Below are 110,870 nucleotides of genomic sequence, written 5' to 3' on the forward strand. Positions count from 1 at the left end.
GCACTGTTTATGGCGTCGAGAAGCAGCGCGGCGACCGCCTCGTCGTGACGGAGGTCGGCGAGATCGCCGGTCTCCGCGCCGCCGACGGCATCGATGGCCCGACGCAGCGCGACGCGGCGGCGCGATTCGTACCGCACGGGCAGGTGGCGCGCTCCCGACGCAGAGGTCACGACGACGGATGTCGCGCCCGATCCGTCGACGACCACCTCCGTGCGCTCCGGGCCGATGGCGAGGGCCCTCAGCCGTGGCGCGGCAGAGGCATCCGCCAGGACGGTGGCGACGAGCGTCGCGGCACGCGCCCCCGCCGGAGATCGGGCATCGGTGCGCAGCAGCGCGATGATGCCGTGCCGGCCCGCGCGCACCTCGTCGACGGACAGCTCACCGCCGCTCAGCACTCGCAGCCAGCCGACCGCGTCGCGCACAGCCTCGGGCAGAGCGACCGCGGCGGCCGAGCACTCGACCGTGAAGAGCGCGGCGTCGACCGCGGCATCACCGAGAGCGGCGTCGGGACGCAGCCGCTCACGGTCGACGATCACAGGAATCCCCGGCGGGAACGCAGTCGGCGAACCGGGCGCCGGGTCGGCGACGACGACAGCGGCAGCACCGGTCAGTCCGCTTCGTCCCCGACCGCGAGTGCCGTCGATCACCGCGATCGCCCCGTCCGCCGCATCGACCGCCCGAGCGCGCAACGGCAGCTCGGCGATGGCGACCCGGTAAGGCGCGAGGGCCGTCGTCACGCCGATCATGACGCCATCGCCTCTCGCACGGCGTCGGCTGCGGCATCCGCGAGATCGATCGCGTAGCGCGCATCCGCCAGCAGCTCGTCGTACTCGACCACCTCGGCACCGTCCAGGGTCGCGGCGAGCGCCTCCCACTCGGCGACGTACCCGTCGCCCGCGGACCGCGGATACTCGATCACGCGGCCTTCGATATCACGGACGCGCACCACCGCACTCCCGTCGTGCGTGAAGGCGGGCCGGAATTGCACCTCGAGCTCGTCGAGCGATGTGCCGATCGTCATGCGCCACAGCGCGTCGGCCCCACCCGGGAGCATGACGGCGTTCAGTTGCACCAGCACGCCGCCGGCGACGAACCCGACCGCAAAGCCGATCGGTGCGACCGGGCGCGCATAGACCACCTCCTCGAGCCGCGGCGCGAGATCGCGCACGATGGGCAGGTCGTGCACACCGAGGCCGACGATCAGCTGCCTGACGACGGATGCCGCGACCTCGGCGTCACCCCAGTCCGGCTGCCGGCGGGTCGGCGACTCGGCGGCGGGCGCGAACTCGGTGACGAGGTCGTGGTAGCGCGCATTCGGTGGGAGAGCGACCGTGATCGAGACGGTGCGGACGCGGCCGCCATGCGCGACGAGGTGGTGCTTCGCGCTGACCCACGCGGGATCGAACAGGTGATTGGTGCCGACGACCAGCGCGGTCCCGGCGGCACGGCACTCCTGGATCACCGCCTCGGCCTCGTCCTGGGTGAGCGCGAGAGGCTTCTCGCACAGCACACCCCGCTTGCCCGCAGCGACGGCCGCACGTACCTGCGCGGCGTGGAGGTGCGGCGGACTGCAGATCGCCACGGTCTCGACCCTCGGGTCGGCGAGCAGCTCTGCGGCGCCGACCGAGTGGGCCGCCCCGCTGCGCGCCGCGAGCGCCGCGGCGCCTCCGCTGCCGCCGTCGGAGACGTGCACGACCTCGAACCTGTCCGCGAGCCTCGCCAGTGTCGGCAGGTGCAGGGCCGACACGCCCGGTCCCGCCCCGATGACGCCGACGCCGCTGCGCATCCGATCTCCCTCGATCCCGAGTCAGGTTCCGCGCGATGTCTGCACTCGAGCCTGGAAAGCACTTACGTATCAAGCGTACCTAAGTGGCGACATCCCGAACTATAGAGGTGGCTTATATCCGCATTCACTGCATTGAGTTGTGTCAAGATCGACCATGGCCAGCGAATCCACCCTCCGTTTCGGCGCCCAGACCGACGAGGTCACCAGCCTGCTGCGCATCGTCAACATGGTGCGTCGCGGCGAGGCGACGACCCGCCCCGAGATCGGCCGCGTCACCGGCCTCGGTCGCGGCGTGGTCACGCAGCGGGTGGATCAGGCCATCGAGATGGGCTACCTCCAGGACGGTGAGTTCGGGCCGTCCTCGGGGGGACGCGCGCCCCGCACCCTGCGGTTCCGCGCCGAGCGGGGGCGCATCCTGGTGTGCGCACTGGGCGCCCTCCACATCCACATCGGGATCGCCGCGCTCGACGGCGACATCGAGGACCACATCGATCAGGGCTGGGACATCGCCCGCGGACCGGCGGAGACGCTCGACACGGTCATGGCGATGATCGACGAACTGCTGGGCCGCAACCCCGAGGTGCCGGTCTGGGCGGTGACCGTCGGCGTTCCCGGCCCGGTCGACTTCAACAGCGGTCGGCCCGTGGCACCGCCCATCATGCCCGGGTGGAACGGCTTCGACGTGCGGCGGCGATTCGAGCAGCGCTTCGATGCGCCGGTCTGGGTAGACAACGACGTCAACCTGCTCGCCTTCAGCGAGCGCGCACGGCGGGGCGACGACAGGCTGGACCTCATCTACGTCAAGGTGGGCACCGGCATCGGCGCCGGCCTGCTCTCGCAGGGGCACGTCCACCGGGGGGCGAACGGCGCAGCCGGAGACATCGGCCACGTTCGCGTCCGCGAGTCCGAGGAACTGTGCCGATGCGGCAAGGTCGGATGCCTCGAGGCCGTTGCCGGCGGCTGGGCACTGGTCCGCGACGCCGAGGCGGCGATCGCCGAGGGCGCGACCGGCGCCCTCGCACGTGCCGCAGCCGCGGGCGAGCCGGTGAATCCGGAGCGCATATCGATCGCCGCCGAGAACGGGGACGCCCTCGCGATCTCCCTCATCCAGCGGTCGGCCCGAGTGATCGGGGAGTCGGCGGCGACGCTGGTCAACGTGTTCAACCCCAGCTTCATCGTCATCGGCGGCGCGGTGGCATCGGCGGGCGAACTGTTTCTGGCGGAGGTGCGCCAGCGCGTATACGAGCTGTCGCTGCCCCTCGCAACGCGCGATCTGACGATCCTGAACTCGGCCAACGACGTGCGCGAGCCGATGCGCGGTGGCGCGGAGCTCGCCCGCGAACAGCTGTTCGACGTCACCTTCCCGCGCTGGTTCGCGATCGGGCGACCGACGATCGACAGCATTCGCGGTGCGGTGACCTAACTTATTCCCGTATTAGACATAAGAGTGTATGGTCGGCTCGAAAGTCTTATGACGGAAGGGCCGCCGATGACGCTCGCCACCCTGCGCGATGATGCGCTGACCTCGACGACCGATGGGTTCCGCCTGCACCTGTCGCTCCCGTGGATCCGATCGCTGCCGCTGTGGAGCGTGCGCGACCTCGGCGTCACGCTGGACGGCTCGCCCGTGGACGGGCTGACCTGCGCGCTCGGGGATCGTTCGATTCCGCTGTCCGCTCTGGCCACGGAGCAGGGCTGGTGGTTCGTGCAGGATCGGCTCACGCTCGAGGCACCGGCGCCGCTCGCCCCCGGCTCGCATGTGGTCGGGGTATCGTTCTCGCTCGCCGTGCCGTACCTGCAGGCCGGTCCCGACGCGCCCCTCACGCTGCCATTCCGCGTCGAGCGCGCGCTCGAGCTCGATGTCGCGCCCGATCAGCGATCCATCCGGCCCGCCGGCGCGAAGACCACCGACCGCCCGGTGTCTCCGCAGCCCCGCCTCGACCCGGACTGGACGCTCGCGGCGAGCGCATTCAACTGGACACCCGACGTCATCCGCGCCGACCGCCCAGCGACCGACATCACTGTCGGCATCATCGCCGATGGAGTGGCGGACGTGGTCGAGCTCGAGCCCGGTCAGCTGTGGCCGTCTTTCCCTGCGACGACGGATGCCGAGGCCGACGTGCTGCGCGAACGCCTCGCCGCCGCCGGCGGCCGGGCGAGCATCGTGGGTGCGAGCCTCGACGACTGGGCGTCGCCGACGCAGCGGCGCTCCGAGACCGGGCGGCTGGACTTCCTGCTGCCGCAGCTGCACGCCGCCCGGCGAGTCGGCGCGGAGGGCGTGCGGCTGCCGGCCGGCCAGGCGGGGCCGGCGCTGCTCGATCGCCTGCTGCCTCACCTGCACGAGCTGGGCCTGACCTTGTACGAAGAGGTCCAGGGTCAGCAGACGCCGTCCTCGCGGCAGCACGCTGCGGTGTACGAAACCGTCGCTGCGCTCGGCGATGCGCGGATACGGCTGCTCGTCGACATCAGCATGCTCATGCCGGCGCTGCCTGTGTCGTACCTCGAACAGCTCTTGGCGGGCGGCATCCCGTCCGATCTCGTCACGCGGCTGCGCGATGACTGGCGCGACCCCGCGACGCACGACGCCGTCGTGGCGCTGCTGCGGTCAGACGGCGTGCCGCCGGGCGTGCACACCCTGTACATGAACCTGCTCGTGAGATTCGGCCGGTCGGATGCGGCGGACCTGCGCGGGATCCTTCCCCTGGTCGGCGCCGTCCACCTGAAATTCTGGGACCTCGATGACACCGACGACCGGGTCTCGCGGCCGATCCGCGAGCTCGCGCGCGCACTCGCGCCGACGGGCTTCTCGGGCACCCTCTGCAGCGAGTGGGGCGGACACGAGTGGCTCGACGACGACCCCGCACAGATGACCTCGGCCCACCTCGCCCTCGCACGATCCGCGCTGGCCCAGGGCGCGGCATCCGTTCTCGCCTGAGGCGCTTTCAGCTCTCTCTTCGCCCCCGGGCGGTGACCGGTGCGCGCGACCTCGCCCAGCGCCGGTCACGCCTCGTGGTTGTAGTAGGGCCAGGGCAGGAAGCGACGTTCGCCCCGGCGGTCCGGTCCGTTCAGCGCGACCTCGCCGGTCGCCGCCCACTCGACGCCGCGGGGGAACATGCGGATGAACTCGATGCGCCGGAACGTGTCGATGTCGTGACCGATCGTGATCGTGAAGGATCGGCCCTGGCCGTACTCGTTGATCCACGCGATGGGCTGATCGGTGTTCATGCCGGGCAATGCCGCGACCCCTTCCGGCGGGATGGCCACCGGATAGTGCGACATCGGCCACATCGGCGCGTTCTCGTACGACGCGAGGTCATCGAATGTCGTGACCAGCACTCGCGCGCTCTCGTGGATCTCGACGCCTGTCAGGATGTCGTCGCCCGTCACCGTCCAGTGCGCGCTGATGCCCTCGGTGATCGCGTGGCGCGGCTCGACCGTGTCGAGCAGCGCCTCGCCCCACGGCCGCGGCCGCAGACCGCCGGCCACGGTCAGCCTCGAGCCGCGCATGACGTTGAACTCCTCGGGATAGCCCCAGTCGTCCTCCTGCGCGGCGGAACCGTGGAACCACACGATGCCCCTGCCGTCGTCATGCACGAACTTCAGGAGCGCGGCATCCGTCTCCGCACCGAATCCGACAGCCTTCTCGTGGTACCCGTCCCGCCCCTCGAACACGACGATCACCACGTCGTACTTGTCGATGATCTCGGCGCCCAGCCCGCGCGGGTCCTCGATGACGCGGACGCGGAATCGCCCGGTGTCTTCGAGCAGGGTGGTGAGCCACTGGTTGTGCAGGCGGAAGCTGCGGAACTCGTTGTCGTGCTCGCGTGTCATGTGGCCCGAGAGGATGAGCGCATTCAGGACGTCGGTCATCTGGAATCTCCATCTGCGTGGCGCGCGAAGCGGGCACGCCGGACGACGACCTCGGGGTCCGAGGTCGGGGCGGGGTGGTGGTGCTACTCGGCCTTGGTCGAGAAGGCGGCGTCGAACGCGGCGGCCGGCGGCGTGATGGCGTTGAGCCTGCGGACGAACTCCACGGCCTCGGGCGCGCCCATCATGCGATCCATCCCGGCGTCCTCCCACTCCACGCTCGTCGGGCCGTCGTAGCCGATCGCGTTGAGCGCGCGGAAGAGCGGCTCCCAGGGCACGGCGCCGTGGCCGGTCGAGACGAAAGTCCAGCCGCGACGCGGGTTCGCCCACGCCAGGTGCGACCCGAGCACGCCGTTGCGACCGTCGAGGTTGGTGATCGACTCCTTCACGTGCACGTGGAAGATGTGGTCGGCGAAGTCGAGCACGAACGCGACCGGGTCGAGCTGCTGCCACATGAAGTGCGACGGGTCGAAGTTGATCCCGAAGCTCTTGCGGTGTCCGATGGCGTCGAGCGTGGCCTTGGCCGTCCAGTAGTCGTAGGCGATCTCGGACGGGTGCACCTCGAGCGCGAAGCGCACCCCGACCTCTTCGAAGACATCGAGGATCGGATGGAACCGGTCGGCGAAGTCCTGGTAGCCGGCCGCGATCCACTCGTCCGAAGCCGGCGGGAACATCGCGACGGCTTTCCAGATCGACGACCCGGTGAAGCCGGTCACCGTCTTCACGCCGAGTGCGGCCGCGAGTCGAGCCGTCATCTTCAGCTCCTCGGCGGCGCGCCGCCGCACGCCCTCGGGGTCGCCGTCGCCCCATACGCGGTCATTGAGGATGTCGCGGTGCCGCGCGTCGATCGGGTCGTCGCACACGGCTTGCCCGGCCAGGTGGTTCGAGATCGTCCACACCTTCAGGCCGTTGCGCTCGAGGACGTCGAGCTTGCCCTGCACGTACTCCGCGTCATTCCACCGAGACACGTCGAGGTGATCACCCCAGCAGGCGATCTCGAGGCCGTCGAAGCCCCACTCACCCGCCCGGCGTGCCACCTCCTCGAACGGAAGGTCGGCCCACTGGCCGGTGAAGAGGGTGATCGGTCGTGTCATCTCAAGACTCCTTCGTGTCGAGAAACCCATTCTCGTGCCAGCGGGTGATGAACTCACCCGCCGGGCGTCAGCGCGCCCGCGCCGATGCGGACCCAGGCGGAGCCGTCTGCCGAACTCCGCTCCACCGCCGCGAGCACCCGCTGCACCGAGAGCCCCTCGGCGAAGCCCGGCTGCGGATCATTGTCCTCCGCGATCGCGGTCACCAGATCGACGACCTGATGGGTGAAGCCGTGCTCGTAGCCGAGCATGTGCCCCGCGGGCCACCAGGCGTCGACATAGGGATGGGATGCCTCGGTCACGAGGATCCTCGTGAAGCCCTGCGTCGACTCGGGCGCTGTCCGGTCGTAGAACCAGAGCGTGTTCAGATCTTCGAGGTCGAACCGCAGTGCGCCCTTGTCTCCCGAGACCTCGATCGACAGGTCGTTCTTGCGTCCCGTCGCGAAGCGTGTCGCCTCGAATGACCCCAGCGCACCGGTGGAGAGGCGCCCGGTGAAGAGGGCGATGTCGTCGACGGTGACCTCGCCATACCCTTCCGACGCGGTGCCGGACCCCTTCGACAGGCTCGAGGACGGGTGGTCGCCTTCCAGCGGCCGCTCCTTGACGATGGTGTCGACGACGCCCGAGACGGCGGTGACCTCCAGCCCCGTCACGAACTGCGTCATGTCGACGATGTGCGCTCCGATGTCGCCCAGAGCACCGGATCCCGCATGCTCCTTCTGCAGACGCCACGCCAGCGGCATCTCGGGGTCGACCAGCCAGTCCTGCCGGTACGCGGCGCGCACCTGCGCGATCTTCCCCACGGCGCCCTGCGCGATGAGGTCGCGCAGGAATGTCACGGCGGGCACCCGGCGGTACGTGAAGCCCACCATCGACCGGATGCCGCGCGCCGCGGCGCGGGCGGCGGCATCCGCCATCCGCTCCGCCTCGTCGACGGTGTTGGCGAGGGGCTTCTCGCAGAGCACGTGCTTGCCGGCGTCGAGCGCCGCGATCGCGATCTCGGCGTGCGAGTCGCCGGGGGTCACGATGTCGACGATGTCGATGTCGTCGCGTTCGATGACCTCGCGCCAGTCGGTCGCCGATTCCTGCCAGCCCCACCGGGCTGCGGCATCCGCCACCGCCTGCCCGTTGCGCCCCACGACGACGGCCATCTCCACCGGCTGGGGCAGGTCGAGCATGCGCGGCGCCTGCCGCCAGCCCACCGAGTGGGCGGCGCCCATGAAGCCGTAGCCGATCATGGCGACCCGCAGCGGCCGCGCGGTCATGCCAGCACCACCTCGCGCTCGACCGGGACGCGGTTGGTGACGTACCGGCCCGGACCGCCATCGGCACCCGGCATGATCTGCATGTAGAGCAGGCGCATCGTGAGGACGATCTCGACAGTGAGCTTCTCGCCGGCGGCGGGGGCGTGCGCGAGCGGGATGAGGACGTCGGGGCGGTCGGCGACGAACCAGAGCGTCTCGGACTGCTCGGGCAGCTCGTCGACGCGGTAGCTGCGACCCTCCAGCACGAACCGCAGCTCGTCGCGCGGGATCTCGACACCGTTGACGGATGCCGCGACATCGTCGACCGCCGACAGCCACAGGCTCCGGTACCAGGGCAGCTGCACCGACACAGCGATGCCGTCATCGGTGCGACGGACGTCGTTCTCGGAGAACAGCGAATTGTGGGTTGCCATGATCCTTCTCCTACGCCGTCGCGCCTGCGCGCGCCGCCACGGTCTCTTCGATCGCACGCCGCATGAGCGCGTGCTGCTTCTTCACCAGGTCGATCGGGTCGGACTCGCCGAGGTCGGAGAAGGCGTGCCCCTCCCACTCGCTGGAGAGATAGCCCTGGTATCCCCCCTCGACGAACTGCCGCACGATGCGCGGGATATCCATCGCCGGCTCCTCGCCGTCGGCGCCGATGTCGTAGAACTTCGCGTGCACATGGAAGATCTGCGGCATGATGTCGAGCCACTCCTCCGGCGGTACGAGTCCGTGCATGTTGAAGGCGAGCCTCGTGAACGGGCCGAAGCGCAGCGGGTCGACGCCCTCGCCGGTCAGGTAGTCCTCGAACTTCTGGTTGCGCACGTGCATGGGCGTCGGCTCATGCCAGATCTCGTCCATGACGGCGAAATGCTTCTCGTCCATCCCCATCTGGCTGAGCGTGCGCAGCAGCGTCGGCGAGAGGGAGTGCATGGTCGAGCTGAAGTCCGCGGTGAACCCGAGCCGGTCGGACTGGAGCTCGTCGTACATCTCGCGCATCCGCAGCACCTGCGGGTCGTTCGGCCCCGATGGCGCGTGGATCTCGTAGCCGAGCTTCTGGTCGTACTTCTCGGCGAGCGGCAGCAGGCTGCGCAGCAGCTCCCGGCCGTGCGAGCGGATGACGACTCTCTTGAACCCGAGGGTGTGCGCCGTCTTCAGTTGACGGGCGAGGAAGTCGTGCTCCTCGTCGGGCGTCATGTCGCGGTCCTTACGGCGCCCCATGTCGAGGTTCGTGCCGATCGCGCTGGGCTCGAGGCCGTACTTCTCGATGCTGTCGAACCACAGCCGCACGAAGGCGTCGTCGACGTCGGGGTACGTGCGCAGCAGCTGGGCGATGTTGAACTCGACGCCGGGGCCGATGCCCTCGTCGGCGACGACCTTGATGAGGGTCTCGGGCGTGTACACGCCCGCTGCGAACTCGCTGGTCATCGAATAGAGAGTGGTTCCGAGCTTGATGCCGGTACCGGCGATTCCGGTGGTCATGCGTGTGCTCCTGTCGTGCGGGGCAGCCAGGCGGCCAGCTGCGACCGTGCCTCCGAGGCATCCGTCACCATGCGCGAGCCGGCCGCCTCCGCGGCCGAGCGCTGCACGGCCTGCTCGCCGGAGATGATGTCGAACGGGCTCTGCCAGTGGTTCCAGTGCCAGCCCTCGTACTCGCTCGAGATCGCGCCCGAGTAGCCGTTCTCGACCAGCAGTCCGATGAGCTCGCGGACCGGCACCGAAGGCTCTTCGCCGCGCTCGTCGATGCCGAAGAACTTGCCGTGCACGTGCTTGATCCACGGCATGATCTCGAGCCAGTCGTCTACGCGCGCCGGACCGAACAGACCCGTGCCGTTGATGCCGAAGTCGATCCCGAGGTCGGGGCGGCCGTTCTGGGCCGCGAGGCCGATGAACCGGCCGAAGCGCTGACCGTGCTCGGCCTGATCGGCCGGCGGACCCTGCTCGTAGAACTCGTTCCAGAGGTCGGTGACCTGGGCGAGCAGCTCGTCCGACGCGCCACGGCGACGGTAGGCCTCGAGGAGCGAGGGGGCGAAGCCCGTCACCGTCGCTCCCCAGTCCATCGTGAAGCCGAGGAACGGCGATCCGACCTTCTCGTAGCGGTCGCGGAGTGCCAGGATGCGCGGATGCGACGCGTACTGGTCGGCGTGCACCTCGAGCGCGAGCGTCACGCCGTACTCCTCGGCGATCGGCGCGAGCGCCTCCATCGAGTCGGGCGTGATCGAGATCTGCACCCGCGCGATGGGGAAGCCGAGCTTCGCCGCCGCCGCGATCTGCCGGCGCATGTACTCGAGGAGCTCGTCCTGGCTGAGCAGGCGATCGCGATGGATGCCGATATCGGCGTTGACCGCCAGCGACGTGGTGACGAGCCCGGTCTCGGCGACCAGCTCGCGGAACCAGCCCGCGAACGCGTCGTCGATGTCGGGGAACCCCCGGAAGCTGGAGAAGCCGATGATCTCGAGCCCGGGACCGTAGCCGTCTGCCGCGACCTTGCGGATGAGGCCCTCGAGGTCGTACTCGCGGCCGTGGAAGGCGCGGGTGAAGCTGTAGAGCGTGACGCCCTGGATGGGCGTGCCGAGGCCGGTCATGCCGCCACCGCCTTCATGGTCTTCTTGTCGTGCTCTTCGATGTGCAGCACCTCGGAATCGGAGATCACGATGTACGGGATGTAGAGGGTGAGGTCGACCTCGACCTCGTGCTCGGCATCCGGAGCCGCCGCGACGTCACCCGAGAGGACGGCGGAGTCCAGCGGGAACCACCACTCCTCGGTGTTCGTCGCCAGCTCGGCGAAGGTGAACTCCCGACCGTTCATGGTCCACCGCAGGGACTCGGGGTCGGCTGCAACGCCGTCGATCTTCAGCGCGGCGCCCGCGATGCACGACCCGGGAAGGGCTCGGTACCAGGGGATGCGCACCTCGACCGCGGTGCGTGCACCGTCGCTGGTCAGCGTGCCCTGCTCGATGATGCGGTCCGGTATCACCGGAACCTCCTCGTCCTCGTGGGCGGGCGATCCCGCCGACACCTTTGTCTTGATTCCTACAGTCTAATGCTGTTTTTCGACATAAGCAAGATCGCCGACAGTTCTCGGTGCAGTTCCGGCCAGCTCGGCAGCGATGCGACGGGCGCCCCGCACCGCGAGCGCCACGCTGGTGAGGGTCGGGTTGCACGCGGTCGCCGTCGGGATCACTCCGTTGCCGGCGACGAACACGCCGTACGCGCCCCACACCTGACTGTCGACATCGCAGACGCTCTCGCCGTCGTCGCGCAAGCCCATACGCGTCGTGCCCTGGTAGTGCAGCGACGCTCCCAGGGGCATCGTGAACGGCCGCTGGTCGAGCGGGTCCCCGACGGCCACGCCGAGCCGAACGATTTCCTGCTGCGCACGCGCCAGCACCGCTCGGTCCGCCTCGGTGAGGCGGTAGTGGATGCCGATCGCCGGGAGACCGTAGGCATCCCGCCGCGCGTCGTCGAAGTCGACCCGATCGTCGCGCTGCAGGTCCTTCGCGCAGAACAGGCCGAGCCCGACGATGGAGCCCGGCTGAACCGGGTCGTCCTCGGCGAGGGGCACCGGCGACGCGTCGAGCTGCATGACCTGCCCGTGGAACGGGACGTCGTCCGTGAAAGGGACCCAGCTGACGCCGCTGTACTCCGCGAGAGTCCCATCGGCCGGCACCTCGGCGTCGAGCGGCGGCACATCGCGAAGCCTCACGGCGAAGACGATCTGCGCCTGGTCGTTCAGGTAACGGCCCAATGCGGCGGGGCGGATGCCGGACGCCCAGAGCAGCTGCGGGGTCCGCAGTGCGTCGCCGGCGACCACCACGAACGACGCCGCCACGGTGTGGGTGGCACCGCTGCGCAAGTCGCGCACTTCGACGCCGACCGCCCGCCCGCCGTCGAGGAGGACACGGGTGACGAGGGACTCGTCGGAGAGGGCGAAGTTCGCGTTCTCGCGGGTGACGTCGCCGAGCACCACGTCCGACCCCGACCAGACGAGCCGGCCGTCCTCACGACGGTGCACCGCCAGCGGCATGCGCTGCACGCGAGTGGCGTCGACGCGCCCCGCGTCGACGGCCTTCGCCAGCCGCTCGCGCACCAGATCACCGAACGGCGAGCCGTCGAATGCGTTCGTCGTGACCCCGAGCAGCCGCTCGGCGTCGTCCAGCAGCTCGTCGAGGTCCGGAAGGAACGGGATGCGCTCGGCGCCCCCCGGGCGCGGGCACGCCGCCGTCCAGTGCGCGGCCATCCCGCCGACGTTGCTCGACATCGCCGCGACGGGGAGCCCGTCCTCGCCCGGGTAGTGGTACCCGTCCTCGAGGAGGAACGTGCCCGCGCGCGCGAGGCGTTGACCGCTCTTGACGGCTCCCGGGTTGCTGACGGTCTCGGCCGACGCCGCTGGCCCCTGCGAGGCGAGCTGCGCGGCGCTGCGACGGGCCGGATCCTCGATGTTCTTGACGTGAGCGCCGGGCGGCTCCGACACCGTCGGACCGACCTCGAACATAGCGATGACCGCATCCGGCGCCTGCTCGCTGAGGATGCGTGCGTACGCCGCCCCCGTCGGCCCGCTGCCGACGATGACGACGTCGACGGCATCGGGGTAGCGCCGCTCGTTCATGCGGCGGCCGCCAGTTCGACGATCCGCTTCACCGACTCGGCCGACGGCGTCTGCGGGTAATACTCGAGGCCGATGGGCCCGTCGTAGCCGGAGGCACGCAGGTCGCCCAGCCGCGCCGTCCAGTCGATCGCGCCGGTGCCGGGCTCGCCGCGCCCCGGCGCGTCGGCAAGCTGCACATACCGGATCAGGTCACCCGCGTTCGCGAGCTCGGCGGCGACATCTTCGCCCTCGACGGTGGAGTGGTAGAGGTCGTAGAGCACGCCGAACCACGGCGAGTCCACGCCTCGGGCGACGTAGACCGCCTCGCTGGTGCGATCCAGGAGGGACCCTGGGTGGTCGACGCGCACGTTGACCGGCTCGAGCACGAGCGCGATGCCGGATCCCTCGATCTGGGCGATGGCCTTCTGATAGATCTCGACGAGCTTGTCGAGCTGCACCTGGCGCTTCCAGCCGCCGAATCCGGTGCCGCTTCCCACCACCATCCGGGGCGTGCCGAGGAAGTGGGCGATCTCGACGCCCTCGTCGAGCTTGCGATAGAACTCCGAGTGATCCCACGGCGGGATCATGAACTGCGTCCGTGGCTCGGCCAGCTGCGCCGTCAGCTGCGTCCCCGTCTCTTCCAGCGCCGCCTTCAGCGCGGGAAGGTCCTTGGGCGTCGCGGGCGCGTCGACGCCGGTCGGACCCCACATCTCGACGGCGTCGAAGCCGGCCGCGGCGGCTGCACGGACGCGGTCGTGGTAGTCACCGGCCTCGGTGAAGAGCAGTTCGATGTTCGGGGCGAGCTGGTACATGGGGTGCTCCTTTGAGTCGAAAGAAGGTGGGGTCGAGAAGGATGCCGCGGCGGCGGCATCCGTCGTCGGAAGGTTCTGCGGGATCAGCCCTTGAGCCCGCCCGCGAAGCCCTGGATGAAGCGCTTCTGTGCGAACAGGTAGAAGGCGAGGATCGGGATCATCGAGACGATGACGATGGCGAAGATCTTGTTCCACGACGACACCAGCGAGCCGATGTAGTAGTACATGGCGACCGGGAGCGTCTGGTTGTCGGAGCCGCCGAGGAAGATCAGCGAGGTGAAGAAGTCGTTCCACACGATCAGCCCGGCGAGGATCGCCACTGTGCCGGTCGCCGGTGACATCAGGGGGAGCACGATCCGGAAGAAGATCTGCGTGCGCGAGGCGCCGTCGATGGTCGCCGCCTCTTCATACTCGGTGCCGAGGCCGCGGAAGAACCCGGCGTAGAGGAAGATCGACAGCGGCAGCAGCATCCCGGTGAACAGGAAGATCATCCCCCAGACCGAACCCGTCAGACCGGCCGCCCGCGCGCCGATGTAGAGAGGTACGGTGCCCAGTTGCGTCGGCAGCACGATGGCGATGAGGAACAGGTAGAACACCGCGCGACTCCAGCGACGCGTGCTGCGTGCGATGACGTAGCCGGTGAGGGCGCCCAGCAGCACCAGTCCGAGGATGCTGCCCGCCGTGATGATGACGCTGTTGAGAAGGCCCAGCAGCACGTTCGAGTTCCCCTGCGCGGTCAGCACCTCGGCGAAGTTGCTGAGGTCCAGGCTCGACGGCGGCGCGAGGTTGGACGTGGTCAGCACCTCTTCGTCGGACTTCAGCGCCGTCGTGAGCAGGAAGTAGAAAGGCGCCAGGAACACGAGGGCGATCACCCAGAAGACGACCTCGCGCAGCGCGGTGAGCTTGGTGTAGCGGAACATGTCAGGCCTCCTCGGGGCGACCGGTGCTCACGCGCTGCTGGATGACGGCGAACACCAGGATGATGAGCGTGAGCACGAGCGCGAGCGCCGCGCCGTAGCCGAAGTTGCCGAGCGCGAAGGACTCCTTGTAGACCTGCGTCGCCAGTGTCTCGGTCACGCCGGCCGGGCCGCCTCCGGTGAGCGCCATGATCTGGTCGAAGACCCGCAGGCCGTTGACGAGGCCGAGCGTCGTCGCGATGGCGACGGCTGGCCGGATCGCGGGCAGCGTCACGTTCCAGAAGCGCTGCCAGAGCGACGCCCCGTCGATCGCCGCCGCCTCCTCGATCTCGATGGGAACCGCGGCCAGGCCCGCCATGTAGATCACCATCGCAAAGCCGGTGTTCTGCCACACGATCACGATGAGCACTGTCCAGATCGCCCAGGTCGGATCGGCGACCCAGGCCTTGGTGAACTCGCCGAGACCCATCGCTCGCAGGACGCCATTGATCGGCCCGTTGTAGTCGAAGATGAACTTCCACACGTACGAGACGGCCAGCGGGCTGAGCACCACCGGCATGAAGAACAGGACGCGCAGCGCGTACCTCGTCTTGAGCCCGCGGTTGAGGCCGAGTGCCAGCGCGAGGCCGGCGACGTTGCTCAGGATCACCGACGCGAAGGCGAGGAACAGCGTGTTGGTGACCGCGCCGATCTGGGTCGGGTCGTTGAAGATCGCCACGAAGTTGTCGAGGCCGATCCAGCTGAAGTCCCCGATCCCGGACCAGTCGGTGAATGCGAAGAAGCCGCCGATCGTCGTCGCGACGTAGTGGATCGCGAGGACGAGGAGGATGCCCGGAAGCGCCCACCACCAGTAGCCGAACTTCAGAAGGCCCGGGCGGCGTGGAGCAGTGTCGCGCCGGCGGCCCCGGCGATCGCGCTTGGGAACGATCAGCGCTTCAGTCTCGGAGTTCAGTGTCGCGGTCATGATCCCTCGTGTTCGTACGGCGTCGTGCGGAACGCGCGGCCGCCCGGGGATGTGCACCCGGGCGGCCGCGTCCGGGTCACTCGCCCCAGGCGGCGTCCATGTTCTGCAGCACCTGCTCGACGGTGCTCTGACCCGTCAGCAGACCCTGCACACCCACCTGCAGCGCCTCGTACACCGCGGGGTTCGGCCAGATGTTGTTCGGCAGCGGCGCGTACGACCCGTCGGCGAGGAGGTCGACCACCGGCGAGTAGATCGTGTCGCTGAGGTCGAGATCCTGGTAGGACGAGATCGGCAGCAGACCGGATGCCTCGTAGTAGATCTCCTGCGCCTCGGACGTCGCCAGCCACTCGACGAACTCCGCGGCGGCATCCTTGTTCTCGGAAGCGGCGTTGATCGAGATCGTGTAGTTCGAGCTCGCGATGATGTACGGGTCGCCGCCATCGGCTGCCGGGAAGGGCTGCACCTTGAAGTCGGCCTCCGGCGGCGCGGCCGTCGCGATCTCCACCGCGGAGCCCGACGGGATGAAGCTGCCGACCGAGGTGCCCTGCGAGAGTCCGTTGGTGATGGCGTCGAAGCCGCCGCCCTCGGCGCCGGGCTGGAAGCACCCGCCCTCGTTCAGGTCGATGACGGTCTGCAGGGTGTCGGCCCAGCCCTCGCTCTCGGCGAAGGTCGTGTCGCCCGCGGCGCGCTGCTCGTTCCAGTCGGGTTCCTCGGCATAGACGCGTGTGGCGGCGATTCCCTGCGCGGTCAGACCGGCGTTCGGGCCGGCGGCGCCGGCGACCGCCAGCAGCGACTTGCCGTCGGCCGAGAGCGCGGAGCAGGCGTCGTAGAGGTCGGACTCCGTCGCCGGCCACTCGTCGAGCCCGTTCATCGCGGCCGTGCCCATGCTCGCCACGACCCCCGCGATCGTGAAGTCCATCGGCTGGCCGTAGACATCGCCGTCGATCTCGAAGATCGATTCGCTGCCGGCCGGAACGAGCCCGGCCGCGGTGTCGCCCAGAGGCTCGAGGAACCCCGCCTCGGCGAGGGGGATGATCCCACGGGCGTCGCCGGAGCCTGGCGTCGTCTGAACGACGTCGGCGGCGTTGCCGGCCTGAAACTGCGTGCGGATGGTCTCGCCGTATTTGTCGTTGGGGGTCGGGTTGGTCGTGATGGTGACGTCCGGGTTGGCGTCCATGTACGCATTGGCGAGGGTCTCGTACGGGCTCTCGAGGTTGTTCGAGGTGGCGAACGTGAACGAGAACTCGGCCTCCCCCGACTCGCCGGCGTCGCCGGAATCACCGCCGGAACCGGAGCAGCCGGCGAGGAGCAGCGCTCCGGCGACCGGAATCGCGATGATCGCTCCTCGGCGCAGAGCGGAGTGACGGTGCTGTGTCATGTCCAGCCTTTCTGACTTCGTTGTCGGCGACTCGTTCGTCGAGGCACCCTGCTGTGTCTTCAGTATGACCGCGATGTGCCTGATTTGCACATAAGTCGTTTCGATACCGGACATAAGCGGTGCGACGGCCGCGAAACGGGGCCGGAACGCTTCCGCGTTCCGGCCCCGTTTTCATCTCCTGATCAGGCGTTCAACTGTTGAGCGAGCGTCGGCGCGGCACGCACGGCAAGTGCGACACTCGTCAGGGTCGGATTGGTCACGGTCGCCGTCGGGATGAGTCCGTTGCCGCCGAGGAACAGGTTCTCGAATCCCCAGACGCGGGAGCGATCGTCGACGACCGATGCCTCTCCCTCGTCGTCACCCATCCGCACGGTGCCCTTGTAGTGCAGCGACGTGCCGGCGGGCATGAGCCGTGGCTCACCGCCGGGGACGAACGCTCCGATGCTCGCAGCGACTGCCCGCAGATCGGTCATCGCCGCCTCGACCTCGGCCAGCTCGCGCTCGGTGACCTCGTACTCGATCGACAGTTGCGGCATCCCCCAGACGTCGAGCGCCGTATCGGAGAACACCACGCGATCCTCGGCGCGCGGGAACTTGCGGACGCCGTTGCCCATCGCGACGAAGCGCGCCGCCCCCACACTCACCGCGGCCTCGTCGACGGGGAAGGGGGCATCCGCCATGTGCATCACCTGGGTGCGGTAGGGGTGCACCCCCGCCGTGTACGGGATGCCGAAGGTCGAGGCGGTCGGATCCTTCACGAGCTCCTTCACCGGCGTATCGATGCCGGCGCGCACGACGACCTCGTCGCTCAGCGCGACGACGCTGTAGACCAGCACATGCTCCGTCAGGTAGCGCCCGAGGGCGGGCGGACGGATGCCGGATGCCCAGAGCAGCTGCGGGGTCTGGAGCGCGTTGGCCGCTACCACGACGGCCTTGGCCAGAATGGTGTCCACCTCCCCGGTCCGCACGTGCTCCACCTCGGCGCCCGTGACGCGGCCGCCGTCGAGGATCAACCGGCGGGCGATGGTCTCTGCGCGCAGCACGACGGGCGTGTCGCCGAGGATGGTGTCGGCGCCGCCCCAGCGGATGGACCCGTCCGGCTGTGGGAGCGCCGACATCGGGAGGCCGTCGGGCCGGCGGCCCTCGGGCAGCGTGTCGCCGAAGTGCTCGCGCAGCAGGGTCTTGATCGCCGAGCCGTACGGATTCTCGGGGAGCGTCGTCACCTGCATGAGTCGTTCCGCCTCGTCGAGCGCCGCGTCGAGCTCGGCGGGCGGGATGAAGTCGATGCGCTCGTCGTCGTTGGGCCGCGGGGTGGCGCAGGTCCAGTGCACCCCCATCCCGCCCACGCAGCTCGACAGCGCCGCCGCCGGCATGCCGGGCTGATGACCCGGCGAGGCGAGGTAGGTGCCGCCTGGGGAGATGACAGTGCCCTCGACCTGCAGCCCGCGCGCCGAGTCGCCGCTGGGAGCACCCTGGGGTCCCTGCGAACGCTCACGTGCGGCATCCCGTTCGTCGGCGGGCAGGTTGCGCACGTTCGTGCCGGGAGGATCGGAGACCTGCGGGCCGAGCTCGATCATCGTGATGGCCGTGCCCGGCCGCTGCTCCCAGATCAGGCGCGCGAACGCCGACCCGACCGGGCCGCTCCCGATGATGAGGAGATCCGTGGACGTGGACATGGATGACCGCCTTCGCTCAGTCTGCTGTCTCCATCATTCCAGACCTTATGTCTTAAAGCCTCATTAGATTGACTGATTCGAGCAATTGCGGATGATGATGCGCCCGTCGTCAGGCACCGCGGCGGCGCCTCTTCCATCGATGACACCTATGCGACCTCGCGCGGGCATTGACTGCCTGGATACAATCGCAGCACCGAACCTCACCCGAAGGATCACATCGCCGTGACCGACCACGCGCTGCTTTCGCGGCTCGATCTGAATCTGCTCGTCTCGCTCGACGCGCTCCTCACCGAGCGCAGCGTCACGCGAGCGGCAGAGCGGCTGCACCTGAGCCAGCCGGCCCTGTCGGCGTCGCTCGCGCGACTGCGCACCCACTTCAACGATCCGATCCTGGCCCGCCGTGGCAACACATACGAGCTGACGCCGTTCGCACTGCGGCTGGCCGAGCACACGACCACCGCCCTGGATGCCGCCCGCCGCGTGTTCGAGAGCCAGGCGACGTGGGAGCCCTCCGAGTCGGCGCGCGAGTTCCTCATCTACGGCTCCGACTACGGTTTCACCACGATCGGCCGCGTGGTGTCCGAGCTCGCAGCCGACCGCGCCCCCGGCGTGCGGTTCCGGTTCGCCCTGCACACTCCGCTCATCGTCGAGGACGCCTCCAACCGCCTGCGTGCGGCCGACGCCATGGTGATCCCGCACGGCTTCCTCACCGAGCTGCCCTTCGCGGATCTGTGGCACGACCGGTGGGTGGGGATCGTCGCGGAAGACAATGCGGCCGTCGGGGACGCGCTGACCATGGAGAACATCTCCACTCTGCCGTGGGCGATGCACTACCAGTCGCGCACGGCGTTCACCTCGGCCGAGCGGCAGGTACAGCAGCTCGGCGTGGAACCGCGCGTGGAGGTCGTCGTGGAGAGCTTCATGTCGCTGCCGCTGTTCGTCGCCGGCACCAGCCGCATCGGCCTCGTGCAGGCCGCGCTCGCGCCGATCGTGCAGCGGGCCGGCGGCCTGCGCATCGTCGGGCTCCCCTTCGACGCGACGCCCCTGACGAACGCGCTGTGGTGGCACCCCGTGCACGGCCGCGACCCGGAGCACGCCTGGATGCGCGCCCTCTTCGTCGAGGCCGGTCGCATCGTCGAGGCCGACGCGCACCTCGACTGAGCCGAGTGCTCAGGCGGTCTGCGGCGAGCGCATCGCCGAGCGGATCAGGTCGTGCTGCCTGCGCACCAGCAGCAGCGGGTCGACCTCTCCGAGCTCGGCGAAGGCGTGACCTTCCCACTCGCTCGACCAGTAGCCGCGGTAGCCGTTCTCGACGAACACGCGCACGTGCTCGGGGTAGTCGATCGCGGGCTCCTGGCCGTCGTCGTCGATGTCGTAGAACTTCGCGTGCACGTGCCGGATCTGCGGCATGATGTCGGCCCACTCGTGGGGGTCGACGTGACCGTGCATGTTGAAGGCGAGGTGCGCGAACGATCCGAGGCGGCCGGGGTCGAAGTCGCGGGACTTCAGGTATTCGATGAACTCCTGCTGTCGCTCCTGCATCGTCGCATCGGTCGTCCAGATGCGCTGCAGCTCGACGAGCGCGTCGTCGTCGAGACCGGCGCGCTGCACAGCGCGCAGCAGCGTCGGCGACATCGCGTGCATCGTCGACGAGAAGTCGGCGACGAAGCCGAGCAGCGGCGAGTCGAGCTCCGCATACGTCTCGCGCACTCGCAGGATCGGCTCGGCGTTCGGCCCCATCGGCGCGTGGATCTCGTACGCGAGCGTCAGCTCGAGCTTCTCGGCCACGGGGAGCAGTCGCCGCAGCAGCTCGGGCTTCGCGGACTGGATGCGCACCAGCGGGAAGCCGAGCTTCCTCGCGCCCCGGAACATCAGCTCGCTGAACTCGAACTCCTCGTCGGGCGTCATGTCGCGGTCGCGTCGACGACCCATGTCGAGGTTCGCGCCGAACGAGCTCGGCGCGAACCCGTGCCGGTCGAACGCCGCACGCCACGTACGCACGAACTCGTCCGACACGACCGGATAGGTCGGCACCATCTGCGACGCGACGATCTCGATGCCGGGACCGATCCCGAGTTCCGCCACACGATCCAGCAGTCCGTCGAAGTCGTACCAGCCGGCGCGGAACTCGGCACTGGCGGAGTACAGCGTAAGGCCCAGCTGAAACGGGTCGGCGTCGGTGGCGGGCGGTGGCGGCACTGCTCCCGAGACGAGGGCCGGAACGGATGCCGCACCCTCCGTGGCCGTCAACGCGAGCTCCTGGTGCACGATGTTGGGCACGTACAGTCCGGGCCCGCCATCCTGCCCGGGCGTGATCTGCATGTACGGCAGGCGGAGCTCGCCGTGCACGACGACGTCGTGCGTCTCGCCGACCGCGATCGGCACATCGCGGCGCACGATCAGGAGCGGGTGCTCCTGCAGGAACCACAGCACGTCGGCCTGCTGCGGCAGATCGGCGATCGCGTAGCGCGTGCCGCCGAGTTCGAAGGCCAGGTCGGCCTCGGGCAGGTCGACGCCGTCGATCGCGACGCGGATCGTCGAGACCGATGAGAGCCAGAGGCTCCTGTACCAGGGCAGAGTGAGCGCCAGCGCGAACCCGTCAGGGTGGACGCGCAGGGAGTCCTCGGAGATCATTCCGTTCGGCATCCGTGTCTCCTTCTCAGCCCAGATCCGACGCGATCTCGCGCATGATCGAGTGCTGCCGACGCACCTGCTCGAGCGAGCGCCACGGCTCGCGCTCGCCCTCGTACTCACTCGACAGGTAGCCGGTGTAGCCGGCATCCTTCAGCCCCTGCAGCACCGGGCGCCACGGGATCTGCTGGTCGACCCGGTTCTCGTCGATGTCATGGAACTTGGCCTGCACGAACACGATGTACTCGCCGATCGCCTTCAGGTCCGCGGGATCGACGCCGATGCCGTCGAGGAATGCCGGGCGCGTCTCGCGCGTCTCGCCGGGACGCAGCGGGATGGGTCGGTCTTGGAAGATGCCGGTGTCGATGAGCAGGCCGAAGTGCTTCGTGCCTGTGCGCTGGATGAGGTCGATATAGTCGTCGACGACCGGGTGCTTGATCGGCGTGGGCGAGTGGATCTCGGGGGCGATGACGACATCGAGTTCGGCGGCGAGGTCGAGGCTGCGCTCGACCGATTCGGTCCAGATCGGGTGCGGCACGAGATCGCTCGAGACGACGCCGATCTTCGGGCGCACGAACCGGAACCCGAGCCGATGGGCGAGACGGATGTCGCGCTGCAGCGCCGCAGCACCCTCCGAGGCCGTCATGTCCCGGGCGTTCCGCCCGCTCGAGTGCAGGCGCGTGTCTATCCACGAGCCCAGGTTCGTCGGTTCGAGCCCGTACGCCTCGAGAAGCCGGAACCACTCGTCGATCCACGCGGCCGACGGATCCGGGTAGCCCGCGACGTGCCCCTCGCCGAGGATCTCGATGCCCGTCGCACCGAGGTCGGCGATCGCCGCCATCGAGGTCTCGAGGTCGAGCACCGTGCTGAAGTCGCCGGTGTAGCTGTAGAGGCTCACGCCGTACCGGAACGGTCCGCCGTCGTTCTCGGAGGTCAGCGTCACGTGACGTGTGGCGCTCGTGCGACTCGGCTGGTGCTCGATCGGGATGTACGAGGCCCGGAGGAGGATCTCCACCGACACTTCGTGCGTGCCGTCAGGCAGTCCGCCCGGGTACGGCACCGTCACGACGGCAGCCTCCTCGAGCGGCCAGCGCACCCCGTCGGAGTCCCAGAGCTGCGCGAGCGTGTAGGTCCTGCCGCCGAGGGTCCACAGCGGCGCGTCGTGCCGGACATCGACGAGATCGCCCACGCGCACCGCGATCCCGTCGATGAGCGACGCATACAGTCCGCGGTAGTTCGGAATGCGCACGCGCAGCTGGAACCCGGTGATCTCGCCGCCCTCTCGCACGTTGCGAAAGCCCGTGGACTGGATCAGGTCGCGCTCGAGAAGCATCGACGCTCGCTCTCTGTTATGTGCGCCGGCGGTGGCGCACGTGGTTGCGGTTCGACCAGCGTATCGAGGTTCCGATGTTTTATGGCATAAGTATGTCTGATACGCACATAGAGGTATCCGGAGCTGCTCACCTGTCACAAAGTGTCGGGTGGGGCGACACTTCGTGACAGGCGAGCGGATGTGGAAGCCGCGCTGGGCTCGGCAGTGGCACGCCGAGCCGTCGGCACAGCGGCCCGCCGGGCTGCCAGCGCCGCACCGACGGCAGTCATTGCGGTGGCCATCAGCACCACGGCGGCCGAGACCGCCATGTTCGCCGTCGGCCCGTAGGTCGTTGCGAGCTGACCGCCCGCCCACGAGCCGCCGGCGATCCCCACGTTGAACAGCACCACGATCGAGGCGCTCGCGAGGTCGCGCAGACGATCGGAAGCCGCGCGCATGAGTGCCGTCTGGATCAGCGGGAACATCGCGCCGGTGCCCGCGCCCCACAGCGCCAGGGCGACGAGCATGACGACGGTGACCTGCGGAAACAGCGCCAGGGCGGCGTAGGCGGCGACGAAGACGAGGAGGGTCGCACTCAGCGCAGTCCGCGGGAACCGATCGGCAAGGGTCCCGGCGACCGCCACGCCGGCCATCCCGGCGGCGCCGAAGACGAACAGCAGCGCGCTCGCCCAGCCATCGGCGATGCCGGCCGATTCGGAGAGGTAGGGCCGGATGTAGACGAAGGCGAGGAACTGCGCGAGGCCGATGAGCAGGCCTGCCAGCCCGAACGCGAGGAGCGGCGGGAGCGACCGATCGTTCCGCAGCGGCGCGCGCTCGGCCTCCGGCACCGCGGCCACGACCGATCGGGGCAGCCTGCGATAGACGACGACCGCGAGCAGCAGCATCCCGATCCCCATCGCCGCGAACGAGACGCGCCAGCTCGTGAGCTGCGCCAGACCCGTCGCGAGGGGAAGGCCCACGACGGTGGCGGCCGTCCCGCCGCCGGTGACGAGCGCGAGCCCGCGCCCGAGCTGCGCGCCCGACAGCATCGACGATGCGTACACGATGACAATCGCCCAGAACACGCCGTGCGCGATCGCGGCGACCACCCGAGTCGCGAAGGCGAACTCGTAGCTCGGCGAGAAGGCGGTCGCGACGCTCGCCAGTGCGAACACGCCGAGCGAGACCGCGACGACGACGCGGCGGTCGATGCGGCGGGTGGCTCGCGTGAGGGGGATGCTCGTGCCGATGACGACCATCGCCCACACCGATACCAGCAGGCCGATGCGCAGCGGATCGACCCCGAGCTCGGCCGCCATCTCGGGCATGAGCCCTGCAGGCAGCGACTCGGCCGTGACGGTCACGAAGACGCCGAGCGACAGCAGCAGGAGCGGGCCGAGCGGGAGCCGTTCGACGGCGGCGGAGAGAGGGGGGACGGATGCCGTGGACGAAGTCATGCAGCGAGGCTAAACTTTGACATCAATGTCAATGTCAAGCTTTCGAGCGACATCAATCGACACGGAGGCCCGAGCGTCATGAAGATCGGCGAGCTGTCGGAGCGCACCGGCATCCCCACGCGCATGCTGCGGTACTACGAGGAGCAGGGCCTGCTCGTCTCCGAGCGGTCGGCGAACGGCTATCGGTCGTACGACGAGTCCGACGTCGATCGCGCCACACGCGCACGCGGTCTCGTCCAGGCCGGGCTCACCACGCGCCTTGCGAAGGTCGTGCTCGACGTCGAGCGGCAGTGCGCGCTGCAGTCACAGCTCACCTGCTCGCGCGAGCTCGCCGAGATGCTCGCGACCGAGCTCGCCGCCCTCGAGGACCGCCTCGCGTGCCTGACCAAGAGCCGCGATGCGGTCGCGGAGTTCCTCGCGCTCACCCGCAACGGCGACCTGGTGCGCAGCGGGACGGCGGCGTAGCGGCATCCTTCCCGCCGTCCAGACGCCCGACGTCCGGCGGCTTGGCTCAGGGCTCGAGGGTGAGGGATGCCGCGATGGGCGGGATCTCCTCGCGCAGGCTCATGATCTCGCGCACGTGCTCCTGCAGGCGCACATCCTCGGGCAGCTCCGGGCTCCACTGCGGAACCGGCCGGGCGACGCCATCGGGTCCGGGCACGACGAACACGCTCAGGCACTGGGTCGTCAGCATGCGCTCCGCCGGCGTGCGGGGATCGGCCGTCCACACCTGCGTGCTCAGATGCATGCTGTGCCTGCTGGTGTAGACGATGCGCGCGTCCACATCCACGAGGTGCCCGATGACGACGGGCGCGAAGAAGTGGATGCCGCCGGAGTAGACGCCGACCGCCGCGCTGGCGTCGGCGCCCGCCGGATCGAGTGCCGAGGAACGAGGCGTGCCGAGACCGTCCTTCGCCCACGCCGCGGCGCACGCGTAGTCCGCCTCGTCGATCCACCGCATGACGGTGCCGCCGTGAGCCTTGCCGCCGAAGTTCACGACGCCCGGCGGGGCGAGGAAGCGGAGCGTGGTGCGCGGCGCCGCCGACGCGTCCGTGTACTCCTGCGCCAGCATGAGCCGCTTGATCTCGGCGCGCGACTCGATCCGCTCGAGCGCGCCGTCGGCGAGCTTGTGATCCGACCGCGAGACCGGCTCCCACGCCGGCACCTCGGTCGGCCGGCCGTCCTCGCCCTTCGCGACGAAGACGAGGATGCACGTCGTCGCCGGCGTGTAGGCGCGCTCATTCACCCGCGCCGACGAGACGGTGACGACCACGTGCATGCTCGTACGGCCGGTGTACACGATGCGTGCCTGCACCTCGATGAGGCTTCCCGGGGCGATCGGCCGCCGATGGCGGACATTCCCGACGTACGCGGTGACGCAGTAGGCGCCCGCCCAGCCGACCGCGCACGCGTAGCCGGCCTTGTCGATCCACTCCATGACGCTTCCGGCGGCGACGGATCGTCCACCGGCGGCGGTGTCGGAAGGCACCGCCATGAACCGGAGCGTGATCCGGTCGTCGCGACCCGCTGCACGGGTGGGCGTGGCGGCGTTCATGCCGTCAGGGTATTGGCCGCCGCATCCGGCTGTCGCCTGTGGATCCGCGCATCCGACGCCAAGAAGCGGCGATCCTTCGCACAGGGCAGAATCGAACGGTGCCCGCCTCACCCAATTTGAAGCCCGACCACGCCTGCCTCATCGTGCACGGCAGCGACCGGCCCGGAATCGTGGCCGCCGTCTCGGCGATGATCACGCGCATCGGCGGCAACATCGTCGCGTTCGACCAGTACTCCGACGACCCCACCGGCGGGGCGTACTTCCAGCGGGTCGTGTTCCACCGCCCGGGGTTCGCCGCCGACCGCCCCGTGATCGAGAGCGAGATCGCCGAGACGCTCGCCGGCTTCGAGCTGGAGTGGTCGCTGACCGACCAGTCCGTGCCGAAGCGCATGGCGATCCTGTCGTCGAAGCAGGACCACTGCCTGCTCGACCTGCTGTGGCGCCACCGCCGTGGCGACCTGCCCGTCACCGTGCCGATGGTGATCTCGAACCACACCACATCGGCCGAGGACGTGCGCTCGTTCGGCGTGCCGTTCTTCCACGTGCCGGGCGCACCCGGTCCCGACAAGTCGGCGTCCGAGGCGAAGATCATCGAGCTGCTCAGAGGCAACGTCGACTTCGTCGTGCTCGCGCGGTACATGCAGATCCTCTCGGGCGACTTCCTGTCGCAGCTGGGGGTGCCGGTGATCAACATCCATCACTCGTTCCTGCCCGCGTTCATCGGCGCCGAGCCGTACAAGAAGGCGAAGCAGCGCGGGGTCAAGCTCATCGGCGCGACCTCGCACTACGTCACCGACGACCTCGACGAGGGTCCGATCATCGAGCAGGACACGGTGCGCGTCACGCACGCCGACTCCGCCGCCGAGCTCGCCCGCCGCGGCGCCGACGTCGAGCGCCAGGTGCTCTCCCGCGCGGTGCTGTGGCACGCCGAGGACCGCATCATCCGCCACGGCAACCACACGATCGTGTTCTGAGATGGACGCCGCGGCCCGCGGCATCCGTACGGGTCAGAGCCGGCGCGTTTCGTCTCGCTCGTGCCTCGCTCGCTCAACGACCGGGGTGTCGCCCCATGCGGCCCCGGCCCGGTCGTTGAGCGAGCGGAGCGAGACGAAACGCCCGTCGTGTCGCCCCATGCGGCCCCGGCCCGGTCGTTGAGCGAGCGGAGCGGGACGAAACGCCCGTCGTGTCGCCCGATGCGGCCCCGGTCGTTGAGCGAGCGGAGCGAGACGAAACGCCCGTGACCTCAGACCAGGCGCAGCTCGGCGTCGATGGCCGCCGCGGTCCGCTGCAGCGGGGGGAGATACTCGGCGACGACGTGGTCGATGCTGTCGCGCGTGGCACTGGTCGACACGTTCACGGCCGCGACCACGTCGCCGCGGCGATCGTGCAGCGGGACGGCCACCGAGCGCAGGCCCGGCTCCAGCTCGCCGTCCACCAGCGCCCAGCCCTGCTCCCGCACGCGCGCGAGCTCGTCGCGCAGCGCGCCGGCGCTCGTCACGGTGCGGTCGGTGAGGGCGGGGAGAGCGGATGCCGCGAGCAGCGCGTCGCGGGCGGCATCCGGCATCCCGGCCAGCAGCACGCGTCCCATCGACGTCGCGAAGGCGGGGAACCGCGTGCCGATCGTGATGCGCACGCTCATGATGCGGCGGGTCGGCACGCGGGCGATGTAAACGATCTCCGCGCCGTCGAGCACCGCCGCCGACACGCTCTCGTCGACGTCGCGCGACAGGCGCTCGAGGTGCGGCTGCACGATCTCGGGGATCGACAGCGCCGACAGGTAGCTGAAGCCCAGCTCGAGCACGCGCGGGGTGAGTGCGAAGAGCCGGTCACGGCCGCGGACGTAGCCCAGCTCCTCGAGCGTTCGCAGGAACCGGCCCGCCGCCGCACGCGTGATGCCGGCGCGTCGCGCGACCTCGCTCAGCGTGAGCTCGGCGTGGTCGGCATCGAATGCGCGGATGACGGCGAGCCCCCGCGCGAGGGACTGCACGGTGTCCCTTCCCGCGGCGGGGTCACTGCCCGCCGGGACCACGCCGCTGCCAGCCAGGTCGGTGACGGCGGCGGGGGTCGGGTCGCCGCGGCGGTCGGCCGCGGCGGGCACATCGCTGGTCGCGGTCATCGGCTCACCCTACCGACCCGGAACGCGGGTCACCGTTCGAGTACGACGGCGAGCCCCTGCCCGACGCCGATGCAGATCGCGGCGACCGCGACGCCGCGGCCGCGCCGGCGCAGCTCGTGCGCGGCGTGGCCGATGATGCGCCCGCCCGAGGCGCCGAGCGGGTGCCCGATCGCCAGCGCGCCGCCGTGCACGTTGAGCTTGTCGGGATCGAGCTCGGGCCAGCCGGCCGAGCATGCGAGCGACTGCGACGCGAACGCCTCGTTGAGCTCGACGAAGTCGACGTCCGCCCACGTGCGCCCGGCGCGTGCCAGCGCCTTGTTCGCGGCCTCGATCGGCGCGATCGGGAACTGGTCGGGGTTCACGCCGTGCGCGGCACGTGCGGTGATGCGCGCCAGAGGCTCGCCGGGCAGCGCACCCTCGCGCCCGAGCAGCACGGCCGACGCGCCGTCGTTGATCGGCGACGAGTTGCCCGCCGTGACCGTTCCCTTGCCGTCGGCGGCGAACAGCGCCTTCAGCCCGGCGAGCTTCTCGACCGAGGTGTCGTCGCGGATGCCCTCGTCGCGGGCGAGCTCCGCACCGGGCACCTGCACGATCTCGCCGTCGTAGCGGCCCGCGGCCCACGCCTCGGCGGCGAGCCGGTGCGAGCGCACCGCGAACTCGTCCTGCGCCTCGCGCGAGATGCCCCACTCGCGGGCGATCAGCTCGGCGGACTCGCCGTTCGAGATCGTCCAGTGCTTCGGCAGCTTCGGGTTGGTCATGCGCCACCCGATCGACGTGTTCCACATCGTCTGGTTGCCCACGCTCGGCCACGGCCGCGGCGACTTCTCGACCACGTACGGCGCCCGGCTCATCGACTCGACGCCCCCGGCGAGCACGATGTCGGTGTCGCCGGCCTCGATCGCGCGGGAGCCCTGGACCACCGCCTCGACGGACGAGGCGCAGAGGCGGTTCACCGTGACGCCCGTGACGGATGTCGGGAACCCGGCCAGCAGCGCACCCATGCGCGCGACGTTGCGGTTGTCCTCGCCCGCCTGGTTCGCATCGCCGAAGATCACGTCGTCGATCCGGGCCGGGTCGAGGCCCGTGCGCTCGGCCGTCGCCTTCATCACGATCGCGGCGAGGTCATCGGGCCGCACGCCCGACAGGGCACCGCCGGCGCGCCCGAACGGCGTGCGCACCGCGTCATAGATGTAGGTGGCCATGTCAGTTCTCCTCCCGGATGCTGCGGGCCGCGGCATCCGCTGTCTCCGATGCATCGGTCAGTTCCAGTCCGGTGAGCTCGGCGAGGAGCTCGATCGTGTTGTCGCCGAAAGCCTCACGCACCGCGAAGCCGTCGGGCGTGACGTCGAACACCGCGTGGTCCGTGTAGACGCGCGTGACGCAGCTGACGCCGGTCAGGGGGTAGGTGCAGGCCTCGACCAGCTTCGACTCGCCGGTCTTGGTCAGCAGGTCCGTCATGACATAGACGTTCTTCGCGCCGATGGCGAGGTCCATGGCACCGCCGACGGCGGGGATGGCGCCCGGCGCTCCGGTGGACCAGTTCGCGAGGTCACCGGCCTGCGACACCTGGAAGGCACCCAGCACGCACACGTCGAGATGGCCGCCGCGCATCATGCCGAACGAGTCGGCGTGGTGGAAGTACGCGGATCCGGCGAGCGCGGTAACCGGCTGCTTGCCGGCGTTGATGAGGTCGGGGTCGACAGCGCCCGGGGCCGGAGACGGCCCCATGCCCAGCATCCCGTTCTCGGTGTGGAGGATGATCTCCTGGTCCTGCGGCAGGTAGTCGGCGACGAGCGTCGGCGCCCCGATGCCGAGGTTCACGTAGGAGCCCTCGGGGATGTCCTGCGCGATGCGCGCGGCGAGCTGCTCGCGCGTGATGCGCGTGGCCGGCGACGACTCGGTGGCGCTCACTGGTCGACCTCGCTTCCTTCTGCGGATGAGTCCGCGCGTACGAGCGGGCGCCCTTCGATGTCGACTCCCCCGACGAACGCGCCGTCGCTCAGCCAGCGGCGCTCCCCCACCGCGACCACCCGGTCGACGAAGATGCCGGGGGTCACGACCGACTCGGGGTCGAGCGAACCCAGAGGCACGATCTCGTCGACCTGCACGATCGTGGTGGTCGCGGCAGCGGCCATGATCGGGCCGAAGTTGCGCGCCGTCTCGCGGTAGACCAGGTTCCCCCAGCGGTCGGCGCGATACGCGCCGACCAGCGCGACATCCGCCCTGATGGGGTACTCGAGCGCGTAGTTGCGCCCCTCGATCTCGCGGAGCTCCTTGCCCTCGGCCAGCTGCGTGCCGACACCCGTCGGCGAGAAGAAGGCGCCGATGCCGGCGCCGGCCGCACGGATGCGCTCGGCGAGGTTGCCCTGCGGCACCAGCTCGAGCTCGATCTCGCCGGCGCGGTACAGCCCGTCGAACACCCAGGAGTCGTGCTGGCGCGGGAACGAGCACAGGATCTTGCGCACGCGCTTCTTGGCTAGGAGGGCGGCGAGCCCGACGTCGCCGTTGCCCGCGTTGTTGTTGATGATCGTCAGGTCGGTGGCGCCCTGCGCGATGAGCGCGTCGATGAGCTCGACCGGCTGCCCGGCGCGGCCGAAGCCGCCGATCATGATGGTCGCTCCATCGCGGATGCCGGCCACGGCCTCCGCGACAGACCCCACGGTCTTGTCGATCATACGATCCCCTCGTGTTCGCTGTGCGAACAGTCGTCCGTTCTGCGGATAGCCTATCGCACCCGGCCGCGCGCGGCATCCCTCGCGAGTCGACGGCCCGGACCGGCAACCGTTCGGGTGTCACGAAACGTGGCATCGCCCACGACGTAGCCGCGCGTCGTGACTCCCGAACCGGCGACGGCACGCAGCGGCAACCGTTCGGGTGTCACGAAACGTGGCAACGCGCACGACGTAGCCGCGCGTCGTGACACCCCAACGCGACGCCGCCGGAGAGAGACGCGGAGGCCGCACCCGGGTCGGGGTGCGGCCTCTCTGCGACTGCGGCGATCGGCGGCCGGTCAGCGCCGTTCGCGGTCGGCGAGGAACTCGCCGGGCTTCGTCGGCACGAAGGCCGACCCGCTCTCGTCCAGCGACGCCGCGAGGCGGTTCATGCGCTCGGCCGACTGGCCGCCCCAGTGTCCGCTCTCGACTCGGTCCATCAGCGTCTCGATGCCGGCCGCGATCTCGGCCGGCGTGAAGACGCAGTGCCCGACATGGTCGACGAAGTACTGACGGAGCAGGCTCTGGTCGCCCGCTGCGCGGACGTCCTCTGCGTACTCCTGCTCGACCTGCACCGGGGCGAGGATGTCGTCGAGGGTGTGGAGCGTCAGCACGGGCATCTCCAGGTCGCCGGTGAGCCCCGACGACGCGCGCAGCGTCTCGACCGATCCCGGGTCCGCCGCGACGTCCGCGGTCTGCGTCAGCGTCGCCAGGTCGCCCTTCAGGTCCAGCCCGGCCTGCCGGTACAGCTCCTGGACGAGCGCGCGGTCCGCGGACTGGGCGAAGAGCTTCTGGTAGTCGACGCCGACGTTCCACGTCGCGTTGCCACCCGCGGTCGACTCGATGTCGAAGCGCCCCGGCGTGACGAACCCGATGGTGTCGACCAGCTGCTCGTAGAGCGACTGCTGCGCCACGGCGGGGTCGGTGGGCGCGTCCGCCGCCAGCACGCCGTCCGAGAGGTGGAACAGGGCCCCGGCGAGGGCGATCCGCGCACGCCCCTCGGGCGTCTGCTGGCCGGCATCCACCGCCGCAGTCAGTGCCGACGACGCCGCGAACGCATCGGGAAGCGTGGCATAGCCCTCGATGTCGATCTCCTGCGCGGGGGCCAGCAGCTGGTCGATCGCGTGCGCACCGTCGAGCTGGTAGTTGTTCAGATCGACGCCGCCCTCCATGAGCCCGCACGTGGGCATCGCACCCTCGATGACGTCGCCCGCGGACTCCGCGATCCGGCCGGTGACGAGGCCGCCCATGGAGGTGCCGTACGCCAGGATGTGGTCGGGATCGAGGCCGGTCTCATCGAGCATCGCGTCGAGCGACTGCAGCTGGTCGTCGACGGCGGTGGGAACCGCCCATCCGCTCGCGGCGTACGACGAGCCCACGAGCGCGTAACCCTGCTCGAGCAGCAGTGTCTTCGTGGCGTCGTCGGGAGCGACGGCTGCCGGGTTGCCGGGGACGAACGAGGGCCGGTATCCGTGGCTGTACAGCAGGACGGTGCCGTTCCAGTCCGAGGGCACCGAGGCGAGCCAGGTCGTTCCGGTGGGGAGCGAACCGGAGTAATCGCCCGGGGTGGCTGCGACGGCGGGCGGGGCGACGAGACCGGCGGAGAGCAGCGCGCCGGCGGCGACCGCTGCGACTCCGAGGACGCGCGTGCGTACGTGCGGGGACATGGGGTGGTCCTTCCGTTGTCATCATCGACAGGGACTCCGTCGTCGGCGACGGAGCTGGGACCAATTATCAAGTTTCCTGATGATGAATCAAGGGGTCAGGGCGATTGCTCGAGCGCGCGTCGTGCATCCTGCAGCCATCGCCCGAGCGCCGAGCGCTCCGTCGACGACAGACCGGCGAAGGCCTCGGCCTCGATGCGGTCGACGTCGTTCCGGCATGCCGCCAGCAGTGCGGTGCCCGCCGCGGTGAGCGAGATCGTCATGCGCCGGCGGTTGTCGGCATCGCGCACGCGCTCGATCAGCCCCGCCTCGCCCAGGGCGCGCACGATCCCCTCCATCGCCTGCGCCGACACGAAGGCATGGCGGGCGAGCTGCGCGGAGCTCATTCCCGGATGCTGCTCCAGCACGGTGAGCGCCGTGTACTGCGTGACGGTGATGCCGTGCGGCCGCACGACCGCATCGAGGCGCCCGCGGACCGCCAGTTCGACCTGCTTCACCTGATAGAGGATGCGGGGCGCGTGCTCGGCCGTCATGCGGTCCCCGGGTCCGTCATGCGATGAAGCCTACGGCGTCAGTGTTCCTCCGCGAACACGTCCTTCGCGATGCGGAAAGCCGTGTTGGCGGCGCTGACGCCGCAGTAGACGCCCGCCTGCAGGATGACTTCCTTGATCTCGTCGACGGTCAGGCCGTTGCGCAGGGCCGCCCGCAGGTGCATCGCCAGCTCTTCGTGGTGGCCGAGTGCGATGAGCGCAGTGAGCACCGCGACCGACCGCGATCGCCGATCAAGGCCGGGGCGCGACCAGACGTCGCCCCACGCGACGCGGGTGATGAAGTCCTGGAAGTCGGCGGTGAGCTCGTTCGTGCCGGCGATGGCCCGGTCCACGTGGGCGTCCGACAGCACCTCGCGCCGGACGGCCATCCCCTGGTCGTACCGCTCCTCGTCGGTGAGGCCCTCGCCCGCGGGCCGGCTCATGCCGCACGCTCCCGCGCAACGGCGTCGAAGAACTCTCGCAGCGCCGCGGCCGTCGCGGCCGGATCGTCCGCGGGCGGCAGGTGGGCGGCATCCGCGATCCCGACCGCCCGGCCGCGCTGCACGCCGTCGGCGATCTCGCGAGCGGATGCCTCGGGCGTGACGCCGTCGTGATCGCCCCAGACCGCGAGCACCGGAGTGGCGATCTCGCCGAGCCCGTCCCGCACGTCGAAGCCCGCGAGCGCCTCGCAGCACAGCGCATAGCTCTCGTCGTCGGTGTCCTGCAGCACGTGCAGCATGCGCCCGGTCAGGTCGGGGTCGCGCGCGATCGTGCCCGGCGCGAACCAGCGCTGCGCCGATCCGACGACGAGGCTCGAGGTGCTCTGCGCACGCACCTGCGCGGCACGGTCGCGCCACCCCTCGGGGGCGCCGATCGCCGCGCCGGAGCAGATGATCGCGGCGGCGTCGATGCGGTCGCCGTGGCGCCGCAGCAGCTCGAGGCCCACGCAGCCGCCGAGTGACACGCCGGCGTAGAGGAACGGGCCCTCGACCGCCTCGGCGACGGCATCGGCGAGCTCGGCGATCGTGAACGGCTCGACCGCCGGCCGGGCGGCGCCGTGGCCGGGCAGGTCCCACGCCACGACCCGATAGCGCTCGGCGAGGGCCGGGATCACGCGCTCCCACAGCAGCGTCGACGTGCCGAGCGACGGCCCGAGGACGAGCGTCGGCGCGGCGGCGCTCGCGCCTCGCCCGGTCCCTGAGCCGCCCCCGGTGCCCGCGACGCCCCCGGCGCCTGAGCTTGTCGAGGGCCCCACGGGCGCGCCGACGGCGATGGCGGGAAGGGTCACGGGTTCTCCTCCTGGTCCGAGAGCGGGGTTTGGGGCGCGTCGCGTGCGTTCGGGGCGTGCGCCGCGCGCGCCGAACGCGCGTCGTGCGCCCCGAACCGGGGACCGACGTCGGCGCCGGACCGGCCCGAAGGCGCGACGGCATCGTCCACCAGCGCGCCGGCCAGGCCGGTGTAGTTCGCGGGATCCAGCAGGTCGGCGACGAACGCCTCGGGTGTCGCCCCGCGGGCGGCGGCGAGCGCGATCACGTCGGGCGCGGCGGCCAGCGCTGAAGCCAGGTCGCCGCCCGCGGCCGCGTCCGAGACGAGACGCGACACGGCCTCGGCGCCCGCCACGGGGCCGAGCACGAGTGAGAGCCGCTCGGCCACGATGAGCCCGCCGGTCGCACCGAGGTTGCGCGCGACGGCGTCGGTGTCGACGTGCAGGTCGGTCACGAGTGCAGCGGCATGGGCCGTGGCGCCGAGCGCGAGACGCAGCAGCTCCCTGAGTGTCGGCCACTCCGCGTGCCAGGCGCCGTCGGGCCGCTCATCGGCCGCGAGCGCCGACGCGAGGTGCAGCGTCGCACCCAGCTGCGGCGCGCGCAGCGCGGCGGAGCGGATGAGGACGGATGCCGCGGGGTTGCGCTTCTGCGGCATCGCCGACGATCCGCCGCCCGAGCCCTCGGCGAGCTCACCGATCTCGGTGCGGCTGAGGGTCGCGACATCCCCCGCAATCTTGCCGACCGCATCGATCGCCTGCACGAGGGCGTCGCCGAGCTCGGTGATGGGCCAGCGCGTCGTGTGCCACGGCGCGTCGGGCGACGCGAGCCCGAGCTCGTGCGCGAATGCGGCGGGCAGGTCGGCGGCGGGCTCGGGGCCGGCGATCTCGGCGAACGACGCGAGCGTCCCGGCGGCACCGCCCAGCTGTGCCGGCAGGCTGTGCTCCACTTCCTGCACTCGCTCCTTCGCACGCACGACGCCTCGCAACCACGCCGTTGCGCGCAGGCCCACCGTCGTCGGCACCGCGTGCTGGGTGAGCGTGCGGGCGGCCGCCACCTCGTCGCGACGCGAGCGCGCTAGCGAGCGCAGCGAGACCTCGGCGTGCGCGAGCGCGGCGACGACCTTGCTGGTCGCCGTGCGGGCGAGCAGCATCGCGGCGGTGTCGACGATGTCCTGGCTCGTCGCCCCGCGGTGCACCCACACGCGAGCGTCGTCCGACACGCGCTCCCTGAGCCGCGCGACGAGGGGGATCACGGGGTTCCCGCCGGCCACGGATGCCGCAACGAGCGCCGTCAGGTCGACGCCGTGGTCGGGGCATCCGCGCAGGCCGCCCTGCCAGCCGAACTCCGCCTCGATCTCGTCCACCGCCTCCGCCGGAGCGAGGCCGAGTTCGCCGTAGGCCCGGACCAGCGCGACCTCGGCCGTCACCAGAGCGTCGAGGTACGCGGCATCCGTCACCGTCTCGTCGTGACCCACGGTCACCGGCGAGAGCAGGCCCTCGTCCATCGGGGGCCGGTCACGGTCAGAAGGCAAGGAACACGGTCTCCTTCTCGCCCTGCAGATGGATGTCGTGGTGAAGGCTGCCATCGGCCAGGCGCGTCGCGATGAGCGTAGCGCGGTCGTCCTCGTCGAGCGAGGACAGCAGCGGGTCCGCCGCGAGCAGATCGTCGTGCTCGGGCAGGTAGATGCGCGTGACGAGCTTGTCGGGGAGTCCGCGCGCGAAGACCACGACCGAGTAGAACGGGGCGCCGCCGTCGATGGGACCGGGGTTGCGGGTCCAGAACTCATAGCGGCCGACATCCGTCGTCGCCGCCCGGCCGAAGCCCGTGAAGGAGTGGTCGTCGCGGCGGAACGCGCCGTGGGCGCGCGGGATCTCGCCGTTCTCGTCGGCGCTCCAGATCTCGACGACGGCATCGGGGATCGGCGCACCGGCGCCGTCGAACACCGTGCCGCCGAGCACGATCGCACCGGGGCTGTGCGGGAAGACGACCTCGTGCTTCTTCGGGTAGTCCAGGCCGAAGGCGAAGAACGGGCCGACCGTCTGCCCGCCCGTGGCCTCGTGGGTCTTCGGGCCCAGGTCGCGCTTGGTGCGGGTCGACATCAGTGCTCTCCTTCTTCGGGCTCGAACCACGTCGCGTCGGGGCCGTCGACGACGATGTCGAAGCGGTAGCCCATCGAGAACTCGGGCACCGACAGGTCGTGGTCGTACAGCCCGATGAGCCGGTCGCGGTCCTTCTGTCGCCAGATGGTGTTGTAGATCGGGTCGAGCGGGAACAGCGGGTCGCCGGGGAAGTACATCTGCGTCACGAGGCGCTGGGTGAAGCCCGAGCCGAAGACCGAGAAGTGGATGTGCGCGGGACGCCACGCGTTGACGTGGTTCTTCCACGGGTAGGCGCCGGGCTTGATCGTCGTGAACTTGTAGAACCCGTCGTCGTCGGTCACGATGCGGCCGGCGCCGGTGAAGTTCGGGTCGAGGGGTGCGGGATGCTGGTCGCGCTGGTGGATGTAGCGGCCTGCGGCGTTCGCCTGCCAGATCTCGACGAGCTGGCCCGCGACCGGGCGCCCCCACGAGTCGAGAACGCGGCCCTCGACGGTCATGCGTTCGCCCTGGGGCTCGCCGATGTGCTGCAGCGTCAGGTCGGACTCGATGGCGGCGACATCCCGCTGCCCGAAGGCCGGCGACCACAACTCGATCATCTCGGGGTCGACGAGCTTCGGGTTCTTGGTCGGATGGCGCAGCAGGCTCGACCGGTACGGCGGGAAGTCGTGCAGGCTGATGTTCTGCCGCTCCCCCGCCTCCTCGCGCCGCGCTGCGGCGGCGTGGTAGTCGACGATCTCCTGCGTGATCTCGTTCTGCGTCAGCTGGTCGGGCGAGGCGAGCAACGACTCCGGCGCTGCCACGTTCTGCTCGAGCACCACCGACGACGAGAACGCCTCCTCGCCCTGTGGATCGGGCTGGGTCGCGGTCATGAGGTCTCCTTCGACGACTCGGGTCTTCCCAGCGTCGCACCGCGCGGTGTGGTCCGCGTCGGAGATTCCCACCCAGTGGGAATGAGGGATGCCGCGGGGAGTCGGCATCCGTCCCCATCCGGGTGTGGGGCGCGATACGCCCGCTCGGGGCGCGCGCCGTGCGACCCGAGCGCACGGCATGCGCCCCAAACCCGTGGCGACCGCGGCGCGGGACCAGGGCGACGCCGGGTGCGGGACCAGGGCGACGCCGGGCGCGGGACCGGGCGGGACCGGGGCGACACCGGCTCGCGGGACCAGGGCGACACCGGCTCGCGGCACCAGGGCGACACCGGCGCGCGGGACCGGCTTCGGCTCGCGGGACCCGGGCGGCACCGGCTCGCGGGACCAGGGGCGACCGCGGCGCGCGGCACGGTGCGAGACCGGTGCTGGCTCGGCGGCCGGAGTCGGACGGATGCCGGAGGCGCCGACATCCGTCCCCATCCGGGTTTGGGGCGCGATACGTGCGTTCGGGGCGCGCGCCGTGCGCCCCGAACGCACGGCATGCGCCCCAAACCCGGGGCGACCGCGGCGCGGGACCAGGGCGACGCCGGGCGCGGGACCAGGGCGACACCGGCTCGCGGCACCAGGGCGACGCCGGCGCGGGACGGTGGCGACAGCGGTGCGGCGTGCCGGACGGATGCCGCGGGCAGCGGTATCCGTCTCCGCTCAGGTGTGACGCAGGTCGTGGTGGAGGTCCTTCGCGGCCTGCACGACCAGCGGGCCCAGCCGGCGCTCATCGGCGCGCTCGAGGTGCACGACCAGGCCGACGGCGACGGGCGGCAGACCCTCGACGCGGGGCAGCGCGGCGGCGACGGAGACGTTGCCCAGCGTCATCTCCTCGCGCGTCGTGGCGTAGCCGAGCGCGCGCGTGCGGGCGATGTCGGCGCGGAGGTCGGCCTCGCCCGTGATGGAGTTCACCGTCTCGCGCTCGAGCGGCGCCCGGAAGTACTGCCGCAGCCAGCTCTCGTCGCGTGTGGCGAGCAGCGCCTTGCCGACGCCGGTGGTGTGCAGGGGTCCGCGGCCGCCCATGCGGCTGAGGGTCGGGATCGACTGGCGGCCGGTGAGACGCCCGACGTACAGCGCGCTCGTGGTCTCGGGAGTGGCTCCGTCGAGCACGGCGAGGTGGACGTTCTCCCCGGTCGCCTCGTAGAGGCGCACCATGTGCGGCAGCGCCGTCTCGCGCAGGCGCAGCGAGAGTGGCGAGAGTTCGCCGAGCTCCCAAAGCCGCGGGCCGATGGCGTAGGTGTGCCCGGGGCCCCGCGTCAGCAGCCCCTGGGCGACGAGCGTCGCGAGCAGGCGGTGGAGGGTCGAGGTCGCAAGCCCCGTGCGGGCCGCGAGCGTCGTCGCGGTGACGGCCGGTTCGTCGTCGGTGAAGCATCCGAGCACGCGCAGGGTGCGCTCGAGCACGCCCTCGCCGTCCGCCATGCTTCCTCCCCGAGCGACGTTACCCGCCTGGACGCGGTGGTCGAGCGAGCTCGTGCCGAGTGGCCGCCACCCCACCACCGGTCGTTGAACGAGCGAGGAACGAGCGAGACGAAACGCGCCCACACCCCGCGCCCCCGTTCGGCCCGACGCGTTTCGTCTCGGTCGCCGGCGCTCCCACGCTCAACGACCGCGACATCCCGCCCGGTCGTTGAGCGAGCGAGGAACGAGCGAGACGAAACGCGCCTGCGCACCTCAATGGCAGAGTGGGCGCATGGCCAACTCGCCCTCCGGCGACTCGATGACGTCGCGCATCGTGCGCGTGCTCGAGACGTTCACAGCCGAGCGCTCGATGCAGTCGGCCACCGAGATCGGACGGCGCGCAGGGCTCCCGTCGTCTACGGCGCACCGGATCGTCGACGAGCTCGTCGACGCGGGGCTCCTCGAGCGCGACGAGGACCGCCGCGTCCACCTGGGCCTGCGCCTGTGGGAGCTCGCCCTCCGAGGTTCGACCGCCCTCCGTCTGCGCCAGGCCGCGCTCCCCTACATGGAGCAGGTGCAGGCCCGCATCCGCGAGCACACGCAGCTCGCGGTGCTCGAGCAGGACGAGGCCCTCTTCCTCGAGCGCCTCTCGCACCCCGACGCCGGCGCGAACATCACCCGCATCGCCGGGCGCCTGCCGCTGCACGCCTCCTCGTCCGGCCTCGTGCTGCTGGCGCACGCACCCGCGGCGCTGCGCGAGCGCGTGCTCGCGGGCACGCTGCGCGCCCTCGCGCCGGAGACGGTGACGGATGCCGCACGCCTGCGTCGCCTGCTCGCCGAGGTCCGCCGCACCGGGGTGGTGGTCGCGCCGGGCTCGATCGAGGCGGTCTCGACCGGCGTCGCCGTCCCCATCCGCGACGCCGGAGAGGTGGTCGCCGCGCTGTCGGTGGTGCTGCCGCGAGAGACCGAACCGGATGCCGCCGTCGCGGCGCTGCGCGAAGCCGCAGCGGGAATCGAGGCCGCGCTCCGGGCCGACCGCCGCTGACCTCGAAGGACGCGCGAGAGGAGCGGACGGAGCCGCCGGTCCCCTCAGGTGAGTCGAGGAAGCGCGCGTCCTCAGTTGAGGAAGCGCGAGCTGCGCCCTCAGCTGAAGAATCCAGCGGCGCGTCCTCAGTTGAGGAAACGAGCTGAGATGAGGGAGGAAAGGGCGACAAGGCTCCTCATCCCGGCTCACGTCCTCATTTGAGGACGCCGGTGCTCGGTGACTCGCGACCGAGCCACGCTGCCCGCCGCGACGGGCGAACGGCAGGCGGGGATGCCATCCCGATCAACGGGAATCCGATGCAACGCCGACGCAGCGGGGCCACACTGGGCCGAGGCATCCGCTTCCGAACGTCGAAGGAGACGCTCATGTCCACGATCCGCACCCGAGTCGCCATCGTCGGCGCCGGGCCTGCCGGCCTCCTGCTCTCGCACCTGCTGGGGATCGCGGGCATCGAGTCCGTCGTCATCGACCAGCGCTCACGCGACGAGATCGAGACGACGATCCGCGCAGGCATCCTCGAGCAGGGCACCGTCGAGGTGCTCGACTCCTCCGGCGCCTCGAGCCGCGTGCGCACCGTCGGCAACCGCCACGACGGCATCGAGCTGCGCTTCGCGGGGGCCGGTCACCGCATCGACTTCGCCGAGCTCGTCGGCCGCGGCGTGTGGCTGTACCCCCAGCACGAGGTGCTGAAAGACCTCATCGCCGTGCGCCTCGGCAAGGGCCAGGACCTCCGCTTCGGCGTGACCGCGGTGCGGGTCGAGGACGCGGCAACCGCTCGGCCACGCCTCATCGCCACCGACGCCGACGGATCGCCGCTCGAGATCGAGGCCGACTTCGTCGTCGGCGCCGACGGTTCCCGCAGCGTCGTGCGCGAGGCGGTCACCGGCTCGCACACCGGCGGCTACTTCCGCGAGTACCCGTTCGCATGGTTCGGCATCCTGTGCGAGGCGCCGCCGAGCGCCGACGAGCTGATCTACAGCAACTCGCCCAACGGCTTCGCGCTCATCAGCCAGCGCAGCGCCACCGTGCAGCGCATGTACTTCCAGTGCGACCCGGATGCCGACCCCGGCGCCCTCAGCGAGGCGCAGCTGTGGGACGAGCTGCAGTCGCGCGTACCCGGCACGACGCTGAAGGAGGGGCCGATCTTCCAGCGCGACGTGCTGCGGTTCCGGAGCTTCGTCGCGCACGAGCTGCTGAACAACCGCGTGGCACTCATCGGCGACGCCGCGCACACCGTGCCACCCACCGGTGCGAAGGGCATGAACCTCGCGGTCGCCGACGTGCTGGTGCTTGAGCGGGCGCTGCGGGCGCTCCTGCTCGAGAACGACCACCGCCTCATCGAGGCATTCCCCGAGAAGGCGCTGCACCGCATCTGGAAGGCGCAGCACTTCTCGTGGTGGATGACGAACATGCTGCACGTCGCACCCGACGCGTCGGACTTCGACCGCCTGCGCCAGCTCGGCGAGCTGCGTTCCGTCGTCGAGTCCGAGGCGGGGCGCCGCTTCCTCGCCGAGGCCTACACCGGGTGGCCTCTCGAGGGACTCGCCTGACCCCGTCCCCTCCGGCCGCCCCGCCCCGTCCCGCCCCACCCCGCCCTGCCCCGCTCACTCCACCCAGGTTCACTTGCGCTACACGTACGGGAATGAGCCCCGGAAGCGTACGTTCAGCGCAAGTGAACACCCCCGCCGGGCGATGACAGCTCCCGCCGGGCGCCTGCCGCTGAACGGGAATGGACGGATGCCGCGCGGCGGTCTCGGCTATAGTCCGGTGCCCATGGCCTCATCGTCGCGGACCGCACGGCCCGAGCCGTCGCGCACGAGCTCGATCGCGATGCTGCTCGTGGCCGTGTGCCTGGTCGCGGCGAACATGCGGCCGGCGATCACCGGTCTCGGCCCGCTGCTCGACCAGATCGGCGCCGACACCGGGATGTCGGTCTCGGCGCTCGGAGTGCTCGCGGCCGTGCCGCTGATCGCGTGGGCACTGTTCTCGCCGCTCGCCCACGACCTGAGCCGGCGGTTCGGGCAGCCGCGGGTGCTGATGTGGTCGCTCATCGTGCTGCTGGCCGGCACGCTGGTGCGCTCGATCCCGGGGCCGGTCGTCAGCCTCTGGGTCGGCACGGCGATCATCGGCATCGGCATCGCGATCATCAACGTGCTGATGCCCGCCGTGGTCAAGCGAGACTTCCCGACTCATGTCCCGGCGGTGACGGCCGCCTACACGGCCCTCCTCGCAGGCCTCGGCGCGGTGTCGTCGGGGGTCGTGGTGCCGATCTCGCACATCCCCCTCGGCGGCGATCCCGCCGGGTGGCGGTTCGCCCTCCTGGTGACGGGCGCCGCGCTGCTGCCGTTCGCGATCGCCGGGTGGTGGTGGGCGCACCGGGGCGCGGCGCACGCTCATGTCCGCGCATCAGCGCCGCGGGGACGCACGGGCATCTGGAGCGACGCGACCGCGTGGCTGGTCGCCGTGTACATGGGACTCCAGGCATCCATGTTCTACATGTTCGTGACCTGGCTCGCCCCGCTCTCGATGTCGATCGGCCGCACCGAGGTGGTCGCCGGCATTGACGTCATGGTCTACCAGCTGTTCTCACTGGCGGGCTGCCTGCTGCTGCCGCTGATCCTGCGCGGCGGCCTGGAGAGGTGGGCGCCCGCCCTCATCCCCTCGCTCGCGATCGTGGGCGTCGCCGGCCTCATGATCGCGCCGGACGCCGTCCTGGTGTGGGCGTCGCTCATCGGACTCACCGGCGGCGCGACGCTGGCGATGTCGCTCACGCTGATGGCGCAGCGGGCGCGCGATCACGACGCGTCGGCTGCTCTGTCGGGCATGTCGCAATCGGTCGGATACGTGATCGCCGCGTTCGGCCCTGTCGCCTTCGGCGCGCTCCACAGCCTCACCGGCGATTGGATCGCCTCGCTCGCGCTGGTGCTCGCGGTGCTCGCCGCGCTCACGGTCGTCGGCGTGTTCGCCGGCCGCGACCGCTACGTCCTCGACCGCTCCTGACGCGGCGTCGGTTCGGGTGTTACGACACGCGGCAACGCCGGCCGCGTTGCCACGATTCGCGTCCCCCGAACCGCGGCCCGGCGAACTCGGGTTTCACGACACGGCAACGCCGGCCGCGTTGCCACGGTTCGCGTCCCCCGAACGCCCGGCCAGCCGGAATGGATGCCGCGCCCCGCGCCGTGGCTCGAGACGACGTCGCAGGTGCCCGGAACCCCGGCCCAAGGCTTCGGGTGTCAAGACACGCGGCAACGCCGGCCGCGTTGCCACGCATCGCGTCCCCCGAACCGCGGCCCGGCGAACTCGGGTGTCACGACACGCGGCGACGCCGGCCGCGTTGCCACGATTCGCGTCCCCCGAACGCCCAGGCTCACTCGTCGGGGAAGGCCAGCGCCCGCAGCAGTGCGCCCAGGGTCTCGCGGTCGTCGGCGCTCAGCTGCGCGTGGACCCGCTCCTCGGCGGCGCGGGCGGACTCCCGGGCGACGGCGACGAGCTCACGCCCGGCATCCGTCGCCACGACGACGTTGGCCCGCCGGTCGGACGGATCGGGCCGTCGCTCGACGAGCCCACGGGACTGCAGCTCGTCGACGAGGCTGACGACCTGGCTGGGGTCGAGCCGGAGGAATTCGGCGAGCTCCCGCTGCGACGGCCGGGCATCGCCCGACGCGAGGACGAGCACCGAGTATGACCGGGCCTTGAGTCCGTGCTCGGCCAGTGCGGCGTTGCCCGCGGCGAGCGCGATGGCGTTCGCGCGGGCGAGCAGGAAGCTGACGTCGTCGGTCAGGGCGGACGAGCGGAGCCCCTCGGGCGCGACGGGCGCGACGGGCGCGACGGCGGCGTCGGCGGGTTTCGGCATGGCCACGATGCTAGTCCACTTCATGGATGAACGGAATGATTGACTTTCTCAACGGTTAGGACTTCAATGGACCCGACACGAAGGAGTTCACGCATGTCTTCGCACGCCCCCCTCGACGGCAAGGTCGCCATCGTCACCGGCTCGGGCCGCGGCCTCGGCCTCGCCTACGCCCAGGAGCTCGCCCGCCAGGGCGCCGCCGTCGTGATCAACGACGTCGACGATGCCACCGCTGCCGAGGCCGTCGCCTCGATCGAGGCCGAGGGCGGCCGCGCCGTCGCCGTGGTCGCACCGGTCGGCCCCACCGAGACAGCGAAGCAGCTCGTGCAGGCCGCCGTCGACACGTTCGGCCGGCTCGACATCCTCGTGACGAACGCGGGTGTGCTGCGCGACACCGTGCTGTGGAAGATGAGCGACGACGACTTCGACACCGTCATCAACGTCCACCTGCGCGGCACCTTCACCTGCGTGCGCGAGGCAGCGACCTACATGCGCGCGAACGAGGTCCCCGGCCGCATCATCTGCATCGGCTCGCCCACGGGGCAGCGCGGCAACTTCGGGCAGACGAACTACGCCGCCGCGAAGGCCGGCATCGTCGGCATGGTGCGCACGTGGGCGCTCGAGCTGAAGAAGGCGGGCATCACCGCCAACGCCGTCATCCCGGTGGCCGCGACCGCGATGACAGCGACGGTCCCCTACTTCGCCGCGGCGGTCGAGGCCGACGCCGCCGGCAAGCCGATGCCCGCGTTCTTCCGGCACGACCTCGGGTTCGGCACGTCCGACGACGTCGCCGGGCTCATCGCCTATCTCGCATCGGATGCCGCCGCCGGCGTCACCGGGCAGGCCATCGGCATCGGCGGCGACCGCCTGCAGGTGTGGTCGCACCCCGAGGCGGTCGCGACCGCGTACCACGAGGGCGGCTGGTCGTACGACGACCTGGCGAGCGGGTTCCCCGACGCAGCCGGCGCCCTGCAGTCGGTCGGCGAGAGGTTCCCGCCGCTCCCGGAGGAGCTGCAGCGCCCGGCGCCGACCGGTCGTTGAGCGAGCGAAGCGAGACGCAACGCCCATGACCCGCTACGAACCCGCGATCGACGTCGGCGCGCTCACCGCGCTCGACGTGCACGTGCACATCGAGGTCGACCACCACGGTCACTCGTCGCTGCCCGACGACCTCCGCGATGCCGCGGCGGCCTATTTCAGCACCGACGGACCGAACCCCGACCTCGACGCCGTCGCCGCCTACTACCGGGAGCGGCGGATGGCGGCGGTCGTGTTCACGGTCGACGCCGAGACGAATCTCGGCCAGTCGCCGCTTTCGAGCGCCGACATCGCCGAGGGTGCCGCCCGCAACAACGACGTGCTCATCCCGTTCGGCTCGGTCGATCCGCTGAAGCCGACGGCGATCGACGATGCGCGCCGCCTCATCGAGGACCACGGCGTGCGGGGGTTCAAGTTCCATCCCACGGTGCAGGGCTTCGATCCGTCCGACGCCGCGCACTCCGCGCTGTACGAGACGCTGCAAGAGGCGGGCGTCGTCGCGCTCTTCCACACCGGCCAGACCGGGATCGGCGCCGGCCTGCCGGGTGGGCGAGGCCTGCTGCTCGGCCTGTCCAACCCGATGCTGCTCGACCCCGTCGCGGCGCGGTTCCCCGAGCTGCAGATCATCATGGCCCACCCGTCCGTGCCGTGGCAGGACGAGGCCCTGTCGGTCGCGACCCACAAGCACAACACCTGGATCGACCTGTCGGGCTGGAGCCCGAAGTACTTCCCCGAGTCGCTCGTGCGCGCCGCCAACACGTACCTGAAGAGCCGCGTGCTCTTCGGCTCGGACTTCCCGCTGCTCACGCCCGACCGCTGGCTGCGGGACGCCGAGCTGCCGACCGCTTCGGGCGCCGCGCGCTTCAAGTCCGAGGCGCTGCCCGGCATCCTCAAGGACAACGCGGTACGACTCCTCGGGCTCGGCGGCTGAGATGCCGGCGCTCGAGGCGGATGCGACGTTCGGGTTCGACCCGTACGCGATCGCGGCCGCCCACCTGAGCACTGCCGCCCGCGCGACACTCGGGCGGCTGCAGACCGCCCTGGACCGCGACATCCGCCCGCTCCTCGCCGACGCGTGGGAGACGGCGACCATGCCGTCCGAGGTGCTCGACGCGCTCATCCCGCTCGATCTCATGCAGCCCGAGGGGATGGATGCCGCCGAGGCGGCGTCGAGCGTCTACTCGGGGTTCCGCAACTACGTGCTGGCGCGCACCGACGTCTCGGTCGCCACCCTCTACAACGCCCAGTCCGGCCTCTTCCGGACGGCGATCACCCTCGGCGGCTCGCCCGCACAGGCGGCCGAGCTCGACCCGCGCGTACGCAGCTTCGAGCTCAAGGGCGTGTTCGCGCTGACCGAGCCCGAGCACGGCTCCGACATCGCCGGCGGACTCGCCACCAGCGCGCGGCGCGTGGGCGACGGCTGGGTCATCGACGGCCGCAAGAAGTGGATCGGCGGGGCTGCGGCATCCGATGTGCTCGTCGTCTTCGCACGTGACGTCGACGACCGCGCCGTCAAGGCGTTCCTCGTCCCGACCGGCGCCGAGGGCGTCCGCCTCGAGACGATCGGCGGCAAGGTCTCGCTGCGGCCGATGCAGAACGCCCTCATCACGCTCGACGGGGTGCAGGTGGCCGAGGATTCACGGCTGCAGAACGTGAACGGATGGGCGGACGTGGCCCGCATCCTGCGGGCCATGCGCGCCGACGTCGCCTGGATCGCCGCCGGACTCCAGGCCGGCGCGCTCGACGCCGCCGTGCGCTACGTGCGCGAGCGACACCAGTTCGGGCGGCCGATCGGCGGCTTCCAGCTCGTGCAGGAGAAGCTCGCCCGCATGCTCGGCAACTGCGTGGCGTCGCTCGCCCTCGTCGTGCAGCTGTCCCTTCAGCAGGACGGTTCCGCCGAGGTCGGCGGCGCGTTCGCCGACGAGAACTCGGCGCTCGCGAAGATGCAGACCGCCCGTCTCGCCCGCGAGACCGTCGCCCTCGGCCGTGAAGTGCTCGGCGGCAACGGCATCCTGCTCGAACACGACGTCGCCCGCTTCTTCGCCGACGCCGAAGCCGTGTACTCGTACGAGGGCACGCACGAGATCAACGCCCTCATCGTCGGCCGCGCGCTCACCGGCGCGTCGGCCTTCACCTGATCGACGCCGGCTGCCGCCCCTGTCGAAGAGCCAGACCCCACTGAAGGAGAATCCATGACCACCACCGTCGACTACGCCGACGTCGCCGGGCTCGCCGGCACCGACCTCGGCTGGACCGAGTGGCTCGATGTCACGCAGGACCGCGTGAACCTCTTCGCCGACGCCACCGACGACCACCAGTGGATCCACATCGACCCCGAGCGCGCGGCCGACGGTCCGTTCGGCGGGCCTATCGCCCACGGTTTCCTGACGCTGTCGCTCACTGTGAAGTTCTGGTCGGAGCTGTTCGACGTCACCGGCGTGACGACGCGCGTGAACTACGGTCTCGACAAGGTGCGCTTCGTCTCGCCGGTCGCCGTCGGCGCCCGCGTGCGCATGAACGCCGTCATCGACGAGGTGACCGAGGTGCGCGGCGGCTACCAGTTCGCGGTCGATCAGACGATCGAGATCGAAGGCGGCGAGAAGCCCGCCGTCGTCGCGCGAGGCCTCTACCGCTTCTACGCCTGAGAGCGCGTTTCGTCTCGCTTCGCTCGCTCAACGACCGAGACCCGGTCGTTGAGCGAGGGAGCGAAGCGACCGAGACGAAACGCCAGACCGACCACCTTCCTCGAGGGAGAGGACTCCGCAACGATGCACGAGGGAATCGGGTTCTGGCTCGCCAAGCGGCGGCTGAAGGACCCCGACAAGACGGCCGTCGTCTTCGGCGACGAAGAGCTGAGCTATCGCCGGCTCGCGGATGCCGCCGACCACGTCGCCGCTGTGCTGTGGCATCGCGGCATCCGTCGTGGCGACGCGGTCGCCTACATCGGCGAGAACAGCCCGCAGTTCCTGCAGGTCATGTTCGGCGCGGCGCAGCTGGGCGCCGTCTTCGTTCCGCTGAACACGCGGCTCGCCGGTCCCGAGATGCAGCACATCCTCGTCGACTCGGGTGCGCGCGCCGTCGTGCTCGACCCGGAGTTCCTGGAACGGGCGATGCCGGGCATCGAGGCGGGGCGCATCGCCCACGTCATCGTGACCGGCGACGGGCTGCCGGAGCACCCCGGCCTCGCCCGCCTCGTGGCCGACGCCCCGGGCGGCCACACCGTCGCCGAGGTGAGCCTCGACGACCCCGCGGCCATCATCTACACGTCGGGCACGACGGGGCGGCCGAAGGGCGCTGTGCTGAGCCACGGCAACCTCACGTGGGTCGCCGTCAACTGCATCGTCGACTACGACGTCGTCTCGACCGACGTCTCGCTCATGATCTCGCCGCTGTTCCACGTCGCCTCGCTCGGCATGGGCGCGCTGCCGGTGATGCTGAAGGGCGCGACGCTCGTCCTCGAGAAGGGGTTCGAGCCCGGTCGCGCGCTCGCGCAGATCCAGCGCCACGGCATCACGATGCTCAGCGGCGTGCCGACCACGTACCAGATGCTGGCCGACCACCCGGACTGGGCGGCGACCGACATCTCGACGCTGCAGAAGCTCACGTGCGGCGGGTCGGCCGTACCCACCCGCATCCTCAATGCGTACGAGGAGCGCGGGCTGTCGTTCTCACAGGGCTACGGCATGACCGAGACCTCGCCGGGCGCGACATCCCTCGCACCCTCGATGACCCGCGAGAAGCAGGGCAGCGTCGGCCTCCCCCACTTCTTCACCGAAGTGCGCATCACCGACGAGCACGGCGACGTCGTGCCGCGCGGGACCGTCGGTGAGATCGAGATCTCGGGCCCCAACGTCTTCCTCGGCTATCACGGCCAGCCCGACGCCACCGCGGCCGCGTTCACCGACGATCACTGGTTCCGCTCGGGCGATCTCGGCTACCTCGATGCCGACGGCTACCTCTACATCGCGGACCGTCTGAAGGACATGATCATCTCCGGCGGGGAGAACATCTATCCCGCCGAGGTCGAGAACCTCATATCCGACATCGAGGGGATCTCGGGCGTGGCGGTCGTCGGCGTGCCCGACGAGCGCTGGGGCGAGGTGCCGTGGGCGGTCGTGACGCTCAAGGAGGGTGCCGAGGTCGACACCGAGATCGTGCGCTCCCACCTCGACGGCGTGCTCGCGCGCTACAAGCTGCCGAAGAACGTCGTCGTCGTGGAAGAGCTGCCGCGCACCGCGTCGGGCAAGGTGCGCAAGGCCGACCTGCGGTCGCGGTTCGGCGAGAGCCGATGACGCGCATCCCGCCGGTGCCGTCCCTCGTGCCGGCGTTCGAGGTGGTCGCCGAGCTCGGCCCGCTCGAGGACCACGGTATGACGCGCGCCGGCCATCGGCGCATCATCCCGGTAGTCGGCGGCACGATCACCGGCGAGGTCACCGGCACGATCCTCGCCGGCGGCGCCGACTGGCAGACGGTGCGGGCGGACGGCTCGATCGAGATCGACGGCCGCTACAGCGCCCGCGGCGATGACGGGTCGCTGCTCTACATCCGCGCCCAGGGCGTGCGCAGCGGCGACCCGGAGGTGCTCGAGGCGCTGCTGCGCGGCGAAGACGTCGATCCCGACGCGTACTACTTCCGTGCCGCGCTCACGCTCGAGTCCGCCACACGCCCCGAGTTCGAGCGCGCGGTTTTCATCGCGTCGTACGTCCGCGAGGCGAGCCGCGTCCGATACGTCGCCTACCGCGTCACCTGAGCGACGCTCCGGCTCAGCCGACGAGCGCCGCGAAGTCCCGCACCGCGGGGAAGGCGAACTCGCGGTGGCGCTGCGTGAACAGCTCGAACGAGCGGTCGGCGGGCCAGTCCTCGCCCATGTACTGGCGCGGCAGGCGCGGGTCGGCGCGCAGCAGCGCCAGCCAGTCGGCGACCAGCAGCGTGCGCGCGGTGAGGGGAGGCAGATCGGATGCCGCATCCTCTCGCTCCCAGTGCTCGATGAATTCGTCGTGCGCCTCGCGGATGCGCTCGACGTCCCACGCGACGCGGACCGCTTCGACCATGGGGAACCCGTCCAGCTCGGCGGCCGAGAACGCGGTGACCGATCCCGGCGGCAGGTCGGGGATGATCGCCCCCAGCGCCGCGGCGAGGTCGACGGCGCCGGGTGCGATCCACAGTCCGTCGCGGAGCACGGCGAATCCCGACCACGTCAGGGCCGCGCGGAGGCGATGGCGGAGGTCGCGCAGGTGCTCGGGAACGGTGTAGGTGACGAGGGTCCAGCCTTCGCCCTGCGGCTCGAACGGCGCCGGCCCGTTGACGCGGCCGGAGGCCTCGCGCAGCACCTCGCTGCCGTGCCCGGTGAGGACGAACCCGATCTCACGGCCGAGGCGACGGCGTTCGAGCAGCCCGCTGTGCACCATGCGGTCGAGGTTGGTCCGCACCGCGGAGGCCGCGACCCCGGCGCTCTCGAGCGCACCGATCAGCACGCTCGCGCGCAGCGGCTCGAAGTACCGGTCGCACACGTACTCGCCGAAGAACGCCAGGAGCAGCTGCCGCGGCTTGCGCGTGAGCACCGACGTCTCGACGGCGGAGAGCGCCGGCTCCGCGACGGCAGCCCTGGCGGGTGCGACGCTCACGCGGCCTCCGGGCGGACGGCCTCGCCGCGCTTGGCGCGCTGGATCTGCTCGTACACGTGGGTGCGCAGCTCGGTGAACCGCGGCAGCGCGCGCGTCGTGATCTGGTCGCGGTCGGGCGCGAGGTCGATGGCGAGGTCCTCCTGCACCCAGGTCGGCGACTTCGACAGCACGATCACGCGCTCACCGAGGTACACCGACTCGTCGATGTCGTGCGTCACGAAGAGGATCGACATCCCGCGCTCGCGGTGCAGCTTGCGCACCAGGTCTTCGAGGTCGGCGCGGGTCTGGGCGTCGACCGCGGCGAAGGGCTCGTCCATGATGAGCACCTCGGGCTGGTACGCGACGGCGCGGGCGATCGCCACGCGCTGCTGCATGCCGCCGGAGAGCTGCCAGGGGTAGCTCTTGGTCGCGTGCTCGAGGCCGACCGCGACGAGCGCGTCCTCGACGAGGCGGTCGCGCTCCGCCCGGCTGAGCTTCTTGTGCTTCAGCGGCAGTTCGACGTTGCCGCGGACGGTGAGCCACGGGTACAGGCTGCGCCCGTACTCCTGGAAGACGAGCGCCATGTTCGGCGGCGGCGCCGTGACGCGTCGGCCGCCGAGCTCGATGACGCCCGAGGTCGGCTTGAGCAGCCCCGCGATGCACTTGAGCAGCGTGGTCTTGCCACAGCCCGACGGGCCGACGATGCACACCAGCTCACCGGCATTCATCCGGAACCCGATGTCGCCGATCGCCTCGACGTTCCCGGTCGTGGACTCGTACACCTTGCGCAGGTTCTCGACGTTCAGCAGTGTGTCAGGCACGCTCGACCTCCTTGATTCCGTGATACCAGCGAAGCACGCGCCGCTCGACGAACCCGAAGATCACCGCGAGCAGGACGCCGATGAGGCCGAGCAGCACGATGCCGCTCCACATCTCGGCGATGAGGTAGTTGCGCTGGAAGTAGACGATTCGATAGCCCAGACCCGAGGACGAGAAGAACATCTCGGAGATGACCATCAGGATCAGCGCGATCGAGAGGCACTGCCGCACACCCGTCATGATGCGGGGACTCGCGGCCGGCAGCACCAGATACCGCAGCCGCTCACCCGAGGTCACCGCGAACGACCGTGCGGTCTCCGTCATCACCGAGTCCGTCGATCGGACGCCCTCGATGGTGTTCAGCAGCACGGGCCAGATCGCGCCGGCGACGATCACGACGACCTTCATGAGGTCGTTCGCGCCGACGAGGACAGCCACGATCGGGATGAGCACCGGCGGCGGCACCGCGCGGAAGAACTCGAACACGGGCTCGAGCAGCTCTCGCAGCCACTGCACCAGGCCGATGACGATTCCTGCCGCGATGCCGAGGGCGACGGCCAGCACGATGCCGATCGCGAGCCTGCCGAGGCTGGGCACCACGTCGTCGAAGAACGCCGGGCCCACCCACGTCTCGACGAATGCCTCGGCGATGACGAGCGGGCTCGGGAAGAACGGGGCGGGCGAGACCGAGGACCAGATGCCCCACACCACGAGCAGGATGATGGGCAGACCCAGCGCGTACGCGGTGTTCTCGCCGAACTTCGCCCACACCCGGGACGAGCGGCGCGGCGTGACGACGGTGCTCGTGTAGAGGGTCACAGGACCTCCTCCCCTCGTACGGACTGATGCCACGACAGCGACCGGCGCTCGATCGCCCGGAAGACGAGGTTGACGAGCAGTCCGAGCATGCCGGTCACGATCACGAGGGCGTACACCGTAGTCCACTGCCCGGATTCGCGGGCGAGCATGATCGCGCGTCCGAGTCCGGGGATGCTGATGAACATCTCGGCGGTGATCGCGAGGATCAGTGCGACGGTCGCTGCGAGCCGGAGGCCCGTCATGAGGTACGGCAGCGCGGTCGGGAAGACCAGGTTGACGATCCGCGACCCCCGCGACAGACCGAAGCTGCGCGCCGTGTCGCGGGCGACGGCGTCGACGTCGGCGACGCCGTAGAGCACCTGGATGAACACCTGCCAGAAACTCGCGTACACGATGATCAGGAGCGCGGCCTGCAGCTGGTAGCCGAACATGAGGATCGCGAGCGGAATGAGCGCGACCGACGGGATCGGCCGCAGGAACTCCACCGTGGTGTGGGTCGCTCGGCGCAGGAACGGCACCAGGCCGATGACCGTGCCGAGGACCACGGCGAGTACGGTCGCGATCACGAGGCCCAGCGCCCAGGACGTCAGCGTACGGCCGACGTTGCGCCAGAACTCCAGATCGCCGAACAGCACGAACAGCTGCGCGATCGTCTCTGTCGCCGTCGGGAAGTACGCCGGGTTCACGATCCCGAGCGTCGGCAGCAGCTGCCATGTCGCCAGGAACCCGAGGATGCCGGCCACGCCGAGCACGACCTTGCGCATGGTGCGGTTCTGCCGGGCGCGCGGCGACGTGGCGACGGCCGGCGGGGCGTCAGCGGTGGCGGTCACGGTACCTCCGATCGGTGCGGTCGGGGACGTGGAGGGTGGCGGATGCCGCGGCGCGCGGCATCCGTCACCCCCACGTCGCGGGGCTACTGCTGCTGGAGCAGCCGGTCGAAGTCGGGCTCGGCCTCGATGTAGCCGAACTCGACGGCCAGTGTGCCGAGGTCCTCGATGCCGGCGTCGGCGAGGTCCCACGTGAAGGTCGGGAGCGTGATGCCGGCCGCCGCCTCGTCGGGGATCTCGAGGTTGGTCGCGATCGCGGCGCGCACGGCATCCTCGTTGTCGCCCGCCCACTCCAGCGCCTCGGCCATCGCGGCCGAGTAGTCGGCGACGAGGTCGGGGTCCTCGTCGAGGAGCGCCTGCGTCGTGATGTTCGTGAGCACCGACAGGCCGGGGATCGTCGCCTGGTAGGGCGCGACCACCGAGACGCCGCCGTCGCCGAGGACCATGCCGCGGAAGGGGTCGGGCGCCCACGCGGCGTCCATGGTGCCGGCGGCGAGCTGTGCGGGAACGTCCGGGAACGCGACCTCGACGAACTCGATCGTCGAGGGATCGCCGCCGTCGTCCTGGACGGCCTTGCGGATCGTCAGGTCTCCGGCGGCGCCGATGGTGTTGACCGAGACCTTCTTGCCGGCGAGGTCGGCCGGCCGCGTGATGCCGGAATCGCCCAGCGCGACGACCGCGTTGACGTCGTCGCCCTCGGCGAGGCTGTTGGCGTAGTTTCCGACGATCACGACGCCGAGGTCCTGGACGTCCGCGCGGATGGGGCCGAACGGCTGGCCGATGGCGAACTGGATGTCGCCGCTCAGCAGTGCCGGGATGGCGTTGGCGCCGCCCTGCGCGGGCACGACCTCGATCTCGAGGCCGTGGTCCTCGAAGATGCCCTCGTCGATGGCGGCCCAGAGGGCGCCGGTCTCGGCGATGGGCAGCGCGGCCACGCGGACGGCGGTGAGCTCGCCCGAGCCCTCCGCGTCGCCGCCGGACGTGGCGGTGGATTCGGGATCGGCGGCGGAATCGGTGCAGCCGCTCAGCGCGAGCGCGGCGGCGGCGAGAACGCCGAGGGTGGCAAGACTCTTCTTCATTGACGGGCCTCTCAGGAGCGGGTGCTGTGGGTGTCGACAGCCGCGTCCGCCCGACCGGGAGTCGGAGTCGGCACCGCGGCGTGCCGGACAAGAGTCATGGTGCGCCTCTCGACGTCGATTGTCAATGCTTTTGTGACGCCCGTCACGGATTGCTTGAATCACCCGCGACTTCGCGCCTCGGCATCCGCTCAACGGAAATCACGGCGTGCGTGGTGGGCCGCCCCGCGCAGGATGGGTCCGCACGCACAGCGTGCCTATTGCCATTACCTATGGTCATAGGTATTCTCAGATCACCGCGGTGCAGAGACGCACCCGGAAGAGGAAAGGACCTCTCTCATGGCCCATGCGACCCCCGCATCGCCCTCGGCGGCCGCCCTCGTCGACGGCTTCTCGCTCGAGATGACCGGCAAAGACATCGCCGGTCTCGAAGAGGCGCGCGACACGATCCCGCAGGGGACGAAGGTCAACGTGACCTTCCTCGGCAACGAGGACCTCGAGATGCGCGTCGCGGCCGCGAAGGCCGTCAAGGAGATGGGCTTCATCCCCGTCCCCCACCTCTCGGCGCGGCGGCTGCGGTCGCAGAACGAGCTCGAGGAGTTCCTCGGGCGCCTGCAGGAGGTCGGCGCGACCGAACACGTGTTCGCCGTCGGCGGCGACCCGGCCGAGCCCGAAGGCCCCTACCCGGACTCGCTCACGGTGATCCGTTCCGGCGTGCTGCAGAAGTTCGGCGTGCGCGAGGTGTCGATCGCCGGCTACCCCGAGGGCCACCCCGACATCCCCGCCGACGTGCTGTGGCGCCACCTCGACGAGAAGGCGCTCACGCTCGCGCAGGAGGGACTGGATGCCGTCGTCCTGACCCAGTTCGCGTTCGACACCGATCCGGTGATGACCTGGATCAGCCAGGTGCGCGATCGCGGCATCGACGCGCCGATCCGCATCGGCACGCCCGGACCCGCCGGCATCAAGCGGCTGCTCGGCTTCGCCCGCCGATTCGGCATCGGCGCGAACGCGATGATCGTGAAGAAGTACGGCTTCTCGCTCACAAACCTGATGGGCACCGCCGGGCCCGACCGCTTCGTGTCCGACCTGGCCGAGCGCCTGAGCTCGGCTCCTCAGCCCACTGCCGACTCGATGGACGCAGCGGCTGCGGGAACGGGCTCCGAGGCCGGGTACGGCGACGTGAAGCTGCACTTCTACACGTTCGGCGGCCTGCTCGCGACGAGCACCTGGGCGCGGGAGTTCGTCGCCGCGCAGGCGCACGGGGCGCGCCGATGACGACCCACCTCGAGGTGCGGCGCGATCATGCGTGCCTGATCGTGCACGGCCCCGACCGCTCCGGCATCGTCGCGGCGGTGACCGCGCTGGTCGCCCGCGTCGGCGGCAACATCGTGACGCTCGACCAGTACTCCGACAACCCCGAGGGCGGCGAGTTCTTCCAGCGCGTCGTCTTCCATCGCGTCGACCTGCAGGCGGCGCTGCCCGCGATCGAGGCCGACCTCGACGAGACGCTCGGTCCGCTCGGCCTCGAGTGGCGGCTGACCGACCAGTCGATCCCCAAGCGCATGGCGATCCTCGCCTCGACGAGCGACCACTGCCTGCTCGAGCTGCTCTGGCGGCACCGTCGCGGCGAGCTGCCGGTGACGATCCCGATGGTCATCTCGAACCACACCAACACCGCGGAGGACGTCCGCAGCTTCGGCATCCCGTTCTTCCACGTCCCCTCGCAGGGAGCCGACAAGTCGGCCGCCGAAGCGCGGATCGTCGAGCTGCTGAAGGGCAACGTCGACTTCGTCGTGCTGGCCCGCTACATGCAGATCCTCTCCGATTCGTTCCTCGACGAGGTCGGGGTGCCGGTGATCAACATCCACCACTCGTTCCTGCCCGCGTTCATCGGCGCAGCCCCTTACCGCAAGGCCAAGGAGCGCGGCGTAAAACTCATCGGCGCGACCAGCCACTACGTCACCGCCGACCTCGACGAGGGCCCGATCATCGAGCAGGATGTCGCCCGCGTCACCCACGCGATGACCGCCGGCGACCTGCAGGCCCGCGGCGCGTACGTCGAGCGCGCCGTGCTGTCGCGGGCGGTCGAATGGCACGCCCAGGACCGCGTGATCCGCCACGGCAACAGCACCATCGTCTTCACGTAGCCCCCGGTCGTCGAGCGAGCGAAGCGAGACGAAACGCTCGGCCCGAGGCATCCGTCCCACAACCACACACCCCACGAACAGAGAGGTTCCCCATGGCGAAGAATCTGCAGGAGCTGCTCGACGGCCAGAACGCCGTCGAGATGCTGCGCAACTCGCAGATCGGCTCGTACATCTATCCGGTGGTCCCCGCGGACTTCCAGAACTGGATCAAGGAGCAGAAGGCCTGGCGCGACACCGCCGTGCTCTACGACCAGTCGCACCATATGGACAATGTGTTCCTCAAGGGCTCGGATGCGATCCGCCTGATCTCCGACACGGCCATCAACTCCGTGGCGACCTTCCCCGTGAACCGCGCGAAGCAGTACGTGCCGACGACCGCGTCGGGGCACGTCATCGGCGACGGCATCCTGTTCCACGAGGCCGAGGACGAGTACGTGTACGTCGGCCGTGCGCCGGCATCCAACTGGCTGATGTACCACGGTGAGACCGGCGGCTACTCCAACCTCGACGTCACGGTCGACCGGCGTTCGCCGTCGCGCCCGTACGGCGACGCCGTGAGCCGGCGCTACTACCGCTTTCAGATCCAGGGCCCTGCCGCATGGCAGGTCATCGAGAAGCTCAACGGCGGACCCCTCGAGCAGCTGAGGTTCTTCAGCATGTCGGAGATGCAGATCGGCGGCGCCAACGTCCGCACTCTGCGCCACGGCATGGCGGGAGCGCCCGGCCTCGAGGTGTGGGGACCGTACGAGGACCATCACCGCGTGCGCGACATCATCGTCGAGGCGGGCGCGGAGTTCGGCCTCGTCCCGGTCGGCTCGCGCGCCTACCCGTCGAACACCCTCGAGTCGGGCTGGATCCCGTCCCCGCTTCCGGCCATCTACTCCGGCGAGGCCGAGCGCGGCTACCGCGAGTGGCTCGGCGTCGACAGCTACGAGGCCACCGGCACGCTCGCCGGCTCGTTCGTGTCGGAGAACATCGAGGACTACTACCTGACCCCGTGGGAGCTCGGCTACGGCTCGTTCGTGAAGTTCGACCACGACTTCATCGGGCGCGACGCGCTCGAGAAGATCGACCCCGAGACGCAGCGCCGCAAGGTGACGCTGGCGTGGAACGCCGAGGACGTGACGAAGATCTTCGCGTCGCTGTTCGACGTCGAGGGTGACAGCTACAAGTTCTTCGACCTGCCGCTGGCGAACTACGGCTCGGCGAACTACGACGCGGTGACGGATGCCGACGGCAGCGTCGTGGGCTTCTCGATGTTCACCGGGTACAGCGCCAACGAGAAGCGGGCGCTCTCGCTCGCGACCGTGAACCCCGACGTGCCGGAAGGCGCCGAGGTGACGGTCGTCTGGGGTGAACCGAACGGCGGCACCACGAAGGCCTCGGTCGAACCGCACCAGCAGCTGGAGGTGCGCGCGGTGGTCTCGCCGGTGCCGTACTCCACTGTGGTGCGTCAGAGCTACCACGGCGGCTGGCGCACCGGGTACCAAGCCCAGCCCGCCTGAGCCACGAGACCCGAGGGGGTCCGCCCTGCGGGCGGGCCCCCTCGTACCATTCCGCCGAGGCTCGACCGTGAGACCTCATCAGGCGGACGAGACCGTGGGTGAATCCCGCAGTCTCGTCCGTCGACTGGGGTCTCACCGTCTTCGGCCCGCTACCCTCGGGCGAGGAAGGAGAGCACCTGATGAGTCTGCGGTACGCGCTGTTGGCGATCCTGCGGGTGGGCCCGCTGTCGGGGTACGACCTGCAGAAGCAGTTCCACCAGTCCGTCGGACATGTGTGGCATGCACCCGACTCCCAGATCTACCCCGAGCTGCGCAAGATGGAGGAGCTCGGCCTCATCGAGGGCGAGGAGCAGACACGCGGCGAGCGCGGCACGCGCCGCATGTACCACGTGACGGATGCCGGCAACCGGGCGTTCCTCGACTGGATGGCCTCTCCCCTCGACTACCAGCGGGTTCGTGACCCCGCCCATCTGCGGGCCGCCTACCTGGAGGCGGCCGCGCCCGAGGATGCGCGCGGGTTCCTCGAGCGGCACATCGCGCAGTGGGCGGGCGAGCTGGCGCAGTGGGAGGGCGAGCTCGAGCGCATCGACGCCGTCGCCAACCCCATGCTGGTGCGCCGCCTCGCGGTCACCGCCGACGCCGACCGTGAGCGGACCATCGCCTACAAGCGCTTCGCCTACGAAGGCCTCGTCGAGCGCGCGCAGGGCGAGATCGCCTGGGCCCGCCGCGGCCTCGAGCTCGTGGACCGCCTGGACGGCGCCGAGGCCCAGTCGGCGACCGGTACCTGATCGCCGTACCCGGCTCCCGCTCGTAGAGCGAGCGAGGAACGTGGTCGTTGAGCGAGCTTGCGAGTCGAAACGCAGAGACGAGACGCGGTTCCTGATCCCCGGTCGTTGAGCGAGCGAGGAACGAGCGGTCGTTGAGCGAGCGAGGAACGAGCGAGGAACGAGCGAGACGAAACGCGCGCACACGTCTCCGGTCGTTGAGCGAGCGAGGAACGTGGTCGTTGAGCGAGCTTGCGAGTCGAAACGCAGAGACGAAACGCGGTTCCTGATCCCCGGTCGTTGAGCGAGCGAGGAACGTGGTCGTTGAGCGAGCTTGCGAGTCGAAACGCAGAGACGAAACGCGGTTCCTGATCCTCGGTCGTTGAGCGAGCGAGGAACGAGCGAGACGAAACGCCCGCACCCCGCGCCCACGTCGGTGGGCCGGTTCAATTCCTCCACAGGCGCCTCTCGCAGGCCTCTTCGCCAGGTTATCCACAGCATGGTTTCGCCTCTTGATCTGGGTGTTTGAATGTCGGAGGCCCTCGCCAGAATAGGGGCATGACGAACCTCGCCGACGCTCTCACGGAGCTCGGCGACGCGCTCGCGAAAGTGTCCGCGGCGGCGCTCGCCGACGGTGGGCTGCGGGGGTGCGCTGACACCGACGTGCTCGGTGCACTCGCGACGGCCGGCCGGATCCGGCGCAGCGCAGAAGCGGTCATGGTCGAGGCTGTCGCGGTGATCGTGGACCGTGATGGTGACGTCGGTCACGCTGACCGGCTCACGACGCGTTACGGATGCCGCAACATGAGCGAACTCGTGCAGCGCGCGACGCGCGTCTCGGGGCGGACGGCGTCCGATCTGATAGCCGCAGCGAACGCGGTGCAGCAGTCTGTCGCGTTGTCCACCGGTGAGGTGCTGCCGGCGGAGTTCCCGGGTATGCGGGCAGCGCTGAGCACCGTGCAGGTCGGCATCGACGGGATCATCGCGGTCACCGGCGCGTTCCGCGGCTGCCAGACCGGCCGGGCCGACATGCTCGCCGCAGACACCGAGCTGGCTGCCGCCGCGTGTGGCGAGGGAGTGGATGCCGCACCGCCGGCGTCGGCGGACGAGTTGCGCGCCCTGGCGCAGGTGTGGGCGGCGTACCTCGACCAGGACGGCGCGGAACCCGACGACACCCGTGCGCTCCGTCGGCGGGGTGTCAGCCTGGGTCGTCGCGGCGACGACGGCCTCGTCCCTCTTCGCGGACGCCTCCTCCCCGAACTGGCCGCGCAGCTGCAGCTCGGCTTCGACAGCGTTCTCAATCCGCGCGCCGACGGCGCACCGGCACCAGGGCCCTGCTTCGTCGAGGATCCGGAACGCGATCCATGGGAGCCCGTGGCGTCGGCGGCTGATCAGCGCAGCCACGCCCAGAAGCAGCACGACGCGTTCGCGGTGCTGCTCACCGCCGCCGCCGCATCCGGCGAACTACCCACCCTCGGCGGCGCTGCGCCCACCCTGGTGGTGTCGGTGCGCCAGGAGGACCTCGCAGCCGGCCACGGTCGCGCCCACCTCCCCGGCGACGACCAGCCGGTTCCGCTCCCGGTCGCCCGGCACATCGCCTGCACGGGTGCCATCGAACGCGTCGTGCTGGGCGAGAACGGGCGGATCGTGTCGATCACGACCCTGGACCGCATCTTCAACCACCACCAACGCAAAGCGATCACGCTCCGCGACGGCGGCTGCCTCATCCCCGGTTGCCATGTCCCACCGCAATGGTGCGAGCTCCACCATGTCGAAGAGCACTCCCGCGGCGGCCCGACGCACACTGATAACGGAGTCTTGCTCTGCTGGTTTCATCATCGAACGATCGACACCGGCGGCTGACACATCCGCATGCTCGACGGCATCCCATATGTGAAGGGCCCGTACTGGTGGGACGCGCAAGTGAAGTGGCGACCCGCCACGAAGTCCCCCACCCGAAGGCGCGACCTCATCGCCCTGCCCACGTGAACGTGGCACGCCGAGTCGAGCGTCGAGCGCGCGTAGGCGGACCCCTCAGCGTGCCGGAAGTTTCTGTTCCTCTGCCCCCGTGGAGATCGGCCGGGTCGCGTTGCGGGCTTGGTCCTCTCCTCCTCAGTTCGCCGGGATGCCAATGGCAGACTCGTGTCATGGAACCTCGAGTGACGAATGATCTCCGGGCCAGGTTGCGAGCCATCCCGAGCCTGACCGGGTCGGCGCCAGGTCTGGACACCGCAGCGTTACGCGCGGATCCTGCTGCACAGTTCGTCGACTGGCTTGATGACGCGGTCCTCGCGGACGTACCCGAGCCGCTCGCCATGACACTGTCGACGATCGGCGCCGATGGGATGCCAGACGCGAGGACGCTGATCCTCAAAGACGTCGACGCCCGCGGGTGGGCCTTCGCCGGCCGGGGATCGAGCCGGAGCGGTGCACAGCTTGCCGCGAACCCGGTGGCGGCTCTCACGTTCTGGTGGCAGCCGATGGTGCGTGCCGTGCGGGTGCGCGGGCGTGTCGTCCGTGCGACGCGAGCAGAGAGCGAGGCAGACCTTCTTTCGCGCAGCGCAGCGGCGCGGGCGGGTGTCCCCTCCGAGGACTGGACCCTATGGCGCCTCCAGCCCACACGGGTCGAGTTCTGGCAAGGATCAACCGATCGCCGACACACGCGCATCGTCTACCACCTCAACGGCGACGGCTGGTCGATGGATATCGCTCCGGGCGGCGACTCGTCAGAACACTCTTCCTGAGGGTTGTCGACAAGAAGCCGACTGTCCACGGCGGGTCCGCCAGCGCACTCCCGACAGCTGCGGGTGATGTTCGCTGATCGGTGGCGTTTCTCGTCCGTCGCCCTGCTGCGATCTGGCTCAGCTGGCTGCGGCAGCTATGTCCGCGTGTTCGGGGTGTGAAGCGGCGTGTTCGGCGGTCCGGCTGACGTTCTCCCAGGCCGCCCAGGTGGCGATGCGCTGCCCCGTGAGCTGGTGTGCGAGGTCATAGACCATGCTCCCGAGCAGCAACCGCAGTGGTGGTGTGTCGCTGTCCACGAGGGTGAGCATCGCGTCGGCTGCGAGGCGAGGGTCGCTGTCGACCGATCCCTCCGCCCACTGCCGCTCCAGCTCGGCCCGCAGCGGCGCATACGGCTCCCTCGGGTTTGTCGCGGTGATGTTCGAATACAGGTCGGTCCAATAGCCGCCGGGCTGCACAATCGTGACCTTCACGCCGAAAGAGGCCGCTTCCGCTGCCAGAGCTTCGCTCATCCCCTCGAGGGCGAACTTGCTCGCGCTGTAGAGCCCCGTGCTGGGGAAGCCACCGAGGGCCGCGATGCTCGAGATCTGGAGGATGTGGCCCGAGCCCTGCGCGCGCAGGTGCGGCATCACCGCTTGACTTACCCACAGTGCGCCGAAGAGGTTCACTTCGAACTGTGCCCGCGCCTGCTGCTCGGTGAATTCCTCCACCATGCCCATGGACAGGTTGCCGGCGTTGTTGACCACGACATCGAGCCCGCCGAAGCGCTCGACGGCAGCCGCGACGGCGGCGTCGACGGCGGCTTTGTCGGTCACGTCCAGATCCAGGGCGAGGACACGGTCCCGGTGATGTGCGGCAAACGTCGCTGCGGTTGCGGTTCGTGCGGCCGCGACGACACGATCGCCACGGTCAAGGGCCGCCGCCGCGAGAGCATGGCCGATGCCCCGACTCGCGCCGGTGATGAACCACGTGAGAGATGACGGGGAAGACTGAATCATGAGCACTCCTTGCTGAGACGAGACGGTTCGTCTCGCTTGAGATGAAGCTAGCACGGGTTCTCCACCATGGCAATACGCAACGTCTCGTCTTGCCATAGACTGCTGGCATGCCGAGCCCCGACCCCGCGCGACGCAACGAGAATGCACGCCGAGCCGTGCTCGACGCGACACTCGATCTGCTGCAGGAAGTGCCGTATCCCCGCATCACGATCGAAGGCATCGCATCGCGCGCCGGCGTCGGGAAGCAGACCATCTACCGGTGGTGGGCGTCGAAGGCGGCTGTCCTGTTCGACGCGTTCCTCCTCCTCAGCGCGCAAGACGGCGGTGACACGCCACGGCTCCCCGATACGGGCGATCTCCAGGCCGATCTCACCCTGGTGCTGCGGGCGACGGTCGCGGAGTTGAATGATCCGCGGCTCTCCGAACCGATGCGAGCCCTCGCCACCGAGCTTGCCCAGGATGAGAGTCTCGCCGAGGCCTACCATCGACAGCTCGACGCCCCGCTGCGCGAAGCCAAACGACAGCGTCTGCGCGAAGCGCAACAGGTGGGGCAGCTCGCGGACGACCTCGATCTCGACGTGGCGATCGACATCATCTGGGGGCCGATCCTCAATCGCTGGCTACAGCGGAGCGGCCCCTTGAGCAACGAGTATGTCGACGCACTCCTCCGCACCACCCTCCGAGGCATGCGGCCCTAGACGACACGCGCCCGTCCGGGTGAGTCCAGACAGAACCTCCCTAAGCGGAATCCCTAAGCGAGCGTGGCAGGAAGATCGTTGGCCGCCGTCTCGCTGCGGGCGCCACGGTTGGTGATGCTCCAGCGGGCCCGCGGGGTCACGCGGTCATAGTGGACCGAAGACGACGGCTGGGTCGGCATCAAGCTCGAGCTGGTCGAGTAGCGGTTCCAACTCTCGTTCCTCGAACCGGAAGTGTGACTCCATGATCGCCGCAAGACCCTCCAAGTGACGTGCGAGGCTCGCGGACGATTCGCCGGACCGCGCTGCGCTGTCGAATCCGGTCAGAAGGGAGGCGATCCTGTCGTGGTCTTGCCGGAGCATGCTGACCACACGTGCCGCTGCCGGGTACTGCTCGACGAGGGCGGGAAACAGCAGCGCGTCTTCTCCTCGGTGATGGCCGTCGAGAGCGAGGCAGAAGCCGTGGCAGTAGAGCAGGAGATCTCGCGAGGCGTCTGCGATATCCGCACCATCGCGGGCGGCCCGCTGCGCGGTGCTGAGTGCGAGACGAAGTCGTTCGTGGGCTTGGAGAAGCTGCTGTCGCCATGCGACGAGCCTCGGGATGTCGCTCACTACGATGTCGGTACGAGCTTGCATGGTGACCGCCTTTTTCGAGCGCCGAGCTGACCATGGGCCACCCAGCGCGCTCCCAGCCTAGGTGGCCACTCGGCTCAGACTTCAACTCCTTTTGTACGGTCCGGATCCGCTTGTACTGTTCGATCCGCTTGTACTGTTCGGATCCGCAAACGCGCATGTCGAACGGGGCGAGCTGTTGCTTCGCATCCAGGTCATTGAGCGCTGTTGCGGTCGGTACCGGGACAGCGAATGGTGGGTGCTGAGGACTGACACTGTCCGGATTGTCGGGGAGCATTGAGCGGACACACGAAGGAGTACCCCATGTCCACGTTGCCTTCCCTTCCCCTTCCGCCGGCCCCAGCCGGTTCGAACACCGTGAACTCATTCATCATGACGGACGACGCGACGGGCCTCATCGCCTTCGTCGGCGCTGTCTTCGATGCCGTCGAGAACCCCGACGCCCGCACGGCTGATGCCGACGGGCTCGTCCTCCACTCCGAGGTCCACATCGGTGACTCTCTCCTCACCATCGCCGACCGCAAGCCGGCGTGGCCGTACACCCCCGCGTTCACGCGCGTATACGTCGTCGATGCGGCGGCGACTCTCGAGCGGGCGGTCCAGCGCGGTGCACGGATCGTCACGGAGCCGACCGACTTCTGGGGTGATGTGTTCTCGCGTTTCGCCGACCCGTTCGGTCACCTGTGGTGGGTCTACCAGCACACCCCCGCAGAGCAGGAATGGGATGCCGCATCCGACACCTCCGACGCGTCTGGCGACATCGGCGAGTGGAATGCCGCGGATGCCTCCGCTGCAGGCGAGTCGTGGGAGAACTTCGCCACACCCGAACTCGACTACATCCACTCCACGCTCATCGATGCCATGAACAGCTTGCGCGACCCGCGGGAGAAGAACTGACCGGCCGCCAGCGGAGCGGTGGGCGCCGTGCGCCGCAGCACGACACAAGTCAACTAAGTTCGCGACACCGCGAATGGCGATGAAGAACTGCTCATTCAGCTCGACCCCGCGGCAGGGCAAGCTCTCGGTGGTGGACGCAGCGGCGGCTGGCGCGCACCAGCCGACAGTCTTTACGGCGACCCCCGGCACCGCCACACTGGGGTCGAACGGCCACTGAGGGAGAAGTCATGGCAGCAGGAACGAGCGGGGACCCGTGGGTGCTGCGCACAGCGCCTGGCACCTCGGAGTACACCATGTACCGCGATGGCGACGGGCTGGTGTGCCAGGTGGGCAGCACCCGCCTGACTTACCAGGCGCGGGCTATCGACGACCTCCACACCTGGTTGCTCGAACAGGGCGACTGGGTTCCGCTCGGCGCCGCAGACGAACAGAAACCTGCCGCCGACGGGTCCGTCGAAGCGTGGGGGCGCTCCGACTCCAACCCAGTCGGCGGGTGGTACGGCACCCGAAAGGGCTATCGCGGCCGCTTCGGGATGTACCTGCCCCCGCTACTCGAGGAACTCGGCATGGTTGAACTCGAGCACAACCCGCGCAGCAACCGTGTGCGAGCCCTTCCGCCAAAATGACCCGAGGGCTCCTGAGGACCGGCGCTGGCCCCTCAGACTCGAGAGCATCCAGGTGAACCTATATAGCCCGCGCGTGGATTCCACCCGCATAGGTCGACCCGGCCCCTGAGCCTGCCCACCTGTCAGTGGGCCATCGAGGCCAGCACCTCCGGGTCGAGCGTGGCGATCGAGCGGGTGTCCTGGAAGGCACGCACGCCCTCGATGCCCTGCTCACGCCCGAAGCCCGACTGCTTCATGCCGCCGAACGGCGCACGCAGGTCGAGGCGGGTCGCCCCGTGGTCGTTGATCCACACGTAGCCGCACTCCAGCTGGGAACCGACGCGCTGCGCGGCCTCCGGCGAACCCGTCCACACCGATCCGCAGAGGCCGCCCCACGTGTCGTTGGCGAGGCGCACCGCCTCGGCCTCGTCGTCGAACGGGATCACCGGGATGACCGGGCCGAACTGCTCCTGGGTGACCACGCGCAGGTCGAGCTCGGGGTCGACGACGATCGCGGGGCGGACGAAGTTCCCGCCCGCCAGATCACCCCCCGGCAGGGAGCCGTACTCGCGCACATCGGCGCCGGCATCCTTCGCCTCCTGGATGATCTCGTCGACGAACGCCTTCTGAGCCGGCTGATGCAGCGGGCCCATCGTCGTGCCCTCGTCGAGGCCGTGGCCGAGCGTGGCCTTCTCGAGCCGCGCGGCGAGTCCCGCGACCAGCTCGTCCATCCGCGAACGGTGCACGTAGACGCGCTTGGCGTTCATGCAGATCTGCCCGGTGGTGTCGTAGATCGCGGCGTAGAGCCGGTCGAGGTGCGCGTCGTCGAGGATCGCGTCGTCGAGGAAGACCGCCGCGTCGTTCCCGCCCAGCTCGAGCGTCACGCGGGTCAGCGTCTTGGACGCCATCTCCATGATCCGCTTGCCGCCGTTCACACTGCCGGTGAAGCAGACCTTGGCGACGTCGGGGTTCTGGATGAGCTCGGCCATGTCCTGGTCGCGTCCGGTGACGACGTTCAGCACGCCCGGCGGCAGCTTCTCGGCGACCCGCTGCACGACCCGCGTGGTCGCCAGCGGCGCCGAGGGCGGCGGCTTCACGATCGCGGTGTTACCGGCCAGCAGCGCGTGCGGGAGCGCGGCGCCGAGGATCGCGATGGGCCAGTTGAACGGCACGATCACGGTCACGACGCCCAGTGGCTGGTACGACACCTCGGTCGATACCGGGATCGCGCCGGGCACCGGCGGCAGCGTCTTGGCGGCATCCACCTCGTCGGCGAGCATCAGGGCGAGGTTCCAGCGGATCTCGAACACGAGCCCGTCGATCCACGCCTCCATCCGGATCTTGCCGTTCTCCTGCGACAGGATCGCGGCATCCTCGTCGCGATCATCCGCGATGCCCGCGATCGCGGCCGCCATCTGCGCGGCGCGCTCCTGAGCCGTGAGCGCCGCCCACGCCGGGAAGGCCGCCTTCGCCGCGGCAACGGCATCCTTCACATCGGAGACGGATGCCGCGGCCGCCTCGCCGACGACCACTCCGGGCCTGCCGGGGTCGGGGATCGTCAGCACGTCCTCCGTGAACCGCTCCTCACCGCCGATGTACAGCCCCGTCCGAACCGATGTCCCCATCGCGGTCTCGCCCATGGAACGCCACCTCTCTGTGCCCTTTGGCTCCGGCTCTCACCGGGGCTCGTGCTTCCCTGCTCCGGCTCTCGCCGGGGCTTGTGCTTCCCTGCTCCGGCTATCGCCGAAGCACGATGTTCTGGTTGTCAGCGGGTCGACGCCGGGTGCGTCGTCGACACCTGCTCCCAGCGTGCCTCTCGCATACGCGTGAATCAAGATTGTCGACGATTTTCGCGCAGATTTCGTATGAAATGCTTCCCGATGGGACCATCGTCGCGAGATAGTGTCAGTGCACGGACGAGGGCACCGAAGGGGATGGCCAGATGACGGATGCCGCAGTGCGCAGCGACGACGACGAGACGATGGAGCGGCCCGACCTCACACAGGTGATCCGCGAGGCGATCCTCGACGCCCAGTTCGCACCGCATCAGCGCCTCATCGAAGCCGACCTGAGCGAGCGGTACGGCGCATCGCGCGCCTCGGTGCGCACCGCCCTGCTCAATCTCGCCGGGGAGGGACTCGTCGAGCGCCTGCCCAACCGCGGCGCGCGCGTGCGCGCGATCACCGTCGACGAGGCGATCGAGATCGTCGAGGTGCGCATAGGCCTCGAGACGCTCTGCGCGCGCAAGGCCGCCGAGAACCTCACGCCCGCCGATGCCGAGCGCCTGCGCGCGCTGCGCGCCGACATCGAAGCGGCCATCGCGTCGGGCGACCTCATGGCGTACTCGCGCCTCAACCAGGAGCTCGACCGCCGCATCCGCGACCTCAGCCGCCACGGCACCGCCACGCAGCTGCTCGAGCGCCTGCGCGCCCAGTCGGCGCGCCACCAGTTCCGCCTCGCGTTCCACCCCGGCCGCGCCGCGACGTCAGCCCCCGAGCACATCGCGATCATCGACGCGATCCTCGCCAAGGACCCCGAAGCCGCCGAGGCCGCGACGCGCGCGCACCTCTCGGGCATCGTCGAGGTCCTGCACGGCATGGAGTGAACGCCGCTCGGCGCGTTTCGTCTCTGCGTTTCGACTCGCAAGCTCGCTCAACGACCGCGTTCCTCGCGCGCTCAACGACCGGGCGCGGAGAGCGTTTCGTCTCTGCGTTTCGACTCGCAAGCTCGCTCAACGACCGCGTTCCTCGCTCGCTCAACGACCGGGGTGCGAGGGCGTTTCGACCGGGAGCGCGTTTCGACTCGCTCGTTCCTCGCTCGCTCAACGACCGGGGGCGGAACTTCCGGTCGTTGAGCGAGCGAAGCGAGACGAAGCGCACCGGCGCACGGCGAAGGGGCGGCCGGATGCTCCGGCCGCCCCTCCGCACTCCTCAGGTCACTCGTCCCAGCTCTCGGCGGGGGCGTAGCCCTTGCCGTTGTACTTCTGCACCTGCACGGTCGAGACGGCGGGCAGGCCGTCCTCGGTCGTGTCGACGGTGGAGCCCTCGAGCATGAGCGGCGCCGTGAAGCCCGAGACGTCGCGCAGCGCTTCCATGAAGTTGTCGCGCGTCGGCTCGGTCATGTTGCCGAACACCTCCTCGAGCGTCGCCCCGATCTGGTACGACCAGACGCAGTGCGGGAACGCCGGGACGTCCGGGTAGTTCGCGTACTCCGCGAGCTGCTCGAGGAATGCGGCGCCCTCCTCGCTCTCGGCGAACGTCGGCGCAGCCGCCGACTGCGCGAACGCCACGGTGTAGACGCCGGGGAACGCCGCGGCGCCACCCGGCTCGAGGATCGCCGTCGGGCTCGACGTGTTCGACGGCAGGAACCACGAGGGCAGCCAGCCGAGCTCCTGCGACTTCTGCAGCGACGAGATCACCAGCGGGGTGATCGACATCGCGTTGAAGAACACGTCGGCGCCCGAGCCGGCCAGCTCGGTCAGCTGCGCGTCGACCGAGGTGTCGGTGGCCTCGTAGGTGAGCTCCTTGACGACCTCGATGTTGTCGGCGCCCTCGATGGCGGTCTTGAAGCCCTCGACGTAGCCCTCGCCGTAGTCGTCGTTCTGCGACAGGATCGCGACCTTGTGGTCTTCGGCCGATCCGGCGAGCAGCTCGCCGAACGCCTCGCCCTCGTTCTGGTAGATCGGCACGAAGCCGAGCTGCCAGGGGCTCTCCTCCTGGTTGCTGAAGATCGGGTCGCCCGTCATGATCAGCACCTGCGGCACCTCGTCGGCGATCGCCGCGTCGAGCCACGCCCGGTTGGTGGGCGTGCCGAGGCCGGCGGTCATCGCGAAGACGCTGCTCTTGAGCTGGTCGTAGTTCGCCTTGGCCTTCTGCGGGTCGTACTCGTCGTCCAGCGCCTCGATCTCGACGGTGCGGGTGTTGCCGTCGCCGAACTCCACGCCGCCCTCGGCGTTCCGGGCGCCGAAGTACGCGGTGATGCCGGCGACCGTGCAGGTGCCCGGACCGGCGGTCGGACCCGACAGCGGGGTGGTGATGCCGAGGGTGATCGAGTCGTCGGTGATACCCGGACTCGCCTCGGCGGCGCCGCCGTCGTCGGTGTCGTTCGGCGATCCGCCGCCGCGTGCGCAGCCGGCAGCGAGGACGGCGACGATGCCGATCCCCGCGACGACCGAGGCGACGCGCATCCTTCTGCGATTCGTGCTCATGGGTCATGCCTCTCTGTGTGTTACGACTGCGTCGTAGGTGGTGGTGGTGACTGCGTCGTAGGTGGTGGTGGTGACTGCGTCGTAGGTGGTGGTGGTGACTGGGTCGTAGGTGGTGGTGGTGGTGGTGACTGCGCCGAAGGGACGCCCAGTGCGTCGCCGACGGTGGAGGTTCCGGTGACGGATGCCGCGGCATCCGCCTGCATGGCACCGCCGACGGGTCCACCCGGACGACCGGAGCCGGTGTCGCGCCCGCGTCGCCGCCACAGGCTCGGAAGCGATACCAGGCCGCCGGGCAGGATGAACAGCACGACCAGGAGGATGGCGCCCTGCAGCATGGCGGTGATGTTCGGGTCGATGAGGTTGGTGACCTGCGGCAGCAGCACGTACCAGATGCCCCCGAGGAGCGAGCCGAGGATGCTGCCGGCGCCGCCGATCACCATCGACGCGAGCAGCTCGATCGAGTGGCCGAAGTGCAGCGTCTCGGGCGAGGTGTACTGGATGACGACCATGTAGAGGAAGCCGCTCACGCCGCCGATGAGCGATGCGATGGTGAACGCGAGCACCTTGAAGCGGTACGGCGACACGCCCAGCGACCCGGCGACCGCCTCGTTGCCCTTCACGATCGCGAAGGCCCGGCCGTACTTGCCCCGCACGAGATTGCGCGTGAGCATGAAGGTGATGCCGCCGATGAGGAAGACGATGTACAGCTGCCACTGGTCGTCGTACAGGCCGGTCCACTCCGGTGCGCCCGAGAAGCGGGCGGAGGTGCCCTGCGAGCCGCCCGTGAAGTCGGACAGGCGCTTGGCGAGCGGCACGCCGATGATCGGCAGCGCGATCGTCACCATGGCGATGGCGAGTCCGCCCAGACGCGCGGCGGCGAGGGCGATGACCAGGCCGATGACCGCGGGGACCAGGCACGCGAGCACGAAGACGAGCACGACGTTCCAGTCGGCATTGACGCCGAACGCCGTGACGTAGGCGCCGACGCCGACGAAGAAGATCTGGCCGAGCGAGACCTGGCCGGTGTAGCCCATCACGACGTTGAGGCCCAGGACGGCGACGGCGAAGACGCCGATACGGGCGATCGTCTGGTTGGCGAACTCCGGGAGCATCAGCGGCAGCACGATCATCAGCACGATGACGAGGCCGATGACGGCCCAGCGCACCCAGGGGCGCTCGAGGAGGGGCGACCGGTTGGAGAGGTCCGTGTTCGCAGCCATCAGACGCGCACCACCGCTTTCCGTCCGAACAGGCCCTGTGGTCGCAGGAAGAGCACGACGAAGATGAGGATGAAGGGCACCGCGATCTTCAGGTCGTGACCGATGAACGGCACGTAGACGGCGGCGAGGTTCTCGAGCACGCCGATGAGCCACGCGGCCACCACGACGCCGATGGGGCTCGACAGGCCGCCGAGGATGCACGCGGCGAGCGCGTAGACGAGGGCGGAGTCCATCATCCCGGGCGTGAGGGTCAGCTGCGGCGCCACGAGCACGCCGGCGACCGCGCCGAGGACGGCCGCCAGCCCCCAGCCGATCATGAGGTTGCGGCCGACGTTCACGCCGGAGAACGCGGCGGACGCGGGATTGATCGCGACTGCGCGCAGCGCGAGACCGAGTTTGGTGCCCAGGAACAGCGCCTGCAGCAGCAGCATGCATGCGACGATCACGATGAAGGTGCCGAGCGAGCGGACGCTGATCACCGCCCCAGCGATCTGGATGGTCTCGAGCGGGAACAGTGAGGGGAACAGCCGGTTGTTGTACGTCCAGATCCAGGCGCAGAACCCCGTGATCAAGGTGAGCAGGCCGATCGTCACGACGACGGCGGTGTCGGGGTCGCCCCGCTCGAAGCGCCGGATGAGATACCGCTCGATGACGGCTCCGAGGAAGAACGAGATGACGACCGCTGCGAGGATCGCGAGCAGGAGCGGGATGCCGAGGCCGTTCAGCGCCCACGCGATGTAGGCGGACAGCACCGCCATGCCGCCCTGCGCGAAGTTGATGAGCCCGGTCGCCTGGTTCACCAGCACGATCGCGAGCGCGAGGGCGGCGTAGATCGAGCCGGTCGAGAGGCCGTCGATGACGAGCTGGATGAACGTGCCCACGTCAGCCTCCCAGGTACGCGCGGCGGATCTCGTCCATGCCCTTGAGCTCCGCCGACGAGCCGGTGAGGGCGTTGCGCCCTGTCTCGAGCACCGTGGCGCTGTCGACGAGGGTGAAGGCGAGGTTGGCGTTCTGCTCGACCACGAGCATCGCGATGCCCGATTCGCTGCGCAGCCGGCCGATCGCCTGGTACACGCTCTTCGCGGTGCCGGGAGCGAGACCGAGTGATGCCTCGTCCAGCAGCAGCAGTCGCGGCTTCGACATGATGGCGCGGGCGATCGCGAGCATCTGCTGCTCGCCGCCCGAGAGCGCCGAGCCGTTGGAGCGGATCCGGTCCTGCAGCTGCGGGAACAGGTCTAGGCAGTAGTCCATGTCCGACGCGATGCCCTTGCGGTCCTTGCGCTTGTAGGCGCCGACCCTGAGGTTCTCCCGCACCGTCAGATTCCCGAGCGTGCCGCGCCCCTCCGGCACATGCGCGATCCCGCGTGCAGCGACCTGGTCGGGACGCAGTCCCCGCAGGTCCTTGCCGTCGAAGCGGATCGTGCCCGTCGAGCGCACGGTGCCCGAGATCGCGCGCAGCGTCGTGGTCTTTCCGGCGCCGTTCGCGCCGAGGATGCCGACCGCGCCCCCGTCGGGGACCACCAGCGAGACGCCCTCGAGCACCTGGACGCGGCCGTAGAAGGCGCGCACGTCGGCCAGTTCAAGCAGCGTCATCGACCGCGTCCTTCCCGATGTAGGCCTCGATGACGCGGGGGTCGGCCTGCGCCTCCGCGGCCGAGCCCTCCATCAGCTTGCGGCCGTGATCGAGCACCACGACGCGGTCGGTGAGCGCCGAGATGAGCCCCATGTTGTGCTCGACGATCACCACCGTGATGTCCTCGTCGCGCACCCGCCGCACCGTCTCGATGAGCTGCTCCACCTCGGCGTGCGGGAGACCTGCCGCCGGTTCGTCGAGGAGGAGGAGGCCGGGGTGGGTGAGCAGCGCGCGGCAGAGCTCGATGCCCTTGTGCAGTCCGTGCGACAGCTCGTCGGCCCGCATCTGGGCGGCCCACCCGAGGCCGTTGCGCTCCAGGAGGTCGAGCGCCTCCTGCCGCAGCGCCTTCTCGGCACGCACCGTGCGCGGCAGCCGCAGGGACCACTCCACCGGACCGCCGGGAAGGCGCGTATGGGCGCCGAGGAGCACGTTCTCGAGCACGGTCTCGCGCAGCTGGAGCGCGGGATGCTGGAACGTCCGCGCCAGCCCCTTCCGCGCGAGCGTGGCCGGGGACGACCCGACGACCTCGACGTCATCGATCGTGATGGAGCCGGCGCTCGGCCGGTAGTGACCGCTCACGCAGTTGAAGAGCGACGTCTTGCCGGCGCCGTTGGGCCCGACCAGGCCGAAGATCTGACCCGGCTCCACGGTGAAGCTCACGTCCTCGAGCACCTTGACGCCGCCGAAGTGAAGGCTGACGTCGCGGACTGCGAGCCGAGCGCCCATGGCCCCACCTTTCGCGTCGTCGCGTGTGGTCATCAAGGGGACTCGAGTCCTCCCCTGCTGGGAAAGCTACGGATCCCCGGAAAGATTGTCAACGATTTTGGTGTGAAGTTTCGCAACCGTGACCCTGCGATTCGATGCTGGCCCGCCCGACCGGGGGATGCGGCATCCGATTCCGTTCAACGGAACAGCGCGGACAAGCCACCGGAAGGAGCTCTTACGCTGACCGCAGCTTCCGCAACAAACGAAGGAGGGTCGACGATGACCGAGACACTCGCCCAGGCGATCGATCGCGCAGGCAGCGCGGTGGAACTGCTGCGCAACCAGAACTGGCCGGCATTCACATTCCCGGTCGCACCGGAGTTCACGAACTGGCGCGACGAGCAGCGGGCCTGGAACACGTCGGTCGCGCTCATGGACCAGTCGCACCACATGACGCAGCTGTTCCTCGACGGCGCCGACCTCATCCCGCTGCTGAGCTCGATCTCGCCCAACACGTTCGCGACGTTCCGTCCCGGCGTCGCGAAGCAGCTGATCTCGGTGAACCAGGACGGCTACCTCATCGGCGACGGCATCCTGTTCTACAACTCCGAGGGCCCCGAGGGGCTGGTGCTCATCGGGCACCACATCCTCATCGACTGGGTGCGGTTCAACGTCGAGAAGGCGCAGTCCGCCGGCCAGGACGTCCGGTACCGCCTCGAGGCCAACTCGCACATGCGGCAGGGACCGCCGACCTTCTACCGCTACGAGCTGCAGGGCCCCCACGCCGACCTCGTCATGGAGAAGGTGTTCGGCGGGCCGGCGCCCGAGATCAAGTTCTTCCACATCGGCGACGTGACCATCGCCGGGCGGCCGGTCAAGGCGCTCCGCCACGGCATGGCCGGACAGCCGGGGTTCGAGTTCTACGGCCCCTGGGAAGACAACGAGATCGTGCTCGAGGCGCTGATGACGGCGGGCGAGGAGCACGACATCCGCCGTGTCGGAGCGAAGGCGTACTCGTCGTCGCCGCTGGAGTCGGGCTGGGTGCCGACCCCCTTCCCCGCCGTGTTCGACGATGACTTCGCGGAGTACCGCGCGTGGCTCCCCGCCGCGCGCATCGGCTCGGTCGCCGGCTCGCTGTACTCGAGCGACGTCCACGACTTCTACATGACGCCGTTCGACATCGGCCTCGGGCGCTCGGTGCGCTTCGACCACGACTTCCACGGACGCGAGGCGCTCGAGAAGCACGCCGAGAACCAGCGGCGCCGCAAGGTCACGCTGATCTGGAACGCCGACGACGTCGCGGCGGTCGTCCGTTCGCAGGTCGAGCCCGGCACGCCCGCGAAGTACCTGGACTTCCCGAAGGCCCGCTACGGGCTGTACCAGATGGACGAGATCCTGAAGGACGGCGAGCGCGTGGGGATCTCGACGGATGCCGGCTACGTCGCGTACGACCAGCTCTACATGTCGCTGGCCACCCTGGACGTGGGGCTCCGCGACGGCGACGAGGTCGAGGTCGTCTGGGGCGAGGATCCGATCTCCCGCAAGGACTCGGTGGACGCCGACCACCGCCAGGTGCGCATCCGTGCGACCGTCGCCCCCGCGCCCTACCACGACTACGCCCGGACGGTCTATCGCGCGAACGCCTGAGCCGCGTTCGGCGCGTTTCGTCTCGCTTCGCTCGCTCAACGACCGGTCGTTGAGCGAGCGAAGCGAGTCGAAACGCCCCCACCCCCGGTCGTTGAGCGAGCGAGGAACGAGCGAGACGAAACGCGCTCCCACCCCCGGTCGCTGAGCGAGCGAGGAACGAGCGAGACGAAACACCCCCACCCCGGTCGTTGAGCGAGCGAGGAACGAGCGAGACGAAACGCGCTCCCACCCCCGGTCGTTGAGCGAGCGAGGAACGAGCGAGACGAAACACCCCCACCCCCGGTCGCTGAGCGAGCGAGGAACGAGCGAGACGAAACACCCCCACCCCCGGTCGTTGAGCGAGCGAGGAACGAGCGAGACGAAACGCGCTCCCACCCCCGGTCGTTGAGCGAGCGAGGAACGAGCGAGACGAAACGCCCCGGTTCCGCTGAACGGAACTCCGCGATGCCCGCGGGGTTACGATGGCGGCGTCATCGAGGAGGATGCCGTGGCACGAGGATCTGCGGGCGAGTCGGTCCTGCACCGGCACCTGCGCGTGCTCGAGAGCTTCGACGCGTGGCATCCGTTCCTCACGCTCAGCGAGATCGCCGATGCCGCCGGAGTGCCGCGCTCGAGCGCGCACCGGCTCATCGCCGAGCTCGAGCGCGAGGGACTGCTCGAACGGCTGCCCGATCGCACGTACCGCCTCGGTGTGCGGCTGTGGGAGTTCGCCAGCCGCACGCCGGGCGCGGTCGGTCTCCGCGAGATCGCGCGTCCATGGCTGGGCGCCGTGCACGAACGGGTGCGTCAGCACGCGCAGCTGGGCGTGCTGAGCGGGCGCGATGTGCTCTTCATCGACCGGATGTCGACCCGCGAGGCCGTCGTGAACGCGACGCTCATCGGCGGCCGCATCCCGCTGCACGCATCCTCCAGCGGTCTCGCGCTGCTGGCCTATGCCGACAACGCGCTCGTCAACGACGTGATCGCGCGCGGGCTGCGACCCTACACCGAGCGCACGATCCGCACGGGCGCGGAGCTGCGCGCGCAGCTGCGGCGCGTGCGCGAGGACGGCTACGCGGTGACGGAGGGCGCCATCCACGCCGAGTCGCGCGGCATCGCGGTGCCCGTGACCGGACCGGGCGGCAGCGTGTACGCCGCGATCGGCGTGGTGGTGCCCAACGACGGCGCCTCGACCCACGGGTACGCCGAGCTGCTGCGCCGCGCCGCCACCGGCATCGCGCGCGAGCTCGCTGCCGCGTACCGGCCCGACGTCGACGAGCGCACCCACGGCATCCGCTCGCTCGTGAGCGGGTCGCGCCGCTCGCTCGAGTACCTCGAGAGCCTCGACACCGACCCGCACGACGCCGGCGCGCCGGCAGCGGCGGGCATCTCCGACCCCGCCACCGGCGCCCGCCCCGGGTCTGCGCCGGTGCTCTAGGGTTGGCGGCCATGACGACGATCGCGATCCTCGGCCTCGGTGAAGCCGGCCGTCGTTACGCCCGCGGCCTGGCGCATGCCGGGGCCGACGTCCGCGCCTTCGACCCCGCCCACGACCTCGGCGACCCCGACGTGCCGCAGTTCGCGACGCTGGCCGAGGCCCTCGCCGGGGCAGACGTGGCGCTGAGCCTCGTCACCGGGCATGCCGCGGCATCCGTCGCCCGCGAGGCGCTGCCGCACATCGCCGCGGGGGCCGTCTACGCGGATCTCAACACCGCCGCCCCCGACCTCAAGCAGCGCATCGCCCGCCTGGCAGCCGACCGCGGCCTCGCGATGGCCGATGTCGCGGTGCTCGCGCCCGTGGTGCGCGCCGGGCACCGGACGCCGCTCCTCGCGAGCGGGACCGGAGCCCGCCAGTTCGCCGAGCGCGTCGGTCCGTTCGAGGTGCCCGTCGAGGTCATCGACGGCGACGCGGGTGAGGCGGCGCGCCTGCGGCTGCTGCGGAGCGTGTTCATGAAGGGCCTGGCGGCGCTCGTGCTCGAGGGACTCGGCGCCGCGCGCGCCGCCGGAGCCGAGGAGTGGCTGCGCGCGCAGATGGCGGACGAGCTGGGTCCCGACGGCGCCGCGCTCGTCGACCGGCTCGTCGACGGCTCGACCCTGCACGCCGTGCGCCGCGAGCACGAGGTGCGCGCGGCCCTGGCGGCCCTCGAGTCGTCGGGACAGCCCGCCGATATGACGCGCGCGACGCTCGCGTGGTTCGAGCGGCTCGTCGCCGAGCGCGACGATTCCGGTCGTTGAGCAAGCGAGGAACGTGGTCGTCGAGCGAGCTTGCGAGACGAAACGGAGAGACGAAACGCGCCAGACCCGACGCGAACGCTCGGTCGCAGGCGTTTCGTCTTCGGGCGCCAGAGCGCCCTCCGCTCAACGACCGATATCCGTGGCCCGCGCGACGCGAGCTCGGCAACCTACTCGCATTCCCCGCCCGGCACAACGGCGAAGCGCATTGGACGGAAGTGCCGTTGCCGCCGGTGCGAGCGGATGCCATCCTCGCCGCACACGCACGGCGCCGACCCCACGGCGACTGCGGTTCACAACGCGAAGGAGCGTCGATGAAATCCACGTTCAGGCGGCTGTCAGCGGTGTCGCTGGCCGTCGCCGCAGCTCTCGTCCTCACGGCCGGCGTCTCGTCGGCCACGGCAGCCCCCGGCGGTCCCCACGCCGGATCGCCCACCCTCACGGCATCCGAGTGCACGTCTCTCGCCGGCCTCACGATCCCCGCGAAGGACATCGGCCTGCCGACGAACGGCGCCGACGTCGAGACGGCGGTGTGGGATGCCGCCGGCAGCTACTGCGCGGTCACCGGCTGGATCCGCGCGGTCTCGGCACCGCAGGACATGCAGTTCCAGGTGAACCTCCCCGCCCTCTGGAACGAGCGCACGCTGCAGTTCGGCGGCGGCGGGTTCGACGGATCCCTGGTCACCGCGACCGGCGCCTACACCGCTCAGCCGGCCGGCACCCCGACCGCGCTGTCGCAGGGCTGGGTCACCCTCGGCTCCGACGGCGGTCACCAGGGCGCACCCGGGTTCGACGGCACCTTCCAGCTCGACGAGGAGCTGTTCCTCAACTACGGGCAGTGGTCGGTCAAGAAGGCGCACGATGCGGCCGCGGTGGTCATCGAGGCGGCCTACGGCATGGACGCCGAGTGGTCGTACTTCATCGGCGGCTCGCAGGGCGGGCACGAGGCCCTCGACGCGGCGGCGCGCTACCCGAAGGACTACGACGGCGTCATCGCGAACTACCCGGCCTACAACGTCACGATGATGCACGTGGGCGCGGTCAACTTCCGCGACGCGCTGCAGCTCGAGGGCGGCGCCGGGCACCTCAACTCCGCCGAGACGACGACGATCACGAACGCGGTCTACGCGACGTGCGACGGGCTGGACGGGGCCGTGGACGGGATCGTCAGCAACGTCTCCGGCTGCGACGCGGCGTTCGACATCCAGTCGCTCGCCTGCCCGGCAGGAGTGGATGCCGCCACCGTCGACACCTGCCTCTCGGATGTCGAGATCGCGGCCGCGGTGAAGATCAGCACCGACTACGACCTGGGCATCGACATCGAGGGCAACTCGATCTTCGCGAAGAGCGCACTCCTCGAAGGGGCCCTGTACCAGGGCTTCGCGGGCTTCGGCACCAGCGCGCAGGCGCAGGGGCTGCAGTTCGCCGTGTTCGAGGCCACGATGCGGTACGGCGTCGCGGGTGATCCCCCCGGCTTCGACCCGTACACGGTCGATCCGCTGGACTACGCCGACCGGGTGCAGGAGGTGGGCGAGATCATGGACGTGACGGATGTCTCGCTCAACCAGTTCCGCGCGCACGGGGGCAAGATCATCCTGACGCACGGCACCATCGACGACTTCATCACGCCGCACAACACGGTGCAGTACTGGGAGGCGCTCCAGGACGAGTTCGGCAAGCGCCTCGACAGGTTCGCGAAGTTCTACATGGTGCCGGGCTGGGGCCACGGCCAGGGCCGGTTCGTGGCGCAGTACGACGGCCTCGACGCCATCGTCGACTGGGTCGAGCAGGGCGTCGCCCCGTCCGGCCTCGTGGCGAGCGACGGCAACGCGGGCGCCGACCGCACGCGCCCGATGTGCGAGTACCCGGCCTGGCCGGAGTACTCGGGCGCCGGATCGATCGACGACGCGAGCTCGTACGCCTGCGTGACGGGATGATCGCGCGAGCGGTCTCGTCGTGACATGCGGAGGCCCCGGGGTCCGCCCCCGGGGCCTTCGCTCGCGCCGATCAGCCGGCGGATGCCGACGGGAGGGTGTGGGCGTCGAGCGACGAGAAGTAGTCCAGCGATCTCCGCGAGGTGCTGGCGAGCGTGCGCATGCCGTGTCCGCCTGCACCGCCCGCCGCCTCGAGCGCACGCGAGATGCCGGCCGCCGCCACGGTCAGGAGCTCGACCGCCGCCTGCGGCGAGGTGTCGTCGTTCGGCACGACCACGCCCAGCGACGCGTGCACCAGGCCGTGCGCATCGAGGATCGGCACCGCGATGCCACGCGACTCGCGATGGATGTGCCCGTCGGTGACCGCGAACCCGTCCGCGCGCACCCGGCGCAGCCGCGCCCGCAGCTCCTCACCGGTGCGGATGGTCGCCGACGTATACGCCGGCCAGCCGGCCGCGATGACGTCCGCCACGACGCCCGGCTCGGAGTGGGCGAGCAGCACCAGGCCGCTCGAGCTGACCGGCAGCGGCACGCGGCCGCCGATCACGGTGGCGTTGACGACCGCCTCCCTGGTCGAGAGGCGCTCGATGAAGAGCACGTCCCGCCCGCTCAGCACCCCGAGCTGGGTGTGCTGACGCACCCGCGAGTGCACGGCCTCGAGCCACGGCCGCGCGAGTTCCCGAAGCCCGAGGGCGCCGGGGGTCCGCGACGCGAATTCCCACAGCCGGATGCCGAGCCGGTACGAGCGGTCCGGCATCCGTTCGAGCAGGCCCTCCCGCTCGAGCTCGGCGACGAGACGGTGGGTGGTCGACACGGCGAGGCCGGTCGTCTCCACGATCTCGGTCAGCGTGAGGAACGGGCGCAGCACGTCGAACGCCTGCAGCACCCGCAGGTGCTTGTGCAGGACGGACTCGCCGTCCGAGCCACGTGCCACGTCGAACCTCCTTCGGATCGGGGGACGGATGCCGGGCCCGCCGGTCGCTCAGCCTGGTCACCGAGCCTGTCGACCCGCCCGGCACCGGCGCCCGGCACCGGCGCCGCAGGCTACGCCGCTCCGGCGGTGCGCCAGCCGCCGTGATACTCCTGCCGCACGGTCTCGGCGTACGGCACCGGGCTGACCACGGCGCGCACCGCGATCTGCTCGTGCGGCTCCACCGTGGTCTTGCGCGAGCCGCCGTCGGGCTCGCCCCACACCACGCGCACCTCCGCGCCGATCGGCACGTCTCTGTCGACCGTCGCCAGCGACAGGCCGCGCTTCTCGTTCGCGGTGATGCCGGTGAAGAGAGACAGCCCGACGTGACTGCCGTCCGCGTCGATCACGGCGTCGTAGTTCGACGAGCCGTAATTCGCGTTCGGCAGGTCGAAGAACTGATACCCCGGTCCCTCGCGGTCGAGCACGCTCGTGAGGATGCGGCCGAGGTCCTCGTCGTTCCACGCGAGCGTGACCTTCTTGCGCTGCGCCTCGGGATCGACCTGCTCGAGGGCCTCGCGGCCGATGAAGTCGTGGTCGAACTTCACGAACGAGCCGTAGCCGAGGTCCCACGGGTTCAGGTAGTAGTCCTCGATGTCGTCCGACACGAACGATCCGGCGAGGGCGTTGATCGCCTCGTAGCTGCTCGCCGGCAGCCACTCGCGGTAGCGCCGCTCGATGTCTCCGCCGGTGTAGATCGCGGGAAGCGGCGACGGGATCCACCCCGACTCGAGGGTGTTCGACGAGTACGCGCGAGAGCCGCACGGCTCGAGCCCGAACTCGCGCCCCGCCTCGAGCACGGCATCCCGGATCCTGCCGTGCTGCGCGTACGGCCCCCAGATCTCGAGGCCGGGGGCTCCGGCCATGCCGTGCCGGAGCGTGCGCACGTGCTCCCCGGCGATCTCGAGCTCACCCATGTGGAAGAACCGCACCTGCTCGACCTCGCGGCCCGCGAGCTTCTCGATGATCGGCCAGGCGTTCGGGCCCTGGATCTGGAAGCGATAGAACTCCCGCGTCACCGCCTCGCCGTACGGCCGCGACGGCGAGCGGTCGTCGTAGCGGGTCTCGACGTCGTAGCCGCCGGTCTCGGCGTGGAACTGCAGCCAGTTGGCGCCGGGCGCGCGGCCCACGTAGACGTACTCGTCCTCGGCGAGGTGGAACAGGATGCCGTCGCCGATCACCCCGCCGGTCGACGAGGTCGGCACGAACTGCTTCGCGGTGTTCACCGGGAAGTTCGCGAACGAGTTGATGCCGGTGTCCGACAGCAGCTTCAGCGCGTCGGGGCCGGTCATGAAGAAGTTCACCATGTGGTGCGTCTGGTCGTAGAGCACCGCCGTCTCGCGCCAGGCCTTCTGCTCGCGGCGCCAGTTCGTGAACTCCGCGGGCACGACGGGGTAGATGTAGGTGCCGAGCTGCGAGTTCCGCAGCATGTCGACCACGCTCCCCCGTTGCTCCATGAGCTCCTGCAGATTGCTCGCCATGAGTTCCTCGACTTCCTCGTCCAGTGTTCCGGGGTGACCTGAGCGCGATGCTACGTGTCCGCTATACCTACGTCCAGAGGTATTTGGTCGCCACAATTGTAGACAATTTGTTGACCATTTCGCCATGGGTGTGATTCGCTGGCCCCATGACAGACACTGCCGACACGCTCCTCGTCGTCAGCGCCCACGCCGGCGACTTCGTCTGGCGGGCAGGCGGCGCGATCGCCGCCGCGGCCCTCCGCGGCGAGCGCGCGGTGGTCGCCTGCCTGTCGTACGGCGAGCGGGGCGAGTCGGCCAGCCAGTGGCTCGACGGCAAGTCGCTGGACGAGATCAAGCGCATCCGCCGCGACGAGGCCGAGGCCGCGGCATCCGCTCTCGGAGCCGAGATCGAATTCCTCGACCTGGGCGACTACCCGCTCGTCGAGTCGCGCGAGGCCGTCGCGCGCCTGGTCGACCTGTACCGGCGGGTGCAGCCCACGGTGGTGCTGACGCACACGCTCCGCGACCCGTACAACGGCGACCACCCCGCGGCTGCGCGCATGGCGCTCGACGCCCGCGTGCTGGCGCAGGCGATCGGCGTGGCGAACTCCGACGGCAGCTACCCCTCGAAGGACGACATCATCGGTGCCCCGCCCGTCTTCTTCTTCGAGCCGCACCAGCCCGAGCAGTGCGATTTCACCCCGAACGTCCTGCTCGACATCACCGAGGCGTTCCCGCGCAAGCGCGCGGCGATGGAGTGCCTGCCCGCCCAGAAGCACATGTGGTCGTACTACACCGACCTCGCGACCCGCCGCGGCGTGCAGCTCAAGCGCAACGCCGGCCCGAACCTGGGCCTGCCCCACGACACGATGGGCGAGGCCTACATGCGGCACTTCCCGCAGGTCACCCAGGTGCTGTCATGAGCGGATGGACCTTGTCATGAGCGGATGGACCTTGTCATGAGCGGTCCGGTGGTCATCACCGACATCGCCCGTGCGGATGCCGCGACCGCCGACGCGCTCGGCGTGCACGGCGTCGCGACCGTGCACGAGGCCATGGGCCGGACCGGACTCGTCGGTGCCGGCATCCGTCCCATCCAGGAGGGGGTCCGGATCGCCGGCACGGCCGTCACCGTGCTGTGTCACCCCGGCGACAACCTCATGATCCACGCGGCCGTCGAGCAGTGCCGCGCCGGCGATGTGCTGGTGGTGACGACGACGTCGCCGTCGATCGACGGGGCGTTCGGCGAGCTGTTCGCCACCGCCCTGCACGCCCGAGGTGTACGCGGGCTCGTCACGACGACCGGTGTGCGCGATGTCGCGGAGCTGCGGGCGATGGGGTTCCCGGTGTGGTCGGCGGCCGTCTTCGCCCAGGGCACCGTCAAGGCCACGCCCGGCTCGGTCAACGTGCCGATCACCCTCGGTGCGGTCACGGTCGCCCCCGGCGACGTCATCGTCGCCGACGACGATGGCGTGCTGCGGGTCCCGCGCCGCGGCGCGGACGCGGCGCTCGCCGCGGCGGACGCACGCCTCGCGAAGGAGGAGGCAGACCGGGACGCCTACCGCGGCGGCCAGCTGAGCCTCGACCGCAAGGGGCTGCGGCCGCTCCTGGCCGACCTCGGCGTCGAGTACCTCACGCAGGCGGACTGGGAGGCGCAGGACCGTGGACGCGGCTGAGCCGCCGGTCGCCACGGGGCCATCGGTCGCGACGGGGCCATCGGCTGCGACGGGGCGATCGGCTGCGACGGGGCCGTCGGTCGCGGCGGCGGTGCGCGACGGCATCCGCTGCATGCTCATGCGCGGCGGCACCTCGAAGGGGGCGTACTTCCTCGCCTCGGACCTGCCGAGCGACCCCGCAGCGCGCGACGACCTGCTCCTGCGGATCATGGGGTCGCCCGACCCGCGCCAGATCGACGGCATCGGGGGCGCGCACCCGCTCACCAGCAAGGTCGCGATCGTGTCGCGCTCCGCGGTGGAGGGCATCGACGTCGACTACCTGTTCCTGCAGATCGGCGTCGACGCCGCGACCGTGGGCGATGCACAGACCTGCGGCAACCTGCTCGCCGGCATCGGACCGTTCGCGGTCGAGCGCGGCCTCGTCCCCGCGACCGGGGAGCGCACGACGGTCCGCATCCGGCTGCTGAACACCGGCGACATCGCCACCGCCGGGTTCGCGACCATCGACGGGCGCCCCGAGTACGACGGCGACGCGGCCATCGACGGCGTCCCCGGCACGGCATCCGCGATCGAGCTGGAGGTCGGCGGCGGGGCCGATAAGCCGCTCCTTCCGACCGGCCGCGCCTCCGACGACATCGACGGCCACACGGTCACCCTCGTCGACAACGGGATGCCGGTGGTGCTGCTGCGCGGCGAGGAGTTCGGCGTGGACGGCTCCGAGCCGCCCGCGGCGCTGGAGGCCGACGATGCGCTCGCGGGCCGCATCGAGCGCGTGCGGCTCGGCGCCGGTCCGCTGATGGGGCTCGGCGACGTCGCCGGGCAGACGGTGCCGAAGATGATCCTGCTCTCGCCGCCCCGCGACGGCGGCGCGATCTCGACCCGCGCCTTCATCCCCGCCCGCGTGCACACGGCGATCGGCGTGCTGATGGCGGCATCCGTCGCCGCAGCGCTCAGGATCCCCGGTGCCGTCGGGCACGACATCGCCGGCCCGCTCACCGGGGAGGAGACCCCCGTCGAGCACCCCAGCGGCACCTTCCCGTCGCGCGTCGAGGTCACGCGCGACCCCGACGGCACGTGGCGGGCCACGTCGTTCTCGCTCCGCACCGCCCGAAAGCTCTTCGACGGCATGGTCTTCCCCCGACCGCGCCGCTGATCGCACCCGAGACACCCGAACACGTCAGAGAGGACGCCCCATGACCGCCGACACCTCGTTCGACGTCGCCCACCTCGCCCACGTCGAACTACTGACCCCGAAGCCGGCGGAGAGCCGGTGGTTCTTCGAGGAGCTCCTCGCGATGCGCGTCGTCGCCGAGGACGGCGACTCGATCTACCTGCGCACCTGGGACGAGTACCAGCTGTACACGATCAAGCTCACCGCGTCGGATGCCGCCGGCGTCGGCCGCACGTCGTTCCGCGCGTCGTCGCCGCAGGCGCTGGAGCGACGCGTCGCCGCCATCGAGGCGACCGGGCACGGCACCGGATGGACCGAGGGCGACGTGGGCTGCGGGCCGACGTACGGGTTCACCGACCCCGACGGGCACGCGATGGCGATCTTCTACGAGGCCGAGCGCTACGTCGCCACCGACGACAGGCCGGCGCTCAAGAACCAGGCCTCACGCTTCCCCGGCCGGGGCGTGAACGCCCGCCGCCTGGACCACATCAACTACCTCGCGAAGGACGTCGAGGCGAACGGGGAGTTCCTGCGCGACGCGCTCGGCATGCGCGAGTCGGAGCGCATCCGGCTCGACAACGGGAGGTTCGCGGCGTGGTGGTTCCACTTCTCGCTGAAGTCGTACGACGTCGTGTACTCCGACGACTGGACCAAGCACGGCAACCGCCTGCACCACATCGCTTTCGCCCCCGACACCCGTGAAGACATCCTGAAGGCCGCCGACATCTTCCTCGAGAACGGCATCCACATCGAGTCGGGCCCGCACAAGCACGCCATCAACCAGACGTTCTTCCTCTACGTCTGGGAGCCCGGCGGCAACCGCATCGAGTTCGCCCAGGCCGGCGCCCGCCTGCTGCTGGACCCCGATCAGCCCGTCGTCGAGTGGTCCGAGGCCGAGCGCAAGAAGGGCCAGGCCTGGGGCATGAAGACGATCGAGACCTTCCACACCCACGGCACCCCGCTGGTCTGACGCTTCGTCTCGCTCAATGACCGGAACATCCCGGTCGTTGAGCGAGGGAGCGCCAGCGACCGAAAGCCCCGGTCGTTGAGCGAGGGAGCGCCAGCGACCGAAAGCCCCGGTCGTTGAGCGAGGGAGCGCCAGCGACCGAGACGAAACGCCCCGAGCCGCTCGTCTGCGCCAGGTGCGGCGCGTTTCGTCTCGCTCGTTCCTCGCTTGCTCAACGACCGGCTTTGCATTGCCGCCGACCGAGATCCGGGTCGCTGACGCCGCCCTCGCTCCGGGGCGCCGCTGTCCTGGTCCATCCGGGGTTTGGGGCGCACCACGTCCGTTCGGGGCGTGCCCTGCGCGCCCCGAAAGCACGCCATGCGCCCCGAACCCGGGAAACTGAGAGCAGCGAGCGGTCAGCGCCAGACGTCGGCGGCGATGTCGACGACCTCGCGCACCTTGGCCCACTGCTCGTCCTCGGTGAGGACGTTGCCCTCCTCGGTCGAGGCGAAGCCGCACTGCGGGCTCAGCGCCAGCTGCTCGAGCGGCGCGAACGCGGATGCCTCGTCGATGCGCTTCTTGACGGCATCCACGTCCTCCAGCTCGCCGCTCTTGGACGTGATGAGGCCCAGCACGACCGTCTTGTCGCCCTCGGGCAGGAAGCGCAGCGGCTCGAAGCCGCCCGCGCGCTCGCTGTCGTACTCGAGGAAGTAGCCGTCGTACGCGGTGTTGCCCAGCAGCTGCTCGGCGACCGGCTCGTACCCGCCCGACGAGATCCAGGTGGAGCGGAAGTTGCCGCGGCAGACGTGCGTCGTGACGACGAGGTTGTCGGGCTTGCCGTCGAGGATGCGGTTGAGGATGCCGGCGTACCGCTCGGCGATGCCGTCGGTGTGGATGCCGCGCTCGCGGGCCTTCTCGAGCTCGACGTCGGAGCACAGGTACGCCCAGGCGGTGTCGTCGAACTGGAGGTAGCGGGCGCCCGCCTCGTAGAACGCGGCGACGGCGTCGCGGTAGGCCTGGACGAGGTCGTCGACGATGTCGTCGCGGCCGTCGTAACCCGAACCGGCGAGATGCCCCGGCTCGAGGCGGAAGTCGAGCACGGTCGGCGCCGGGATGCTGAACTTCGGCACTGCGCCGGTGGTGCGCTCGAGCAGGCGCTTGAGCGAGCGGAAGTGGTCGAGGAACGGGTGGGTGTCGCTGAACCCGATCTTGCCGGTGACCTCGATGCCCCGCGGCTTCGTCTGCACACCCTGGAACTGGATGCCGTGATCGAGCTCGACGATCTCGACGCCGTCGAGCAGGCCGAAGAAGTCGAAGTGCCACCACGAGCGGCGGAACTCGCCGTCGGTCGCGAGTTTCAGGCCGGCGTCGGCCTCGCGCACGACGAGCTCGGCGATCGCGGTCTCCTCCGCGATGCGCAGCGCGTCGGCGTCGATCTGACCGGAGGCGAAGCGGCGGCGGGCCTCCGCGAGTTCGGCGGGACGGAGGAAGCTGCCGACGATGTCGGCGCGGAACGGCGGTGTTGACACCCTTGCGATGGTACGGGATGCCTCCGGACGTAGGGAAACCCCGCGTCACGGAAGGACGCCCGCGGCCAGGCCGCTCCCGATGACGCCCGGCCGCGAGACCCCAGCGGACGGACGAGACCGTGGGAGAACCCCGCGGTCTCGTCCCGCCACTGTGGTCTCACGGTGCGGCGCCGCGCCCGGCGCGACGCCGGTCGTCGGGAGGACGCCCGCGTCAGAACACGTACTCCATGAGGTCGGTGCCGAGCACGCGGAACGCCTCGTGCGCCCGCAGGCGATGCGAGATCGACAGGTCGTCGAAGCACACGATGAGCGCGTACGACACGCCGGCGCGGGGACCGGCCAGGACCCCCGCTTCGACGCGGACCCCGGCATCCCGGCCGGTCTTGTTGATGAAGAGGAGACCGTGCTCGTCGTTCTCGTGCGAGAACGGGTCGAGGCCGGTCGCCGATGCCACGAGGGAGAGGTCGTGGTTGAGGCTCAGCCACTCGGCCACCTGCGCGCTCACGCTCGGCGAGACGACCTGCGAGTTGACGAGGGCGGCGAAGACCTCGGCGAGCTCGCGGGCCGAGCCCAGCGCGAAATGCGGGGCGTCGTCGGGGCCGCGCTCGTCGCGGAAGCGGTCGAGGAGCGCGGAGCGCGACAGCCCCAGGTCTTCGATGCGGGCGCGCACCGCCGGCAGGCCGACCCGCCGCAGCAGCGCGTTGGCGGCCATGGCGTCACCGGTCGACGCGGTGAGCACCGCGAGGTCGGACAGCGGCAGAGCGGGCGCCTTCAGGTGCTGCCACACTCCCCCGACGCCGACCGGCTCGAGCTGCGCGCGGTCGATGATCTCGAGCGGCTCGAGCCGCCCGGACTCGAACGCCGCGGCCACCTCGATGAGCAGCGGCACCACGCCGAGCCCCGCCACCGGCAGGGTGACGAAGTCATCGCCCGAGAGCACGGATGTGCCGCGGTCGAGATCGGTGATCCGCACCGAGATCTTGGCGCCCGATGCGGCGAGATCGTCGAGCGCCTTCAGCGTCGACGTGAACGAACGACGTCCGGCAGCCGCCCTCTTCGGCAGCCGCCGGCCGGTGCTCCGTCGCGCCCCCCGCAGCGACTCGGCGTCCCTTCTGGGCTCGATGCCCACGGAGTTTCCCTCCCGTTGATGTTGTTGCGGGGCGAACGGGCCGCACGCGGCCCGGCCATCACCAGATGGTGACGCGCTGGTCCTGGTCGAGCCAGAGGCCATCCGACGGCGTCACTCCGAATGCATCGTAGAACGCGTCGACGTTGCGGACGATCTGATTGCACCGGAACTCGTTGGGCGAGTGCGGGTCGATCGTCAGCAGGCGGATGGTCTCGGCATCCCGCCCCTTCTGCTGCCAGATCTGTCCCCAGCTGAGCAGCAGTCGCTGGATGCCGGTGAAACCGTCCAGCTCCGGCGCGTCGGCATCGCCCAGCGACAGGGCGTAGGCCCTGATCGCGATGCCGAGACCGCCGAGGTCTCCGATGTTCTCGCCGATCGTGAGCGCGCCGTTGACGGTGTTCTCGGGCGCGAGGCCCTGCGGCACGAGGGCGTCGAACTGGGCGATGAGGTTCTTGGTGCGCTCCTCGAACGCCGCGCGGTCGTCATCGGTCCACCAGTCCCGCAGCGACCCGTCGCCGTCGAAGCGGCTGCCCTGGTCGTCGAAGCCGTGGCCGATCTCGTGGCCGATGACCGCGCCGATGCCGCCGTAGTTGGCCGCGGCGTCGCGCTCGGCGTCGAAGAAGGGGTACTGGAGGATCGCCGCCGGGAACACGATCTCGTTCATCAGCGGGTTGTAGTACGCGTTGACGGTCTGCGGCGTCATGAACCACTCGTCGCGGTCGATCGGCTGGCCGACCTTGGCGAGCTGGCGGTCGTGCTCCCACACGTGGGCGCGGCGGACGTTGCCGACGAGGTCCTCGGCGTCGATCTCGAGCGCCGAGTAGTCCTTCCACTTCACGGGGTACCCGATCTTCGGGGTGAAGGCGTCGAGCTTGGCGAGCGCGCGCTCGCGGGTCTCGGGCGTCATCCACTCGAGCTCGGAGATCGACTGGCGGTAGGCCTCGATGAGGTTGGCCACCAGCTCGTCCATCGCGACCTTCGAGGCCGGCGGGAAGTGGCGCTCGACGTAGACACGGCCGATCGCCTCGCCCATCGCGGCCTCGGTGAGGCTGACGCCGCGCTTCCACCGCTCGCGGTTGACCGGCACGCCGGTGAGCTGCGTGCCGTAGAAGCCGAAGTTCTCGGCGACGAACTCGTCCGACAGGAACGGCGCCGCCGAGTGCACGACGGTGAACCGCAGCCATGCCTTCCAGTCGTCGAGGCGTTCCTCGACGAGCAGGGCGCCGAGGCCCTCGAAGAAGCTCGGCTGATACACGTTGATCTCGGCGAACGCATCGGCGTGGTCGGCGGCCGCGCCCTCGCGCCACGGCGTCAGGTCGACGCCGACGAGCGCCTGCACCTCGTCCCACGTCTTGAGGTTGTAGGTCTTGACCGCGTCGCGGCTCGCGACGTTGTCCCAGTGGTGCGTGGCGATCTCGGTCTCGATCGCGACGATGCGATCGGCGGATGCCTCGGCCTCGGCCACGCCGGCGAGCTCCAGGATCCGCTGCACGTGCGCGCGGAAGGCGATGCGGGTCTCCTGGAAGTTGTCGAGGCGGTAGTAGCTCTCGTCCGGCAGCGAGAGGCCGCCCTGGATGAAGAACGGCACGTAGCGCTCGGGGTTGCCCGGGTCGGGCTCGATGTAGAGGTGGATGAGCGCCGCGATGCCTTCGCGCTCGAACTCGCCGATCGTGCGGAGGAAGCCGGGGATGTCGGCGACCGCGTCGACACGCGCCAGCACGTCGGCGAGGGGTGCCGCACCCTGCGCCTCGATGCGCTCGGTGTCCATGAAGCTCGTGTAGAGGTCGCCGATCTTGCGCGCCTCGGTGCCGGGCTCGGCCTGCTGCGACTCCTCGACGATCGCGTGCACGTCCTTCTCGGCCTGCTCCGCGATGAGGTGGAACGAGCCCCACCTCGCCTTGTCCTCGGGGATCTCGGTCCGATCGAGCCACGAGCCGTTGACGTGGCGGAACAGGTCGTCCTGAGGGCGGATCTCGGCGCTGAGTTCCTCGAGCGCGAGACCGGAGCGGGGGGCGTCGGTCATGCGTTCCAGGGTAACCGCCCCCAGGTGTGCGAATCCTCGGCGAGGCATCGATCTGAGGCTGTGACCGCATTGTGATGATGACGGATGCCGAGGGCCGGCGTCGGAGCGTGCGGCCGGCGTCGGAGCGTGCGGCCGGCGTCGGCGGCGCCTCCTAGGCTCGGAGGGTGACGACCGACACCCTGAATCGCGACATCCTGCGGCTCGCGGTGCCGGCGCTCGGCGCCCTGATCGCCGAGCCGCTGTTCCTGATCGTCGACTCCGCCCTCGTCGGGCACCTCGGTGTCGAGCCGCTCGCGGGGCTCGGCATCGCCTCCGCGGTGCTGCAGACCATCGTCGGTCTGATGGTCTTCCTCGCCTACTCGACGACGCCGGCCGTCGCCCGCCGCTTCGGCGCGGGCGACCCGTCTCGCGCCGTGTCGGTCGGTATCGACGGCATGTGGCTCGCCCTCGGCATCGGCGCCGTGCTGGCGCTCGTCGGCTATGCGGCCACGCCTGCGCTCGTCGGGCTCTTCGGCGCGACGCCCGAGGTCGCCCAGCAGGCCGAGATCTACCTGGGCATCTCGATGTGGGGCCTGCCCGCCATGCTGGTCGTCTTCGCCGCGACCGGGCTCCTGCGCGGCATGCAGGACACGGTGACGCCGCTGTGGATCGCGGGGCTCGGCTTCGGCGCCAACGCCGTCCTCAACTGGGCGTTCATCTACGGCTTCGGGTGGGGCATCGCGGGCTCCGCCGTCGGCACCGTCCTCGCGCAGTGGGGCATGGTCGCCGCGTACGCGGTCGTCGTGGGGCGGCTCGCGCGCCGGCACGAGGCATCCATCCGCCCGCAGCGCGAGGGGGTGCGCGGCTCGGCGCGGTCGGGCGGCTGGCTGTTCCTGCGCACGGTGTCGCTGCGGGTCGCACTGCTCGCGACGGTGGCGGTCGCGACGGGCCTCGGCACGGTCGAGCTCGCGGGCTGGCAGGTCGCGTTCACCATCTTCTCCACCGCGGCGTTCGCGCTCGACGCGCTCGCGATCGCCGCTCAGGCGCTCATCGGCAAGGGACTCGGCGCCGAGGAGACCGGGCTCGTCCGCCGTGTGCTCGGCCGCACGGTGGCGTGGGGCGCCTGGTTCGGCGTGATCACCGGAGCGCTGATCGGCGCACTGTCGGGCGTCATCGGGCTGCTGTTCACCGGCGACCCCGGCATCGCCGCGCTGGTGCAGCCGGCGCTCATCGTGCTCGCCGTCGCCCAGCCCGTCTGCGGCGTGGTGTTCGTGCTCGACGGCGTGCTCATCGGCGCCGGCGACGCGAAGTACCTCGCCCTCGTCGGGGTGCTCAACCTGGTGCCGTTCGTCCCCGCGCTGGTGCTCGTGGCGGTGCTGCATCCGGTCGGTGCGGCGGGGCTCGCCTGGCTCGCGCTGTCGTTCTTCGGCGTCTACATGCTCGCGCGCCTGATCACCCTCGGCTGGCGCGTGCGCGGATCCGCCTGGCTGACCGCGGGCGCCTGACACCGGCACCCTTCCTCCGGACGGACGGTATCAGCGCCGCCGCTGACAGCTCCTTGCTCGCATGGCGCGCACGCGGCGACGCCAGGAGGAGCAGACATGTCCGAGACCGGCGCATTCGCGTTCACCGTCCACCCCCGCGCACGTCTGCGCGAGGATCTCGCGCGCGCCTGGCGGCCGCTCGGGCTCGTGCCCGAGCGCGTCTACGACACGGCCCTGCGCCGCCTGCCGCTCCCGCCGGTCACCATGGCGGGCGTGCAGATCGGCGGGGAGCGCGTCGGCCACGTCGTGCTGGTCCCGTTCGGCGCCCGTCACCTGCTGTCGGACATCGAGGAGGGGCGGCGCCGCGTGAGTCGTGCGGTGGACCGCGCCGCGGCTCTCGGCGCCGACGTCGTCGGCCTCGGGGCGCTCACCGCGACGGTCACCGGCGGCGGCCTCACGCTGCGCGAGCGCACCGACATCGCCGTGACGAACGGGAACGCCTTCACGGCGGCGATCGTGGAGGATCAGATCCGGATGCTGCTGCCTCACGTCTCCTCACGGACGACGCGGCCGCACGTGGCCATCGTCGGCGCGACCGGCAGCGTCGGCACCGCGGTCACGAAGCTGCTCGCCCGCGACAGCGCCGGCGCCCGGCTGACGCTCATCGCGCGCACGGAGGGGCGGCTCAAGGCGCTCGCCGCCGCGATCGCCGACGACGTGGACGTCGACGTCGCCCAGACGATCGACGCGGTCCGCGATGCCGACCTCGTCGTGCTGCTCACCGCATCCGCCGACACGCTCCTGGGTCCGGAGCACCTGGCATCGGGTGCGGTGGTGCTCGACGCCACGCAGCCGCGCAACACGTCGCCCGCTCTCGCGTCGGCCCGGCCCGATGTGCTCGTCGTCGACGGCGGCATCGTCTCGATCCCGAGCCTCCGCCTCACCGGCGGCGAGATCGGCCTGCCGGACGGCCGTTCGTACGCCTGCTTCGCCGAGACGGCGATCCTCGCGCTCTCCGGCCACTCCGGCCATTTCTCGCTGGGCAATCCGACACTCGAGCAGGTCGACGCCGTCCGCGAGCGGGCCCGCGGCCTGGGTCGACTCGGATTCCACGCCGCCGAGCCGACGAGCTTCGGCAGACCCGTCGCACTCGAGGCGCACTCGGCGGTGATCGCATGACCCGTGTGGTGCTCCTCGGCGGCGGCTACGTGACCCTGCACGCGTATGCGACGCTCGTGCGGCGCCGTGCGCGCGACGTCCGCCGCGGCGACCTCGAGATCGTCGTGATCTCGGCCGATCACGCGCACCGGTTCCACGGCTTCACGGGTGAGCTCGTCGCCGGGATGATCGACTCCGACCGCGTCGCCACTCCCCTCGCGGAGGCGATGCCGCTGGCCCGCATCATCGGCGGCCGGGCCCTGAGCATCGACACCGTCCACCAATCGGTGTCGTACCGGTGCGGCGAGAACCCGGTCGAGGCGCTGACCTACGATCACCTCGTGGTGGGCACCGGAGCGAAGGAACCGGCGTCGGAGGTCGCCGGGCTCGAGCAGTACGGCCGCACGCTGCGGGGCCCTGACGAGATCGCCGCACTCGCCGACCATCTCGGGACGGTTCCGGGATCGCCCGTCGTCGTGGCCGGGGGCGGGATCGCGGGGGCCGAGCTCGCCGCGGCCATCGCCGACCGCGGGCATCCGGTCACCCTCGTGCACTCAGGGAACCGGATCCTCGGCGAGTGGTCCGATCAGCCGGGGCTGGTGGCGCGTGCAGAGAAGGAGCTCGACCGCCTGGGCGTGCGGGTGATGCCGGGCGCGCGTCTCGCAGAGGTCACGCCGACGACGGCGGTGCTGTCCGACGGTACGACCCTCGCCACTGCGACCGTCGTTGCGGCGACCGGACAGCGTCCCGTGTACCTCCCGGGGCTCGATCCGTGGCGAGACGAGCGGGGACGCCTGCGCACCCAGCGCACGCTCGCCGTCAGGTACGGCGTGTGGGCCGCCGGCGACGGTGCACGCGTCGAGCACCCCAGGAACCGGGAACCCGTGCCGGCCAACGCGCTGTGGGCCATCAAGGGCGGCGATCACATCGGCCGCGCGATCGCACGGCGACTGAGCGGAAAGACGCCCCGGGCCTTCACGTATCGAGGGCTGGGCCGCGCGGCCTCGTTCGGCTACGGCCGGGGCATCTCGGAGCTGTACGGCGTGCCGTTCACCGGTGCGCTCGCGTGGCTGCTGCGGCTGGTGTTCTTCCTGCGCTTCATGCCCTCGCGGGCTCGCGCGGCCGGGGTCGTGTCCGACCTCGCACACTTCGCCGTCACCCCGCGCCGCGGACGCGTGCACGCCGTTCAGGTCGGGACACGGTCGGCCTCACGCCCCGCCGTGAGCACCGAGGCGGCGTGAGTGCCGCGGGTCACGCCCAGCGTCGGCACCACTCGTACATGACGACGGCCGCGGCGGCGCTCGCGTTCATCGAGCGGGTCGAGCCGTACTGCTCGATCTGGACGGTGGCGGATGCCGCGGCCAGCGCCTCGGGCGAGAGCCCCGGGCCCTCCTGACCGAACAGCAGCACGCACGCCTCCGGCAGATCGGCCGCCGGGAGGGGCTTCGACCCCTCGACGTTGTCGATCGCGATCACCGGCAAGGATGCGGCATCCGCCCACTGCACGAACGCCTCGACCGTCTCGTGGTGACGCACGTGCTGATAGCGGTCGGTGACCATCGCCCCTCGGCGGTTCCACCGGCGCTTGCCGATGATGTGCACCTCGGCGGCCAGGAACGCGTTGGCGCTGCGCACGATCGAGCCGATGTTCATGTCGTGCTGCCAGTTCTCGATCGCGACGTGGAACGCATGGCGGCGTGTGTCGAGGTCGGCGACGATGGCGTCCATCGTCCAGTAGCGGTAGGCGTCGACGACGTTGCGCGCGTCGCCGCGCGCCAGCAGCTCGAGGTCGTACCGCGGGTCGTCTGGCCAGGCGTCGGGCCCGCCCGGCCAAGGGCCGACGCCCACCGGGAGCGTCGGTTCTGCCGGCTCGGCGGGCTCGGGAGAGGTCGGCGCGGGCGGGGTCACCGGCCCAGGCTATCCGCGCCCGCCCCGCCGCGGCTTGATCCGGTCGTTGAGCGAGCGAGGAACGTGGCCGTTGAGCGAGCTTGCGAGTCGAAACGCAGAGACGAAACACCCCCGGCCCTTCTCGCAAGCCCGAGGCGTTTCGTCTGGTCGCTGACGCTCCCTCGCTCAACGACCGGAATCAAGCCGATCACCGCGTTTCGTCTAGTCGCCGACGCTCCCTCGCTCAACGACGGAACTGTCTTTTCGGTGCACCGAAAAACGGCTATGGTTTCGGTGTGCCGAAAACTGCCGACGCTGTCAGGATGCCGCCCGCCACCACCAGCCGCCGCTCGCTGCCCCGCCTGGCGTGGCTGATCGGTCCTGCGCTCGTGGCCGGCGTCGCGTATCTCGACCCCGGCAACGTGGCCAGCAACATGACGGCCGGCGCCCGCTACGGCTACCTGCTGGTCTGGGTGGTCGTGCTCGGCAACGTCATGGCCTGGCTCATCCAGTACCTCTCCGCCAAGCTCGGCATCGTCACGGGCAAGAGCCTGCCCGAGACCCTCGGCGGCCGCATCCGCTCGAAGTGGGGTCGCCGCGCCTACTGGCTGCAGGCCGAGCTGGTCGCGATGGCGACCGACATCGCCGAGGTGATCGGCGGCGCGGTCGCACTGAACCTGCTGTTCGGCATCCCGCTCCTGTGGGGCGGCGTGATCACCGGCACCGTGTCGATCGCGCTGCTACTGATCCAGTCCCGCCGCGGCCCGCGGCCGTTCGAGTTCGTGATCATCGGGCTGCTCGCCATCATCGCGATCGGCTTCTCGTTCGGCGTCTTCGTCGCGCCGCCCGACGGCGCCAGCGTCGTGGCCGGTCTCGTGCCGCGCTTCGAGGGCACCGACTCCGTGCTGCTGGCCGCCTCGATCCTCGGCGCGACGATCATGCCGCACGCCATCTACGCGCACAGCGCGCTGGCACGCGACCGCTTCGCGCCCCGCGTCGCCTCCGCTCCGGCTCCGGCCACGCCCGCGCAGACGCCCACGCCGGGCAACCTCCCGGGTTTGGGGCGCACGGCGTCTGCTTGGGGCGCACGGCGTGCGCCCCAAACGGACGGCGCGCGCCCCAAACCCGACACCGATACCAACACCGACACCGAACCCGACACCGACATCGCCACGGGTCCTGCGGCTCCGCCCGCCTACGGGGCTGCGCTCAGCGACCGGTCCGCACCCGACGCGACGCTGGCCGAGCTGCGCGGCATCCCGACCCGGCGCCTGCTGCGCGCGACGAAGTGGGACGTCTCCATCGCGATGCTCATAGCCGGCACCGTGAACCTCTGCATCCTGCTGCTCGCCGCGGCGAACCTGGCCGGCGTGCCGGGCACCGACTCGCTCGAGGGCGCGTACGCGGCGCTCTATGCGGGGCTCGGTCCGCTGGTGGCGACGCTGTTCGCCGTCGGACTGCTGGCGAGCGGGCTGGCGAGCACGTCGGTCGGCGCCTACGCCGGCGCCGAGATCATGCACGGTCTGCTGCACATCCGCGTGCCGCTCCTGGCCCGCCGCCTCGTGACCCTCATCCCGGCGCTCGTGATCCTCGCGATCGGCTTCGACCCGACGGTGGCGCTGGTGCTGAGCCAGGTCGTGCTGTCTTTCGGCATCCCGTTCGCGCTGGTGCCGCTGGTGGCGCTGACCGCGAACCGCGAGATCCTCGGCGGGTTCCGCAACCGGGTGTGGACGACGATCGCCGGCATCGCGGCATCCGTGTTCCTCATCGCACTCAACGGCGTGCTGCTCTTCCTCGTCCTGTCGGGGGCGTGAGCCTCGACCTCGCGCCTGAAGCAGCACGAGGGAGCCCGGTACCCTGAGTCCGTGGCCTCTCCTGCCGTCGACGACTACCTCAAGACGATCTACCACCACACCGAGTGGCAGGACGACCGCATCACGCCGTCGCAGCTGGCCGCCGAACTGGGACTGGCGCCGTCGAGCGTCACCGAGATGGTGCAGAAGCTCGCCGCGCAGGGGCTCGTCACCCACCGCCCGTACGGTCCCATCGCCCTGTCGGACGACGGCGAGCGCCGCGCGGCCGCGATCATCCGCCGCCACCGGCTCATCGAGACGTGGCTGGTACGGGAGTTCGGCTACGCGTGGGACGAGGTGCACGACGAGGCCGAGGTGCTCGAGCACGCGATCAGCGACCGTCTGCTCGAGGGCATCGACAAGCGTCTCGGGCGCCCGCGCTTCGACCCTCACGGCGATGCGATCCCGGATGCCGCGGGCCACGTCCACCGTGAACCCTTCGTCGTGCTCGGCGGGGCGTCAGCCGGTCACACCGGTCGGGTGCTCCGCGTCAGCGACCGCGACCCGGAGCTGCTGCGGGCCGTCGAGTCGGCCGGCGTCGCGGTCGGCGCGACGGTGACGGTGACGTCCGCCGCAGCCCTGCGGATCGGTGAGGTCGAAGTGACTCTCCCCCGCGCCGCCGCCGACGCCGTGTGGCTCAGCGTCGACCCCGAGGCCTGAGCGCTCGCGCGGCCCCGCCAGCAGCGCTGTTGCGCGGCATCCGGAGTCCGGGGTCGCTCGTGTCCCGAAATCCGCCCCTCGTGTCCCGAAATCCGCCCCTGCTGTCCCGATACCCGCCGCACGTGGTGGCTGGACCAAGTGATGGTGGGACGTGCGGGTTGTGACGGTCAGCGCGCCGCGACCTCGAAGGGCCAGTGCACGCCGGTGGCCGTCTCGGCCACGTCCCAGAGGCGTGCGCCCACCACGGGGTCACGCGTGATCTTGGCGGCCTTCTGCCGGCGCGGCTCGCCGCGCGAGCCGGTGCGCGGTCCCCAGAACTCCCCGCCCTCGATCTCGGGGTCGGTGAGCGCCCGCACGAGCGACCAGGCGCCGCGCTCCTTGGACTGCGCGATGGCGGCCTGCAGGTTGTCGCGGAACCGCTTGGCGCGCGAGGGTTCGTTGACCCCGACGATGCCCGGCGTCCGGCCGCCGGTCGAGTAGCCCGGATGGGCGACGACACTCGCCACGGGAACGCCCGCTGCGCGCAGGCGCCGGTCGGCCTCGAAGCCCAGCGCGGCCGTGGCGACCTTCGACTGGACGTAGGCGCGCCACGCGGTATAGCCGTCGGCCAGCTGCGGGTCGACCGGGTCGTAGGGCGTGAGCGACGTCGACATGCTGCCAAGCCACACCATCCGGCCAGAGGCGTCCGCCAGCGCGGTCAGCAGCTCGCCGGCGAGCGCGTAGTGGCCGAGGGCGTTCGTCGCGAAAACGACCTCGTTGCCATCGATCGTGGTCTCGCGGGTCTTCGGCGGGTGGACGATGCCGGCGTTCAGCAGGACGCCGTCCAGGCCGCCCTTGCCGCGCACGCTCGCGGCCGCCGAGCGCACCGATGCGAGGTTGCTGGTGTCGAGGATGAGCGGCTCGGTCGCATCGGTCGCGGCATCCGGAACCCGTCGGCGGATCGCGGCGCGCGCGGCCGACAGCCGGTTCGGATGGCGCGCCGACATGAGCACCTGTGCGCCCGCGCGCACCAGCTGCTCCGACGCGAAGTAGCCGAGGCCGGCGTTGGATCCGGTCACGAGGTACACGCGTCCGGAGAGGTCGGGAAGGCTCCGGGGGTCCCACGTCACGGCTTCGACCCTACGCCCGCGCGCCACTTAGTCTGGACGCATGCGCACGCGGTCCGACATCGAATGCTGGCTCACCGACATGGACGGCGTGCTGGTGCATGAGAACACCCCCGTTCCCGGGGCCTCCGCACTGCTGCAGCAGTGGCGCGACCAGGGCGTGCCCTTCCTCGTGCTGACCAACAACTCCATCTTCACGCCGCGGGATCTGTCGGCGCGGCTGCGCGCCTCGGGGCTCATCGTTCCGGAGGAGTCGATCTGGACCTCCGCGCTCGCGACCGCCGACTTCCTGCGCTCGCAGATGCCCGGCGGCACGGCGTTCGTCATCGGCGAGGCGGGCCTCACCACAGCCCTTCACGAGGCCGGCTTCATCATGACCGAGACGAACCCCGACTACGTCGTCGTCGGCGAGACCCGCAACTACTCGTTCGAGGCGATCACCAAGGCGATCCGCTTCCTCGGCGCCGGCGCCCGCTTCATCGCGACCAATCCCGACGCGACCGGCCCGTCCACCGAGGGCGTGCTGCCCGCGACCGGCGCCATCTCGGCCCTCATCACGAAGGCGACCGGCATGGAGCCGTACGTCGTCGGCAAGCCGAACCCCATGATGTTCCGCTCCGCGCTCAACCGCATCGGCGCCCACTCCGAGAACACCGGCATGATCGGCGACCGCATGGACACCGACGTCGTCGCCGGCATCGAGGCAGGCCTGCACACCGTGCTGGTGCTCACCGGCATCAGCGACGCGGCCGAGATCGCGCGCTACCCGTTCCGCCCCGACGAGGTGCTCGACTCGGTCGCCGACCTCCTCGACGCCGAGCCCGTCGAGTCCGAGGACCCCGAGCTGCTGTAGGCCCCGAGCTGCTGCAGCCCCCGAGCTGCTGTAGCCCCGAGCTGCTGTAGGCCCCGAGCTGCCGTAGGCCCAACTTCTGCTCTGACGCGCCGGCCGCGGCATCCGTCGGTCGCAGTTGAGGTGCCGCGCGTCCTCAGATGAGGAAACGTGCCGAAATGCGGAGCGAACGGCCTGTTGAGCGCCTCATCTCGGCTCACGTCCTCAGTTGAGGAGCGGATGCCTCGGCCATTCCGCGTCCTCAGTCGAGGTCCGCGTCCTCAGTCGAGGTCCGCGTCCTCAGTCGAGGTCCGCGTCCTCAGATGAGGAAGCGTGCCGAGATGAGGGGGGAAACGCGCGGTTCCGCCCTCATCTCGGCCCACGTCCTCAGCTGAGGAACGGATGCCGCAGCCATTCCGCAGTCTCAGCTGAGGAACGGATGCCGCAGCCAATCCGCAGCCTCAGCTGAGGAACGGGATGCCGCAGCCCTCCTCTACGCCAGCTCGAGACCCGCGCGCAGTTCCGCGTCCAGCACGAGGTCCGCCCCGTCCAGGCGCGTGCGCACCTCGGGGTCGAGCACCAGGTCTGCCGCGGCGAGCGCCTCTTCGAGCTGGGCGACGCTCGAGATGCCGACCACCGGGATCACCGGCACCGGCCCCCCGAGCAGCCACGCGAGCGCGACCTGGTTGGGGGTCGCGCCGATCTCGGCGGCGATGTCGTGCAGCACGCGTACGCGCTCGCGGTTCGACGCGTGGCGCATCGGCGCCCACAGCGGCTTGTCGTCGCGCGTGAACGCACCCTGGTGCAGCGGCGAGTACGCGGTGACGGTGAGCGGCGGGCGGCTGTCGACGCCCGCGGCGGCGCCTGCGCCTGCGCCTGCCCCCGCCCCGGCGCCGGCGCCTGCGCCTGCCCCTGCGCCTGCGCCTGCGCCTGCGCCTGCGCCTGCGCCTGCGGCCAGCGAATCGACGTAGTCCAGAAGCTCGACCGACACGTCGTTCGTGCGCCCGGCTGCCGGGCTCGGGTAGACGTAGCTGTAGCCCTGCTGCACGACACCGTACGGGTCGACGCCCTGGCGCAGCGCCTCCTCGCGCGCTTCGACGAGACGCCAGAGCGCGACGTTCGAGATGCCCGCGATGCCGACGAGCCCCTCGCGCTGCAGCTGCCCGAAGGCGGCGACGGTCTCTGCGATCGGCGTCGCGCGGTCGTCGACGTGCCCGTACAGCACGTCCAGGTGGTCGATGCCGAGGTGCTGCAGGCTGAGGCGCGCCTCGCGCGCGACGACCTCGGCCGAGAGTCCCTGGTAGTTCGTCGGCTCGACGGTCTGCAGCGGCAGCGCGGGGTCCTTCTTCGCAGCACCGAGCTTGGTGGCGAGGCGCACGTCGCCGAGGCCTCCGCGGCGGCGGATCCACTCCCCGAGCACATCCTCGCTGTCGCGGCCGTGGCCGCCGACCCAGACGCTGTAGTTGTTCGCGGTGTCGACGAAGGTGCCGCCCGCGTCGGCGAACCGGTCGAGGATGGCGAGGGATGTCGCGGTGTCGGTGCGTGTGCCGAAGAACATGGTGCCGAGGCACAGGGTCGAGACCTCGAAAGAAGTCGACCCGTTGGAGATGGTGCGGTACTGCATGGCGTTCCCTTTCCTGCGGTTGGTGGGGTGCTCCCATCGTGAGACCTGAGCGGTCTGGGAGTACGATCCGATTTCATGGCAGAAATCCAGACCAATCCGGTCGCGTGGGAGACCCTGCTCGATCTCTCGGCCTTCGACGGTCCCCGCCACGTCCGGCTCGAGCTGGCGGTGCGGGATGCCGTGGCCACCGGCAGGCTGCCCGCCGGTGCGGCGCTTCCCCCCAGCCGGCTGCTCGCGGCATCTCTGGGCGTCTCGCGGTGGGTGGTGACCGAGGTGTACGGGCGTCTCACGGCCGAGGGCATCCTCGATGCCCGCACCGGTTCGGGCACCAGGGTCGCGACGCGTATCGGCGTCGCGGCGACACGTCCCGAGCCTCCGCCCGTCGCGCCGCAGCGGCGGCCGCGCTTCGACCTCGCGCCGGGCGTTCCCGACCTGCGGCACGCGCCGCGCGCGCTGTGGCTGCGCGCCCTGAGCGAGGCGCTGGCCGACACTCCCGACGCCGAGCTGTTCGGGCTCGACGGCGACGTCCCGTCTGCCCGCGGAGCGCTCGCCGCGTACCTGTCGCGCGCGCGCTTCACGAGGGCGGATGCCGACGCCGTCGTCGTCACGCACGGCGCCGCCGACGGCATGCGGCGACTGGCCCGCGCGCTCCGCGGACTGGGACACCGCGCCCTCCTCGTCGAGGATCCGTCATGGCAGCGCATGCGGCAGGTCGCTGCGGCCGAGGGCCTCGGCTCCGTGCCCGTCCGCGTCGACGAGCACGGCGTCGACGTCGACGCGCTGGTGGCGGCATCCGTCCGAACCGGCGCGCGCGCCGCGCTCGTGACGCCGGCGCACCAGTTCCCCGTCGGCGTGCCGCTGTCGGCCGAGCGGCGCGAGGGTCTGATCGCGTGGGCGCGAGCGTGCGACGGGGTCGTCATCGAGGACGACTACGACGCGGAGTTCCGCTACGACCGCCGGCCGATCGGCGCACTGCAGGCCATGGCCCCCGACCGGGTGGTGCTCGCCGGCAGCCTCAGCAAGACGGCGACCCCGGCGCTCGGCATCGGATGGCTGGTGCTGCCGCCGTGGCTGCGCGATGACGTGCGCGACGCCGGAGCGGCCATGCCCTCGACGATCGACCAGCTCGCGCTCACCCGCTTCCTCGCAGCGGGCAGCCTCGACCGACACCTGCGCGGCGCCCGTGCGCGCTACCGGCGCCGGCGCGAGGCGCTGCTCGCGGCGCTCGCGCACCGCCTGCCCGAATGCCGCGTGTCGGGCATCGCGGCCGGGCTGCACCTCGTGCTCGATCTGCCTCCCGGCGTGCGCGCAGCCGACGTGGTCCGCGCCGGCGCCGCGTACGACGTCGCACTCACCGATATCCGCCGCTACCGCGTCTCGCCCGACGTGCCCGCACCGGAGCGACTCGTGCTCGGCTACGGCGACCTCGCCGACCCGCTCGTCGACGAGGCCGTGAGCCTTCTCGCCGCCGCCGTCCGCGATCTCGCCGCCCACAGCGTCGGCGCCTCCCGATAGGGTCGCGGCATGGGTGCGCTCGACGACGGCGAGATGGTGGAGGCAGCGGATGCCGCGGCGTGGCGTGCGTGGCTGGACGCGAACCATCGCACGTCCAAGGGAGCGTGGCTCGTGCGGGCACGGCCGGGTTCGGGCCTCGAGTTCGTCGCCTACGAGGACGCGATCCAGCAGGCGCTGTGCTTCGGCTGGATCGACGGCCCCGTGCGCTCGTTCGATGAGCACCGCGGCGGGTTGTGGTTCGCCCCGCGACGCCCCTCGAGCGGCTGGGCGGCGACCAACAAGGCGCGGGTCGCGCAGCTCGAGGCCGACGGCCTGCTCATGGAAGCCGGCATCCGTGCCATCGAACTCGCCCAGCAGAACGGATCGTGGACCGTGCTCGACAACGCCGAGGCGCTGCGCGAGCCCGACGACCTCGCCGCGGCCCTCGACGCGGTCCCGACCGCGCGCAGCGCATGGGACGCCTTCCCGCCCTCGACCCGCAAGATCGGCATCGCGAGCGTCGACGCGGCCCGCCGGGCCGAGACGCGCGCCGCGCGCATCGCGAAGGTCGTCGCGGATGCCGCTGAGGGGAGGCGCCCGTGATCTCGTCCGCCGAGCAGACGCTGCTGCTCTCGATCTCCGCGCTCATCGCGCTGACCGCGCTGGTCGTCGTGGTCTGGCAGCTGTGGCGCGGGCGCGGACGCGGCGACTGATCCGGCGATCAGCGCCCGACCTCCGCCTCCACATCGAGCCACCCGAGCTTGTCGGGGTTCGCGATCGAGTAGATCCGCGTGATGCGCCCGCCCTCGACGGTCAGGCTGACGACGCCGGCGAGCTGACCATCGAGCTCCACCCGGATCCCCGGCTGGCCGTTGACCCAGGTCGCCGACGCGACGAGCGTGCCCTCGAGCTTCGACATGCCGCCGATGAGGTAGCGCGCGAGGCGCTCCGCGCCGACGACCGGACGCCGCGCGGCACCCCGCACCTTGCCGCCACCGTCGGCGACCGACACGACTTCGGGCGCGAGCACGTCCATCAGCCCCTGCAGGTCGCCCGTGTTGAGCGCCGCGACGAGCCGTTCGACCGCCTCCTCGTGCTCCGCGGGCACCACGCGCACACGCGGTCGCCGGGCGGCGACATGGTCCTTCGCCCGGTGCGCGATCTGCCGCACGGCCGCAGGCGTCTTGCCCACGGCATCCGCGATCTCGTCGTACGGCACATCGAAGACCTCGCGCAGGACGAACACGGCGCGCTCGGCGGGGCCGAGCGTCTCGAGCACGGTGAGCATCGCGATCGAGAGGTTCTCGGCGAGCTCGACGTCTTCCGCCACGTCAGGGCTCGTGAGCAGCGGTTCGGGGAGCCACTCGCCCACGTAGTCCTCTCGGCGCCGCGACACCGTGCGCAGGTGGTTGAGCGCCTGGCGGGTCACGACGCGGACGAGGTAGGCGCGCGGCTCCTGCACGGTTGCGTGGTCCACCGCGGCCCAGCGCAGCCACGACTCCTGCAGCACGTCCTCGGCGTCGGCCGCCGAGCCGAGCATCTCGTACGCCACGGTGAAGAGCAGGTTGCGATGCTCCACGAAGGGATCGTCGACGTGGGCGGTGCTCATGACGGCGAGCCTACGCGCGGGCCGCGACGGCCGGTCGCTGGGCCAGGGGCGGCAGGCCGCACGAGTCCGCGAACTGCTCGGAGCGGATGCCGAGCGCCACGTTCATGCGGGCCGACATGTTCATGAACGCGACGCGTGCCGCGAGCTCGATGAGTCCCGCCTCGCCGAGCTGGGCGAGCAGCGCGTCGGACAGCTCGTCGGTCACCGCCGGCGGCGTCTGGCTCGCCGCCTCGGCGTACTCCATGACCTGACGCTCGAGCGGCGTGAAGACCGCCGATTCGCGCCAGCGCGGGACCTCGCGGACCTTGGCGGCGTCGACGCCGCGGTTGTGCGACGCGAAGTAGTTGAAGTCGAGGCAGAAGCTGCAGCCGATGGTCGCAGCCGCCGCCATCGCGGCGTAGGTCGCCAGGTTCGGGTCGAGCTCGTGCCAGTGCTCGACCTTCTGCCCGATGCCCATCGCGTCCTTCATCACGGCCTTGTGGTGCCACAGCACGCCGACCGAGTCGGGCACACGGCCGATCATCTTCCGGGCCGCCGCCTTGACCAGGGCGCCGTAGGCGCCGGTGACCTCGGTCGCGGGGATGCGGGTCGTCTCAGTCATGTCTTCCTCCGTGTCGTGGGAACGAGTCCTTCGACATGGAGACACCGGCCGGCGCCGCCCTGTGACATCCCGGCGGAGATGAACTACTGCGGTTCGAGCCCGAGGTCGTCGAGGTCGATCGCCGCCAGCCATTGCAGGCCCTCGGCCTCGACGGCGGCCTGGGCCCCGGTCTTGCGGTCGACGATGACCGCGACGGCCACGGGCTCCGCTCCCTCGCGGCGCAGCGCCTCGACGGCCTTGAGCGCGGACTGACCCGTGGTCGAGGTGTCTTCGAGCACGACGACACGCTTGCCCGCGACATCCGCCCCCTCCACCTGGCGCCCGCGGCCGTGGTCCTTGGGCTCCTTGCGCACGACGAACGCGTCGAGCGGCTTGTGGGTGCGGGCGGACTCGTGCATCACGGCGTTCGCGATGGGGTCGGCGCCGAGCGTGAGCCCGCCGACCGCGACGATGCCGTCGACGTCGCGGATGAGGTCGAGCATGATGCGTCCGATGGACGGCGCCGCCCGGTGGTCGAGGGTGAGCTTGCGCATGTCGACGTAGTACGTCGCCTTCTTGCCGCTCGAGAGCGTGAAGTCCCCGTGGAACACCGCCTCGTCCTGGATGAGGGCGATCAGGTACTGGCGATCGGCTTCGAGCGCGGGCGTGGAGGCGACGGTCATGTCGTCGAGTCTATTGAGGGGACGGATGCCGCGTCCCGCCCGACGGCCGGATCACTCGGCGAGCGGGCGCCCGCTCAGGGCGGCGGCGTCGCGGGCGGAGGCCCGCGGGGCGACGGCGTCGCGACGCTCGTCGGGGCCGGTCGCACCGGGCGGGAGCAGCGCGGCGACCGCGCGCACCGCCGCGGTCTCGGTCGCGGTCTCGGCGAGCGCGTCGGTGCGCTGGAGCGCGAGCCGCGCGGCGGTGGCGGTGCCGGTGTCGGCCGACGCGGCGAGGCGCCCGAGCGCGGGCGCCGCCGCACCGATGACTCCGGCACCCAGGAGGCTCTGCAGCACGTCGCGGTCGCGCAGGTCGGCGGCGAGCGCGGTGTCGGCAGCGGCGGTGCGGACCAGCACCTCGCGATTCGACTCGAGCGTCACGCCAGGCCGCGCTGCGAACTGCGCGACGAGCTCGTATCTCCCCGGCGCCGGGAAGAGCGGGGCGCTCCCCGCCGCCACCAGCGGCACGGACGCGACGAGGCACTCCCCCGGTGCCAGTTCGACCGAACGCGGCGCCGAGTCGACCGGCCAGGGCCACGCCGCCCGCACGGGCGGGCGGCCCGCCTGCGTGACGAAGATCTCGAGGTCTCCCTCGACGATGTTCAGCCGCGCGCTCACCGGCCCCGACGGCCCGCCCACGGCGACGAGCTCGACGTCGGCGAACGCGACGCGGTCGAGCGGGACGGATGCCGCGGCAAGCCGGAGCCGAAGCTCCAGCCCTCCGCCGCTCTGCGTGTCGGACGTCACGGCTCGATCCTTCCCCTTCACCGCTGCGCTGTCACCCCGCCGGCCCGGCTGGGCCGCCGCTTCGCGCAGACGATGGGCGGCGCCCGCCGGCGCGGAGAGGCCGCGCCGGCGGGCGACCGGTCAGCGTCCCTCGGGCGATACGAAGTCCGCCGCGATCCGCTCGGCCTCGGCGACGCCCTTGCCTGCCGCCGAGCGCGCGCCGCCCTTCGCCCGCGACTTCAGCGCCGCGATGGTGTCGGCGACGACCGGCGCGTTCTTCTCGGTCGGGCTCGCGACCGTCACCGCGAGCGCGGCGACGCGCTCGGCCGACCGGCCCTGCAGCGCCAGCTCGAGGAAGTGCGCCGCGTCGTCCGGGGCTGCCTCGCGCACGTCGCGCGTCCGGAAGTCCGAGAACGACCGCGCCAGCGCGTTCGCGAGCACGAGGGCACCGGCCGCGCCGGTGTCGGTGTCGCTGTGCTGCTCAGCCAGATCGGTCAGGACCGCGCGGGCCGCGGCATCCGTCGCGAAATCGCCCAGCGCGATCGCACGACCGACACCCGGCGTCAGCGTCTTCGCGCTGATGTCGACCTCCGCGTCGGAGCCGGGACCTCGCACGTCGACCGTCACCGGCGTGGAGCGCACCGTGGTCATCGCATCGACCTCGAGCTGGGCTGCGACCGTGTGGCGTCCCGGCTCGGTGAAGGTCACCCCCTGGTTGGTGAAGAACACCTGCACGTGGTTGCGGACCGACTCCCCCGGCTGCAGGACGGTCATCGGCCGCGGGCCGCAGCCGATGGCGACGTCGACCAGATGCTGCAGCGAGTGGTCGGGCGGCGTGTGGAGGAAGACGAGGTCGCCCTCCGACAGGTTGATGAGCGTCGTGACGGTGCGCGCCTGGTCCGACACGTTCGTCAGCACGACCTCGGCGGTGACGTACTCGCCGACGAACGCCTGCGCCGGCATGGCGACCGTCAGCGCGAGACCGTCATCGCCCTGGTCGCCCCACAGGCCTGCGGCGTCCACCGGCGCGGGCAGCCCCGCCGACAGGTCGCCGTGGCCCCAGCCGAAGTTCTTCCAGCCGGGCCGCACCTGCGGGTCGGGCGAATGGATCAGCGAGGTGCGGTCGTGGTCCGAGAACAGGAACGAGGCGTTGCCGGGGTACGGGTTCGCCGCGGTGGCGAAGCCCATGACGTCGCCGGTCTGGTTCATGATCTCGGTGCCGATGCCCGGGTTGTGGACGTCGTGCTTCGGGTGCCACAGGTTGAATGCGTGCCCGGCCTCGTGCACCAGGGTGCGCAGGAACGCCGCGGGCACCTCGTCGAGCGGTCGACCGCGTGCGGCTGCCGCGATGAACGAGTCGTTGCCGAGCCGCACGTCGGCGAATCCGGCGGCCCCCTCGCGTGGGACCGTGTCGTCGTCGAACATGATCCCGAACAGCCCGCCCTGCGCCGACCCGACGAAGAGCCACAGCCGCCAGCCGTCGCCCGGCACCGCCTGGCGATGCCCCGTCATGAGCGTGGCCAGCTCGGCGTTGGTGAGCTCCGCGTCCTCCGGCACGGTGATCTGGTCGGTGACGACGGTGACGTCCCACCCGGCCGATGCGTACACGGAGCGCACCGACGCCGCCGCACCCGATCCGATCGTGGCGGATGCCGGGAACACGCGGTTCACCATGGCATCGACCTCGATGCGGCATCCGCGATACATCGGCGAGGTCTTGCTCGCCGTGACGTTGGTGATCGTCCCGCCGATCGAGAGCGTGCCCGTCATACGCTGCGACGAGCCCAGAAGGGCGCTGGTCGCGGTCACGACGAGCGGACGCCGGCAGCGCAGGGTGAGCGTGCCGGTGTCGGTCGACACGAACTCCTGCGTCGTGCGGTTCCACAGGTGCCGCACGATCTGCACGGTGAGCGTGCCGTCGACGTACGTCGAGCCGTTGGAGCGGAAGTACCAGGTGTACTGCGATGCCGGGAACGCCGGGTACCAGCGCAGGTTGAACGCCGCGAGCTCCGACAGCACCGGCGCGTCGTCCTCCCCCGGATCCTGCTCGCCGGAGCCGGCGTCGGCGTCCCCGCCGAACGGCTGCGGCCGGGGTTCGGGCAGCGGGAACGGGAGCGGGCGCTCCACCTCCGTGAGCACGGGAGGGAAGACGCGGCGGGAGTACATGTCGCCCGAGACGCGCAGCGACGACGCGCCGACCTCGATGCGCATCGCACCGCGCACCTCGGGACCGAAGACGGTGCGCCGCTCGAGCTCGAGCAGCCACGATCCGTCGAGCGTGCCGATGGGGCACGCGCGGGTGAGCATCTCGGGACGGATGACGGGACCGGGGACGATGAGCTCCCCGTCGGCGTCGAATTGCAGGGGCGCGGAGTCGTGGGCGGCTGGCGCCGCGTGGCCGCAGCCGCAGTCGTGGTCCATGGTGGGTCTCGCTTTCCCGACCGCGGACGCGGCCGCTGACAAGAAGGAGACTCCTCCGAGAACGGCTGATACGCCAGGGGGTCGGCATCCGCTCCCGTCCTTCTTACGTCGGCCGCCCCGCCTAGGCTTGATTCCATGCGCCTGGCCACCTGGAACGTGAACTCCATCCGCGCGCGGGTCGACCGCATCGTCGACTTCGCGGTGCGCGAGCACATCGATGTGCTGGCGATGCAGGAGATCAAGTGCAAGACCGAGCAGTTCCCGTTCGACCGCTTCGAGGAGGCGGGCTTCCACGTCGAGGCGTACGGCTTCTCGCAGTGGAACGGCGTGGCGATCGCGAGCCGCGAGCCGCTCACGAACGTGCGCACCGCGTTCCCCGGCATGCCGGGCTTCGAGAAGGGGCACAACGGCCCCGACGCGCCGCAGGAGGCGCGCGCGATCGGCGCCACCGTCGGCGGTGTCGAGGTGTGGAGCCTGTACGTGCCGAACGGCCGCTCGCTCGGCGACCCCCACTACTTCTACAAGCTCGACTGGCTGTCGGCGCTGAGCCAGTACACCTCGGACTCCCTCGCGGCGAACCCCGATCTCGCCCTCGCGCTGGTCGGCGACTTCAACATCGCGCCGACGGATGCCGACAACGGCGACCCTGCGGTCGTCCCGGGCTTCTCGACCCACGTGTCGCCGCCCGAGCGCGAGGCGTTCGCCGCGCTCGAGGCCGTCGGCCTGCAGGATGTCGTGCGCCCGCTGATCCCCACCGGCTACACCTACTGGGACTACAAGCGCTTGAAGTTCCCCCGCAACGAGGGCATGCGCATCGACTTCATCCTCGGCTCCCACGCAGTGGCCGAGGCCGTCACCGGCGCGACGATCCACCGCGACGAGCGCAAGGGCGAGCTCCCGAGCGACCACGTGCCCGTCGTCGTCGACCTCGATCTCGAGAGCCCCGACGATGACGACCGGCCGATGATCTTCTGACGCCGGTCCGCCTCTCGCGCAGGGCAGGCGTCAGTCCATCGGGTCGGGCGTGCAGCCGGGCGGCTCGGAGTTGCCGCTGATCGCGAAGTCGCTGCACGTCAGGAAGTGCTCCTGGTTGAGGCCGAGCACGAACGAGGTGACGGCGACGCCGAGCACCACGACGGCGATCAGCCACTTCGTGCGTCGCCGCGTCTCGGTCGCGAAGTCGGGCCAGACGACGCGCACCAGCACCCACAGGGTGAACGGGATGCCGAGCAGCACCGCCGCGATCGCGGCGAGGTCGACGACGGCCAGCGCGAGGTCGGTGGTGTCGTCGGCGACCACGAAGTTGAGGACGAGCCACACCGACGGCAGGAGGAGGACGAAGGCCCGCGCGAGCCTGCCGCCGACAGGGCGGCGCTCCACCAGCACGAACACGAAGGCCGCCGTGGAGGCGGCCCAGAGCGCGAGGATGTCGTCGAAGAACACCTCGCCCCACGCGCCGAGAGTGAAGGCCGGCCACCACGCGATCGCGACCATTCCCACCATCGCCACGCCCACCGGCACGTCGCGGCGGCGGCGATGCTCGTCGGCGGGTGGGGCGGACGCGGTCACAGCGGCACGGTATCGCGCCGAGGAGAGGCATCCGTCGCTCCACGCCAGGCATTCCCGGACGAGCTCCTCCGGCTCGTCGGCATCCGGCCTCCCTGCGACCCTCGCTATGAGACCGCGACCCGCTCATCCTCCAGGCTCTGCGCCACCGGCGCCGCGGGGATCGAGAACGTCTGTGCGAACCGCTCGAGCAGGGTCGCGTCGCCGCTCACCACGGCGAGCACCTCCTGGTCGATCGCGGCCGCCGGGGTCAGTTCGCCCGAGATGAGGCGACGGATGCCGGGACCCGCCGCGAAGACGATGCCGGGGTCGTCCGCGACCGACGCCTGCGTTCCGAGCCGCGGATCGACGGGCCGGCCGGCGGGCTGCAGCTGCGCGATCTTGAGCCCCGACGGATCGACGTGCACACGCAGGACGACGTCGGCCACGTGCACCTCGTAGTCCGCGGGCGGCAGCGTGGCTGCGGCATCCGACCGGAATGCGGTGCGCAGCGCCATCGTGAGCGAGTCCGCGGTGACGATGTCGTCCGGAGCCGGATCGCCCATCTGCTGGAATCCCCACCGGCCCAGCGCGAGCACGATCGGCTCGAGCTCGCGCCCGTAGGGGGTCAGCTCGTACACCAGGCCGCAGTGGAGGAGGGGCACGCGGCGCACGACGCCGCCCTCCTGCAGCTCCTTGAGCCGCGTGGAGAGGATGTTGGTGGGGATCTTGGGCAGCCCCTGCTTGAGGTCGGTGTAGCGCCGAGGGCCGACGAGCAGATCACGGACGATGAGCAGCGCCCATCGCTCCCCGATCAGCTCGACGGCCGTGGTGACCCCGCAGTACTGCCCGTAGCTGCGGGAGGCCACTTACGCCTGCGCCTGCTCCGCCATGTAGGCGTCGGGTCCCTTGGCGGCGGCCTCAGGATCCATGTACATGAACTGGATGCCGTTGCCGTCGGGATCGATGAGGTCACGGCCGTACATGAACCCGTAGTCCTGCGGTTCGCCGGGCGCGGTCCCGCCGTGTGCGACGCCCGCCTCGACGATCCTGTCGACGTCTTCGCGGGAGTCGCGACTGATCGACAGGAGCACCTGGGCGTGCGTGCGCGGGTCGGCGAACTCCTTGTCGGTGAACGTCGAGAAGTACTCCTTGGTGAGCACCATGAAGAAGATGTCGTCGCTCCACACCACGCACGCGGCGTTGTCGTCGGTGAAGAGCGGGTTCAGCTCGCACCCCAGGGCGGTGTAGAACGCCTTCGAGCGGTCGAGGTCGTTCGTGGGGATGTTGACGAAGATGTGCGTCATTGCCTTGCTCCTTCTGGATTCCAACTGCTGCGGTCGGTGAGCTTCTCGGTTGGTGAGCTTCTCGAATCATGGTTGCAAAAAACAAGCTTGCTTGTCAATAGCAAGTAACCCACTTCGCGTCGCGGGGGCGGCAGCATCCTGACTCCGCCTCTCGGGGGATGCCGGAACCGCGAGTCCGCCTTAGCGTGGAGGGATGTCCGACCACACCGCCGCGCACCCGGCCCCGCGCCCACGGCCGACGCGTGCCGAGCTGCGCAACGACGTCTGGCTGGCCGCCGGCCTGTTCGTCTCAGCCGTCCTGAGCTCGGCGCTCGGCTCGGTGGCCGGCGTGTACGGCGCCGATGCCGCCGAGGGGATGCAGTGGGCGCTGCTGTACAGCCTCGGGCTCACCGCCCCGCTCGCCGTGCGGCGCCGCTTCCCCGAGCTCGTCGTCGTCGCCATCTCGGTGGTGTTCTTCGTCGGGGTGACGGTGCGCATCCCCGATCTCTACGTCTCGAACATCGCGATGTTCATCGCGATGTACACCGTCGGCGCCTGGGTCGACGACCGGCGCCGCGCCCTGTGGGTGCGCGTCGGCGTCATCGTCGCGATGTTCGTGTGGCTGATCGTCACCATGTTCCAGTCGGCGATCGATCCGTCCGACGACGCGCTCTCGCAGGCCGGGGTGTTCTCGCCGTTCGCGGCGATGCTGCTGCTCCAGCTGCTGGTCAACGCCGGGTTCTTCGGCGGGGCCTACTACATGGGCGACCGGGCGTACGCCGCCGCGATGTCGCGCGCGGCGCTCGAGCAGCGTACCCGGGAGCTCGAGCGCGAACGCGAGGTGACCGCCGCCCAGGCCGTCGCCCTCGACCGCGTCCGCATCGCCCGCGAGCTGCATGACGTCGTCGCGCACCATGTCTCGGCGATGGGCGTGCAGGCCGGTGCCGCCCGGGCGGTGCTGGAGCGGGATCCGGATGCCGCGCGAAGGGCGCTCCACGGCATCGAGGACTCCGCCCGCTCGGCGATCGCCGACCTGCGCCAGCTGCTCGAGACCCTGCGCACCTCCGGCGCCGATGCCGAGGGCGGCTCGACCGTGCACCTGTCGGCGCTCGCCGACCTCGTCGCGCACGCCAACGACAACGGGCTGCCGACGACGCTGACGGTCGTCGGCGACCGGGTCGACCTGCCCGACCTCGTGCAGGTGAACATGTACCGCGTCGCGCAGGAGGCGCTCACCAACGCGCGCCGCCACGGCGGACCGGATGCCGCAGCCGACGTCCGCCTGCGCTACAGCGGCGACGCCGTCGAGCTGGAGGTCGTCAACACAGGGCGTGCCGTCGCAGCGCCGATGCGACCCGGGCTGGGCCTCGTGGGGATGCGGGAACGCGCCGCGGCGTCGGGCGGCGTG

The 110,870-nt window shown here is 70.5% G+C and carries 103 protein-coding genes (2 of these 103 running past the window's edge); 42 read left to right on the plus strand and 61 right to left on the minus strand.

The window, feature by feature from the left end; translation table 11 throughout:
• Both MRBLMI12_RS07735 and MRBLMI12_RS07740 read right to left on the minus strand, forming a co-directional pair.
• Positions 1-746, minus strand: the 5' portion of a protein-coding gene (locus tag MRBLMI12_RS07735; RefSeq protein ID WP_363355360.1) for a hypothetical protein. 37 nt of this gene lie to the left of the window's left edge; 746 of the gene's 783 nt are visible here — the first part of the coding sequence; its start codon is at positions 744-746; the stop codon falls past the left edge of the window.
• Entirely contained in the window at positions 743-1,786 is a 1,044-nt protein-coding gene (locus tag MRBLMI12_RS07740) for a Gfo/Idh/MocA family protein (RefSeq protein ID WP_363355362.1), read from the minus strand. Before MRBLMI12_RS07740 ends, MRBLMI12_RS07735 begins: the two co-directional genes overlap by 4 nt.
• 154 nt (positions 1,787-1,940) lie before the next feature.
• Here MRBLMI12_RS07740 and MRBLMI12_RS07745 point away from each other — a divergent pair, with 154 nt between their 5' ends.
• A complete protein-coding gene (locus MRBLMI12_RS07745; protein ID WP_363355364.1) occupies positions 1,941-3,209 on the plus strand; it encodes an ROK family protein in 1,269 nt (422 codons plus the stop codon).
• Between the two features lie 66 nt (positions 3,210-3,275).
• Positions 3,276-4,721: a hypothetical protein gene (locus tag MRBLMI12_RS07750; protein WP_363355366.1), complete on the plus strand. Its 1,446-nt coding sequence runs from the start codon at positions 3,276-3,278 to the stop codon at positions 4,719-4,721.
• Positions 4,722-4,786: 65 nt separating this feature from the next.
• Here the strand turns inward: MRBLMI12_RS07750 and MRBLMI12_RS07755 are convergent, their stop codons facing one another.
• The 13 genes from MRBLMI12_RS07755 to MRBLMI12_RS07815 form a co-directional block, all read right to left on the minus strand.
• Positions 4,787-5,656, minus strand: a complete 870-nt coding sequence (locus MRBLMI12_RS07755) for a ThuA domain-containing protein (RefSeq protein WP_363355368.1) — start codon at positions 5,654-5,656, stop codon at positions 4,787-4,789.
• 83 nt (positions 5,657-5,739) lie between these two features.
• Positions 5,740-6,747 carry a sugar phosphate isomerase/epimerase family protein gene (locus MRBLMI12_RS07760; protein WP_363355370.1) on the minus strand — a complete coding sequence of 336 codons (1,008 nt, stop codon included), beginning with the start codon at positions 6,745-6,747 and terminating at the stop codon, positions 5,740-5,742.
• Positions 6,748-6,800: 53 nt separating this feature from the next.
• Entirely contained in the window at positions 6,801-8,009 is a 1,209-nt protein-coding gene (locus MRBLMI12_RS07765) for a Gfo/Idh/MocA family protein (protein ID WP_363355372.1), read from the minus strand.
• On the minus strand, positions 8,006-8,422 hold the full coding sequence (locus MRBLMI12_RS07770) for a C-glycoside deglycosidase beta subunit domain-containing protein (protein WP_363355374.1): 417 nt from the start codon (positions 8,420-8,422) through the stop codon (positions 8,006-8,008). The genes MRBLMI12_RS07765 and MRBLMI12_RS07770 overlap by 4 nt, the downstream gene beginning before the upstream one ends.
• A 10-nt stretch (positions 8,423-8,432) precedes the next feature.
• The gene (locus tag MRBLMI12_RS07775; RefSeq protein ID WP_363355376.1) at positions 8,433-9,473 is read right to left on the minus strand and encodes a sugar phosphate isomerase/epimerase family protein; all 1,041 of its coding nucleotides are present in this window, start codon (positions 9,471-9,473) and stop codon (positions 8,433-8,435) included.
• The gene (locus MRBLMI12_RS07780) at positions 9,470-10,576 is read right to left on the minus strand and encodes a sugar phosphate isomerase/epimerase family protein (RefSeq protein ID WP_363355378.1); all 1,107 of its coding nucleotides are present in this window, start codon (positions 10,574-10,576) and stop codon (positions 9,470-9,472) included. The genes MRBLMI12_RS07775 and MRBLMI12_RS07780 overlap by 4 nt, the downstream gene beginning before the upstream one ends.
• Complete coding sequence (locus tag MRBLMI12_RS07785; protein ID WP_363355383.1) at positions 10,573-10,968, minus strand: C-glycoside deglycosidase beta subunit domain-containing protein; 396 nt, start codon at positions 10,966-10,968, stop codon at positions 10,573-10,575. Before MRBLMI12_RS07785 ends, MRBLMI12_RS07780 begins: the two co-directional genes overlap by 4 nt.
• A 63-nt stretch (positions 10,969-11,031) precedes the next feature.
• Complete coding sequence (locus MRBLMI12_RS07790; protein ID WP_363355385.1) at positions 11,032-12,600, minus strand: GMC oxidoreductase; 1,569 nt, start codon at positions 12,598-12,600, stop codon at positions 11,032-11,034.
• Positions 12,597-13,391, minus strand: coding sequence for a TIM barrel protein (locus tag MRBLMI12_RS07795; protein ID WP_363355387.1), 795 nt, complete (start codon positions 13,389-13,391; stop codon positions 12,597-12,599). The genes MRBLMI12_RS07790 and MRBLMI12_RS07795 overlap by 4 nt, the downstream gene beginning before the upstream one ends.
• A gap of 83 nt (positions 13,392-13,474) precedes the next feature.
• Positions 13,475-14,311: a carbohydrate ABC transporter permease gene (locus tag MRBLMI12_RS07800; protein WP_363355389.1), complete on the minus strand. Its 837-nt coding sequence runs from the start codon at positions 14,309-14,311 to the stop codon at positions 13,475-13,477.
• A 1-nt stretch (position 14,312) separates the two neighbouring features.
• Positions 14,313-15,272: a carbohydrate ABC transporter permease gene (locus tag MRBLMI12_RS07805; protein WP_363355391.1), complete on the minus strand. Its 960-nt coding sequence runs from the start codon at positions 15,270-15,272 to the stop codon at positions 14,313-14,315.
• Between the two features lie 76 nt (positions 15,273-15,348).
• Positions 15,349-16,650 (minus strand): extracellular solute-binding protein, encoded by a 1,302-nt coding sequence (locus tag MRBLMI12_RS07810; RefSeq protein WP_363355393.1) that lies wholly within the window; start codon positions 16,648-16,650, stop codon positions 15,349-15,351.
• 182 nt (positions 16,651-16,832) lie between these two features.
• Positions 16,833-18,326, minus strand: coding sequence for a GMC oxidoreductase (locus tag MRBLMI12_RS07815; protein WP_363355395.1), 1,494 nt, complete (start codon positions 18,324-18,326; stop codon positions 16,833-16,835).
• A 222-nt stretch (positions 18,327-18,548) separates the two neighbouring features.
• Here MRBLMI12_RS07815 and MRBLMI12_RS07820 point away from each other — a divergent pair, with 222 nt between their 5' ends.
• Positions 18,549-19,487 (plus strand): LysR family transcriptional regulator, encoded by a 939-nt coding sequence (locus MRBLMI12_RS07820; protein ID WP_363355397.1) that lies wholly within the window; start codon positions 18,549-18,551, stop codon positions 19,485-19,487.
• Between the two features lie 9 nt (positions 19,488-19,496).
• Here MRBLMI12_RS07820 and MRBLMI12_RS07825 read toward each other — a convergent pair whose 3' ends face one another.
• The 3 genes from MRBLMI12_RS07825 to MRBLMI12_RS07835 form a co-directional block, all read right to left on the minus strand.
• On the minus strand, positions 19,497-20,972 hold the full coding sequence (locus MRBLMI12_RS07825; RefSeq protein WP_363355399.1) for a C-glycoside deglycosidase beta subunit domain-containing protein: 1,476 nt from the start codon (positions 20,970-20,972) through the stop codon (positions 19,497-19,499).
• A 13-nt stretch (positions 20,973-20,985) separates the two neighbouring features.
• A complete protein-coding gene (locus tag MRBLMI12_RS07830; protein ID WP_363355401.1) occupies positions 20,986-22,290 on the minus strand; it encodes a C-glycoside deglycosidase beta subunit domain-containing protein in 1,305 nt (434 codons plus the stop codon).
• A 134-nt stretch (positions 22,291-22,424) separates the two neighbouring features.
• Complete coding sequence (locus MRBLMI12_RS07835; RefSeq protein ID WP_363355403.1) at positions 22,425-23,726, minus strand: MFS transporter; 1,302 nt, start codon at positions 23,724-23,726, stop codon at positions 22,425-22,427.
• Positions 23,727-23,804: 78 nt separating this feature from the next.
• On the opposite strand from MRBLMI12_RS07835, the gene MRBLMI12_RS07840 reads away from it, so the two are divergent.
• On the plus strand, positions 23,805-24,191 hold the full coding sequence (locus MRBLMI12_RS07840; RefSeq protein WP_363355405.1) for a MerR family transcriptional regulator: 387 nt from the start codon (positions 23,805-23,807) through the stop codon (positions 24,189-24,191).
• Positions 24,192-24,237: 46 nt separating this feature from the next.
• On the opposite strand, the gene MRBLMI12_RS07845 is transcribed toward MRBLMI12_RS07840, so the two are convergent.
• Positions 24,238-25,281: an acyl-CoA thioesterase gene (locus tag MRBLMI12_RS07845; protein ID WP_363355407.1), complete on the minus strand. Its 1,044-nt coding sequence runs from the start codon at positions 25,279-25,281 to the stop codon at positions 24,238-24,240.
• Between the two features lie 98 nt (positions 25,282-25,379).
• Here MRBLMI12_RS07845 and purU (MRBLMI12_RS07850) point away from each other — a divergent pair, with 98 nt between their 5' ends.
• Positions 25,380-26,255 (plus strand): formyltetrahydrofolate deformylase, encoded by an 876-nt coding sequence (gene purU / locus MRBLMI12_RS07850; protein WP_349425481.1) that lies wholly within the window; start codon positions 25,380-25,382, stop codon positions 26,253-26,255.
• Between the two features lie 269 nt (positions 26,256-26,524).
• On the opposite strand, the gene MRBLMI12_RS07855 is transcribed toward purU (MRBLMI12_RS07850), so the two are convergent.
• The 12 genes from MRBLMI12_RS07855 to MRBLMI12_RS07910 all read right to left on the minus strand — a co-directional run bounded on the left by MRBLMI12_RS07855 (position 26,525) and on the right by MRBLMI12_RS07910 (position 37,999).
• The gene (locus MRBLMI12_RS07855) at positions 26,525-27,397 is read right to left on the minus strand and encodes an IclR family transcriptional regulator domain-containing protein (RefSeq protein ID WP_363355409.1); all 873 of its coding nucleotides are present in this window, start codon (positions 27,395-27,397) and stop codon (positions 26,525-26,527) included.
• Between the two features lie 29 nt (positions 27,398-27,426).
• Complete coding sequence (locus MRBLMI12_RS07860; RefSeq protein ID WP_363355411.1) at positions 27,427-28,599, minus strand: thiolase family protein; 1,173 nt, start codon at positions 28,597-28,599, stop codon at positions 27,427-27,429.
• 1 nt (position 28,600) lies between these two features.
• A complete protein-coding gene (locus MRBLMI12_RS07865; RefSeq protein ID WP_363355413.1) occupies positions 28,601-29,308 on the minus strand; it encodes a 3-oxoacid CoA-transferase subunit B in 708 nt (235 codons plus the stop codon).
• Positions 29,305-30,072 (minus strand): 3-oxoacid CoA-transferase subunit A, encoded by a 768-nt coding sequence (locus MRBLMI12_RS07870; protein WP_363355415.1) that lies wholly within the window; start codon positions 30,070-30,072, stop codon positions 29,305-29,307. Before MRBLMI12_RS07870 ends, MRBLMI12_RS07865 begins: the two co-directional genes overlap by 4 nt.
• Positions 30,073-30,407: 335 nt before the next feature.
• Positions 30,408-31,775 (minus strand): alpha/beta hydrolase family protein, encoded by a 1,368-nt coding sequence (locus tag MRBLMI12_RS07875; protein ID WP_363355417.1) that lies wholly within the window; start codon positions 31,773-31,775, stop codon positions 30,408-30,410.
• A gap of 95 nt (positions 31,776-31,870) precedes the next feature.
• On the minus strand, positions 31,871-32,305 hold the full coding sequence (locus MRBLMI12_RS07880; RefSeq protein WP_363355419.1) for a MarR family winged helix-turn-helix transcriptional regulator: 435 nt from the start codon (positions 32,303-32,305) through the stop codon (positions 31,871-31,873).
• A 38-nt stretch (positions 32,306-32,343) separates the two neighbouring features.
• Positions 32,344-32,745 carry a 4-carboxymuconolactone decarboxylase gene (gene pcaC, locus MRBLMI12_RS07885; protein ID WP_363355421.1) on the minus strand — a complete coding sequence of 134 codons (402 nt, stop codon included), beginning with the start codon at positions 32,743-32,745 and terminating at the stop codon, positions 32,344-32,346.
• Positions 32,742-33,590 carry an alpha/beta fold hydrolase gene (locus tag MRBLMI12_RS07890; RefSeq protein ID WP_363355422.1) on the minus strand — a complete coding sequence of 283 codons (849 nt, stop codon included), beginning with the start codon at positions 33,588-33,590 and terminating at the stop codon, positions 32,742-32,744. The genes pcaC and MRBLMI12_RS07890 overlap by 4 nt, the downstream gene beginning before the upstream one ends.
• Positions 33,587-35,098: a lyase family protein gene (locus MRBLMI12_RS07895; RefSeq protein WP_363355424.1), complete on the minus strand. Its 1,512-nt coding sequence runs from the start codon at positions 35,096-35,098 to the stop codon at positions 33,587-33,589. Before MRBLMI12_RS07895 ends, MRBLMI12_RS07890 begins: the two co-directional genes overlap by 4 nt.
• Positions 35,088-35,666 (minus strand): protocatechuate 3,4-dioxygenase subunit alpha, encoded by a 579-nt coding sequence (gene pcaG, locus MRBLMI12_RS07900; protein WP_363355426.1) that lies wholly within the window; start codon positions 35,664-35,666, stop codon positions 35,088-35,090. The genes MRBLMI12_RS07895 and pcaG overlap by 11 nt, the downstream gene beginning before the upstream one ends.
• Positions 35,666-36,535, minus strand: coding sequence for a protocatechuate 3,4-dioxygenase subunit beta (gene pcaH / locus MRBLMI12_RS07905; protein WP_363355428.1), 870 nt, complete (start codon positions 36,533-36,535; stop codon positions 35,666-35,668). The genes pcaG and pcaH overlap by 1 nt, the downstream gene beginning before the upstream one ends.
• 705 nt (positions 36,536-37,240) lie before the next feature.
• On the minus strand, positions 37,241-37,999 hold the full coding sequence (locus tag MRBLMI12_RS07910; protein ID WP_363355430.1) for an IclR family transcriptional regulator: 759 nt from the start codon (positions 37,997-37,999) through the stop codon (positions 37,241-37,243).
• A gap of 271 nt (positions 38,000-38,270) precedes the next feature.
• Between MRBLMI12_RS07910 and MRBLMI12_RS07915 the strand changes: the two genes are divergently transcribed.
• From MRBLMI12_RS07915 to MRBLMI12_RS07925, 3 genes are all read left to right on the plus strand, one after another.
• Positions 38,271-39,023 (plus strand): IclR family transcriptional regulator, encoded by a 753-nt coding sequence (locus MRBLMI12_RS07915; protein ID WP_363355432.1) that lies wholly within the window; start codon positions 38,271-38,273, stop codon positions 39,021-39,023.
• 365 nt (positions 39,024-39,388) lie between these two features.
• Complete coding sequence (locus MRBLMI12_RS07920) at positions 39,389-40,573, plus strand: 4-hydroxybenzoate 3-monooxygenase (protein WP_363355434.1); 1,185 nt, start codon at positions 39,389-39,391, stop codon at positions 40,571-40,573.
• A gap of 223 nt (positions 40,574-40,796) precedes the next feature.
• Positions 40,797-42,023, plus strand: coding sequence for an MFS transporter (locus MRBLMI12_RS07925; RefSeq protein WP_363355436.1), 1,227 nt, complete (start codon positions 40,797-40,799; stop codon positions 42,021-42,023).
• A 367-nt stretch (positions 42,024-42,390) separates the two neighbouring features.
• Here the strand turns inward: MRBLMI12_RS07925 and MRBLMI12_RS07930 are convergent, their stop codons facing one another.
• Positions 42,391-42,876 (minus strand): MarR family winged helix-turn-helix transcriptional regulator, encoded by a 486-nt coding sequence (locus tag MRBLMI12_RS07930; protein WP_363355438.1) that lies wholly within the window; start codon positions 42,874-42,876, stop codon positions 42,391-42,393.
• 93 nt (positions 42,877-42,969) lie between these two features.
• Here MRBLMI12_RS07930 and MRBLMI12_RS07935 point away from each other — a divergent pair, with 93 nt between their 5' ends.
• The 6 genes from MRBLMI12_RS07935 (at position 42,970) to MRBLMI12_RS07960 (ending at position 48,661) form a co-directional block, all read left to right on the plus strand.
• Positions 42,970-43,914 (plus strand): SDR family NAD(P)-dependent oxidoreductase, encoded by a 945-nt coding sequence (locus MRBLMI12_RS07935; protein ID WP_363355440.1) that lies wholly within the window; start codon positions 42,970-42,972, stop codon positions 43,912-43,914.
• Positions 43,915-43,939: 25 nt separating this feature from the next.
• Positions 43,940-44,842 carry an amidohydrolase family protein gene (locus MRBLMI12_RS07940; protein ID WP_363355442.1) on the plus strand — a complete coding sequence of 301 codons (903 nt, stop codon included), beginning with the start codon at positions 43,940-43,942 and terminating at the stop codon, positions 44,840-44,842.
• Position 44,843: 1 nt separating this feature from the next.
• Positions 44,844-46,049 carry an acyl-CoA dehydrogenase family protein gene (locus MRBLMI12_RS07945; protein WP_363355444.1) on the plus strand — a complete coding sequence of 402 codons (1,206 nt, stop codon included), beginning with the start codon at positions 44,844-44,846 and terminating at the stop codon, positions 46,047-46,049.
• A 54-nt stretch (positions 46,050-46,103) separates the two neighbouring features.
• Positions 46,104-46,556 carry a MaoC family dehydratase gene (locus tag MRBLMI12_RS07950; protein WP_363355446.1) on the plus strand — a complete coding sequence of 151 codons (453 nt, stop codon included), beginning with the start codon at positions 46,104-46,106 and terminating at the stop codon, positions 46,554-46,556.
• 123 nt (positions 46,557-46,679) lie between these two features.
• The gene (locus MRBLMI12_RS07955; RefSeq protein WP_363355448.1) at positions 46,680-48,203 is read left to right on the plus strand and encodes an acyl-CoA synthetase; all 1,524 of its coding nucleotides are present in this window, start codon (positions 46,680-46,682) and stop codon (positions 48,201-48,203) included.
• On the plus strand, positions 48,200-48,661 hold the full coding sequence (locus tag MRBLMI12_RS07960) for a DUF3237 domain-containing protein (RefSeq protein ID WP_363355450.1): 462 nt from the start codon (positions 48,200-48,202) through the stop codon (positions 48,659-48,661). The genes MRBLMI12_RS07955 and MRBLMI12_RS07960 overlap by 4 nt, the downstream gene beginning before the upstream one ends.
• 13 nt (positions 48,662-48,674) lie before the next feature.
• On the opposite strand, the gene MRBLMI12_RS07965 is transcribed toward MRBLMI12_RS07960, so the two are convergent.
• The 5 genes from MRBLMI12_RS07965 to MRBLMI12_RS07985 all read right to left on the minus strand — a co-directional run bounded on the left by MRBLMI12_RS07965 (position 48,675) and on the right by MRBLMI12_RS07985 (position 53,058).
• A complete protein-coding gene (locus tag MRBLMI12_RS07965; protein ID WP_363355452.1) occupies positions 48,675-49,535 on the minus strand; it encodes a PaaX family transcriptional regulator C-terminal domain-containing protein in 861 nt (286 codons plus the stop codon).
• Positions 49,532-50,335: an ABC transporter ATP-binding protein gene (locus tag MRBLMI12_RS07970; RefSeq protein WP_363355454.1), complete on the minus strand. Its 804-nt coding sequence runs from the start codon at positions 50,333-50,335 to the stop codon at positions 49,532-49,534. Before MRBLMI12_RS07970 ends, MRBLMI12_RS07965 begins: the two co-directional genes overlap by 4 nt.
• Positions 50,328-51,152 (minus strand): ABC transporter permease, encoded by an 825-nt coding sequence (locus tag MRBLMI12_RS07975; RefSeq protein ID WP_363355456.1) that lies wholly within the window; start codon positions 51,150-51,152, stop codon positions 50,328-50,330. Before MRBLMI12_RS07975 ends, MRBLMI12_RS07970 begins: the two co-directional genes overlap by 8 nt.
• On the minus strand, positions 51,149-51,982 hold the full coding sequence (locus MRBLMI12_RS07980; protein WP_363355458.1) for an ABC transporter permease: 834 nt from the start codon (positions 51,980-51,982) through the stop codon (positions 51,149-51,151). Before MRBLMI12_RS07980 ends, MRBLMI12_RS07975 begins: the two co-directional genes overlap by 4 nt.
• 83 nt (positions 51,983-52,065) lie before the next feature.
• Positions 52,066-53,058, minus strand: a complete 993-nt coding sequence (locus MRBLMI12_RS07985) for an ABC transporter substrate-binding protein (protein ID WP_363355460.1) — start codon at positions 53,056-53,058, stop codon at positions 52,066-52,068.
• 336 nt (positions 53,059-53,394) lie between these two features.
• On the opposite strand from MRBLMI12_RS07985, the gene MRBLMI12_RS07990 reads away from it, so the two are divergent.
• The 6 genes from MRBLMI12_RS07990 to MRBLMI12_RS08015 all read left to right on the plus strand — a co-directional run bounded on the left by MRBLMI12_RS07990 (position 53,395) and on the right by MRBLMI12_RS08015 (position 60,218).
• A complete protein-coding gene (locus tag MRBLMI12_RS07990; RefSeq protein WP_363355462.1) occupies positions 53,395-54,333 on the plus strand; it encodes a methylenetetrahydrofolate reductase in 939 nt (312 codons plus the stop codon).
• On the plus strand, positions 54,330-55,205 hold the full coding sequence (gene purU, locus MRBLMI12_RS07995) for a formyltetrahydrofolate deformylase (RefSeq protein ID WP_363355464.1): 876 nt from the start codon (positions 54,330-54,332) through the stop codon (positions 55,203-55,205). Before MRBLMI12_RS07990 ends, purU (MRBLMI12_RS07995) begins: the two co-directional genes overlap by 4 nt.
• A 92-nt stretch (positions 55,206-55,297) precedes the next feature.
• Positions 55,298-56,710 (plus strand): vanillate/3-O-methylgallate O-demethylase, encoded by a 1,413-nt coding sequence (gene ligM, locus MRBLMI12_RS08000; RefSeq protein ID WP_363355466.1) that lies wholly within the window; start codon positions 55,298-55,300, stop codon positions 56,708-56,710.
• Between the two features lie 179 nt (positions 56,711-56,889).
• Positions 56,890-57,498, plus strand: a complete 609-nt coding sequence (locus MRBLMI12_RS08005; protein ID WP_363355761.1) for a PadR family transcriptional regulator — start codon at positions 56,890-56,892, stop codon at positions 57,496-57,498.
• Between the two features lie 534 nt (positions 57,499-58,032).
• The gene (locus MRBLMI12_RS08010; RefSeq protein WP_363355468.1) at positions 58,033-59,337 is read left to right on the plus strand and encodes an HNH endonuclease signature motif containing protein; all 1,305 of its coding nucleotides are present in this window, start codon (positions 58,033-58,035) and stop codon (positions 59,335-59,337) included.
• 284 nt (positions 59,338-59,621) lie between these two features.
• On the plus strand, positions 59,622-60,218 hold the full coding sequence (locus tag MRBLMI12_RS08015) for a pyridoxine/pyridoxamine 5'-phosphate oxidase (RefSeq protein WP_363355470.1): 597 nt from the start codon (positions 59,622-59,624) through the stop codon (positions 60,216-60,218).
• A 117-nt stretch (positions 60,219-60,335) separates the two neighbouring features.
• Here MRBLMI12_RS08015 and MRBLMI12_RS08020 read toward each other — a convergent pair whose 3' ends face one another.
• Positions 60,336-61,211, minus strand: coding sequence for an SDR family NAD(P)-dependent oxidoreductase (locus tag MRBLMI12_RS08020; RefSeq protein WP_363355763.1), 876 nt, complete (start codon positions 61,209-61,211; stop codon positions 60,336-60,338).
• Positions 61,212-61,318: 107 nt separating this feature from the next.
• Here MRBLMI12_RS08020 and MRBLMI12_RS08025 point away from each other — a divergent pair, with 107 nt between their 5' ends.
• Positions 61,319-61,909 (plus strand): TetR/AcrR family transcriptional regulator, encoded by a 591-nt coding sequence (locus MRBLMI12_RS08025; protein ID WP_363355472.1) that lies wholly within the window; start codon positions 61,319-61,321, stop codon positions 61,907-61,909.
• Positions 61,910-62,053: 144 nt separating this feature from the next.
• Here the strand turns inward: MRBLMI12_RS08025 and MRBLMI12_RS08030 are convergent, their stop codons facing one another.
• On the minus strand, positions 62,054-62,542 hold the full coding sequence (locus MRBLMI12_RS08030; protein ID WP_363355474.1) for a hemerythrin domain-containing protein: 489 nt from the start codon (positions 62,540-62,542) through the stop codon (positions 62,054-62,056).
• A gap of 300 nt (positions 62,543-62,842) precedes the next feature.
• Between MRBLMI12_RS08030 and MRBLMI12_RS08035 the strand changes: the two genes are divergently transcribed.
• Positions 62,843-63,436 carry a VOC family protein gene (locus MRBLMI12_RS08035; RefSeq protein WP_363355476.1) on the plus strand — a complete coding sequence of 198 codons (594 nt, stop codon included), beginning with the start codon at positions 62,843-62,845 and terminating at the stop codon, positions 63,434-63,436.
• Positions 63,437-63,663: 227 nt separating this feature from the next.
• Positions 63,664-64,062 carry a DUF6855 family protein gene (locus MRBLMI12_RS08040; RefSeq protein ID WP_363355478.1) on the plus strand — a complete coding sequence of 133 codons (399 nt, stop codon included), beginning with the start codon at positions 63,664-63,666 and terminating at the stop codon, positions 64,060-64,062.
• Between the two features lie 122 nt (positions 64,063-64,184).
• On the opposite strand, the gene MRBLMI12_RS08045 is transcribed toward MRBLMI12_RS08040, so the two are convergent.
• The gene (locus MRBLMI12_RS08045; RefSeq protein ID WP_363355480.1) at positions 64,185-65,681 is read right to left on the minus strand and encodes an aldehyde dehydrogenase family protein; all 1,497 of its coding nucleotides are present in this window, start codon (positions 65,679-65,681) and stop codon (positions 64,185-64,187) included.
• A gap of 302 nt (positions 65,682-65,983) precedes the next feature.
• On the opposite strand from MRBLMI12_RS08045, the gene MRBLMI12_RS08050 reads away from it, so the two are divergent.
• Positions 65,984-66,646: a GntR family transcriptional regulator gene (locus tag MRBLMI12_RS08050; RefSeq protein WP_363355482.1), complete on the plus strand. Its 663-nt coding sequence runs from the start codon at positions 65,984-65,986 to the stop codon at positions 66,644-66,646.
• A gap of 330 nt (positions 66,647-66,976) precedes the next feature.
• Here the strand turns inward: MRBLMI12_RS08050 and MRBLMI12_RS08055 are convergent, their stop codons facing one another.
• Genes MRBLMI12_RS08055 through MRBLMI12_RS08075 form a run of 5 tightly spaced genes read right to left on the minus strand, consistent with a single transcriptional unit; the run spans position 66,977 to position 71,860 of the window.
• Complete coding sequence (locus MRBLMI12_RS08055; protein ID WP_363355484.1) at positions 66,977-68,248, minus strand: ABC transporter substrate-binding protein; 1,272 nt, start codon at positions 68,246-68,248, stop codon at positions 66,977-66,979.
• Positions 68,249-68,268: 20 nt separating this feature from the next.
• The gene (locus MRBLMI12_RS08060) at positions 68,269-69,468 is read right to left on the minus strand and encodes a branched-chain amino acid ABC transporter permease (RefSeq protein WP_363355486.1); all 1,200 of its coding nucleotides are present in this window, start codon (positions 69,466-69,468) and stop codon (positions 68,269-68,271) included.
• Positions 69,468-70,349 carry a branched-chain amino acid ABC transporter permease gene (locus tag MRBLMI12_RS08065; RefSeq protein WP_349425520.1) on the minus strand — a complete coding sequence of 294 codons (882 nt, stop codon included), beginning with the start codon at positions 70,347-70,349 and terminating at the stop codon, positions 69,468-69,470. The genes MRBLMI12_RS08060 and MRBLMI12_RS08065 overlap by 1 nt, the downstream gene beginning before the upstream one ends.
• A 1-nt stretch (position 70,350) precedes the next feature.
• A complete protein-coding gene (locus tag MRBLMI12_RS08070; RefSeq protein WP_349425521.1) occupies positions 70,351-71,061 on the minus strand; it encodes an ABC transporter ATP-binding protein in 711 nt (236 codons plus the stop codon).
• Positions 71,048-71,860, minus strand: a complete 813-nt coding sequence (locus MRBLMI12_RS08075) for an ABC transporter ATP-binding protein (RefSeq protein WP_349425522.1) — start codon at positions 71,858-71,860, stop codon at positions 71,048-71,050. Before MRBLMI12_RS08075 ends, MRBLMI12_RS08070 begins: the two co-directional genes overlap by 14 nt.
• A 225-nt stretch (positions 71,861-72,085) precedes the next feature.
• Here MRBLMI12_RS08075 and MRBLMI12_RS08080 point away from each other — a divergent pair, with 225 nt between their 5' ends.
• From MRBLMI12_RS08080 to MRBLMI12_RS08095, 4 genes are all read left to right on the plus strand, one after another.
• The gene (locus tag MRBLMI12_RS08080) at positions 72,086-73,453 is read left to right on the plus strand and encodes an aminomethyl transferase family protein (RefSeq protein ID WP_363355489.1); all 1,368 of its coding nucleotides are present in this window, start codon (positions 72,086-72,088) and stop codon (positions 73,451-73,453) included.
• 487 nt (positions 73,454-73,940) lie between these two features.
• Complete coding sequence (locus MRBLMI12_RS08085; RefSeq protein ID WP_363355491.1) at positions 73,941-74,870, plus strand: IclR family transcriptional regulator; 930 nt, start codon at positions 73,941-73,943, stop codon at positions 74,868-74,870.
• 11 nt (positions 74,871-74,881) lie between these two features.
• A complete protein-coding gene (locus MRBLMI12_RS08090; protein ID WP_363355493.1) occupies positions 74,882-75,667 on the plus strand; it encodes an NAD(P)-dependent oxidoreductase in 786 nt (261 codons plus the stop codon).
• Between the two features lie 311 nt (positions 75,668-75,978).
• Entirely contained in the window at positions 75,979-77,601 is a 1,623-nt protein-coding gene (locus MRBLMI12_RS08095) for a tannase/feruloyl esterase family alpha/beta hydrolase (RefSeq protein ID WP_363355495.1), read from the plus strand.
• Positions 77,602-77,671: 70 nt separating this feature from the next.
• Here the strand turns inward: MRBLMI12_RS08095 and MRBLMI12_RS08100 are convergent, their stop codons facing one another.
• Both MRBLMI12_RS08100 and ligM (MRBLMI12_RS08105) read right to left on the minus strand, forming a co-directional pair.
• Positions 77,672-78,532, minus strand: coding sequence for an IclR family transcriptional regulator (locus MRBLMI12_RS08100; protein WP_363355497.1), 861 nt, complete (start codon positions 78,530-78,532; stop codon positions 77,672-77,674).
• 110 nt (positions 78,533-78,642) lie between these two features.
• Positions 78,643-80,049, minus strand: coding sequence for a vanillate/3-O-methylgallate O-demethylase (ligM, locus tag MRBLMI12_RS08105; RefSeq protein WP_363355499.1), 1,407 nt, complete (start codon positions 80,047-80,049; stop codon positions 78,643-78,645).
• 146 nt (positions 80,050-80,195) lie between these two features.
• Here ligM (MRBLMI12_RS08105) and MRBLMI12_RS08110 point away from each other — a divergent pair, with 146 nt between their 5' ends.
• Genes MRBLMI12_RS08110 through MRBLMI12_RS08125 form a run of 4 tightly spaced genes read left to right on the plus strand, consistent with a single transcriptional unit; the run spans position 80,196 to position 83,845 of the window.
• Entirely contained in the window at positions 80,196-80,951 is a 756-nt protein-coding gene (locus MRBLMI12_RS08110) for a PIG-L deacetylase family protein (RefSeq protein ID WP_363355501.1), read from the plus strand.
• A 36-nt stretch (positions 80,952-80,987) separates the two neighbouring features.
• Positions 80,988-81,704 carry a 4-carboxy-4-hydroxy-2-oxoadipate aldolase/oxaloacetate decarboxylase gene (locus MRBLMI12_RS08115; protein WP_363355503.1) on the plus strand — a complete coding sequence of 239 codons (717 nt, stop codon included), beginning with the start codon at positions 80,988-80,990 and terminating at the stop codon, positions 81,702-81,704.
• Entirely contained in the window at positions 81,691-82,857 is a 1,167-nt protein-coding gene (locus MRBLMI12_RS08120) for a 4-oxalomesaconate tautomerase (RefSeq protein ID WP_363355505.1), read from the plus strand. The genes MRBLMI12_RS08115 and MRBLMI12_RS08120 overlap by 14 nt, the downstream gene beginning before the upstream one ends.
• Before the next feature lie 40 nt (positions 82,858-82,897).
• A complete protein-coding gene (locus MRBLMI12_RS08125) occupies positions 82,898-83,845 on the plus strand; it encodes a VOC family protein (RefSeq protein ID WP_363355507.1) in 948 nt (315 codons plus the stop codon).
• Between the two features lie 392 nt (positions 83,846-84,237).
• Here the strand turns inward: MRBLMI12_RS08125 and MRBLMI12_RS08130 are convergent, their stop codons facing one another.
• The 3 genes from MRBLMI12_RS08130 to MRBLMI12_RS08140 form a co-directional block, all read right to left on the minus strand.
• On the minus strand, positions 84,238-85,350 hold the full coding sequence (locus MRBLMI12_RS08130) for a 5-methyltetrahydropteroyltriglutamate--homocysteine S-methyltransferase (protein WP_363355509.1): 1,113 nt from the start codon (positions 85,348-85,350) through the stop codon (positions 84,238-84,240).
• 211 nt (positions 85,351-85,561) lie between these two features.
• The gene (locus MRBLMI12_RS08135) at positions 85,562-86,473 is read right to left on the minus strand and encodes a serine hydrolase (protein ID WP_331906246.1); all 912 of its coding nucleotides are present in this window, start codon (positions 86,471-86,473) and stop codon (positions 85,562-85,564) included.
• Between the two features lie 64 nt (positions 86,474-86,537).
• The gene (locus tag MRBLMI12_RS08140; protein ID WP_363355511.1) at positions 86,538-88,502 is read right to left on the minus strand and encodes a M13 family metallopeptidase; all 1,965 of its coding nucleotides are present in this window, start codon (positions 88,500-88,502) and stop codon (positions 86,538-86,540) included.
• A 164-nt stretch (positions 88,503-88,666) separates the two neighbouring features.
• On the opposite strand from MRBLMI12_RS08140, the gene MRBLMI12_RS08145 reads away from it, so the two are divergent.
• From MRBLMI12_RS08145 to MRBLMI12_RS08155, 3 genes are all read left to right on the plus strand, one after another.
• Positions 88,667-89,986, plus strand: a complete 1,320-nt coding sequence (locus MRBLMI12_RS08145; protein ID WP_363355513.1) for an MATE family efflux transporter — start codon at positions 88,667-88,669, stop codon at positions 89,984-89,986.
• Between the two features lie 96 nt (positions 89,987-90,082).
• Positions 90,083-91,144, plus strand: a complete 1,062-nt coding sequence (locus MRBLMI12_RS08150; protein WP_363355515.1) for a semialdehyde dehydrogenase — start codon at positions 90,083-90,085, stop codon at positions 91,142-91,144.
• The gene (locus MRBLMI12_RS08155; RefSeq protein WP_363355517.1) at positions 91,141-92,364 is read left to right on the plus strand and encodes an NAD(P)/FAD-dependent oxidoreductase; all 1,224 of its coding nucleotides are present in this window, start codon (positions 91,141-91,143) and stop codon (positions 92,362-92,364) included. Before MRBLMI12_RS08150 ends, MRBLMI12_RS08155 begins: the two co-directional genes overlap by 4 nt.
• A 10-nt stretch (positions 92,365-92,374) precedes the next feature.
• Here the strand turns inward: MRBLMI12_RS08155 and MRBLMI12_RS08160 are convergent, their stop codons facing one another.
• Positions 92,375-93,031 carry a TrmH family RNA methyltransferase gene (locus MRBLMI12_RS08160; RefSeq protein WP_363355519.1) on the minus strand — a complete coding sequence of 219 codons (657 nt, stop codon included), beginning with the start codon at positions 93,029-93,031 and terminating at the stop codon, positions 92,375-92,377.
• Positions 93,032-93,333: 302 nt separating this feature from the next.
• Here MRBLMI12_RS08160 and MRBLMI12_RS08165 point away from each other — a divergent pair, with 302 nt between their 5' ends.
• Positions 93,334-94,824: an Nramp family divalent metal transporter gene (locus MRBLMI12_RS08165; protein WP_363355521.1), complete on the plus strand. Its 1,491-nt coding sequence runs from the start codon at positions 93,334-93,336 to the stop codon at positions 94,822-94,824.
• A 51-nt stretch (positions 94,825-94,875) separates the two neighbouring features.
• The gene (locus tag MRBLMI12_RS08170; protein ID WP_363355523.1) at positions 94,876-95,523 is read left to right on the plus strand and encodes a metal-dependent transcriptional regulator; all 648 of its coding nucleotides are present in this window, start codon (positions 94,876-94,878) and stop codon (positions 95,521-95,523) included.
• Between the two features lie 167 nt (positions 95,524-95,690).
• On the opposite strand, the gene MRBLMI12_RS08175 is transcribed toward MRBLMI12_RS08170, so the two are convergent.
• Positions 95,691-96,632, minus strand: coding sequence for an SDR family NAD(P)-dependent oxidoreductase (locus MRBLMI12_RS08175; RefSeq protein WP_363355525.1), 942 nt, complete (start codon positions 96,630-96,632; stop codon positions 95,691-95,693).
• A gap of 40 nt (positions 96,633-96,672) precedes the next feature.
• Between MRBLMI12_RS08175 and MRBLMI12_RS08180 the strand changes: the two genes are divergently transcribed.
• Complete coding sequence (locus tag MRBLMI12_RS08180) at positions 96,673-97,482, plus strand: HAD-IIA family hydrolase (RefSeq protein WP_363355527.1); 810 nt, start codon at positions 96,673-96,675, stop codon at positions 97,480-97,482.
• A gap of 469 nt (positions 97,483-97,951) precedes the next feature.
• Here MRBLMI12_RS08180 and MRBLMI12_RS08185 read toward each other — a convergent pair whose 3' ends face one another.
• The gene (locus MRBLMI12_RS08185; protein WP_363355528.1) at positions 97,952-99,082 is read right to left on the minus strand and encodes an aldo/keto reductase; all 1,131 of its coding nucleotides are present in this window, start codon (positions 99,080-99,082) and stop codon (positions 97,952-97,954) included.
• A gap of 75 nt (positions 99,083-99,157) precedes the next feature.
• Between MRBLMI12_RS08185 and MRBLMI12_RS08190 the strand changes: the two genes are divergently transcribed.
• Positions 99,158-100,597 (plus strand): PLP-dependent aminotransferase family protein, encoded by a 1,440-nt coding sequence (locus tag MRBLMI12_RS08190; protein ID WP_363355530.1) that lies wholly within the window; start codon positions 99,158-99,160, stop codon positions 100,595-100,597.
• A 9-nt stretch (positions 100,598-100,606) separates the two neighbouring features.
• A complete protein-coding gene (locus MRBLMI12_RS08195; RefSeq protein ID WP_363355532.1) occupies positions 100,607-101,179 on the plus strand; it encodes a YdeI/OmpD-associated family protein in 573 nt (190 codons plus the stop codon).
• Positions 101,180-101,297: 118 nt separating this feature from the next.
• Here the strand turns inward: MRBLMI12_RS08195 and MRBLMI12_RS08200 are convergent, their stop codons facing one another.
• From MRBLMI12_RS08200 to MRBLMI12_RS08220, 5 genes are all read right to left on the minus strand, one after another.
• Entirely contained in the window at positions 101,298-102,185 is an 888-nt protein-coding gene (locus MRBLMI12_RS08200; protein ID WP_363355534.1) for an RNA polymerase sigma-70 factor, read from the minus strand.
• Between the two features lie 10 nt (positions 102,186-102,195).
• Entirely contained in the window at positions 102,196-102,786 is a 591-nt protein-coding gene (locus tag MRBLMI12_RS08205) for a carboxymuconolactone decarboxylase family protein (protein WP_363355536.1), read from the minus strand.
• 83 nt (positions 102,787-102,869) lie between these two features.
• Positions 102,870-103,448: an orotate phosphoribosyltransferase gene (gene pyrE, locus MRBLMI12_RS08210; RefSeq protein ID WP_349425547.1), complete on the minus strand. Its 579-nt coding sequence runs from the start codon at positions 103,446-103,448 to the stop codon at positions 102,870-102,872.
• A gap of 51 nt (positions 103,449-103,499) precedes the next feature.
• Positions 103,500-104,231: a hypothetical protein gene (locus MRBLMI12_RS08215; RefSeq protein ID WP_363355538.1), complete on the minus strand. Its 732-nt coding sequence runs from the start codon at positions 104,229-104,231 to the stop codon at positions 103,500-103,502.
• Positions 104,232-104,351: 120 nt separating this feature from the next.
• Positions 104,352-106,631, minus strand: a complete 2,280-nt coding sequence (locus MRBLMI12_RS08220; RefSeq protein ID WP_363355540.1) for a hypothetical protein — start codon at positions 106,629-106,631, stop codon at positions 104,352-104,354.
• A 135-nt stretch (positions 106,632-106,766) separates the two neighbouring features.
• Here MRBLMI12_RS08220 and MRBLMI12_RS08225 point away from each other — a divergent pair, with 135 nt between their 5' ends.
• Complete coding sequence (locus MRBLMI12_RS08225) at positions 106,767-107,606, plus strand: exodeoxyribonuclease III (protein WP_363355542.1); 840 nt, start codon at positions 106,767-106,769, stop codon at positions 107,604-107,606.
• A 30-nt stretch (positions 107,607-107,636) separates the two neighbouring features.
• Here MRBLMI12_RS08225 and MRBLMI12_RS08230 read toward each other — a convergent pair whose 3' ends face one another.
• The 3 genes from MRBLMI12_RS08230 to MRBLMI12_RS08240 form a co-directional block, all read right to left on the minus strand.
• Positions 107,637-108,200, minus strand: a complete 564-nt coding sequence (locus tag MRBLMI12_RS08230) for a hypothetical protein (RefSeq protein WP_363355544.1) — start codon at positions 108,198-108,200, stop codon at positions 107,637-107,639.
• Between the two features lie 104 nt (positions 108,201-108,304).
• The gene (locus MRBLMI12_RS08235) at positions 108,305-109,045 is read right to left on the minus strand and encodes a winged helix-turn-helix transcriptional regulator (protein WP_363355546.1); all 741 of its coding nucleotides are present in this window, start codon (positions 109,043-109,045) and stop codon (positions 108,305-108,307) included.
• The gene (locus tag MRBLMI12_RS08240; RefSeq protein WP_363355548.1) at positions 109,046-109,483 is read right to left on the minus strand and encodes a VOC family protein; all 438 of its coding nucleotides are present in this window, start codon (positions 109,481-109,483) and stop codon (positions 109,046-109,048) included.
• 193 nt (positions 109,484-109,676) lie between these two features.
• Between MRBLMI12_RS08240 and MRBLMI12_RS08245 the strand changes: the two genes are divergently transcribed.
• A protein-coding gene (locus MRBLMI12_RS08245; RefSeq protein ID WP_363355550.1) for a sensor histidine kinase crosses the window boundary here: on the plus strand, positions 109,677-110,870 show its 5' portion. Its footprint extends 102 nt past the window's final position; only the first 1,194 of its 1,296 coding nucleotides appear in the window; the start codon lies at positions 109,677-109,679; its stop codon lies beyond the right edge, outside the window.

This window comes from Microbacterium sp. LMI12-1-1.1, assembly GCF_040676455.1.
Classification (GTDB): Bacteria; Actinomycetota; Actinomycetes; order Actinomycetales; family Microbacteriaceae; genus Microbacterium.

What these genes read in the sequence shown, in the direction of transcription:
- MRBLMI12_RS07740 (WP_363355362.1), bottom strand. Translation starts at nt 1,786, where the DNA reads ATGCGCAGCGGCGTCGGCGTCATCGGGGCGGGACCGGGCGTGTCGGCC.
- MRBLMI12_RS07745 (WP_363355364.1), top strand. Translation starts at nt 1,941, where the DNA reads ATGGCCAGCGAATCCACCCTCCGTTTCGGCGCCCAGACCGACGAGGTC.
- MRBLMI12_RS07750 (WP_363355366.1), top strand. Translation starts at nt 3,276, where the DNA reads ATGACGCTCGCCACCCTGCGCGATGATGCGCTGACCTCGACGACCGAT.
- MRBLMI12_RS07755 (WP_363355368.1), bottom strand. Translation starts at nt 5,656, where the DNA reads ATGACCGACGTCCTGAATGCGCTCATCCTCTCGGGCCACATGACACGC.
- MRBLMI12_RS07760 (WP_363355370.1), bottom strand. Translation starts at nt 6,747, where the DNA reads ATGACACGACCGATCACCCTCTTCACCGGCCAGTGGGCCGACCTTCCG.
- MRBLMI12_RS07765 (WP_363355372.1), bottom strand. Translation starts at nt 8,009, where the DNA reads ATGACCGCGCGGCCGCTGCGGGTCGCCATGATCGGCTACGGCTTCATG.
- MRBLMI12_RS07770 (WP_363355374.1), bottom strand. Translation starts at nt 8,422, where the DNA reads ATGGCAACCCACAATTCGCTGTTCTCCGAGAACGACGTCCGTCGCACC.
- MRBLMI12_RS07775 (WP_363355376.1), bottom strand. Translation starts at nt 9,473, where the DNA reads ATGACCACCGGAATCGCCGGTACCGGCATCAAGCTCGGAACCACTCTC.
- MRBLMI12_RS07780 (WP_363355378.1), bottom strand. Translation starts at nt 10,576, where the DNA reads ATGACCGGCCTCGGCACGCCCATCCAGGGCGTCACGCTCTACAGCTTC.
- MRBLMI12_RS07790 (WP_363355385.1), bottom strand. Translation starts at nt 12,600, where the DNA reads ATGAACGAGCGGCGCTACCCCGATGCCGTCGACGTCGTCATCGTCGGC.
- MRBLMI12_RS07795 (WP_363355387.1), bottom strand. Translation starts at nt 13,391, where the DNA reads ATGTACCAGCTCGCCCCGAACATCGAACTGCTCTTCACCGAGGCCGGT.
- MRBLMI12_RS07800 (WP_363355389.1), bottom strand. Translation starts at nt 14,311, where the DNA reads ATGTTCCGCTACACCAAGCTCACCGCGCTGCGCGAGGTCGTCTTCTGG.
- MRBLMI12_RS07805 (WP_363355391.1), bottom strand. Translation starts at nt 15,272, where the DNA reads ATGACCGCGACACTGAACTCCGAGACTGAAGCGCTGATCGTTCCCAAG.
- MRBLMI12_RS07810 (WP_363355393.1), bottom strand. Translation starts at nt 16,650, where the DNA reads ATGACACAGCACCGTCACTCCGCTCTGCGCCGAGGAGCGATCATCGCG.
- MRBLMI12_RS07815 (WP_363355395.1), bottom strand. Translation starts at nt 18,326, where the DNA reads ATGTCCACGTCCACGGATCTCCTCATCATCGGGAGCGGCCCGGTCGGG.
- MRBLMI12_RS07825 (WP_363355399.1), bottom strand. Translation starts at nt 20,972, where the DNA reads ATGCCGAACGGAATGATCTCCGAGGACTCCCTGCGCGTCCACCCTGAC.
- MRBLMI12_RS07830 (WP_363355401.1), bottom strand. Translation starts at nt 22,290, where the DNA reads ATGCTTCTCGAGCGCGACCTGATCCAGTCCACGGGCTTTCGCAACGTG.
- MRBLMI12_RS07835 (WP_363355403.1), bottom strand. Translation starts at nt 23,726, where the DNA reads ATGACTTCGTCCACGGCATCCGTCCCCCCTCTCTCCGCCGCCGTCGAA.
- MRBLMI12_RS07840 (WP_363355405.1), top strand. Translation starts at nt 23,805, where the DNA reads ATGAAGATCGGCGAGCTGTCGGAGCGCACCGGCATCCCCACGCGCATG.
- MRBLMI12_RS07845 (WP_363355407.1), bottom strand. Translation starts at nt 25,281, where the DNA reads ATGAACGCCGCCACGCCCACCCGTGCAGCGGGTCGCGACGACCGGATC.
- MRBLMI12_RS07855 (WP_363355409.1), bottom strand. Translation starts at nt 27,397, where the DNA reads ATGACCGCGACCAGCGATGTGCCCGCCGCGGCCGACCGCCGCGGCGAC.
- MRBLMI12_RS07860 (WP_363355411.1), bottom strand. Translation starts at nt 28,599, where the DNA reads ATGGCCACCTACATCTATGACGCGGTGCGCACGCCGTTCGGGCGCGCC.
- MRBLMI12_RS07870 (WP_363355415.1), bottom strand. Translation starts at nt 30,072, where the DNA reads ATGATCGACAAGACCGTGGGGTCTGTCGCGGAGGCCGTGGCCGGCATC.
- MRBLMI12_RS07875 (WP_363355417.1), bottom strand. Translation starts at nt 31,775, where the DNA reads ATGTCCCCGCACGTACGCACGCGCGTCCTCGGAGTCGCAGCGGTCGCC.
- MRBLMI12_RS07880 (WP_363355419.1), bottom strand. Translation starts at nt 32,305, where the DNA reads ATGACGGCCGAGCACGCGCCCCGCATCCTCTATCAGGTGAAGCAGGTC.
- pcaC (WP_363355421.1), bottom strand. Translation starts at nt 32,745, where the DNA reads ATGAGCCGGCCCGCGGGCGAGGGCCTCACCGACGAGGAGCGGTACGAC.
- pcaG (WP_363355426.1), bottom strand. Translation starts at nt 35,666, where the DNA reads ATGTCGACCCGCACCAAGCGCGACCTGGGCCCGAAGACCCACGAGGCC.
- pcaH (WP_363355428.1), bottom strand. Translation starts at nt 36,535, where the DNA reads ATGACCGCGACCCAGCCCGATCCACAGGGCGAGGAGGCGTTCTCGTCG.
- MRBLMI12_RS07910 (WP_363355430.1), bottom strand. Translation starts at nt 37,999, where the DNA reads ATGGCGGACGGCGAGGGCGTGCTCGAGCGCACCCTGCGCGTGCTCGGA.
- MRBLMI12_RS07915 (WP_363355432.1), top strand. Translation starts at nt 38,271, where the DNA reads ATGGCCAACTCGCCCTCCGGCGACTCGATGACGTCGCGCATCGTGCGC.
- MRBLMI12_RS07920 (WP_363355434.1), top strand. Translation starts at nt 39,389, where the DNA reads ATGTCCACGATCCGCACCCGAGTCGCCATCGTCGGCGCCGGGCCTGCC.
- MRBLMI12_RS07925 (WP_363355436.1), top strand. Translation starts at nt 40,797, where the DNA reads ATGGCCTCATCGTCGCGGACCGCACGGCCCGAGCCGTCGCGCACGAGC.
- MRBLMI12_RS07930 (WP_363355438.1), bottom strand. Translation starts at nt 42,876, where the DNA reads ATGCCGAAACCCGCCGACGCCGCCGTCGCGCCCGTCGCGCCCGTCGCG.
- MRBLMI12_RS07935 (WP_363355440.1), top strand. Translation starts at nt 42,970, where the DNA reads ATGTCTTCGCACGCCCCCCTCGACGGCAAGGTCGCCATCGTCACCGGC.
- MRBLMI12_RS07940 (WP_363355442.1), top strand. Translation starts at nt 43,940, where the DNA reads ATGACCCGCTACGAACCCGCGATCGACGTCGGCGCGCTCACCGCGCTC.
- MRBLMI12_RS07945 (WP_363355444.1), top strand. Translation starts at nt 44,844, where the DNA reads ATGCCGGCGCTCGAGGCGGATGCGACGTTCGGGTTCGACCCGTACGCG.
- MRBLMI12_RS07950 (WP_363355446.1), top strand. Translation starts at nt 46,104, where the DNA reads ATGACCACCACCGTCGACTACGCCGACGTCGCCGGGCTCGCCGGCACC.
- MRBLMI12_RS07955 (WP_363355448.1), top strand. Translation starts at nt 46,680, where the DNA reads ATGCACGAGGGAATCGGGTTCTGGCTCGCCAAGCGGCGGCTGAAGGAC.
- MRBLMI12_RS07960 (WP_363355450.1), top strand. Translation starts at nt 48,200, where the DNA reads ATGACGCGCATCCCGCCGGTGCCGTCCCTCGTGCCGGCGTTCGAGGTG.
- MRBLMI12_RS07985 (WP_363355460.1), bottom strand. Translation starts at nt 53,058, where the DNA reads ATGAAGAAGAGTCTTGCCACCCTCGGCGTTCTCGCCGCCGCCGCGCTC.
- MRBLMI12_RS07990 (WP_363355462.1), top strand. Translation starts at nt 53,395, where the DNA reads ATGGCCCATGCGACCCCCGCATCGCCCTCGGCGGCCGCCCTCGTCGAC.
- purU (WP_363355464.1), top strand. Translation starts at nt 54,330, where the DNA reads ATGACGACCCACCTCGAGGTGCGGCGCGATCATGCGTGCCTGATCGTG.
- ligM (WP_363355466.1), top strand. Translation starts at nt 55,298, where the DNA reads ATGGCGAAGAATCTGCAGGAGCTGCTCGACGGCCAGAACGCCGTCGAG.
- MRBLMI12_RS08005 (WP_363355761.1), top strand. Translation starts at nt 56,890, where the DNA reads ATGAGTCTGCGGTACGCGCTGTTGGCGATCCTGCGGGTGGGCCCGCTG.
- MRBLMI12_RS08010 (WP_363355468.1), top strand. Translation starts at nt 58,033, where the DNA reads ATGACGAACCTCGCCGACGCTCTCACGGAGCTCGGCGACGCGCTCGCG.
- MRBLMI12_RS08015 (WP_363355470.1), top strand. Translation starts at nt 59,622, where the DNA reads ATGGAACCTCGAGTGACGAATGATCTCCGGGCCAGGTTGCGAGCCATC.
- MRBLMI12_RS08020 (WP_363355763.1), bottom strand. Translation starts at nt 61,211, where the DNA reads ATGATTCAGTCTTCCCCGTCATCTCTCACGTGGTTCATCACCGGCGCG.
- MRBLMI12_RS08025 (WP_363355472.1), top strand. Translation starts at nt 61,319, where the DNA reads ATGCCGAGCCCCGACCCCGCGCGACGCAACGAGAATGCACGCCGAGCC.
- MRBLMI12_RS08030 (WP_363355474.1), bottom strand. Translation starts at nt 62,542, where the DNA reads ATGCAAGCTCGTACCGACATCGTAGTGAGCGACATCCCGAGGCTCGTC.
- MRBLMI12_RS08035 (WP_363355476.1), top strand. Translation starts at nt 62,843, where the DNA reads ATGTCCACGTTGCCTTCCCTTCCCCTTCCGCCGGCCCCAGCCGGTTCG.
- MRBLMI12_RS08040 (WP_363355478.1), top strand. Translation starts at nt 63,664, where the DNA reads ATGGCAGCAGGAACGAGCGGGGACCCGTGGGTGCTGCGCACAGCGCCT.
- MRBLMI12_RS08045 (WP_363355480.1), bottom strand. Translation starts at nt 65,681, where the DNA reads ATGGGCGAGACCGCGATGGGGACATCGGTTCGGACGGGGCTGTACATC.
- MRBLMI12_RS08050 (WP_363355482.1), top strand. Translation starts at nt 65,984, where the DNA reads ATGACGGATGCCGCAGTGCGCAGCGACGACGACGAGACGATGGAGCGG.
- MRBLMI12_RS08055 (WP_363355484.1), bottom strand. Translation starts at nt 68,248, where the DNA reads ATGAGCACGAATCGCAGAAGGATGCGCGTCGCCTCGGTCGTCGCGGGG.
- MRBLMI12_RS08060 (WP_363355486.1), bottom strand. Translation starts at nt 69,468, where the DNA reads ATGGCTGCGAACACGGACCTCTCCAACCGGTCGCCCCTCCTCGAGCGC.
- MRBLMI12_RS08070 (WP_349425521.1), bottom strand. Translation starts at nt 71,061, where the DNA reads ATGACGCTGCTTGAACTGGCCGACGTGCGCGCCTTCTACGGCCGCGTC.
- MRBLMI12_RS08075 (WP_349425522.1), bottom strand. Translation starts at nt 71,860, where the DNA reads ATGACCACACGCGACGACGCGAAAGGTGGGGCCATGGGCGCTCGGCTC.
- MRBLMI12_RS08080 (WP_363355489.1), top strand. Translation starts at nt 72,086, where the DNA reads ATGACCGAGACACTCGCCCAGGCGATCGATCGCGCAGGCAGCGCGGTG.
- MRBLMI12_RS08090 (WP_363355493.1), top strand. Translation starts at nt 74,882, where the DNA reads ATGACGACGATCGCGATCCTCGGCCTCGGTGAAGCCGGCCGTCGTTAC.
- MRBLMI12_RS08095 (WP_363355495.1), top strand. Translation starts at nt 75,979, where the DNA reads ATGAAATCCACGTTCAGGCGGCTGTCAGCGGTGTCGCTGGCCGTCGCC.
- ligM (WP_363355499.1), bottom strand. Translation starts at nt 80,049, where the DNA reads ATGGCGAGCAATCTGCAGGAGCTCATGGAGCAACGGGGGAGCGTGGTC.
- MRBLMI12_RS08110 (WP_363355501.1), top strand. Translation starts at nt 80,196, where the DNA reads ATGACAGACACTGCCGACACGCTCCTCGTCGTCAGCGCCCACGCCGGC.
- MRBLMI12_RS08115 (WP_363355503.1), top strand. Translation starts at nt 80,988, where the DNA reads ATGAGCGGTCCGGTGGTCATCACCGACATCGCCCGTGCGGATGCCGCG.
- MRBLMI12_RS08125 (WP_363355507.1), top strand. Translation starts at nt 82,898, where the DNA reads ATGACCGCCGACACCTCGTTCGACGTCGCCCACCTCGCCCACGTCGAA.
- MRBLMI12_RS08140 (WP_363355511.1), bottom strand. Translation starts at nt 88,502, where the DNA reads ATGACCGACGCCCCCCGCTCCGGTCTCGCGCTCGAGGAACTCAGCGCC.
- MRBLMI12_RS08150 (WP_363355515.1), top strand. Translation starts at nt 90,083, where the DNA reads ATGTCCGAGACCGGCGCATTCGCGTTCACCGTCCACCCCCGCGCACGT.
- MRBLMI12_RS08155 (WP_363355517.1), top strand. Translation starts at nt 91,141, where the DNA reads ATGACCCGTGTGGTGCTCCTCGGCGGCGGCTACGTGACCCTGCACGCG.
- MRBLMI12_RS08165 (WP_363355521.1), top strand. Translation starts at nt 93,334, where the DNA reads ATGCCGCCCGCCACCACCAGCCGCCGCTCGCTGCCCCGCCTGGCGTGG.
- MRBLMI12_RS08180 (WP_363355527.1), top strand. Translation starts at nt 96,673, where the DNA reads ATGCGCACGCGGTCCGACATCGAATGCTGGCTCACCGACATGGACGGC.
- MRBLMI12_RS08185 (WP_363355528.1), bottom strand. Translation starts at nt 99,082, where the DNA reads ATGCAGTACCGCACCATCTCCAACGGGTCGACTTCTTTCGAGGTCTCG.
- MRBLMI12_RS08190 (WP_363355530.1), top strand. Translation starts at nt 99,158, where the DNA reads ATGGCAGAAATCCAGACCAATCCGGTCGCGTGGGAGACCCTGCTCGAT.
- MRBLMI12_RS08195 (WP_363355532.1), top strand. Translation starts at nt 100,607, where the DNA reads ATGGGTGCGCTCGACGACGGCGAGATGGTGGAGGCAGCGGATGCCGCG.
- MRBLMI12_RS08200 (WP_363355534.1), bottom strand. Translation starts at nt 102,185, where the DNA reads ATGAGCACCGCCCACGTCGACGATCCCTTCGTGGAGCATCGCAACCTG.
- MRBLMI12_RS08205 (WP_363355536.1), bottom strand. Translation starts at nt 102,786, where the DNA reads ATGACTGAGACGACCCGCATCCCCGCGACCGAGGTCACCGGCGCCTAC.
- pyrE (WP_349425547.1), bottom strand. Translation starts at nt 103,448, where the DNA reads ATGACCGTCGCCTCCACGCCCGCGCTCGAAGCCGATCGCCAGTACCTG.
- MRBLMI12_RS08220 (WP_363355540.1), bottom strand. Translation starts at nt 106,631, where the DNA reads ATGGACCACGACTGCGGCTGCGGCCACGCGGCGCCAGCCGCCCACGAC.
- MRBLMI12_RS08225 (WP_363355542.1), top strand. Translation starts at nt 106,767, where the DNA reads ATGCGCCTGGCCACCTGGAACGTGAACTCCATCCGCGCGCGGGTCGAC.
- MRBLMI12_RS08240 (WP_363355548.1), bottom strand. Translation starts at nt 109,483, where the DNA reads ATGACGCACATCTTCGTCAACATCCCCACGAACGACCTCGACCGCTCG.